The 112,592-nt window shown below is 71.2% G+C and carries 110 protein-coding genes, 2 tRNA genes, 1 other RNA gene, 2 pseudogenes and 1 riboswitch (2 of these 116 cut by a window edge); of the genes and pseudogenes, 72 read left to right on the forward strand and 43 right to left on the reverse strand.

The features are described from left to right. Both QOZ89_RS08595 and QOZ89_RS08600 read right to left on the reverse strand, forming a co-directional pair. Positions 1-1,959, reverse strand: partial view of a sensor histidine kinase gene (locus tag QOZ89_RS08595; RefSeq protein WP_312623480.1) — the 5' portion only. Its footprint begins 45 nt before the window's first position; the window shows 1,959 of its 2,004 coding nt (coding positions 1-1,959); the start codon lies at positions 1,957-1,959; the stop codon falls past the left edge of the window. 85 nt (positions 1,960-2,044) lie between these two features. Beyond that, positions 2,045-2,923, reverse strand: coding sequence for an ABC transporter ATP-binding protein (locus QOZ89_RS08600; protein WP_312623481.1), 879 nt, complete (start codon positions 2,921-2,923; stop codon positions 2,045-2,047). Between the two features lie 299 nt (positions 2,924-3,222). Here QOZ89_RS08600 and QOZ89_RS08605 point away from each other — a divergent pair, with 299 nt between their 5' ends. From QOZ89_RS08605 to QOZ89_RS08620, 4 genes are all read left to right on the forward strand, one after another. After that, complete coding sequence (locus QOZ89_RS08605; RefSeq protein WP_312623482.1) at positions 3,223-3,390, forward strand: hypothetical protein; 168 nt, start codon at positions 3,223-3,225, stop codon at positions 3,388-3,390. Between the two features lie 384 nt (positions 3,391-3,774). Next, a complete protein-coding gene (locus QOZ89_RS08610) occupies positions 3,775-4,476 on the forward strand; it encodes a hypothetical protein (protein ID WP_071054442.1) in 702 nt (233 codons plus the stop codon). A gap of 209 nt (positions 4,477-4,685) precedes the next feature. Next, positions 4,686-5,324, forward strand: a complete 639-nt coding sequence (locus tag QOZ89_RS08615) for a TetR family transcriptional regulator (protein ID WP_071054440.1) — start codon at positions 4,686-4,688, stop codon at positions 5,322-5,324. A gap of 154 nt (positions 5,325-5,478) precedes the next feature. After that, on the forward strand, positions 5,479-6,621 hold the full coding sequence (locus QOZ89_RS08620) for an acyl-CoA dehydrogenase family protein (protein WP_071054438.1): 1,143 nt from the start codon (positions 5,479-5,481) through the stop codon (positions 6,619-6,621). Positions 6,622-6,642: 21 nt separating this feature from the next. Here QOZ89_RS08620 and QOZ89_RS08625 read toward each other — a convergent pair whose 3' ends face one another. Then, positions 6,643-8,226 (reverse strand): amidohydrolase family protein, encoded by a 1,584-nt coding sequence (locus QOZ89_RS08625; protein WP_241842440.1) that lies wholly within the window; start codon positions 8,224-8,226, stop codon positions 6,643-6,645. 701 nt (positions 8,227-8,927) lie between these two features. On the opposite strand from QOZ89_RS08625, the gene QOZ89_RS08630 reads away from it, so the two are divergent. After that, entirely contained in the window at positions 8,928-9,860 is a 933-nt protein-coding gene (locus QOZ89_RS08630) for an acyl-ACP desaturase (RefSeq protein WP_312623484.1), read from the forward strand. A 216-nt stretch (positions 9,861-10,076) separates the two neighbouring features. Beyond that, on the forward strand, positions 10,077-10,466 hold the full coding sequence (locus tag QOZ89_RS08635) for a hypothetical protein (RefSeq protein WP_312623485.1): 390 nt from the start codon (positions 10,077-10,079) through the stop codon (positions 10,464-10,466). Positions 10,467-10,525: 59 nt separating this feature from the next. Here the strand turns inward: QOZ89_RS08635 and QOZ89_RS08640 are convergent, their stop codons facing one another. Together QOZ89_RS08640 and QOZ89_RS08645 are read right to left on the reverse strand one after the other, a co-directional pair. Then, positions 10,526-11,986 (reverse strand): glutamine synthetase family protein, encoded by a 1,461-nt coding sequence (locus tag QOZ89_RS08640; RefSeq protein ID WP_312623541.1) that lies wholly within the window; start codon positions 11,984-11,986, stop codon positions 10,526-10,528. A gap of 196 nt (positions 11,987-12,182) precedes the next feature. Then, on the reverse strand, positions 12,183-12,869 hold the full coding sequence (locus QOZ89_RS08645) for a dTMP kinase (RefSeq protein ID WP_071054432.1): 687 nt from the start codon (positions 12,867-12,869) through the stop codon (positions 12,183-12,185). Between the two features lie 360 nt (positions 12,870-13,229). Here QOZ89_RS08645 and QOZ89_RS08650 point away from each other — a divergent pair, with 360 nt between their 5' ends. The 6 genes from QOZ89_RS08650 to QOZ89_RS08675 all read left to right on the forward strand — a co-directional run bounded on the left by QOZ89_RS08650 (position 13,230) and on the right by QOZ89_RS08675 (position 19,837). After that, positions 13,230-14,534 carry a sensor histidine kinase gene (locus QOZ89_RS08650; protein ID WP_312623486.1) on the forward strand — a complete coding sequence of 435 codons (1,305 nt, stop codon included), beginning with the start codon at positions 13,230-13,232 and terminating at the stop codon, positions 14,532-14,534. After that, complete coding sequence (locus QOZ89_RS08655) at positions 14,531-15,175, forward strand: response regulator (protein WP_071054428.1); 645 nt, start codon at positions 14,531-14,533, stop codon at positions 15,173-15,175. The genes QOZ89_RS08650 and QOZ89_RS08655 overlap by 4 nt, the downstream gene beginning before the upstream one ends. A gap of 552 nt (positions 15,176-15,727) precedes the next feature. After that, entirely contained in the window at positions 15,728-16,999 is a 1,272-nt protein-coding gene (locus tag QOZ89_RS08660; RefSeq protein WP_241842438.1) for an ABC transporter ATP-binding protein, read from the forward strand. Continuing rightward, complete coding sequence (locus QOZ89_RS08665) at positions 16,996-17,988, forward strand: DUF2705 family protein (protein WP_312623487.1); 993 nt, start codon at positions 16,996-16,998, stop codon at positions 17,986-17,988. The genes QOZ89_RS08660 and QOZ89_RS08665 overlap by 4 nt, the downstream gene beginning before the upstream one ends. A 196-nt stretch (positions 17,989-18,184) precedes the next feature. Then, positions 18,185-18,856, forward strand: a complete 672-nt coding sequence (locus tag QOZ89_RS08670; RefSeq protein WP_198543640.1) for a molybdopterin-dependent oxidoreductase — start codon at positions 18,185-18,187, stop codon at positions 18,854-18,856. Positions 18,857-18,859: 3 nt separating this feature from the next. After that, complete coding sequence (locus QOZ89_RS08675; RefSeq protein ID WP_312623488.1) at positions 18,860-19,837, forward strand: formate dehydrogenase; 978 nt, start codon at positions 18,860-18,862, stop codon at positions 19,835-19,837. A 62-nt stretch (positions 19,838-19,899) separates the two neighbouring features. On the opposite strand, the gene QOZ89_RS08680 is transcribed toward QOZ89_RS08675, so the two are convergent. Next, positions 19,900-20,364, reverse strand: coding sequence for a GNAT family N-acetyltransferase (locus QOZ89_RS08680; protein WP_349308097.1), 465 nt, complete (start codon positions 20,362-20,364; stop codon positions 19,900-19,902). A 392-nt stretch (positions 20,365-20,756) separates the two neighbouring features. Between QOZ89_RS08680 and QOZ89_RS08685 the strand changes: the two genes are divergently transcribed. Genes QOZ89_RS08685 through QOZ89_RS08695 form a run of 3 tightly spaced genes read left to right on the forward strand, consistent with a single transcriptional unit; the run spans position 20,757 to position 24,730 of the window. After that, complete coding sequence (locus QOZ89_RS08685; RefSeq protein WP_241842436.1) at positions 20,757-21,386, forward strand: PadR family transcriptional regulator; 630 nt, start codon at positions 20,757-20,759, stop codon at positions 21,384-21,386. 3 nt (positions 21,387-21,389) lie between these two features. Next, positions 21,390-22,286 (forward strand): ABC transporter ATP-binding protein, encoded by an 897-nt coding sequence (locus QOZ89_RS08690; protein WP_312623489.1) that lies wholly within the window; start codon positions 21,390-21,392, stop codon positions 22,284-22,286. Then, on the forward strand, positions 22,286-24,730 hold the full coding sequence (locus QOZ89_RS08695; RefSeq protein ID WP_312623490.1) for an ABC transporter permease: 2,445 nt from the start codon (positions 22,286-22,288) through the stop codon (positions 24,728-24,730). Before QOZ89_RS08690 ends, QOZ89_RS08695 begins: the two co-directional genes overlap by 1 nt. 96 nt (positions 24,731-24,826) lie before the next feature. Here QOZ89_RS08695 and QOZ89_RS08700 read toward each other — a convergent pair whose 3' ends face one another. Next, positions 24,827-25,306 (reverse strand): CD225/dispanin family protein, encoded by a 480-nt coding sequence (locus tag QOZ89_RS08700; RefSeq protein ID WP_071054408.1) that lies wholly within the window; start codon positions 25,304-25,306, stop codon positions 24,827-24,829. Between the two features lie 209 nt (positions 25,307-25,515). Beyond that, the gene (locus QOZ89_RS08705; protein WP_083420097.1) at positions 25,516-26,025 is read right to left on the reverse strand and encodes a CD225/dispanin family protein; all 510 of its coding nucleotides are present in this window, start codon (positions 26,023-26,025) and stop codon (positions 25,516-25,518) included. 1,014 nt (positions 26,026-27,039) lie between these two features. Between QOZ89_RS08705 and QOZ89_RS08710 the strand changes: the two genes are divergently transcribed. The 3 genes from QOZ89_RS08710 (at position 27,040) to QOZ89_RS08720 (ending at position 29,768) form a co-directional block, all read left to right on the forward strand. Beyond that, on the forward strand, positions 27,040-28,407 hold the full coding sequence (locus QOZ89_RS08710) for a glycoside hydrolase family 26 protein (protein ID WP_241842434.1): 1,368 nt from the start codon (positions 27,040-27,042) through the stop codon (positions 28,405-28,407). Positions 28,408-28,550: 143 nt separating this feature from the next. Next, entirely contained in the window at positions 28,551-29,231 is a 681-nt protein-coding gene (locus QOZ89_RS08715; RefSeq protein WP_071052941.1) for a TIGR03085 family metal-binding protein, read from the forward strand. A 51-nt stretch (positions 29,232-29,282) separates the two neighbouring features. Beyond that, complete coding sequence (locus tag QOZ89_RS08720) at positions 29,283-29,768, forward strand: NUDIX hydrolase (RefSeq protein WP_083419741.1); 486 nt, start codon at positions 29,283-29,285, stop codon at positions 29,766-29,768. Here the strand turns inward: QOZ89_RS08720 and QOZ89_RS08725 are convergent. Next, on the reverse strand, positions 29,690-30,658 hold the full coding sequence (locus tag QOZ89_RS08725; RefSeq protein ID WP_083419742.1) for a hemerythrin domain-containing protein: 969 nt from the start codon (positions 30,656-30,658) through the stop codon (positions 29,690-29,692). The genes QOZ89_RS08720 and QOZ89_RS08725 overlap by 79 nt on opposite strands. Before the next feature lie 599 nt (positions 30,659-31,257). On the opposite strand from QOZ89_RS08725, the gene QOZ89_RS08730 reads away from it, so the two are divergent. From QOZ89_RS08730 to QOZ89_RS08740, 3 genes are all read left to right on the forward strand, one after another. Beyond that, positions 31,258-31,821: a hypothetical protein gene (locus tag QOZ89_RS08730; RefSeq protein WP_071052942.1), complete on the forward strand. Its 564-nt coding sequence runs from the start codon at positions 31,258-31,260 to the stop codon at positions 31,819-31,821. 111 nt (positions 31,822-31,932) lie between these two features. Further along, positions 31,933-33,135, forward strand: a complete 1,203-nt coding sequence (locus QOZ89_RS08735) for a hypothetical protein (RefSeq protein ID WP_312623493.1) — start codon at positions 31,933-31,935, stop codon at positions 33,133-33,135. A 496-nt stretch (positions 33,136-33,631) separates the two neighbouring features. Beyond that, positions 33,632-33,798: riboswitch (cyclic di-AMP (ydaO/yuaA leader) on the forward strand. A gap of 3 nt (positions 33,799-33,801) precedes the next feature. Next, positions 33,802-34,869 carry a C40 family peptidase gene (locus QOZ89_RS08740; protein WP_491723646.1) on the forward strand — a complete coding sequence of 356 codons (1,068 nt, stop codon included), beginning with the start codon at positions 33,802-33,804 and terminating at the stop codon, positions 34,867-34,869. 1,112 nt (positions 34,870-35,981) lie between these two features. Here QOZ89_RS08740 and QOZ89_RS08745 read toward each other — a convergent pair. The 3 genes from QOZ89_RS08745 to QOZ89_RS08755 all read right to left on the reverse strand — a co-directional run bounded on the left by QOZ89_RS08745 (position 35,982) and on the right by QOZ89_RS08755 (position 39,415). Continuing rightward, positions 35,982-36,620 (reverse strand): PHB depolymerase family esterase, encoded by a 639-nt coding sequence (locus QOZ89_RS08745; protein WP_071052944.1) that lies wholly within the window; start codon positions 36,618-36,620, stop codon positions 35,982-35,984. A 339-nt stretch (positions 36,621-36,959) separates the two neighbouring features. Further along, on the reverse strand, positions 36,960-37,745 hold the full coding sequence (locus QOZ89_RS08750) for a type 1 glutamine amidotransferase (protein ID WP_071052984.1): 786 nt from the start codon (positions 37,743-37,745) through the stop codon (positions 36,960-36,962). A gap of 365 nt (positions 37,746-38,110) precedes the next feature. Then, complete coding sequence (locus tag QOZ89_RS08755) at positions 38,111-39,415, reverse strand: Mur ligase family protein (RefSeq protein ID WP_071052945.1); 1,305 nt, start codon at positions 39,413-39,415, stop codon at positions 38,111-38,113. Positions 39,416-40,022: 607 nt separating this feature from the next. Between QOZ89_RS08755 and QOZ89_RS08760 the strand changes: the two genes are divergently transcribed. The 4 genes from QOZ89_RS08760 to QOZ89_RS08775 all read left to right on the forward strand — a co-directional run bounded on the left by QOZ89_RS08760 (position 40,023) and on the right by QOZ89_RS08775 (position 42,624). Beyond that, positions 40,023-40,511: a tRNA adenosine deaminase-associated protein gene (locus QOZ89_RS08760; protein WP_071052946.1), complete on the forward strand. Its 489-nt coding sequence runs from the start codon at positions 40,023-40,025 to the stop codon at positions 40,509-40,511. 41 nt (positions 40,512-40,552) lie between these two features. Continuing rightward, positions 40,553-41,005 carry a tRNA adenosine(34) deaminase TadA gene (gene tadA / locus QOZ89_RS08765; protein ID WP_312623495.1) on the forward strand — a complete coding sequence of 151 codons (453 nt, stop codon included), beginning with the start codon at positions 40,553-40,555 and terminating at the stop codon, positions 41,003-41,005. A gap of 63 nt (positions 41,006-41,068) precedes the next feature. Then, positions 41,069-41,155: transfer RNA gene (locus tag QOZ89_RS08770), tRNA-Ser, on the forward strand. Positions 41,156-41,982: 827 nt separating this feature from the next. Then, the gene (locus QOZ89_RS08775; protein ID WP_071052959.1) at positions 41,983-42,624 is read left to right on the forward strand and encodes an NAD(P)-dependent oxidoreductase; all 642 of its coding nucleotides are present in this window, start codon (positions 41,983-41,985) and stop codon (positions 42,622-42,624) included. 324 nt (positions 42,625-42,948) lie between these two features. Here the strand turns inward: QOZ89_RS08775 and QOZ89_RS08780 are convergent, their stop codons facing one another. The 3 genes from QOZ89_RS08780 to ffs form a co-directional block, all read right to left on the reverse strand. Beyond that, on the reverse strand, positions 42,949-44,391 hold the full coding sequence (locus QOZ89_RS08780; protein ID WP_241842274.1) for a pyridoxal phosphate-dependent decarboxylase family protein: 1,443 nt from the start codon (positions 44,389-44,391) through the stop codon (positions 42,949-42,951). Positions 44,392-45,495: 1,104 nt separating this feature from the next. Next, entirely contained in the window at positions 45,496-47,901 is a 2,406-nt protein-coding gene (locus QOZ89_RS08785) for a DNA polymerase III subunit gamma and tau (RefSeq protein WP_312623496.1), read from the reverse strand. Positions 47,902-48,343: 442 nt separating this feature from the next. Beyond that, positions 48,344-48,440, reverse strand: an RNA gene (gene ffs / locus QOZ89_RS08790) — signal recognition particle sRNA small type. Between the two features lie 128 nt (positions 48,441-48,568). On the opposite strand from ffs, the gene QOZ89_RS08795 reads away from it, so the two are divergent. From QOZ89_RS08795 to recR, 3 genes are all read left to right on the forward strand, one after another. Continuing rightward, positions 48,569-48,653, forward strand: a tRNA-Ser gene (locus QOZ89_RS08795). Positions 48,654-48,925: 272 nt separating this feature from the next. Next, positions 48,926-49,321: a YbaB/EbfC family nucleoid-associated protein gene (locus QOZ89_RS08800; protein ID WP_071052961.1), complete on the forward strand. Its 396-nt coding sequence runs from the start codon at positions 48,926-48,928 to the stop codon at positions 49,319-49,321. 66 nt (positions 49,322-49,387) lie between these two features. Next, entirely contained in the window at positions 49,388-49,987 is a 600-nt protein-coding gene (gene recR / locus QOZ89_RS08805) for a recombination mediator RecR (RefSeq protein ID WP_071052962.1), read from the forward strand. Positions 49,988-50,018: 31 nt separating this feature from the next. Here recR and QOZ89_RS08810 read toward each other — a convergent pair whose 3' ends face one another. Beyond that, entirely contained in the window at positions 50,019-50,684 is a 666-nt protein-coding gene (locus tag QOZ89_RS08810; RefSeq protein ID WP_312623497.1) for a hypothetical protein, read from the reverse strand. Positions 50,685-50,994: 310 nt separating this feature from the next. Between QOZ89_RS08810 and QOZ89_RS08815 the strand changes: the two genes are divergently transcribed. After that, positions 50,995-51,456: a hypothetical protein gene (locus QOZ89_RS08815; protein ID WP_071052964.1), complete on the forward strand. Its 462-nt coding sequence runs from the start codon at positions 50,995-50,997 to the stop codon at positions 51,454-51,456. A 125-nt stretch (positions 51,457-51,581) separates the two neighbouring features. On the opposite strand, the gene QOZ89_RS08820 is transcribed toward QOZ89_RS08815, so the two are convergent. Together QOZ89_RS08820 and QOZ89_RS08825 are read right to left on the reverse strand one after the other, a co-directional pair. Next, complete coding sequence (locus QOZ89_RS08820) at positions 51,582-52,604, reverse strand: zinc-binding alcohol dehydrogenase family protein (RefSeq protein WP_312623543.1); 1,023 nt, start codon at positions 52,602-52,604, stop codon at positions 51,582-51,584. 311 nt (positions 52,605-52,915) lie between these two features. After that, entirely contained in the window at positions 52,916-53,500 is a 585-nt protein-coding gene (locus QOZ89_RS08825; RefSeq protein ID WP_071052965.1) for a TerD family protein, read from the reverse strand. Between the two features lie 344 nt (positions 53,501-53,844). On the opposite strand from QOZ89_RS08825, the gene QOZ89_RS08830 reads away from it, so the two are divergent. The 6 genes from QOZ89_RS08830 to QOZ89_RS08855 all read left to right on the forward strand — a co-directional run bounded on the left by QOZ89_RS08830 (position 53,845) and on the right by QOZ89_RS08855 (position 60,621). Then, the gene (locus tag QOZ89_RS08830; RefSeq protein ID WP_312623498.1) at positions 53,845-55,032 is read left to right on the forward strand and encodes an ATP-binding cassette domain-containing protein; all 1,188 of its coding nucleotides are present in this window, start codon (positions 53,845-53,847) and stop codon (positions 55,030-55,032) included. Then, positions 55,029-55,775, forward strand: a complete 747-nt coding sequence (locus tag QOZ89_RS08835; RefSeq protein WP_071052966.1) for an ABC transporter permease — start codon at positions 55,029-55,031, stop codon at positions 55,773-55,775. The genes QOZ89_RS08830 and QOZ89_RS08835 overlap by 4 nt, the downstream gene beginning before the upstream one ends. 168 nt (positions 55,776-55,943) lie before the next feature. Further along, entirely contained in the window at positions 55,944-57,308 is a 1,365-nt protein-coding gene (locus QOZ89_RS08840) for a sensor histidine kinase (RefSeq protein ID WP_312623500.1), read from the forward strand. Next, the gene (locus QOZ89_RS08845) at positions 57,305-57,910 is read left to right on the forward strand and encodes a response regulator transcription factor (RefSeq protein ID WP_312623501.1); all 606 of its coding nucleotides are present in this window, start codon (positions 57,305-57,307) and stop codon (positions 57,908-57,910) included. The genes QOZ89_RS08840 and QOZ89_RS08845 overlap by 4 nt, the downstream gene beginning before the upstream one ends. Before the next feature lie 129 nt (positions 57,911-58,039). Then, on the forward strand, positions 58,040-59,308 hold the full coding sequence (locus QOZ89_RS08850) for an aspartate kinase (RefSeq protein ID WP_312623502.1): 1,269 nt from the start codon (positions 58,040-58,042) through the stop codon (positions 59,306-59,308). Between the two features lie 221 nt (positions 59,309-59,529). After that, positions 59,530-60,621 (forward strand): aspartate-semialdehyde dehydrogenase, encoded by a 1,092-nt coding sequence (locus tag QOZ89_RS08855; RefSeq protein ID WP_312623544.1) that lies wholly within the window; start codon positions 59,530-59,532, stop codon positions 60,619-60,621. 470 nt (positions 60,622-61,091) lie between these two features. Here the strand turns inward: QOZ89_RS08855 and QOZ89_RS08860 are convergent, their stop codons facing one another. From QOZ89_RS08860 to QOZ89_RS08875, 4 genes are all read right to left on the reverse strand, one after another. Continuing rightward, the gene (locus QOZ89_RS08860; protein WP_007513152.1) at positions 61,092-61,295 is read right to left on the reverse strand and encodes a cold-shock protein; all 204 of its coding nucleotides are present in this window, start codon (positions 61,293-61,295) and stop codon (positions 61,092-61,094) included. A 416-nt stretch (positions 61,296-61,711) separates the two neighbouring features. Further along, a complete protein-coding gene (locus QOZ89_RS08865; protein WP_312623503.1) occupies positions 61,712-62,935 on the reverse strand; it encodes a trans-sulfuration enzyme family protein in 1,224 nt (407 codons plus the stop codon). A gap of 151 nt (positions 62,936-63,086) precedes the next feature. Continuing rightward, positions 63,087-64,730, reverse strand: a complete 1,644-nt coding sequence (locus QOZ89_RS08870) for a CYTH and CHAD domain-containing protein (RefSeq protein ID WP_071052970.1) — start codon at positions 64,728-64,730, stop codon at positions 63,087-63,089. Positions 64,731-64,947: 217 nt separating this feature from the next. Next, on the reverse strand, positions 64,948-65,745 hold the full coding sequence (locus QOZ89_RS08875) for a CPBP family intramembrane glutamic endopeptidase (protein ID WP_312623505.1): 798 nt from the start codon (positions 65,743-65,745) through the stop codon (positions 64,948-64,950). 487 nt (positions 65,746-66,232) lie between these two features. Between QOZ89_RS08875 and QOZ89_RS08880 the strand changes: the two genes are divergently transcribed. From QOZ89_RS08880 to QOZ89_RS08890, 3 genes are all read left to right on the forward strand, one after another. Beyond that, positions 66,233-66,748 (forward strand): BlaI/MecI/CopY family transcriptional regulator, encoded by a 516-nt coding sequence (locus QOZ89_RS08880; protein WP_312623506.1) that lies wholly within the window; start codon positions 66,233-66,235, stop codon positions 66,746-66,748. Further along, entirely contained in the window at positions 66,745-67,995 is a 1,251-nt protein-coding gene (locus QOZ89_RS08885; RefSeq protein ID WP_312623507.1) for a M56 family metallopeptidase, read from the forward strand. Before QOZ89_RS08880 ends, QOZ89_RS08885 begins: the two co-directional genes overlap by 4 nt. 422 nt (positions 67,996-68,417) lie before the next feature. Next, positions 68,418-69,206 (forward strand): type 1 glutamine amidotransferase, encoded by a 789-nt coding sequence (locus QOZ89_RS08890; RefSeq protein ID WP_312623508.1) that lies wholly within the window; start codon positions 68,418-68,420, stop codon positions 69,204-69,206. 180 nt (positions 69,207-69,386) lie between these two features. Here QOZ89_RS08890 and QOZ89_RS08895 read toward each other — a convergent pair whose 3' ends face one another. Further along, positions 69,387-70,898 carry an MFS transporter gene (locus QOZ89_RS08895; RefSeq protein WP_083419754.1) on the reverse strand — a complete coding sequence of 504 codons (1,512 nt, stop codon included), beginning with the start codon at positions 70,896-70,898 and terminating at the stop codon, positions 69,387-69,389. Positions 70,899-71,220: 322 nt separating this feature from the next. Between QOZ89_RS08895 and QOZ89_RS08900 the strand changes: the two genes are divergently transcribed. After that, complete coding sequence (locus QOZ89_RS08900) at positions 71,221-72,279, forward strand: hypothetical protein (protein WP_131804172.1); 1,059 nt, start codon at positions 71,221-71,223, stop codon at positions 72,277-72,279. 224 nt (positions 72,280-72,503) lie between these two features. On the opposite strand, the gene QOZ89_RS08905 is transcribed toward QOZ89_RS08900, so the two are convergent. Next, complete coding sequence (locus tag QOZ89_RS08905) at positions 72,504-73,055, reverse strand: methylated-DNA--[protein]-cysteine S-methyltransferase (protein ID WP_071052974.1); 552 nt, start codon at positions 73,053-73,055, stop codon at positions 72,504-72,506. 88 nt (positions 73,056-73,143) lie between these two features. After that, complete coding sequence (locus tag QOZ89_RS08910) at positions 73,144-73,794, reverse strand: DUF2599 domain-containing protein (protein ID WP_083419748.1); 651 nt, start codon at positions 73,792-73,794, stop codon at positions 73,144-73,146. A gap of 309 nt (positions 73,795-74,103) precedes the next feature. Here QOZ89_RS08910 and QOZ89_RS08915 point away from each other — a divergent pair, with 309 nt between their 5' ends. Next, entirely contained in the window at positions 74,104-74,256 is a 153-nt protein-coding gene (locus tag QOZ89_RS08915; protein ID WP_312623510.1) for a hypothetical protein, read from the forward strand. Positions 74,257-74,589: 333 nt separating this feature from the next. Here QOZ89_RS08915 and QOZ89_RS08920 read toward each other — a convergent pair whose 3' ends face one another. Next, on the reverse strand, positions 74,590-75,003 hold the full coding sequence (locus QOZ89_RS08920) for a nuclear transport factor 2 family protein (protein ID WP_312623511.1): 414 nt from the start codon (positions 75,001-75,003) through the stop codon (positions 74,590-74,592). A 94-nt stretch (positions 75,004-75,097) separates the two neighbouring features. Between QOZ89_RS08920 and QOZ89_RS08925 the strand changes: the two genes are divergently transcribed. Continuing rightward, positions 75,098-75,709, forward strand: a complete 612-nt coding sequence (locus QOZ89_RS08925; RefSeq protein WP_312623512.1) for a TetR/AcrR family transcriptional regulator — start codon at positions 75,098-75,100, stop codon at positions 75,707-75,709. 259 nt (positions 75,710-75,968) lie between these two features. On the opposite strand, the gene QOZ89_RS08930 is transcribed toward QOZ89_RS08925, so the two are convergent. Beyond that, complete coding sequence (locus QOZ89_RS08930; RefSeq protein WP_312623513.1) at positions 75,969-76,784, reverse strand: helix-turn-helix transcriptional regulator; 816 nt, start codon at positions 76,782-76,784, stop codon at positions 75,969-75,971. A 129-nt stretch (positions 76,785-76,913) separates the two neighbouring features. Between QOZ89_RS08930 and QOZ89_RS08935 the strand changes: the two genes are divergently transcribed. Beyond that, a complete protein-coding gene (locus QOZ89_RS08935; RefSeq protein ID WP_312623514.1) occupies positions 76,914-77,597 on the forward strand; it encodes a dienelactone hydrolase family protein in 684 nt (227 codons plus the stop codon). Between the two features lie 248 nt (positions 77,598-77,845). Further along, a complete protein-coding gene (locus QOZ89_RS08940; RefSeq protein WP_312623515.1) occupies positions 77,846-79,201 on the forward strand; it encodes an acyltransferase family protein in 1,356 nt (451 codons plus the stop codon). Positions 79,202-79,292: 91 nt separating this feature from the next. Here QOZ89_RS08940 and QOZ89_RS08945 read toward each other — a convergent pair whose 3' ends face one another. The 6 genes from QOZ89_RS08945 to QOZ89_RS08970 all read right to left on the reverse strand — a co-directional run bounded on the left by QOZ89_RS08945 (position 79,293) and on the right by QOZ89_RS08970 (position 84,350). Further along, complete coding sequence (locus QOZ89_RS08945; RefSeq protein ID WP_312623545.1) at positions 79,293-79,841, reverse strand: HhH-GPD-type base excision DNA repair protein; 549 nt, start codon at positions 79,839-79,841, stop codon at positions 79,293-79,295. Further along, positions 79,789-81,126 (reverse strand): Fic family protein, encoded by a 1,338-nt coding sequence (locus QOZ89_RS08950; RefSeq protein WP_312623516.1) that lies wholly within the window; start codon positions 81,124-81,126, stop codon positions 79,789-79,791. Before QOZ89_RS08950 ends, QOZ89_RS08945 begins: the two co-directional genes overlap by 53 nt. 354 nt (positions 81,127-81,480) lie before the next feature. Continuing rightward, on the reverse strand, positions 81,481-81,789 hold the full coding sequence (locus tag QOZ89_RS08955; RefSeq protein ID WP_312623517.1) for a TraR/DksA family transcriptional regulator: 309 nt from the start codon (positions 81,787-81,789) through the stop codon (positions 81,481-81,483). A gap of 288 nt (positions 81,790-82,077) precedes the next feature. After that, on the reverse strand, positions 82,078-82,722 hold the full coding sequence (locus QOZ89_RS08960; protein WP_312623518.1) for a dihydrofolate reductase family protein: 645 nt from the start codon (positions 82,720-82,722) through the stop codon (positions 82,078-82,080). Between the two features lie 138 nt (positions 82,723-82,860). Then, positions 82,861-83,508 carry a dihydrofolate reductase family protein gene (locus QOZ89_RS08965; RefSeq protein ID WP_312623519.1) on the reverse strand — a complete coding sequence of 216 codons (648 nt, stop codon included), beginning with the start codon at positions 83,506-83,508 and terminating at the stop codon, positions 82,861-82,863. 95 nt (positions 83,509-83,603) lie between these two features. Further along, positions 83,604-84,350, reverse strand: a complete 747-nt coding sequence (locus QOZ89_RS08970) for an HhH-GPD-type base excision DNA repair protein (RefSeq protein ID WP_491723647.1) — start codon at positions 84,348-84,350, stop codon at positions 83,604-83,606. On the opposite strand from QOZ89_RS08970, the gene QOZ89_RS08975 reads away from it, so the two are divergent. From QOZ89_RS08975 to QOZ89_RS08985, 3 genes are all read left to right on the forward strand, one after another. Next, positions 84,246-84,758, forward strand: a complete 513-nt coding sequence (locus QOZ89_RS08975) for a TetR/AcrR family transcriptional regulator (protein ID WP_312623521.1) — start codon at positions 84,246-84,248, stop codon at positions 84,756-84,758. The genes QOZ89_RS08970 and QOZ89_RS08975 overlap by 105 nt on opposite strands. A gap of 382 nt (positions 84,759-85,140) precedes the next feature. After that, positions 85,141-85,749: a helix-turn-helix domain-containing protein gene (locus tag QOZ89_RS08980; protein ID WP_312623522.1), complete on the forward strand. Its 609-nt coding sequence runs from the start codon at positions 85,141-85,143 to the stop codon at positions 85,747-85,749. Beyond that, complete coding sequence (locus QOZ89_RS08985) at positions 85,746-86,990, forward strand: retropepsin-like aspartic protease family protein (protein WP_312623523.1); 1,245 nt, start codon at positions 85,746-85,748, stop codon at positions 86,988-86,990. The genes QOZ89_RS08980 and QOZ89_RS08985 overlap by 4 nt, the downstream gene beginning before the upstream one ends. A gap of 176 nt (positions 86,991-87,166) precedes the next feature. Here the strand turns inward: QOZ89_RS08985 and QOZ89_RS08990 are convergent, their stop codons facing one another. The 4 genes and pseudogenes from QOZ89_RS08990 to QOZ89_RS48220 form a co-directional block, all read right to left on the reverse strand. Then, positions 87,167-89,824, reverse strand: a complete 2,658-nt coding sequence (locus QOZ89_RS08990) for a hypothetical protein (RefSeq protein WP_312623524.1) — start codon at positions 89,822-89,824, stop codon at positions 87,167-87,169. A 283-nt stretch (positions 89,825-90,107) separates the two neighbouring features. Next, positions 90,108-90,206, reverse strand: a pseudogene (locus QOZ89_RS08995) (HhH-GPD-type base excision DNA repair protein); the annotation flags it as partial. 149 nt (positions 90,207-90,355) lie between these two features. Beyond that, positions 90,356-90,871, reverse strand: coding sequence for a hypothetical protein (locus tag QOZ89_RS48215; RefSeq protein ID WP_312623525.1), 516 nt, complete (start codon positions 90,869-90,871; stop codon positions 90,356-90,358). Next, entirely contained in the window at positions 90,859-91,305 is a 447-nt protein-coding gene (locus tag QOZ89_RS48220; RefSeq protein WP_312623526.1) for a hypothetical protein, read from the reverse strand. The genes QOZ89_RS48215 and QOZ89_RS48220 overlap by 13 nt, the downstream gene beginning before the upstream one ends. Positions 91,306-91,842: 537 nt before the next feature. Here QOZ89_RS48220 and QOZ89_RS09010 point away from each other — a divergent pair. The 8 genes from QOZ89_RS09010 (at position 91,843) to QOZ89_RS09045 (ending at position 98,660) form a co-directional block, all read left to right on the forward strand. Further along, positions 91,843-92,769, forward strand: a complete 927-nt coding sequence (locus QOZ89_RS09010) for an SDR family NAD(P)-dependent oxidoreductase (protein WP_312623527.1) — start codon at positions 91,843-91,845, stop codon at positions 92,767-92,769. A gap of 269 nt (positions 92,770-93,038) precedes the next feature. Beyond that, a complete protein-coding gene (locus QOZ89_RS09015; protein WP_312623528.1) occupies positions 93,039-94,205 on the forward strand; it encodes a sensor histidine kinase in 1,167 nt (388 codons plus the stop codon). Continuing rightward, on the forward strand, positions 94,198-94,911 hold the full coding sequence (locus QOZ89_RS09020; protein WP_071053001.1) for a response regulator: 714 nt from the start codon (positions 94,198-94,200) through the stop codon (positions 94,909-94,911). Before QOZ89_RS09015 ends, QOZ89_RS09020 begins: the two co-directional genes overlap by 8 nt. A 488-nt stretch (positions 94,912-95,399) precedes the next feature. Beyond that, the gene (locus tag QOZ89_RS09025; protein ID WP_071053002.1) at positions 95,400-95,978 is read left to right on the forward strand and encodes a TetR/AcrR family transcriptional regulator; all 579 of its coding nucleotides are present in this window, start codon (positions 95,400-95,402) and stop codon (positions 95,976-95,978) included. A gap of 75 nt (positions 95,979-96,053) precedes the next feature. Next, complete coding sequence (locus tag QOZ89_RS09030) at positions 96,054-96,833, forward strand: SDR family oxidoreductase (protein WP_071053003.1); 780 nt, start codon at positions 96,054-96,056, stop codon at positions 96,831-96,833. A 275-nt stretch (positions 96,834-97,108) separates the two neighbouring features. After that, entirely contained in the window at positions 97,109-97,885 is a 777-nt protein-coding gene (locus tag QOZ89_RS09035) for a TetR/AcrR family transcriptional regulator (RefSeq protein ID WP_312623529.1), read from the forward strand. After that, entirely contained in the window at positions 97,875-98,441 is a 567-nt protein-coding gene (locus tag QOZ89_RS09040; protein ID WP_241842279.1) for a DUF2867 domain-containing protein, read from the forward strand. The genes QOZ89_RS09035 and QOZ89_RS09040 overlap by 11 nt, the downstream gene beginning before the upstream one ends. A 48-nt stretch (positions 98,442-98,489) precedes the next feature. Further along, positions 98,490-98,660, forward strand: a complete 171-nt coding sequence (locus QOZ89_RS09045; RefSeq protein ID WP_157910606.1) for a hypothetical protein — start codon at positions 98,490-98,492, stop codon at positions 98,658-98,660. Positions 98,661-98,808: 148 nt separating this feature from the next. Here the strand turns inward: QOZ89_RS09045 and QOZ89_RS09050 are convergent, their stop codons facing one another. After that, complete coding sequence (locus QOZ89_RS09050; protein ID WP_312623530.1) at positions 98,809-99,540, reverse strand: NADPH-dependent F420 reductase; 732 nt, start codon at positions 99,538-99,540, stop codon at positions 98,809-98,811. Next, the gene (locus QOZ89_RS09055; protein ID WP_071053007.1) at positions 99,492-99,836 is read right to left on the reverse strand and encodes a winged helix-turn-helix transcriptional regulator; all 345 of its coding nucleotides are present in this window, start codon (positions 99,834-99,836) and stop codon (positions 99,492-99,494) included. The genes QOZ89_RS09050 and QOZ89_RS09055 overlap by 49 nt, the downstream gene beginning before the upstream one ends. A 794-nt stretch (positions 99,837-100,630) precedes the next feature. Between QOZ89_RS09055 and QOZ89_RS09060 the strand changes: the two genes are divergently transcribed. The 5 genes from QOZ89_RS09060 to QOZ89_RS09080 all read left to right on the forward strand — a co-directional run bounded on the left by QOZ89_RS09060 (position 100,631) and on the right by QOZ89_RS09080 (position 103,519). After that, a complete protein-coding gene (locus tag QOZ89_RS09060; RefSeq protein WP_071053008.1) occupies positions 100,631-101,368 on the forward strand; it encodes an SDR family oxidoreductase in 738 nt (245 codons plus the stop codon). A 58-nt stretch (positions 101,369-101,426) separates the two neighbouring features. After that, the gene (locus QOZ89_RS09065; RefSeq protein WP_071053009.1) at positions 101,427-101,678 is read left to right on the forward strand and encodes a hypothetical protein; all 252 of its coding nucleotides are present in this window, start codon (positions 101,427-101,429) and stop codon (positions 101,676-101,678) included. A 363-nt stretch (positions 101,679-102,041) separates the two neighbouring features. Beyond that, the gene (locus QOZ89_RS09070; RefSeq protein WP_083419770.1) at positions 102,042-102,596 is read left to right on the forward strand and encodes a Uma2 family endonuclease; all 555 of its coding nucleotides are present in this window, start codon (positions 102,042-102,044) and stop codon (positions 102,594-102,596) included. A 49-nt stretch (positions 102,597-102,645) separates the two neighbouring features. Beyond that, entirely contained in the window at positions 102,646-102,897 is a 252-nt protein-coding gene (locus QOZ89_RS09075) for a hypothetical protein (RefSeq protein ID WP_241842281.1), read from the forward strand. A gap of 271 nt (positions 102,898-103,168) precedes the next feature. Further along, positions 103,169-103,519: a nitroreductase family protein gene (locus QOZ89_RS09080; RefSeq protein WP_312623531.1), complete on the forward strand. Its 351-nt coding sequence runs from the start codon at positions 103,169-103,171 to the stop codon at positions 103,517-103,519. Here QOZ89_RS09080 and QOZ89_RS09085 read toward each other — a convergent pair. Further along, positions 103,492-103,650, reverse strand: a complete 159-nt coding sequence (locus QOZ89_RS09085) for a hypothetical protein (protein ID WP_198543548.1) — start codon at positions 103,648-103,650, stop codon at positions 103,492-103,494. The genes QOZ89_RS09080 and QOZ89_RS09085 overlap by 28 nt on opposite strands. 103 nt (positions 103,651-103,753) lie before the next feature. Between QOZ89_RS09085 and QOZ89_RS09090 the strand changes: the two genes are divergently transcribed. From QOZ89_RS09090 to QOZ89_RS09115, 6 genes and pseudogenes are all read left to right on the forward strand, one after another. Then, complete coding sequence (locus QOZ89_RS09090) at positions 103,754-104,095, forward strand: ArsR/SmtB family transcription factor (protein ID WP_071053047.1); 342 nt, start codon at positions 103,754-103,756, stop codon at positions 104,093-104,095. A gap of 3 nt (positions 104,096-104,098) precedes the next feature. Next, positions 104,099-104,605 carry an SRPBCC family protein gene (locus QOZ89_RS09095; protein ID WP_071053012.1) on the forward strand — a complete coding sequence of 169 codons (507 nt, stop codon included), beginning with the start codon at positions 104,099-104,101 and terminating at the stop codon, positions 104,603-104,605. Further along, positions 104,605-105,225 (forward strand): dihydrofolate reductase family protein, encoded by a 621-nt coding sequence (locus tag QOZ89_RS09100; protein ID WP_071053013.1) that lies wholly within the window; start codon positions 104,605-104,607, stop codon positions 105,223-105,225. The genes QOZ89_RS09095 and QOZ89_RS09100 overlap by 1 nt, the downstream gene beginning before the upstream one ends. Positions 105,226-105,375: 150 nt before the next feature. Continuing rightward, positions 105,376-105,621 (forward strand): annotated as a pseudogene (locus tag QOZ89_RS09105) (hypothetical protein); the annotation flags it as partial. A 32-nt stretch (positions 105,622-105,653) separates the two neighbouring features. Beyond that, a complete protein-coding gene (locus QOZ89_RS09110) occupies positions 105,654-105,866 on the forward strand; it encodes a zinc-binding dehydrogenase (protein WP_241842283.1) in 213 nt (70 codons plus the stop codon). Between the two features lie 59 nt (positions 105,867-105,925). Beyond that, entirely contained in the window at positions 105,926-106,342 is a 417-nt protein-coding gene (locus QOZ89_RS09115) for a PPOX class F420-dependent oxidoreductase (protein WP_491723648.1), read from the forward strand. Between the two features lie 182 nt (positions 106,343-106,524). On the opposite strand, the gene QOZ89_RS09120 is transcribed toward QOZ89_RS09115, so the two are convergent. Continuing rightward, complete coding sequence (locus tag QOZ89_RS09120) at positions 106,525-107,244, reverse strand: SDR family NAD(P)-dependent oxidoreductase (protein ID WP_071053017.1); 720 nt, start codon at positions 107,242-107,244, stop codon at positions 106,525-106,527. 138 nt (positions 107,245-107,382) lie between these two features. Here QOZ89_RS09120 and QOZ89_RS09125 point away from each other — a divergent pair, with 138 nt between their 5' ends. Further along, a complete protein-coding gene (locus tag QOZ89_RS09125) occupies positions 107,383-108,354 on the forward strand; it encodes an AraC family transcriptional regulator (RefSeq protein WP_312623533.1) in 972 nt (323 codons plus the stop codon). Between the two features lie 11 nt (positions 108,355-108,365). Here QOZ89_RS09125 and QOZ89_RS09130 read toward each other — a convergent pair whose 3' ends face one another. Then, positions 108,366-108,839 (reverse strand): GNAT family N-acetyltransferase, encoded by a 474-nt coding sequence (locus tag QOZ89_RS09130; protein ID WP_071053048.1) that lies wholly within the window; start codon positions 108,837-108,839, stop codon positions 108,366-108,368. Between the two features lie 179 nt (positions 108,840-109,018). Here QOZ89_RS09130 and QOZ89_RS09135 point away from each other — a divergent pair, with 179 nt between their 5' ends. The 4 genes from QOZ89_RS09135 to QOZ89_RS09150 all read left to right on the forward strand — a co-directional run bounded on the left by QOZ89_RS09135 (position 109,019) and on the right by QOZ89_RS09150 (position 111,356). After that, positions 109,019-109,756 (forward strand): GNAT family N-acetyltransferase, encoded by a 738-nt coding sequence (locus QOZ89_RS09135; protein ID WP_241842284.1) that lies wholly within the window; start codon positions 109,019-109,021, stop codon positions 109,754-109,756. Between the two features lie 17 nt (positions 109,757-109,773). Continuing rightward, positions 109,774-110,553: a phytanoyl-CoA dioxygenase family protein gene (locus tag QOZ89_RS09140; protein ID WP_241842285.1), complete on the forward strand. Its 780-nt coding sequence runs from the start codon at positions 109,774-109,776 to the stop codon at positions 110,551-110,553. After that, complete coding sequence (locus QOZ89_RS09145; RefSeq protein WP_071053020.1) at positions 110,550-111,068, forward strand: GNAT family N-acetyltransferase; 519 nt, start codon at positions 110,550-110,552, stop codon at positions 111,066-111,068. The genes QOZ89_RS09140 and QOZ89_RS09145 overlap by 4 nt, the downstream gene beginning before the upstream one ends. An 81-nt stretch (positions 111,069-111,149) precedes the next feature. Continuing rightward, positions 111,150-111,356: a sigma factor-like helix-turn-helix DNA-binding protein gene (locus QOZ89_RS09150; RefSeq protein WP_312623546.1), complete on the forward strand. Its 207-nt coding sequence runs from the start codon at positions 111,150-111,152 to the stop codon at positions 111,354-111,356. A gap of 113 nt (positions 111,357-111,469) precedes the next feature. Here the strand turns inward: QOZ89_RS09150 and QOZ89_RS47215 are convergent, their stop codons facing one another. Then, positions 111,470-111,991 carry an NYN domain-containing protein gene (locus QOZ89_RS47215; RefSeq protein WP_349308076.1) on the reverse strand — a complete coding sequence of 174 codons (522 nt, stop codon included), beginning with the start codon at positions 111,989-111,991 and terminating at the stop codon, positions 111,470-111,472. 167 nt (positions 111,992-112,158) lie between these two features. Here QOZ89_RS47215 and QOZ89_RS09160 point away from each other — a divergent pair, with 167 nt between their 5' ends. Together QOZ89_RS09160 and QOZ89_RS09165 are read left to right on the forward strand one after the other, a co-directional pair. After that, entirely contained in the window at positions 112,159-112,536 is a 378-nt protein-coding gene (locus tag QOZ89_RS09160) for a histidine kinase (RefSeq protein ID WP_241842287.1), read from the forward strand. Further along, on the forward strand, positions 112,536-112,592 hold the beginning of the coding sequence (locus QOZ89_RS09165; RefSeq protein WP_241842288.1) for a LuxR C-terminal-related transcriptional regulator. 552 nt of this gene lie beyond the right edge of the window; only the first 57 of its 609 coding nucleotides appear in the window; its start codon is at positions 112,536-112,538; its stop codon lies off the right edge, out of view. The genes QOZ89_RS09160 and QOZ89_RS09165 overlap by 1 nt, the downstream gene beginning before the upstream one ends.

Below are 112,592 nucleotides of genomic sequence, written 5' to 3' on the forward strand. Positions count from 1 at the left end.
CCCATCCGACGCGGCCGGCACGCGGCCGTCCGCCGTGGCCGCGCCCGCGCGGGCGCCACCCACCAGCGCCTCGGCGCCTCCCGGGGCTCCCGTCGCGTCCTCGCCCGCCGCCACGTCGCCCGCCGATGGGCCGACGGCCACCGAGCCACCCACGGCGGCGGCACCACCGGGGCCGGCGCCAGAGCCGGACGTGGAGCTGGACGTGGAGCTGGCACCAGTGCCGGAGCTGGAGCCGGGGGGCAGCGTCGAGCCGCCGGCGGAAGGGGCGGCGAGGCCGCTGGCGACGCTGCCCGTGTTGTCAGCCAGCGGGACGACGGCGCCCAGCCGCACCCCCTCGCCCGGTGCCGACTCGATCACGAGCGAGCCACCGATCGCGCCGATCCGGTCGCGCATGTTCGTGAGTCCCTGGCCGGCGGGCCGCCGCCGCGGGTCGAAGCCAGGGCCGTCGTCGGCGACGCTGAACGCCAGCGCGTCCTCGCGCTCGGTCAGGGCGATCTCCACCTGGCTGCCGGGCGCGTGCTTGGCGGCATTCTGCAGAGCCTCCAGGCAGCAGAAGTAGACGGCTGCCTCGACGTCCGGGCCGTGCCGGCCGACGCCGTCCGTGACGAGCCGTACGCCCAGCGGGGAGCGAGAAGCGGCGGCGCGCAGGGCCTCGGTCAGGCCGGAGGAGCGCAGCAGCGGCGGGTAGATGCCCTGCGCGAGGTTGCGCACCTCGGAGATCGCGGCGGTCACCTGCTCGGCCATCTCGCCGATCAGCTCCTCGGCCGCCTCGGTGTCCTCGGTGACCAGGTCACGCACCAGCCGCAGACCGATCGCGAGCGAGACCAGCTGCTGTTGGGCGCCGTCGTGCAGGTCCCGCTCGATCCTGCGCCGCTCGGCGTCGGCGGCGGCGACCAGCCGGGCCCGGGAGACCCGCAGCTCGTCGTTCGCCCGGCGCAGGTCCACGAGCGCCTCGCGCAGGTTCGCGTCGAGCTGCCGGTTGTGCAGCACGGCGCCAAGCCGGGTGCCGAGCTCGGCGAGCAGGCGGTCTTCCGCCTCGCTGAACCGCGGGTCGTCCACCCACCGTTCGACGACGAGCAGGCCGAGCAGCGCGCCGCTGGCCCGCGCCGGGACGACCCGCAGCTGGATGCCCGGCCGCGCCCAGACCAGCCGCGGCACCCACAACGACAGCCAGCCGGGACCCGCGACCCTGGCCCGGGACAGGGCGACCAGGTCACCGGCGGACAAGGAGAGCGTCTCGCCCGGCCGGGCCTGCCCCAGGCCCGCGTCCGCGAGCTCGGACCTACCGCCCTGGCCGGCCGGCGACGGGACAGAGGATCGGCGCGGTGGGGGCTCCGGCAGCACGACGGCGGCCGTGAGCCGCCCGCCGGCCCCCGTCCAGATCTCGACGCGGCGCAGCGCCAGGGTGCGGCGCAGCGCGTCGGCGAGCTGCACGAGCGCCTGCTCCAGCGGCCCATCCCGGCTCGTCTGTTCGCCGAACGTCGCCAGCACGTCGTCCGGCCGGAAGCGCCCGCCGCGCGCGGCCCGGCGGGCTGCGCGCCTAGCCGGTATCCGCAGCGCCACGCTGAGCGTGGCCGCGGTCGCCGCGCTCACCAGCACAGGCATGAGGAACCCGGCGCCGTTGTCGTCGGGGATCCGGCCGAGCGCGACCACCGACGCCGCGAGTGCCCCGGCCCCGACCAGCGCGAACGAGGCGACATCCGCGCCGAGGATCAGCACCTGCTCCGCGTGCCGCCGCGGCGTGCCGAACTGGCCGGCGAGCACGCCCGCGACGAGTAGCACCGCCGCCGACACGATCGGCACCCACCAGGGGGGATACCCGGCGCCCAGCAGCCGCGGCACGGCGCACAGCGCGGCGATGCCGGCGGCGGCGAGCACGGCGGCGATCAGCAACAGCCGTCGCGGCCGCGAGGTCGTCTCACGCGCACGCGGCGGCGCGGCGAGCGGCGGCAGGCTCACCGGCGCACCTCGCCGCGTCCGGGGCCGCCGGCGCTGTCGCCGTCGCAGTGGCGGCGGCGGTGTATGCCTAGGCCAGGTCCTCGGGTCATGGCAGGTCCTCGAGGCCGGACGGGCTCTCGATCTGGCCGTCGCGCATGGCCACGATCCGCTGCGCGCCGGCGGCGACCGCGGCGTCGTGGGTGACCATCACGATGGTCTGACCACGCGCGTGCAGCCTGGTGAACAGGTCGAGCACCTCGGCCGCGCCAGCGGAGTCCAGCGCGCCCGTCGGCTCGTCGGCGAGCAGCAGCGTGGGGCTCCCGGCGAGCGCCCTGGCGATCGCGAGCCGCTGACGCTGGCCACCGGACAGCGTCGCGGGCAGCGCCTCGGCCCGCTCCAACAGGCCGAGCACGTCGAGGAGGTCCTGCGCGCGGCGCACCGCGGCACGCCGGCCGAGCCCGGCAAGCCGCGCGGCCAGCACCACGTTGTCGGCCGCCGTCATGCTCTCCAGCAGGTGGAAGAACTGGAACACCATGCCCACGTGCCGGCGGCGCAGCCGGGCGAGCTGGGTCTCGGACAGCTCGCCGAGTGCCTGACCGGCGACCACCACGGATCCGTCGTCCGCGCGCTCCAGCCCGGCGATGATGTTGAGCAGCGTGGACTTGCCGCTGCCGGACGGGCCCGTGACGGCGACGAACTCGCCGGGCCAGACCGTGAGCGACGCCCCCCGCAGCGCCCGGACCGGGGCCACCTCCGCGTCGAAGGTCCGGTGCACGCCGACCACTGTCACGACCGTCTCCGGCGAGGTCTCCCACCGCTCCGGATCGCCCGCCGGGCGGTCAGTGGCGCCCGCGGCGCGCGCGCCCCCGTCACCCGAGCCCCGGCCCGTCGCGATCGCGCTGACGGCGCTCCGCATCCGCACCCCGTCCCCCCGGTCCGACTCCGTCACGTCACGACGGCCGACGTCGCGTTCCCATGTTCCCAAGGACGTCCGCCTCCGGGGGCGTGTTTCGAACCGCATGATCGCACCCATGACCGGCTGAGCTCGGCCCGGACGGGCGCGGATCACCCCGCTGCGCGGGGATGACTGGATTCCAGCGGGTTCTCGCGACGCGGGGAAGCGGGATAACCGCCCCACGGGGGTGGTGCTGGCCTCCCCGGCCGCTCGCCGGCTGGCACCGTCGCTGGGCAGTGCCGCGATGACGCACAGTCGTGCCGCTGCCTCTCCGGGCAGCGAACCGACCACCGTGGCGCGTCCCGCGTCGGCGTCTCAACGAGGAGACCATGATGACCAGCACCAGCCCGGCGACCTTCCCCTACGGCGACGTCACCGCGGTTCCCGCCGCGGGCAAAGCGGCCTCGGCCAGCCAGGACACCTCGGCCGCGGGCACGGAAACCGACGGCGACGCCGAGGACCGGGCCGCGGCCGGCGCCGTCAGCCGCGTGGCCTGAGCACGTCCGGGCACCTGCCGTCGGGCGCCCGGCCGACGCGTACGTCGGCCGGGGCCCACGTCAACAGCGGACCGCCCTCGGTACGCCAGAGGCCATCCCGACCGCGTGCCCGGCCGGTCGGCCCGGCACCCGAGGCCAGCCGAGCAGTGACACCGTCCTCCTACCACCGGGAATCTTGAAGGCAGCACTTTTAGGCGCTCCGGCGTCAGAACGCCTACACCGGGACACCAGCAGGGTATTGATCGGGTATTCGGCGTCCGCGACGCTTCGTACGCAGTCGTACGCCAAATACTAGAGTGGTCTGTCAGCAGTCCGACTCTTTCACATCGCGATCTCATCACGATTCACCTGAATGAGCCGAGCACACTTGGGGATGTGCAACCCATGGCCCGACACCGAGTCGACTCCCGGACCGCCCCGCGGGTAGCTTCCGCCGCGCCACACCGCCGTTCCGACGGCCGGCACGCGGCTCGCGCCGCGGCCAAGGCGACCTCCCGGGCCGTGGTTGCGCGGCGCATCGCCCTGCCCGCGGTCACGGTCGCGGTCGCGAGCGTCATCACCATCGGCGGCGCGGTCGCCTTCGCGACCAGCCCGCGGGACGCCGCCGAACCCGTCATCCGCGCGGCCACGACCGCGCCAGTCGGTACCGCGCCCACCGGCGCGGCAAGCCCGGACGGCGCGCTCGCCGGCACCACCCCGCCCGAGGGCGAGGCGGCGGCCGTGGGCGCCTCCGCGGGCGCGGCCCGGTCCGCCGTCGCCGGAGCGGTCACACCGTCGCCCGCGGACGCGGGGGCGATCACCGCCGCGATCCGGTCGAGTGACCTGACCGGCCTGGTCTCCCCGGCCTCCTATCAGGTCGTCGACATCGAGATCGCCGGCAGCGACCCGAGCTGGGCGCGGGCCGAGCTGATGCCGGTGACCGCTGACGTCGACCGGGCCCGCGGCGTGCTGCACAGGACCGAGTCCGGCTGGCGGCTGGTGCAGCTCGGCAGCTACGAGGTCGGCTGCACGCTCGTCCCGTCCCAGGCCCGTGCCGACCTGGCTCTCGACTGCCCGCCGCCCACCGCCACGACGTACAGCACCTGAGCCGGGCTCGACGGCGGCCGGGGTAGGAGGCAGGAGGCGGAGCGCCCAGCGGTCGAGGCCTCCAGCCGATAGCACAGCGCTATCGGCTGGAGGCCTCACGTAACGATGACGACGATTTCCGGCACGCGCAATGACTGACAGGCCCGCCCCTTCCGCGCCTAACAGTGTGCGTTCGAACGAACGCGCGTTTTGACAGGCAGACTGGGCTGATGGCATTGCGCAGTCCCGCGGCCGGGCGCCGTCGCCAGCCGGAGGTCACCCGGGACCGGCTGCTCGCCGCCGCCGTCGACCTGTTCGCCGAACGAGGTTATGACGGCGTACGCGTCCGCGACATCGCCGACCGGGCGGGGGTGACCACCGGCGCGATCTACTCGCACTACCCGGACATGGCCTCACTTCTCGCCGACGCCGCCGGGCGCGCCGTCGACCACGCCGTACAGGCGGTCGCGCACGTCGGCCACGGCGAGCTCGGCGACGCGCTGCTGACCGCCGCCACGTCGGCCGCGGCCGGACGGCGGCTGTCACGCGAGCAGGCGCTGCTGCTCGAGGCGATGGTCGCCGCCCGCCGGGAGCCGACGCTGCGCCACGCGCTCGGCGAGGTGCTGCGCGAGCGGTTCGAGCTGGTGCGCGGCGCCATCGAGCAGGCGCGCGACGACGGCGAGCTACGCGACGACCTGTCCCCCGACGCCATCGCCTGGTTCCTCTACCTGGCCCCGATCGGGTTGCTCACGGGCCGCGCCGCCGGGATGGCCGGGCCCGATCTGGACGAGCTGCGCGCGGTCTTCGAGGCCGTCGTCACCGGCCTACGCATCCCTCCCCCGCCTCCGCCTCCGCCTGTCGAGTACTGAAGGCCGTCCCGCATGATTCCGGCGATCACGGGATCACATAACAGTCGTTAGCTATCGTTTAGTCCGCCACTGTCCAACGAGGCCGGGCGCGACGCGGCGCGCGGTCCCGGACGGCCGTCGCGCCCTGGCGGCCAGCGGATACCCGGAGGAAATCATGCGGCGCACCCTGTTCGACGAGGAACACCTGCTCCTGCGGGACGCGTTCCGCGCCTTCCTGGCCGAGCACGTCACGCCCTATCACGCCGACTGGGAGAAGGCCGGGATCGTCGACCGGGCGGTCTGGACGGAGGCCGGCAAGCAGGGCTTCCTTGGATTCGATGTTCCCGAGGAGTATGGCGGCGGCGGGCAGGACGACTTCCGCTACAACGCCGTCATCACCGAGGAGTGCGGGCGCGCGGGCACCACTGGCCTCGGCTATGCGCTGCACAACGACGTCGTGGCGCCCTACCTGATCAAGCTCTGCACCGACGAGCAGAAGCGGCGCTGGCTGCCCGGCTTCTGCTCGGGGGAGATCGTCACCGCGATCGCGATGACCGAGCCGGGCGCGGGCAGCGACCTGCGCGGCATGCGGACCTCGGCCCGCAGGGACGGGAGCGACTGGCTTCTCTCCGGCTCCAAGACGTTCATCACCAACGGTATTCACGCTGACCTGGTGGTCGTCGCCGCCCGCACCTCCGAGCGCAACGGCGGCCGCGGGCTCTCGCTGTTCGGCGTGGAGCGCGGGATGCCCGGCTTCACCCGCGGCCGCAACCTCGACAAGGTCGGCATGAAGGCGCAGGACACCGCCGAGCTGTTCTTCGACGACGTCCGGGTACCGGCGGCGAACCTGATCGGCGAGGAGGGGGCCGGCTTCCTGCACCTGGTCGGCAACCTGCCCCAGGAAAGGCTCTCGGTCGCGGTGCTCGCCGCCGCGTCGATGGAGGCGGTGCTCGGGTACACCGTCGAGTACTGCAAGAGCCGCAAGGCTTTCGGCCAGTCGATCGGCAGTTTCCAGAACAGCCGGTTCCTGCTCGCCGAGCTCGCCACCGAGACCCAGGTGGTGCGCACGTTCATCGACCGATGCATCGAGGAGCTGGTCGCCGGCCGGCTCTCGTCCGAGGACGCGGCGATGGCGAAGTGGTGGTCGACGGAGCTGCAGGTCAAGCTGATCGACCGCTGCCTGCAGCTGCACGGCGGCTATGGCTACATGACGGAGTACCCGGTCGCCCGTGCGTACCTCGACGCCCGGGTGCAGACCATCTACGCCGGCACCACCGAGATCATGAAGGAGATCATCGGCCGCGGTCTCGGCGTGTGACCCCCGCCGAGTGACCGGGACTCAGCTCGCGTCGGGCGGCGGTTTCGGCGGCCGCCTGGCCGCGGCCGGTTTCGCGGCGGGTTCCTTCTTCGCGGGACCCGCCTTCTTGGCCGGCGCGCGCTTGGCCGTGTTCCGCCTGGCCGCCGTGCCGGCCGGCCGCTTCGTCGCGGCTGGCTTCGCCTTCGCCGGCTCCGCCGCCTCCGGCTCCTCGGCCGGCGCCTTCGCGGCCGGCGTCTCCGCCCGGGCCGGCTTCTCGGCGGATCGTCTCGTCCCGGCCGGTCGTTCGGCCGACGGCTTCGCCGTGGACGACCTCGCGGCGGCACGCCTCTTCGTGCCGGCGCCGGTGGCGCGGGCGCGCGGCTTCGCGGCCCGCGCCTCGGTGGGCTCGGGCTCGGCACCGCCGGCCGGCTCCGCCAGGCCATAGACCCGACGGGCGTTGCCGGCCCCCACCATGACCGCGACGCGGTCCGCGTCATCGGCCGTCCAGTCGCCGTCCGCGATGCCTGCGGCCAGGAGGGCCGTGAGCGCCCGGCGGAACAGGCGCGCACCCAGCGGGTACAACTCGGCGAGGGCGAACGCGTCCGTGGAGAACAGCAGCTTGCCAAACGGTGCGAGCTCCAGCGCCTCAGCGAGAACGGTCGCACTCGCCCGGCCGACGTTATGGGTCGCTAGGCCGACGTCCAGGTAGACGTGCGGGAAGACCTGCGCGAGGTAGCCCGCCTCGCGGTGGAACGGGTAGCAGTGCAGCAGCAGCACCGGTGCGCCGGTTGACGCGAGCGCCCGGAGCATGTCGGTGAGCAGCAGCGGGTTGGCCCGCCTCAGGTGCAGGTCGGTGTCCCCATAGCCGGTGTGGATCTGTACCGGCAGGCCCAGGTCGGCGCCCGCCCAGATGAGGAAGCTGTGCAGCACTGGATCCGCGAGCCGAATCGGCGCGCCCGCGCGCAGCCGGCCGATCCAGGACCGTACAGCCGCGATCACCACCCGGTCGGTGGGCCGCTCGGCGGGCAGCTCCAGGCCCACTCGGTACGCGGCCACCGACTTCACCCCGACGACGGGAGCACTGTCACCGGTAGCGGGGCGAGCGCCCGCGCTGCCGCCGTCAGCCGCCGCGCGCGCCGCGAGGCGAGCGCGCACGTGGTCGGGGAAGTGGGCGACGCCGATCTGGCCGGTCACGATGTCGAGCGCCACCTGCTCGGCGAGCGGCTCGAGCCGGACGACATCATGGCCGCGGCCACCCGCGGCCGTGGCGAGATCCGCGGCGCTGGTGAGCCGCTCCGGGGCGAACCCGGTGTCGACGCAGAAGTCGGCGATGCCGGCCGACCGAAGCATCCGTGACGCCACCTCGTCGGCGCCGAGCTCCGCCCGGCGGGCGAGGTAGTCGTCTGGCAGGGCGTGCGCGGGCAGGTCCAGCACCGGCGCGCAGTAGCGCCGCAGCGCGAAGCCGAGCTGGCTGTCGAAGAACGAGGCCCCCCGCGGCCCCGGATGGTCGGCCTCCGTCATGGCCCGTTCGAAGTCCATGCGGTTCAGCTCGCGCCGCACCAGCCCGTGGCAGTGGTGGTCGACCAGCGGGAGCGATTCGAGCGTCTCGATCCGTGGCACCGACACGCGGAGAACTTCCCCCGTATCCCGGCGCCGCAAGCATCTGGGGCGGGCTGATGCCGGGGCGCGGCGCTGGACGCGCTCGCCCCGTGTCGGGCGCTGAGCGCCCTCCCATGTGGTTCCGGACCCAGGCGTATGGCGGTGGTTGGGCTGGTTCCAGGTAGACGAGATGGCCGGGTTGGTACCGCGCCGATGCGCCGCCACCATCCGTGGCCGCCTAGTGGGCCAAAGGGTGTGCGAAAATGATCTTCCTTCGCACGCCCGGCGGCCGTTGTCCCCAGGATCACTTGCCGGGAAAGCGGTCCAGACTGGCGGCTCCCGCGTCCCGGCACCCAACCCAGAGCCTGTGGATAACCTGTGGAGAAGTGGGGGTGGCCTGTGTATAACCAGGTTGGTAGACCCGCCTCTATGGAACTCGCGGGCCTTGACCGTCCTCTGTGCAGGGGTTTCCGGCGACCCGTCGCCTGTGGACGACTGTGGACAGCCACGGGCCGAACGACATCGGTGAAACCGATAGCTGGACCAACGTCCGGACGCTGAGACTGGCCGCGCGGCCAACGGCGGTCTTCGAGGATGACGGCCGCGCGGTAGGCCGGGCCCGGCGGTCGCCGCGGACGGCTGAACTGTTCCCGCGGAACAGTTCACGGCCGGCAAGTCCACTCCGCTGGGACATGGCGAGCCCGGGGTTCGGCTGCGATGGTCAGTCCATGACCTCACCCACGGACCTGGATCTGCTGCGCGAGCTGGAGCCAGTCGCCGCGGCGAACATCGACCGGCACCTCGGTCTTGCCGCCGAGTGGATGCCGCACGAGTACGTGCCGTGGAGTCTGGGGCGCGACTTCGACACCCTGCCGTGGGAGCCGGAGCAGTCGGCGCTGTCCGATGTCGCCCAGATCGCCTTCGAGGTCAACCTGCTCACCGAGGACAACCTGCCGAGCTACCACCGGGAGATCGCCTCGGCGTATGGCCGCGACGGCGCCTGGGGCACCTGGGTCGGCCGGTGGACCGCGGAGGAGGGCCGGCACGCGATCGCGATGCGGGACTATCTGATGGTCACCCGCGGCGTCGACCCGGTGGCGCTGGAGCGCGGCCGGATGCACCAGATGGAGCTCGGCTACGACAGCGGCAACAAGTCCCCGCTGCGGGTCATGGCCTACGTGACCATCCAGGAGCTGGCCACTCGGATCAGCCACCGCAACACCGGCCGGTTCACCCAGGAGCCGGTGGCCGAGAAGCTGCTGGCCCGGATCGCCGCCGACGAGAACCTCCACATGATCTTCTACCGGAACCTCGTCACCGCCGCGCTGGAACTCGCCCCGGACCAGACCGTGCTGGCCATCCGTGACGAGGTTCTCAACTTCGACATGCCCGGCACCGGCATCCTCGACTTCAAGTCCAAGGCCCGCCAGATCGCCGACGCCGGCATCTACAACCTGCGTGTCCACCACGACGAGGTGGTGACGCCGGTTCTGCGGCAGTGGCAGTTCTTCGCGCTGGAGGGCCTGGGCGGCGAGGCCGAGCAGGCCAGGGCCGAGGTGGCGTCCTTCCTCGAGGGACTCGACGCCTTCGCCACCCTCCAGGAGGAGAAGCGCGCCGCCCGCGCCGCACGGGCCACCAACGAGCTCGCCGCCCAGGCCTGAGCCGGGCGGGGCCAGCGCCTTCCCCGCCGCGATGGGAGCAGGGTTCCTGCCGGATCGGTGGAGCCTGCGGAGCCGATCTGGGAGGTCAGGCTCGGCGCTCGGCCCACCGGTACGCGGTGCCAGCCCCAACGGCGGTACCAGCCCCAACGACGGCCGGGTACGCGACGTAGTCCATAGTGTGTCCTCGTGGGCAGCCATCGCCGCCGGAAATGGCACGTGACCACATTCCCGGTCGTCCTCGCGACCTTCGGTGTCGTCGCCCTCGCCATCGGGTTGATGTTCGGCGGACTGGGTGGCAACAGCGAGAACACCGACCTGCTGGCAAGCCCCTCACCCAGACTCTCGGCCTCGCCGACTGCCGAACCCTCGTTCTCGGTGCGCGACACGCCGACGGCGTCCGGCGACGTGACCCCCACCGGGACGGCGAGCCCGGCTGCGTCGCCCGCCACCCGCCCGACCGGCGGCGCCACCCCGCGGCGGACCGCCACGCCATCCCCGTCGCCGGACCCGGACGCAGGACCAGGCGCCGGCGGCGGCGGAATACAGCTCCCCCCGATCGACTTGCCCACCTGCGTTCAGACCGGCCACGGCCTCCGCTGTCACTGAGCCGGCGTCCGGGTCCGGCACCGCGCCCCCACCGGTTCGGCGGCGCCCTTGGCCGGCGGTCAGTGCCGCCAGAGCGTCTGAGCGACGATCTCGTCGGGGGTGGCGTCCGCGAACTGGTCGATCTCCGCCCGGCGGACGACGAGGATCGTGTCGTGCAGCTCGGCGCCGAACGCGTCGAGCAGGACGGAGTCACCCTCGAACGCGGTCACGGCATCGGCGAGCCGGGCCGGCAGCGCCGCTATGCCGCGCCGAGCTCGCTCTTCCTCGGTCAGCGAGGCCGGGTCGACGTCGACCGGCTCGGGCAGGCGGGCTTCGCGGGCCGCGACACCTGACCGCCCGGCGGCCAGCAGGCCCGCCAGCAGCAGGTACGGGTTGGCGGTCAGATCGAAGCACTTGATCTCGAGGTTCGGGGACGCGGCAGCCCACCGCTCGAGGCTGATCTTGACTCCCAGCTCGGCCTCCACGTCTGGTGAGTGCACCGACCGTCCGCCGACCGCGAGGCCGGTCACCAGCCGCAGCGCGGCCTCTCGGTTCTCCACGCCCCAGCAGGCGAACGCGCCCGACCAGCGCGACGGCGCGAGCCGCAGGTACGAGGCGACGCTGGGCGCGCCGACGGCCAGCAGCGCGGGCAGGTGGCCGAGTATCCCGGCGGCAAACCGCTCGCCCAGCTGGCTCAGCCCGGCCGGACCCGTCCCGTCCACGAGCGCGTTCCAACGCGGACTGTCCTTCATCCCGAGACTCAGGTGCACGTGCCCGCCATTGCCGACGCCATTCGGGACGACCGCCGGCGAGAACGAGGTGCGCAGCCTGTGCCGGGCGCCGACCGCGCGCACGGTCTGGCGGACCAGCACGCTGCTGTCGGCCGCCCCGAGCGGGTCCTCGGCCTCGACGGACACCTCGAACTGCCCCGGCGCGTATTCCGGGTGGATCTGCTCGACGACCAGCCCCTGCTCGGTCAGCGCCTGGACGACATCGCGCAGGTAGTCGGAAAGCTCGATCACCCGATCCATGCCGTAGGCAGGCCCCATGGCTATCGAGCCTGGCGCCGAGAAGTGCTGCCAGCCCTCGGCGTAGACATTCCATTCGATCTCGATGCCCGCCCGCGCCTGGAAGCCGATGCCGCCGTGGAAGCCGGCGAGCGCGTCGACCTGGCGGCGCAGGACCTCCCTGGCGTCCTGCGGATGCGGCCGGCCGAGCTGGTCGAACCGGTCCGCCGGTGCCCAGGCCCAGCCCGGCTGGGCGGCCAGCGGCACCAGCCGGTCCAGGTCCGGGCGCAGCCGCAGGTCGCCGACCGGGCCCCCGGCATAGCGGCCGGACGCGATCCCGTCGGTCAGCCCGAACGCGTCGAACACCGGCGAGACCCCGACACCCGCCTGGACGGCTCGCTCCAGCCTGCCGACCGGCACGCCCTTGACCCGGGTGATCCCGCTGTTGTCGACCCAGGTCAGCGCCACCACCCCGATGCCACGCGAGCGCAGATCCTCCGCGATACGCGCCGCCTTGTCCTCGTCCGCCGACATGCCGACGTCATCGCTCACGGGCACCCCTGGGAGAAAGATGGGTGACGCACTGGCCCGCGCACGCGAGCCAGCTACCGCCAGTGTGCCGCCGTGGCTACCAAACGCACCAGCACGTGGGTCGACAAGCGGGATGACCCACCTCGGCCGTACCCCCGGGCATGGGACAGCCGCCCATGGGTGGAGCGGTACGCGCGCGTCAACGCAGGTTGCGCAGCACCTTCTCGACGGCGGCGTCGACGGTGGCCGCCATGGCGTCCGCACCGGACGCCGACGCGCCCGCGGTCTCGGCGCGGTCGACGGTGAGCCACGGGGCGGCCCAGCCGGAGCGGGCCAGCTCGTCGTACTCGTGCGCGACCCGGGCCTGCAGCGCCTCGTCCGCCTCGAAACTGTCGACGCCACGCCCGGTGTCCGCGACCGCGCGGGAAAGCGCCTGGGCCCGGGCGACCTGGACCGGCACCCGCAGCAGTACCTGCAGGTCCGGACGAGGCAGTGCCAGGTCGCCGAGCTCGGTCGCGGCGACCCAGGCGCGGAAGCCGGCGCGTTCCTCGGCCGGCAGCCGGGCAGCGCCATAGGCCGCGTTCGAGGCGACATAGCGGTCCACCAGCACCACCGCGTCACCCGCCGCCGCCGCGTCGAGCTCGGGGCGCGCGTTCGCCCGGTCGAGCGCGAACAGCAGGGCGCTCGCGCGGGCCGAGGCCGCGACGGGTGCGAGCGCCGGGTCGCCGGTCAGCATCGCCCGCGCCGCCGGGCCGAGGGGCGCGACCGAGTAGCGCGGGAATGCGAGCGTGCCCACCTGGCGCCCCGCCGCCTCCAGCGCGGCGACCAACGCCGTGGTCAGCGTGTTCTTCCCCGCCCCGTCGATCCCCTCGATCGCGACGATCACGCGCCGTCCCCCTCGTCCTTCGCCCAGGCAGGAGATCCACGCTACCCGCGCGCCGACGGGGGCCGAGCTCCAGCGTTATCCGCGCGCCGCCCGGACCGTCCACCACCCGGGCGCAGGCTCGCGCGACGCCAGCCGATCATCCGGTGCACGGGACAACAACTCGGAAAGGCGGTCCGGCCCGGACCGTCCTCGCCACGGCAACTGATGATCAATGATGGGAGCGCCGACGGGTACGCCCGGACGCGTAGCGCGGGATACGCGCCGGACGGGATGTCAGGGGCGACGTGGGGGGTTACCGTCGCCGGGATGGACGGAACGTGGCTTCAGCGGAACCTTCGGTTCCTGGTGAAGGACGTCCTGGTGACGGCCGCGTTCACGGCGTTGTTCTTCCTGAGCGCGCCCAAGTGGGGCGAGGCCCAGGTCCCGTCGTACCGGGCCGTCGACGCGACAGGGTACGCGCTGCTCGCCGCGATCGCGGCCGGGATGCTGGTCCGCCGCTGGCTGCCGCTGTATGTGCTGGGCGCGCAGAGCCTGCTCGTGGGCGCCATCCTCGGAGCGGGCTACCCGCACGGTCCCTACTTACTCGCGGTGGCGGTCACCGGGCTGACCGTCGGCCGGACCAGTCAGCGTCGAGTGGCCGCCAGCGGCGCGGCCTGCGCCACCGTCCTGATCGCGGCCGGCGAGCTGGCGAGCTTCTTCCGCGGGTACGCGCGCGGCGGCTGGGATCTCTCTGTCGGCCTGGGGGCCGCGCTGCTGTTCGGCGTGGTCCCGGTCGTCGGCGGCGCGCTGATCGGGGAGCACCGGGCCTGGCGGGCCAAGGCCGAGGAGGAGACGACCCGGCGCCGCGTGGACGACGAACGGCTGCGCATGGCCCGCGAGGTCCACGACGTCGTCGGGCACAGCCTGTCGATCATCTCGTTGCAGGCGGGCGTCGCGCTGCACGTCCTGGACCGCCGGCCCGAGCAGGCGCAGATCTCGCTGGAGGCGATCCGCCGGACGGCGATCGATGCGCTCGACGAGCTGCGCGCCACCCTGGCGCTGACCCGCGCCGGCCAGTCCATGAGGCGCTCGGTGTCACCGGAACCGGTGCCACCGGACCCAGCGCGGCTGGAACCAGCGCCGGCGGCGCCGCTGTCACCGCCCACTCCACCTGTTCCACCTCCACCTACTGCGCCGGCCGAGCGGACCGCCGGTTGGACCGCTGACCGGACGGTCGACCGGACGCCGCTGACGGGGCTCGGCCGGCTGCCCAGCCTGCTCGCCGAGGTCCAGCTGTGTGGGATCCCGGTCGAGGCCGTGACCAGCGGGCCAGTCGACACGCTGCCCGCCAACGTCGACCTCGCCGCCTACCGGATCGTGCAGGAGTCGCTGACGAACGTGCTCCGGCACGCCGCCACGTCGCGGGTCACAATCGAGGTGACAGTCTCTGCCAGCGCCGTGTCCATCGCCGTCGCGGACGCTCCGGACCCGCCGGCCGCCCAACCGGTGGTATCGCCGGGCCACGGGCTCACCGGCCTGCGCGAGCGGGCCGAGGAGCTGGGCGGGCGCCTGACCGCCGGCCCGTGCGCGGGCGGTGGCTGGCGCGTGCACGCGGAGCTCCCGATCAACCGGGCGCAACCGGTCGGAGGTCCCAGCCGTGGTGGCGGAGGTGGGGGGAAACGTTGATCAGGGTCGTGGTGGCCGACGACCAGCCGCTGATCCGGCTGGGGCTGCGGGTGCTCGTCGAGACCGAGGACGACCTCGAGCTCGTCGGCGAGGCGGAGGACGGCCGGGCCGCCGTCGAGCTGGTGCGGCGCGCCAGGCCGGACGTCGCGCTTCTCGACATCCGGATGCCCGTGCTCGACGGGCTGGCGGCGCTGCGGGAGATCACCGACGACCCGGCGCTGAGCCACACCCGGGTGGTCATGGTGACGACCTTCGAGCTCGACGAGTACGTGTTCGAGGCTCTGCGCGGCGGCGCCTCCGGCTTCGTGCTGAAGGACAGCGAGCCGGCGGACCTGCTGCGGGCGATCCGGGTCGTCGCCGCCGGCGAGTCGCTGCTCTCGCCGGCCGTCACCAGGCGGGTGATCGAGGCGTTCGCGCGCCGGCCGGTCGCGCCCAATGCCCCCGACCTCGACGGGCTGACCGACCGGGAGAGGGAGGTGATGGGGCTCGTCGGCCATGGCCTGTCCAACGACGAGATCGCCGCCCGCCTGGTGATCAGCCCCGCCACCGCCCGCACCCACGTCAGCCGCGTCATGGTCAAGCTCGGCGCCCGGGACCGCGCCCAGCTCGCCGTCCTCGCCAACCAGGCTGGCCTGGTTTAGGCGTGCGGCGTGCGGGCGCTGGACGCGCCGCCCTGCCTGTCGGACGCTGAGCGGCGTGCGGGCGCTGGACGCGCCGCCCTGCCTGTCGGACGCTGAGCGGCGTGCGGGCGCTGGACGCGCCGCCCTGCCTGTCGGACGCTGAGCGTCCTCCCTGCGTGGTGCCTGGTACAGGCGTATGGGCGTGGCTGATGTGGTGCCGGGCTGAGGACGTGGCTGAGTTGGCGCTGCGCTCAAGGCGCCGTCGCTTGCTGTGGCCAGGTTGGTACTTCCGAGACCACAGCGCTTCCCGTGGATCTCAGTCGATGCGGCGGCGGGCGCTGGACGCGCCGCCCGCCTCTCGGACGCTGAGCGTCCTCGTTGGGTGGTGCCTGGTACAGGTTGTATGGCCGTGGCTGATGTCGTGCCGGGCTGAGGACGTGGCTCAGTTGGCGCTGCGCCTAAGGCGCCGTCGCTAGTGTGCGCGCCCGGTGGGGCGGCTACGGCGGAGAGCGTACGGCGGATGCCGTCGCTGGGCCGACGACGGGAGACGGCGCGCGCCGCAGTCTGATCGGCATGAACCAATCGACCCAACAGCGACGCGGGGAGAGCCGGCCCGCCTCGCCACCCGCCCGGCTTCCCGTTCAGGCCGCCGCGGGGCCCGCCTCGTCGCCCGGAGAGAGATCGCCGGCCGAGGACGCGGATCCCGCCGCGGTCGACGTGCGCGGCCTGTCGAAGCGGTACGGCCGGCGGACCGTCGTCAACGACCTTGATCTACGCATCCCGGTTGGCGCGGTGGCCGGCTTCATCGGCCCGAACGGGGCCGGCAAGACCACCACCCTGCGCATGCTGCTCGGTCTGGTCCGCCCGACCACAGGACAGGGCACCGTGCTCGGCCGCCCACTGACGGAGCCGGCCGGCTACCTGCCGCGGGTCGGCGCGCTGATCGAGAGCCCGGCTCTCTACCCGCGGCTCTCGGCGCGCCGCAACCTCGAGGCACTGGCGATCCTCGCCGGCCAGTACCACCCCACCTGGATCGAGGAGGTGCTCGACGAGGTGGGACTCGGCGAGCGGGCCGACGACGAGGTGCGGTCCTACTCCCTCGGCATGAAGCAGCGGCTCGCGATCGCTGCCGCGCTGCTCGGCGACCCGGACCTGCTGGTGCTCGACGAGCCGACGAACGGCCTCGACCCGATGGGCATCCGGCTGATGCGCGAGCTGATCCGTGACCTGGCGGTCCGCGACAGCCGGCCGAGAACCGTATCGGCTGACGAGTCCGCGGCCGGGCGAGGCTCCGCCATTGTCGCCCGGCCGAGAACTATATCGGCTGACGAGTTCTCGGCCGGGCGAGGCTCCGCCATTGTCGCCCGGCCGAGAACTGTGATCGTCTCGTCGCACCTGCTCGCCGAGGTGGAGCAGATCTGTGACTGGATCATCGTCGTGGACCGGGGCGAACTGGCCTACCAGGGCCCGCCGGACGGGCTGCTGTCCGCCGGCGCGGCGCGGGTGACGCTGCGCCCCGAGCACCTGGACGACCTCGGCATGCTGGCCGACCTCGCGGCGGGGCTTGGTCTCAAGGTCGAGCGCGCCGGCGACCTGGTGACGGCGGTGCTGCCATCCGGAGGGGCACCGGGCCGATCGGCGCAGCCGCCGGCGCCGGGCACGCCGGGGAGCGAGCACGACGATCCTCAGCACGCGATGCACGCCCTGCTCGGCGACCTGAACAGGGCCGCGCACGCGCACGGGATCACGCTGGTTGAGATCGCCCCGAGCCGGGTGACCCTGGAGGAGCGCTACACCGGCCTGGTCGCCCAAGGTGCCGGCCGTCTGATGGGAGACGCGGCATGACCGCACAGCATCTGACCGCACAGCATCTGACCGCACAGCCCGTCGACGGCCAGGTCGGCGCGGACCAGACCGCGGGCGGCCGGCCATCCGACGACCGGGTCGACGACGACCGAGGCGCCGCCGCTCGGACCGACAGCGGCTCGCCCGCCTCCGGATGGAGCCGATCGGCGGATCGCGGCCCGTTGCTCGCCGTAGCCCGCAGCTACCGGTCCGAGGCGCACAAGCTGCGCCGTCCGACGACCGTAGTCGCGGTGGGCGCGCTTGCCGCGTTGTCCGTCCTGTCGACCGTCCTGACCTTCGCGCTCGCCAAGGACGGCCCGCCCGCCGCGTTCGGCAACCCGGACGCGCTGCTGCCCACGCTGCCCGCGCTCGCCACGCCGGCCGGGCTCATCCTGGGTTTCCGGATCGGTTCGACCTTCACCGGCCTGCTGCTGCTCCTGCTGTGCGCGGCGATGCTCGCGACCGAGTACAGCCAGGGCACGATCAGAATGATCTTCATGCGGGAACCGCGGCGGGTCTCCTGGCTCGCAGGCAGGATGGGCGTGCTCCTTTCCATCCTCGCGGTCGCGCTCGTCGGGGCGTTCGTGATCAGCGCGGCGACGGCGGTGCTGATGGCGCGGATCCGGGGAGTGGACACCGGGCAGTGGTGGACGGACGACGCGCTGCGCCGAGCCGGCAAGGACTACTTCAACGTGCTGATCGGGACGACCTGCTTCGCGATCGCGGGCACGGCGCTGAGCCTGCTCATCCGCTCAACCACGGCGGCCGTGCTGGTCGCCTTCGCCTGGACGGGCCCGCTGGAGCACATCATCGAGAACGCCTGGCCGGACGCGACCAAGTACCTGCCTGGCCTGGTGTTCGCCAACATCAGCACGGGCGGCAGCTCGGTCGCCGGTTACCGCGGCCCGCTCCTGCTCGGCATCCTCTATGCGGTCGCGCTCGCCACGGCCGGCATCACCAGCCTGGCGCGCCGCGACGTCACCGCGTGATCGCAGCCGGCCGGCCGATCGGCCGGTGACTCGGGCTGGCCGCCCGGGCCACCGGCCCGCCGCCGTCGTCGCGCGGCTGATCGCCGGCCAGGCGCCGACTATTACGAAAGTCGAACGAATAACCGGGTGGGTGCGCCGCGGCACCGTGACGGTGTTCACTGGAACCGTGGTGCAGGGCGCGCCGGTGGGTCGCCGGATGGTGTTGGGGCTGATCGCCCTGGGCGCCGCCGGGGTTGCCGTCGGCGCGGAGGTCGAGGAGGGCGTCGACAAGCTCACCGCGCCGCTGCGTCGGCGCGACCCGACCGGCCTTACCGAGCTCATCCCGGGCACCGGTTTCGAGATCTACTCGGTGGCGTCGTCAGTCCCGAGGCTCACCGCCGCCGACTACCAGCTCAAGGTGCACGGCCTCGTAAACCGGCCGATGACGCTCACGCTCCCCGAGCTGGAGGCCATGCCGCAGACCGCGATGACCGAGGACTTCCAGTGCGTGACCGGCTGGCGGGTCAGCGACGTCCACTGGTCCGGCATCCTGCTCCCCGACCTGCTCGACCACGTTGGCACCCAGTCGTCGGCCAGGGCCGTCACCTTCCGCTCGTTCGACGGCCTCTACGAGGAGAGCCTCACGATCGAGCAGGCCCGCCGCCGGGACGTGCTCGTGGCGCTGCGCATGCTGGACGGACCGGTCAGCTACGAGCACGGCGGGCCCGTCCGCCTCTACGTCGCCCCGATGTACGGCTACAAGTCGATCAAGTGGCTAGGCGAGATCGAGCTGGTGGACAAGGTGACACCGGGCTGGTGGGAAGTGCGCGGCTACGACGTCGACGCCTGGATCGGTAAGTCCAACGGCCGCGACGACGAGCCGGTCTGAGCCGTGGACATCCGCCCAGGAGGCCTGGAGGACGGACGCCTCGAACGGAACCAGGGCCGTCCGGAGGCCACCGCGGAACCGCGCCACGGCGAGATCCGGCGGTTCGGCCTGAGCACCCGCTGGGTCCATCGCACAACCGCGTTTGTGTTCGGCATCTGCATCGCGACTGCGGCCGTGCTCTACCTGCCGCAGCTTTCGATCCTGGTCGGCCGGCGAGCGTTGGTGGTGACCATCCACTTCTACAGCGGACTGACGCTGCCCGTCCCTGCCCTGCTCGGCTGGCTCCTCAGCCCCCACCGGTGGTGGCGGGAGGATGTCGGGGAAACCCGCGCACGCCGGCTCCTCGGCCGATTCGGCCAAAGCACGCGCGGAAACGACGAAACCGCACGCGGGCGGCGGCCCACGAGCGGACACAGCGGTGGTTTCCGCCGCGACGCGGCCGAGCTGAACCGTTTCGGCCCGGCCGACAGCGCGTGGCTCCGCGAGCACCTTCTCGCCGGCCCCGCCCGCCGGCTTCGTCGCCGGTCCTGGGCCTCGTCCGCCGGCGGAATGACCACCGGCGTCGTCCCGGCGCCCGGCGCTCCAGACGCGGGCCAGACGCGTCTTGGTGGCAAGTTCAACGCCGGCCAGAAACTGTATGCCGCTGGCGTGGCCGGCTCGATCGTCGTCTTCCTCGGCACCGGGCTGCTGATGTGGTTCGGCGCCGACCTCGACGTTCCGGACCGGTACCGCACGGGCGCGACGTTCGTCCACGACGTGTTCGCCTACGGGATCTTCTTCGCGATCTGCGGCCACCTCTGGATGGCCTCGCGCGACCCGTTCTCCCGTGCCGGAATGCGCACCGGCTATGTCCCCACCTGGTGGGCGGCCGCCGAGCATCCCGACTGGGACACCGGCACCGACCGGGACACCAAGACAGACCGAGACACCGAGACGGACCCGGCTTCCCCGGACTGGCGGACCGGCCGGCCGTCCCAGTAGCCGGTCGTCCCGCCGGTCGAGCGCTCGGCAGGGCCGCCCGCCGGGCGGCCCATGAGCACCGCTTAGTCGAGGCGGCGGGGGCGGTAGGTCTTATAGGGCAGAAAGCGGTGCATGACGTAGAGGTCGATGTCGCCGCCCTGGGGGTGGCGGAAGGCCGACGGGAGCGTGCCGATGACGCGGAACGCGAGTACCCGCCAGATCGCGACCATCCTGGTGTTGCCCGCGACCACCGCGGTGGACTGCATCGCCCGGTAGCCGAGCTCGGTGGCGTGCTCGATCGCGGCCTGGGCCATCTCCCGCTCCAGCCCTTCGGCGATGCGCGCCGGCTCGGCGATGAAGATCAGCTGTGCCACGTGGTCGCCGAGACCCGCCTGCGCGGGAGTGATCTGCGCGGAGGCGACGATTCGCCCGTCCCCCGCGTCGTCCTCCATCACGAGCACGGCGGCCGGTGGCGGCAGCATCCACAGCTTCCGGGCATCCGCCTCCGAGGTGTCCGGGCGCCACATGAGCAGATCTCCGGCTGACACCTGTCCGTGCCAGATCGGCCAAATTCCGGCCCAGTCATCGTCAGATGCCGGCCGTGTTCGCACCCTCCTGATCCTGCCCCTCCGTAACCACCCCTGAAAGCGATAACCGCGGGTCACCCCACCTGACGGGCGAAAGCGGGCCTGCTCGTTATCGCAAGGTCGCTCCCCGTGGCCATCCGGTCGGGCAGTCCGCCGACACGGACCCCCCCACCACATCGTGTCCCTCGGCGATCAGGCGCGATCACCCGGTCGGGACGGCGGGGCGCCGTCCCCGCGGGACCGGGTGTTGACGAGACTACCTAACGGCTGTACATAACTGTTATGCAGAACCGTTATGTAGGCGCGGCCGCGGCGGCGAGGACGCCCGCGGCGACGCCGTCCGACGTGGTGCCGTGAGGTACCTGATGCTCGCCCTCCTGGACCGTGGCCCGGCCCATGGCTACGAGCTCAAGCGCGCGCACGACGAGCTGTTCGGCGACGTGGCGCCGCCGATCAACGTCGGGCAGATCTACGTCACCCTGACCCGGCTGGAGCGGGACGGCAGCGTCACGCACCACGTCGAGAAGGGCAGCGACGGCCCGGACCGCAAGGTCTACGAACTCACCGACATCGGCCGCAAGGCGCTACGCGGCTGGCTGGACGAGCCGAGCGACCTGCCGGTCGGCAAGAGCGACGTCGTCCAACGCCTTGTCGCCGGCCTGATCTACGACGCCAACGCCGCCGGAGCCCGCGCAGACGTGGCGAACACCGGCAGCGGCAGCGTCGCCCGCACCCTCGCGGCCCACCGAACCCGCTGCCTGCGGGCACTGCGGGCACTCGCCGAGGCCGCGCCGGAATCCGAGACCAACCACGACACGGCCGGCCACGACCCGAGTTCCACCTCGCCGGGCGCAAACCCGGCCGATCCCGCCGTCGCCGGCATCGGCGACCTGCTCCGCGAGGCGTCGGTGCTGCACCTGCAGGCCGAGCTGCGCTGGCTCGACGTGGTCGAAGCTCGCCTCGCCCCCCCTGGGAGGACCTGACCGATGGTCACGATGGACACGACCACCGCCCCCACCGGCACACCTATTCTCGCGATCACCGAGCTGGCCAGGTCGTACGGGCGCGGCGAGCGCGCCAGGGCGGCACTGCGCGGCATCTCGCTGACGGTCACCGCCGGCGAGTGGGTCGCCGTCGTCGGCCCAAGCGGCTGCGGCAAGTCGACGTTGCTACACCTGGTCGGCGGTCTGGACACGCCGGACTCCGGCTCGGTCCGCATCGGCGGCGAAGAGATCACCACGATGTCGCCGGCGAGGCGCGCGCTGCTGCGCCGCCGCCGGGTCGGCTTCGTCTTCCAGTCGTACAACCTGGTTCCGCACCTGAACGTGAGCGCGAACGTCGAGCTTGGTCTGCGGGTCGCGGGCATGGGCCGGCGGGCGGCCAGGGCGAGGGCCTCGGAGGTGCTCGGCGCGGTCGGCCTCGAGGACCTCGCGCAGGCGCTTCCCGCGACCCTGTCTGGCGGGCAGCAGCAGCGGGTCGCGATCGCCCGCGCGGTCGCCGGCCGGCCGGACCTGGTGCTCGCCGACGAGCCGACCGGAGCGCTCGACACCGCGGCCTCCCGCCGCATCGTCGAGCTCCTGCGCGACGAGCACCGGCGCGGCCAGACGCTGGTCATGGTCACGCACGACTACGCGGTCGCCGCCGCCGCCGACCGGGTGGTGTTCCTGCGCGACGGGCAGATCGTCGACGAGCGCCGGCCCGCCGGTCGCCGCGCCGGGGCCGAGGAGCCGGAGAGCTCGGATGCCACGGCGGGCACGGGTGGCGGCGACGCCGCCTCGGCGACGGCTGGGGCGTCGCTCGACGAGGGCGCCACGGCGTCGTCGCCGGGCGGCGGCAGCCAGGGCAACGACCTCGCGGACCTGCTTGGGCTGGGGAGCTGGTAATGCGCACCGTCTTCATGCTCGCGTTCGCCGGGCTGCGCGGCCGGGGCCGCGTCGGCCTCGCGGTCACCGTCGGGATGCTCGCGCTGTCCGCCATCGGGCTTTCCACCGGCCTCGCCGTCTCCAGTGAGGGTGGCGGCGCCGTCGACCGGCTCGCCGCACGCACCAACGTCGCCGACGTCGTGGTCCGGGCAAAAGCACCAGCCACCGGCACCGGCGATCATGACCTGGGCGACGCGCTGGCCGCCATGTCCGGGGTGCGGGCGGTCACCGGGCCGCTGCGCGACCTCGAAACCACCCTCGTCGTCCGGGGATCCGACGGTGCGGGCAAAGAGTACAGCGGCCAGGTCACCGCGCTGGACGACCCGGACGTCACGGTCAACCATCCGCTGCTGGTCGCCGGCCGCTGGCTGCGCGGGCCCGACGAGATAGTGCTCGAACGCAGCGCCGCCGAGGAGCTCGGCCTGCGCCCCGGCGACAAGGTCGCGCTGCGCGGACCGGGCGGTGACGTCACCTTCACCCTCGCCGGCACGGCCAACGAGCTCACCGACTGCGGCTTCCCGCAGTGTGACGAGGCCAGGATGTTCGTCGCGGACGCCGGGCTGTCCCGGATCGGCCAGCCTGCCGGAGGGCCGCGTCGGACCTCCCAGATCGCCGACCTCCCAGATCCGCTTCGCGGATCCGGCAGGGACCCTGCCGCCGATCCGGCAGGAACCCCCGATGGCGAAGCCTCACGCGGTCCGCGGGCGCCGGCCGAGACGGTCGGCGTCACCTACTGGCTCGCCGTGGCCGACGGCGTCTCGTCCGAGGCCGTCGCCAGCGCGGTCGTGCGGTCCTTCGGCGACCAGGTCCGCGGCACCAACACCTGGCCGGACACCCGCGGCGATCTGCTCAACGTCGGGCAGATCTTCGGCAAGCTCGTGAGCGCGTTCGGCGCCTTCCTGCTGGTCGCGGTCGCGGTGATCGTCGCCGGGTCGATGACCAGCCGGATGGTGGCCCGCCGCCGTGAGATGGCGCTGCTCGGCGCGGTCGGGGTGCGCCCGGCCCAGCTGACGGCGGCGCTGCTGGCCGAGCACCTGACGCTCGGCGTGGTCGCGGCCCTGCTCGGCTGGCTCGTCGCCGGGGCGCTCGCGCCGAGCCTGGATCTCGGCGCGACCGTGACCGGCCCGCAGGGCCCGCACTGGACGGCGGGCGGCCTGCTGCTCACCGGCGCGATCCTGCTGGGACTGCTCACGCTCGCGACCGTCGTGGGCGCGGTGCGGGCCGGGCGGGCGTCGATTGTCGACACGCTGCGCGACGCGCCGGCCGCGGCACGCCGTGACGGCCCGCTCGCGCGGCTCACGGCGCTGGTGCCCGGCCGGCTCGGCCTCCTCGGCGTCGGCAGGCTCGCCGCCCGGCCAGGCCGGGCCACGCTCACCGGGCTGACCATGCTGGTAGCGGTGATGGGCGCGGTGGTCGCGGGCGGGTTCATGGTCACGGTGACGGAGGCGCTGGAGCGGCCGTCGTTCACCGGCGATCCCTGGCAGGTGTTCGCCGGCCGCGGCGACGTCGCGCCGGCGACGGTCGAGGCGGCGCTCCACCAGACGCCGGGGATCGGTGGCTGGTGGTCCGAGACGGAGCGTCGGGGCAGCTACGACGGCCAGACGTTCCGCGTCCGCGCGCTCGGCGGCGACACGCTGCCCGCCTACTCGGTCGGTACCGGCCGGCTGCCGACCGCGCCGGGCGAGGTCGCCGTCGGCTACGGCCTGCTGGACCAGCTGGGCCTGCGGGTCGGCCAGACGGCCACCGTCGAGATCGCCGGCGTCGCCCGCGACGTCCGCGTCGTCGGCTGGTATCGGACCTCGGAGGACACCGGGCGGGTGTTCGCCATGCGGCTGGCGGACCTGCGCGCGATCGACCCGACGGCGGTGCCCGACCAGTACCGGATGACCGTCACACCAGGCACCTCACCGGACACGGTGCAATCAGCGCTCGCGACCCGGCTCGGCGAGGGCGTGGAGCTGAAGACGCACAGCCCGGACGTCGGCGGGCGCACGGTGATCGAGACGGTGACGACGCTGATCGCCGGGGTGCTCGTGCTCATCGCGCTCGCCAACATGCTGCACGCGCTGCTCGCATCGAACCGGGAGAGCGCCCGGGACATCGGCGTCGTCGGCGCGCTGGGCTGCACGCCGCGCCAGCTGATCGGGCAGAGCGCGCTGGCGGCGGCGGTGCTGGCGGGGCTCGCGGTGGTCATCGGGCTACCGCTCGGGCTGTTGGTCTTCCGCATCCAGAGCGACGCCGTCGCGCGGGACATCGGGCTCGGCCCCGGGTTTGGGCTCACGCCCTCGGCGACGTTCCTCGTCGCCCTCGTGGCGGGCACGCTAGCGCTGGGCGCGGCTACCGGCGCGGCCGCGGCGAGAGGCCTGGCCCGCCGGCCACTCGGCGACCTGCTCCGCTGGGAGTGACCTCGCGTCTCCAGCGCCGGCACGTCGTGCTGGCGCTGGAGCGCGGCCGGTCTCGGGTCGGATCGGCGAGGTACCGCTAGTCGCCGCTAGTCGCCGCTAGTCGCCGTTCAGGGCGGCGCCCGCGATCGCGATCCAGAAGATGAGGTAGAGAACCCAGACAGCCACGGCGGAGGCGGCCGAGACGATGCACCAGGTCTTGGCCTTCTTGGATGCGTCCAGAGCTCCCTGGATGTCACCCATGGCCTGGCGGCTCTGCACCCGGCTCGAGAAGACGATCGCGACGATGCCGGCGGGCAGGCAGCACAGCAGGGTCACGACGATCGACTGCCACAGATAGTTCGGGATCGGCGCGCCGCCCGGCGGAGGGCCGAACCCGCCGGGCGCGGGCGGGTAGCCGTAGCCCCCGGCCGGCTGGCCGTACCCGGGCGGCGGCGCGCCGTATCCGGGTGGTGGGGTGCCGTAGCTAGGTGGTGGCGTTCCGTATCCGTAGCCCGGCTGCTGGCCGTATGGATCCTGGCCCGGCTGCTGGCCGTATGGGTCCTGACCTGGGGTGCCGTACGGCGGTGGTGTCGTCACGGTCGCGGCCGCGCCTTTCGGTGATACCCGGTACCCCGGCCTGATAGCCGGGGCGGTGGCGATGGCGTTCAAGGAGAGTGAAGTCTGCTGGGTCGGGGCTGTGGCGGTCCGGCGGATCCATAGAGGGGTGGGTCACAGAAGTCGGCGATGGCGAGCGGCGGACGGGCCTCGGTCTGACGCCGAGGTCTCACGCCGACGGCATCAGGCCCTCAGGCGTTGAAGGAGGTCTCCGAGGAGAAGTCCATCGCGCCGCTCGCGATCAGGGTGATCCACAGCACCAGCACCAGCAGCCCGACGACCAGCGACACGATGCACCAGGTCCTCGCCTTCCTGGAGGCGTCCAGCGCTCCCTGGATGTCACCCACGGTCTGGCGGCTCTGCACCCGAGAAGCGTTCACGATCGCCGGGATGCCCGTCGGCCAGAAACAGAGAATCGTCACCAAGATCGACTGCCACAGGTAGTTCGGAATCGGCGTTCCGTAAGGTGGCCGACCGCCTCCGTAGCCGCTGTTGTTTCCCTGGTACTGCGGCAGGCCGCCGTACCCCGCCGGCGGCTGCTGGCCATACCCATAGCCTGGCTCCTGCGGTGCCCCATAACCACCGGGCGGTGCTCCATAGCCACCGGGCGGCGGCCCACTGAAACCGCCGGGCGGTGGGCCGCCATAGCTGCCGGGCTGGCCCCACCCGCCGGGGGTGTTTTCGGGCGGAGTCTGGGACACGCGGTTCTCCTGGCTGTGGTCTCGAGGTGCTGATCCGGGAGGCTGATAGAAGTTGTTCGGCACCGGGAGCGGATTAAGCGGAAGGTATGATCTCATCCCGGCGGCCCGGGCTGCCTGAGGCAGTCTCCCAGGCCATCGGCCAGCGCCAGGCCGGGTCAGGAACCTGCCTGGATAGCTCGATACCTGCTGGCCGTGGCGCCCGAGGCCCAGTGTCCGGAGCGCGACAGGGCTTTCCACGCATGGCGCCCGCGGCGCGATGCGTGGACCACTGCCGCCTGCGACATCGATAGCTCCTCGTGCTCGCGGCCACGGCCGCCCACCTCACCGATCAGCCGCCGAGGGCCCACCGTCGGTCTCACCGGACTGTCTGGAGGGGGATCTCTCGGCGAGGTCGGACGGAAGCAAGCTGGGCAATGGTGATGTACGGGTAGGCCGCGGCGCCCCAGCGCCGCGCGGGCCATTGTGACACAACCCCGCCCGGCCACGGCCCGAAGTGGACGAGCGATGCGCCCAAGGCCAGCACATATTCATCCCATGCCCAGCCACCGCGCGGCCGCGCCCCCGCGTGACGCGCCGACCGGTTTCCCGGGCACACGCACGGGCGGCGCGGCCCGGCTGCCTGGACGCAACGGCCCGCCACCGCCGGTCACGGCCCGGCCTCACCGGCCGGCCGACAGTCGTTCGCCTAACTCATTCACGTAAACGATCCGGGCGGCTACCGACGCGGCGCGAGATTTGAACAGAGAGACACAGCAATCACAACTTCACGCCTTCACCTGAGCGACGGACCGAAAGACCACGCACCCGCTCGACCGGGAGCAGGCACCACCGGGCTATGGTGCTGGAGCAGCTCCGCCAAACACTGACGTAACTGTCAGGTGCGGAACGCCGGGCGACAGGGAGGGGCCGGCATTCCGCGGACGGAGTGCGTGGCTCGGCTGTCAGAAGGCGAGGGCTGACCGTCCGCCACCCAGTTGCGCCGTCAAGTAAGCCGTCAGGCGGAAGGACGCTCCCGTGAGACACCGGGCCAACAGCTCGGCGACATCCATGGATACCGGCCCGCTGCCATCCGGGCGTGCCAGCGATCGCCGCGCCAGCAGCCGACCACCCTCCCCCACCACGATCGTCACGACCGGCCGGACATCCGGCGCGCACAGCACCGGGGCACACAGCATCCCGGTCCGCGCCGCCCGCAACCGGCGCTTCCTGATCTGGACCGCGGCAGTCGGCGCGCTGGCGGTCGCCGTGGCCGGCGTCGGGTTCGCCATCGCGCCGCACGGCGGCGACGACAAATTCGTCGTCGGGGCTTCCGCCCTCGACGGCGGTCTCGGCCGGGCGCTCGCAAGCGAAGCACCGTCCCCCTCCGCGTCCGCCTCCACATCGCCAAGCGCGAATCCCTCGGCCACCCCGACCGGCCCGGCCTCCGCGTCGCCGTCGCCCGCGGGCACCGGCGCGCCAGGCACCGCGGCACCCGGGAAACCCGCCGTGCCCGCTGGCGGCGGTGGAGGCGGCGGACGGGTCCCAGGCGGACTGTCCGGCATCGTCGTCGGCAGCCGAGACAAGGTCGCGGCCTGGGAGCAGTTCCGCGGCTCCAAGGTGACCGTGATCATGGGCTACACCGTGCGCGACAACTGGAACGACATAACCAACCCGTGGATCGGCGGCGAGTACGCCGGCTGGGACGGCCAAATGGTCATCTCCCAGCCGCTCTTCCCCGAAGGCGGCGGCGACTTCGGGTCGTGCGCCAACGGCGCCTACTCATCGCAGTGGGCGCAGTTCGGCAACTACCTGAACAACATCGGGCGGCCGAAGACGATCGTCCGGCTCGCCTGGGAGTTCAACGGCGACTGGTTCCCCTGGTCCGTCGGCAACACCGACGTGGGCACCTGGAAGCGCTGCTTCCAGCAGGTGGTCGGCGCGATCCGCTCGACGGACCCGCAGGCCCGGATCGACTGGACCATGAACGCGCACAGCGGCAGTCCGTACGACGCCTACCCGGGTGACGGCTACGTCGACATCATCGGCATCGACAACTACGACATGTGGCCGCCGAGCCTGAACGAGTCGTCCTGGAGTTCATCGTGCAACTCGAGCGCCGGGCTGTGTGACGTGATCCGGTTCGCCCGGCAGCACGGCAAGCAGTTCTCGGTCTCCGAATGGGGCCTCGTCTCCACCTCGGACACCGGGGCGGGCGCGTCCGGCCAGGCCGGCGGGGACAACCCGTTCTACATCAGGAAGATGTACGACACGTTCAAGGCCAACGCCGACGCGCTCGCCTACGAGACGTACTTCAACAACTCCGAGGCGGGCAACGTCCACTCGTCCCTGCTCAACCCGAACGAGAACCCGAACGGCGCCGCCACCTACGCCTCGCTCTGGTGAGGCTGGGGTGGAGCCGGGCGCGAAGCGTCCCGGCTCCACTAACCCGGCCGGCGGCGGTGCGCCGGCCGGGCGCGCGAGGCCCCCGGCATGGGACAGTTTGCCGGTGGCCTGGTTAGCGGGCGGCGGGGAAGGCGGGTAGGCGCATGGGACGGGCGCGGGACGAGCGGGCGTTGCTCGCGGACGTGATCGAGGCCGCTGGGCCAGAGCACCCGACCCTGTGCGAGGGCTGGGACAGCTATGACCTCCTCGCCCACGTGGTGACCAGGGAGCGGGTACCCAAGGCGGGCCCCGGCCTGATGGTCCCGCGGCTGCATGGGATGACCGAGCGCGCCGAGAAGGCGACGAGGGCGGCCCACTCGTTCCCCGAGCTCCTGACGATCTTCCGGTCCGGGCCGCCGCGCTGGCAGCCAACCCGGATTGGGCCGATCGACAACGCCACGAACCTCGTCGAGTTCTATATCCACGGCGAGGACGTGCGCCGCGCGCCGAAGGGCGTTCCCGAGAACGCCGCGGGCGCGCTCGCGGCGCGCGAGCTCACGCCGGAGCTACGCGAGACGCTGTGGGCCACGGCTCGCCGGTTCGCCCGGGTCGCGTACCGGCGGGTGCCGGGCGGCGTTGTTCTCGAACGCACTGACGGGCCCGCGACAGAAAGCCCGGGTGCGTCGCGGGTCGTCGCGCGCAAGGGCGAGCCGGCAGTGGTTCTGTCGGGCCCGGCCGCCGAGCTGTTGCTGTACGGCTATGGCCGGCGCGCGGGTGCCCAGGTCGAGATCAGTGGCGAGCAGGACCTCGTCGCGGCGCTCTCCGAAGCACGCCTGGGTCTGTGACCGCGGTCGCGGCGGGAAAGACCGGGCAGGCCAGCCAGGCAGACTAGGCATGTGCTGGAACCAATTCCGCGCGTCGCCGCCCGGGTCGTGCTGGTCGACCCGTCCGACGCGTTCCTTCTGATCCAGTCGCACGACCCGACCCTCGAGGACTCGCCGGTCTGGTGGCATGTGCCCGGTGGCGGCCTCGACCCAGGGGAGAGCGCGCGGCAGGGCGCGATCCGAGAGATCGCGGAGGAGGTCGGCATCCGCCTGGCGGAGGTCGGGCAGCCGGTCGGGACCAGGACCACTCGCTTCACGTTCGCCGGCAAGTCGTACATCCAGCAGGAGTCGTTCTTCGTCGTGCGGATCCCCGAGCGGGTCGATGTCGACCCGGCCGAGTGGACCGACCTGGAGAAGCGCTCCACGCTCGGCTGGGCCTGGTGGACTGTCGACGAGGTGGCCGCCAGTACGGAGACGATCTATCCGCGTGGCCTGACGGCGCTGGTCTCCGGCTGGCTCGCGTCCGGCCCGGGCGCCCAGCCCGTCGTCGTGGCCTGAGGCGCTGGGGGACGCGCCTGGGGCGGGCGTCCGAGCAGCCAGGTGCCCCACGGGCCGACCTTGCCCGGCTCGCGGACCTTCGCCCAGGGGATGACCCGCGCGTCCATCGTGTCGAGCAGGTAGTCGAACCTGGCCATCATCCGGTAGCCCAGCCGGCCGCCGAGCAGCCCGCGGGAGCGCAGCAGGTGCGGGTGTGGGCGGCTTGGCGCGCGCGGCAGTGCCCGCTCGTACTCGGCGGCAAGCAGCTGCCGCTGCTCCGGCGTGCTCGCCTGGTCGAACTCGCGCAGCAGATCCTCCTCCTCCCGGCTGTGGTCCGAGATCGCCGTCGCCAGCTCGCGGCGCAGTTCGGTGGCCTCGGCCCCCGGCGGGTGTGTGTCGCCCTGCGCGTACTGCTGAACCCCACGCATGATTATCAACATCTCGCGCGCGCCGGCACGCAGCCGCGTAATACGGCTCTCGGTATGCGGCAGCAGCCGGGCGACTTCCGGATAGATGACGTAGCCCATCGTGGCAAGATGCGCACACATTGCGGCGACGGCGGTGTCACCGGCGCGATGGATCTGGCGTGGGTCGGCCCCGGGCGCCGCTCCGCCCGCCCAGGCGGCGAGCCGGGCGGCGTCGCGGTGCACCGGGCCGACCAGCCGTACGAGACTGTCGTCCGCCGGCTCGGCGTCGACACCCTTATGCGAGTCCGCCTCCGCTGTACCAACATCCACGCCGCTGTCCACGCCGCTGGCGGAGGCCCACGGGCCGCCGGGCGTGGAGCCGCGTCCGGCGCGTGACCCGTCCGCGCGCCGCGACCGCATCTTCACCAGCGATCGCGGCGCGGACCTGGCCGCCGCGAGCAGTCGCGAGTTGGCCAGGGAACCGTGGCGTTTAAGAGCGGGCATCTGCCACCTCCTACAGCGCCCTCCCTCGTCGCGTCGCCGGGGAGCCGGTTCTCCGCTCACTCCCGCACGCATGACCGGCCGGGCGCATCGGTCCGACCCAGGAGACTCCTGCCCCAAAACGGCGACCCTATGGCAGCCAGCCGGCAGATCGACGCACGATCGCAAGGCGTGGCCGCTCGCATGAGGTTCACGCATGTAGTGGCACTCGTTGCCACTACATGTCGCGATGAGCGGCTCCAGCGCGCATCTGACGTCAAGATTACGCATCCGCCTTCTACCCTCGGAAACCTCTCCGCTACCCTGCCGATATGGCTGGCACCGCTGCCCCGGGGTTCCCAGGCTTCCTGCCCGACCGGCGAAGCCCGGGGTCCCTGCCGGATCCGGGGTCCCTGCCCGATTGGCGACAGGGTCCCTGCCGGATCGGCGACAGGGTCCCTGCCGGATCGACGGACGGGGTCCCTGCCGGATCGGCGAAGCCGATCTGGGAGGTCGTGATCTGGGAGGTCAGCGATCTGGGAGGTAAGCGATCTGGGAGGTCTGCTGGCAGGCCGGCGACCGGGCAGGCCGGGGAAGCCTCGGACCGGCGGTACCGGTCCGGGATGTTCGAGCCGCCGAACGGCACGGCGGCCCCCCTGGCTACCGGCACCGACGGCGCGAACGTGGCAGACACGGCCGCGGGAACGGCGTTCGCCGACACCGCCTCGGACGACGCCTCGGGCGCCGCCCGTGACCAGCTGGACCAGCTGCGGCGCCGATTCGTGCGCGGGCAGCTGCTGCCGCTCGGCCACCTCATCGTCCGGTATCGGCTGGTCGTCCCGGGCGGCTTCGAGGCGCCCTGGGTGCTGGTGACCTCCTGGCCCGCTCCAGCCTGGCTGCTGGGACGTTGCCTCAACGACACGGTCCACCCAGACCTCGCGCACATCCGGATGGGACGAACGGTCGCCGTCGGAGTAGACGACGTGATCGACTGGGCCGTGCTGGATGCCAGCAGCGAAATCGCCGAAGGCGGCTGGAGCCGCGGCCTACGTCATGCCGCGGATCTGCCTGACCTGCCCGGCCATCCGGACCCGCTGATCTCCGCCAGGCCCCCAGCCGCCCCGGCTAACCACCTGGTGACTAGCCACCGTCTCGACCGGGCACAGACAGCGAATAGCCCGGACTAGTCCAGTAACGGCACCCGAGCCGACACAAAGCCCACCGCTTCCGGCTTCATAACGATCGCTGCCGGCGTATATGGGCCCCTCACTGAGAGGGCTCGGCTACCGTTACCTACCGTGGCGGATGTAAGCGGCCGGCGCAGCCTCGCCAGCTCGCCCAGCCCGACCGGGCCGCGGAGCCTTGCCGACGCCGGGGGGCAGCGGGCCGAGTCACCCGGCGTGTACGTCCACGCCACCGTGCCTGAACTGGCGCTGCCCGGCATGCCCGCGCCCGGTGACGCTCCTCCGGCTGACCATCCGGGCCTCGACGAGGGCGGCATTCCGGTCGTGGACCTGGCCGGGCGGGAGGAGCCACCCGCGGTCGATCCCACCAGGTCCGAGAGCACACTCTGGCCTGACTGGCCCATCGGGTCCCAGGCCGCCGCCGAGCCCGACGGCCTGCCTGGGCCCGAGTGGGTGGCCGGATCTGAGTGGGTGGCCGAGCCCGAGGGGATGGCCGCCGCGGACGTCACTGGTGGCTCGGAGGGCGCCTGGGTTCCCCCTCAGATCGGCGACGGGCTTCCCGCCGGATCCGGGGTCCCTGCCCGATTGGCGACAGGGTCCCTGCCGGATCCGGGGTTCCTGCCCGATTGGCGAAGCCGATCGGGGAGGTCTGGGAGCCGATCTGGGAGGCCAGCGATCGGAGAGGTCTGGGAGCCCAGCTCGGAGGCCGCCGGCCAAGAGGGTCCGGACGACGTCCCGTGGACCGTGTCCGCCTACCAGGAGCAGACGTACGAGGGCTACGAGGAGCAGGCGTACGAGGGCTACACGTATGTCTACGACGGGCACCCGGGGCCGCACGACGCGGGCGGGCCGGATCCTGACCCCGAGTCTGACTTCTCACCCGTCCCGCTGCCGTCGGTCGGTGCTGACGGTTCGGTAGATCCCCTACCGCCAGATGACCGAGAGGAAGACCGAGGGATCGCCGCGATCGCTCGTGGCGACCTCATCGCGGAGCTTGCCGGCCGGCTCGAACTGCTCGACCAGTTGCTCGGCCGTCTGGAGGAGGCCAAGCGCCAGGCGGCCGACGCGAGCGAACACCTGCTGCTTACCCGTCGGTGGCAGGAAGAGACGGTGCGCACCATCCAGGAGGAGCGCGCTCGGATGCGCCAGCGCCAGCACGCGCTCGACGAGCTCGCCGAGCGGGCCAGGGCCGCGGTCGAGGCCATGCAGGCCACCTACCGGACCCTTCCCCGGGAGGTCATCGAGCTGGCGATCGAGCTTCAGGTGCTTGACCGCGCCGGCTTCATCACCAGACGCGCTCCCCGCCCGCCGCCCTAACGACCGTAAGTAACTATCTCGACGCAACGGGGAACGGTTAGGTTTTGCGCTAATCACAATGGGATTTTAGTCCCAACGACTAGGACCTAATGCCCAGACGGCCCCATCGACCCGGCGAAGCCTGCTCGAACCGTTGGATAGGCCCACTCGTCATAGGGGTGCGGGCGTCCATGGCGCCCCCGGACTAGACACACATCGTGTGCCGACTGTAGTCCTCCGCCCGCAAGGCCGGATCTGCGCGTAGTGTTCAAGCTACGTGGAGTACCCGATGGATCGGCACGACCTAGTCAGTTGCGATGGTTACGGGTGGATGGCTACCCTCGGCGACCCCTGCCATGACGGCAGCCTCGGTCCTCGGAACCGACGGTTCGCAGAAATCAGGCTTATGGGGGGTACCCACGCTTATCGTCATCATCCCAGTGGACTAGTCTTGTTCACGACGTCAGGCTCAGCACCGGACCGAACGCCGAATCCTGCCCGCGGTCCCGGTGTCCCCTCCGAGTCGTCACCTCGGGCAGGAGCGGGGGACCCACCTCGCAGTACCGGCCAGCGCCCCCTCCGGCGCGGGCCTTGGGGTGAAGCCCATCGCGTGCTTGCTGCGCGAGGGCCGGGCAGCCCAGCCCGAACCCGACAGCTCACCTCGCAGGCGTACGGGAAGGACCACACTTGTCCGCGCCCTCCGTACAGTGGGATACCGACACCCTGCCTGATACCAGCAGGGGTCGTCACCGCGGTCTGACCGTGGTGGCAAAGGTCCGAGGTCGTACCGCGGTCGCCGCGGCTACCACCGGTGCGATCGCGATGTCCGGCATCGCCCTCGCCGGCTGCGCCCCGGCGGCCGACACCTCGGCGGACGCGTTCGGAGACGACGGTTCCGTCACCACCGGCCTCAGCCTGGCCAGCGCCTTCGGCTCCGGATCGACGAGCGGCGGCGCCGCCATCCACCCGGTGAGCCTCGCGTCCACCATCGGCGCCGACGACACGGACACCGCGTCCGACCTGGCCGCGCCGACGCTGACCGCGAAGGCCGACGTCGACCTGTTCATCACGAACCCCGACGTCACCGTCTACTCGGACCAGCCGGTCGAAATCGGCTTCAAGCTGACCAACAAGGACACCAACCAGCCGCTGGCCAACCAGCTGGTCAAGGTCCAGGTCAAGCTGCCGACCGGTTTCGCGACCTTCCTGCACCTGCAGACGAACAACGACGGGTACACCTCGTACACCGCGCGGGTGCTGACCACGACACAGATCACCGCGGTCTTCGACGGCACCGACGCACTGCAGTCCGCCGTCTCGGACAACGTCGGCACGGTGAACGTCGCCGAACGGCCGGCCCCTTCGCCCAGCCGGGGCGTCACGATCAACGCCCCGTCGAACGGCGACCTGGGTGAGAAGGCCGTCTACCTCGCGTCGCTGCAGGCCGGCAAGCCCTACGTCTACGGCGCCAACGGGCCGGACTCGTTCGACTGCTCCAGCCTGGTGCAGTACGTCTTCCGGCAGCTCGGCCGCAGCCTGCCGAGGACGGCGGAGGCGCAGTACGAGGCCTCGCTCCACGTCGACCAGGCGCACAAGGAAGTCGGCGACCTGATCTTCTTCGGCACGCCAGGTGACATCTACCACGTCGGCATCTACGCCGGCGACGGGAAGATGTGGGCCGCGCCGCACTCCGGCTCGGTCGTGCAGCTGCAGACGATCTGGAGCACGAGCTACAACGTCGGCCGCGTCCTGTAGCGGGGCGCGGCGGGCGAGGAGGGCTCACTCCTTGAGCGGCGACGTTCGGCCAGGTTCGGCTGCCCCGTTCGCGGGGTCCTTCCTCGAACCCACTCCCCTCCGGGTTCGCGGACACGGCCTGACCGCCTGGCTGGCTCCAACCGTCGGCGAAGCCGGTGGAACCGTCGCTCTCAGAGTTTCCAAAGCCTTCGACGCTCGGTGATGCCCGACCAGGCAGCGACCCAGCGACGCGTCCGCCATCCGTACCGGCGGCGGTAAGTTGCGGCTGGATGCGACAGCGGCCATGGTGGCCCGTCTCCTTCGACGCATCGTGCCTTTCCTCAGGCATTCCCAGACCCCCAGGACTCTCCGCATAGCAGCCGGCGTGGCCCTCGCCCCTTGGCCGCGCCACCCAGGACGTCCGCTGGTGGCATCAAGGGCTTCCCCCTCCCGCCCTCGATTCCGCCAGCGGACCACCCGCCGTCCGAACCCCCTCGGCGGCGGCGGCCCGGCTGGCTGCCCCCACGGCTCCGGGCCGAACAACGCGACGCCGCCCCACCGGATCTCCCCCCATCCGGCGGGGCGGCGCCCGCGGCCAACGAGACACCAACATCAGACTTCCGCCGGCTGGGTTCGCCCGGCCCGCGGATGGCCCGGGACGTCACACGACCGCCCGGGCACCCAGCCCCGCCCGCCCCGTCGGAAACCCCCCCGCCGACGGGGCGGGCGGCTGGCCTCGGTCAGTCAGTCCGTCGTGGGAGGCCGCCGGTGGCCAGGCCCGCATGCTCGCCGGCCCACTCTGGGTCGCCTGGCCCGCTCTGATCGCGTCTCCTAGAGCCGCCGTCACCAGCGTTCGCTTCACCAGCACGCGACTGGTAGATCACCACGACCGTGTCGCCGTAGTCGTGAATCGGGCCAAATCGCGACCGCGACAACACGTCCGCGGCGATCATGAATCGTCGCGGACGGGGCGGCGCGGCAGTAGCTCGCTTTGGTCGGGTCTCCTGGACCGCTCCGGTCGCGGTCTTCCTGGACCGCTCCGGTCGCCGATCCGAACCTGGCCGCTAGAGGGCCAAAGGGTGTGCGAAAATGATCTTCCTTCGCACACCCGGCGGCCGTTGTCCCCAGGATCACTAGCGGGACTTGTTCTGCGAGAAGCTCCACAGGTTGCCGGAGAGGTCGTCGTCCCACGAGGCCTGTCGCTCGCGGTCGGTCGGCACCTGGTCAGGGCAGTTCGGACCCGGATCGGGGTCGAACTGGCCCACGACGCCCACCGCCGCGAACTTCGTGGGGTTCGCGCAGGCGAGGGCCAGCGCGAGCCGGGCGCCCTCACCGAGGCCCCAGATGTAGACCCGCTTCGGATCGATCGCCGTCCAGTCCTCGGACATGTACGTGACGATGTCCATCAGGTACTGCGCGTCGGGTCCGGCTGAGTCCACCTGCCACTCGCCGGCGACCGGCTCGGGGTAGACGAGCGCGAAGTTCTTCCGGTCGGCCAGTTTCGACGCGCCGCTGTCCGTTTCGAACACCTTCGTCTTGGTGTTGTTGTCCGGCAGAACAAGCACAAGCGGAACCGCCTTCTTGGAGTTCCGCTTGGCATGCACGAGCAGTACGCGGCCTTTGGACTCGTACCGGGACGGCATGTCCTTCTCCGAGGTCTTAGCCGAGCCGCTGCCGTGCGCGAAGAGATAGAGCACAAAGATCGCAACGACAGCGATGACGGCTGCCTTGCGGTGCTTGCCCCACCATGCGGTGAGCGGATTGGCGGCCACGCCCCCAACCGAACCACACCTGACACCACGATGGCGCCCGTTTCGGCCAGGCATCTCGCCTGACGATGCCTTGATGGCATCTCGATGGCATCTCGCCGAACGGACGGGGCCCGCGGCCCGACTCCTTTGCCTTCCTCACCCCACTCGTGTCTGCTGGCGCCTCCGGCCGCGCGCGGCTTCGCCACGATCGCGCGGCCTTTGGCTGTGTCTGCTGGGCGCCTCCGGCCGCGCGCGGCTTCGCCACGATCGCGCGGCCTTTGGCTGTGTCTGCTGGGCGCCTCCGGCCGCGCGCGGCTTCGCCACAGTCGCGCGGCCTTTGGCTGGCTTCGCGGCGGACGCTCAGCCGACCTGCAGGGCGCGGATGCGCGCGGCCCGCAATGCCTCGACCTCCGGCGGGCCGGGAAGACGCGGCAGCGAGCCGTGTACCCAGGTCAGCATCAGGTCGGCCAGCGCCGGATTCTGCGCCAGGACCGGGCCGTGCAGGTACGTGCCGATCACTCTGCCGTCGATCCTGCCGTCCGTGCCCTCGGGGACGCCGTTGCCCAGGCCAAGCAGCACCCGGCCGAAGGGAAACCCACCGGCGCCCGGCAGCGGCCTCGTCCGGCCGCCATGATTCTCGTAACCGAGCACGGTCGGCAGACCGAGTGACGGGTCGGGTTCGACGACGATGTCGCCCACGACGCGCGGTGGCAGCGGCGCGTCCGGAGGGTCGAACGAGCGCCTGGTCTCGACGCCTACCAGCCCCATCCCGTCGTGGATCTGACCGCCGGCCGGGAAGCTCTCGCCGACGACCTGGTAGCCGGCGCAGACGGCCAGCACCACCGCGCCGCCGGCGACGGCCCGCTCGATCGCCTTGTTACGCCGCAGGCCCTCGGCCGCGAGTGTCTGCGGCTCGTCCTCGCCGCCGCCCAGCAGGTAGATGTCACATCCGGCCGGTACCGGCTCGCCTGCCGGCACACTGACGACCTCGGCGGACAGGCCGCGCCAGCGCAGCCGCTGGGTGAGCACGATCGCGTTGCCACCGTCACCGTAGGTGCCGAGCAGCTCGGGATAGATCAGCGCGATCCGAGTGGTCGACTCCCGGGTCGCCGTCGCGCCGGCCGGATCGGGCTGCCGTTCCGCCAGCCGGCGTTCGAACGGGTCCGGCAGCCGCTCGGGCAGCCGGCTCCCCGGGGCCGACGGTTGCGATGGCGGCTGGAAGAGCCGCCGTTCCGGGATCTGCGGCGGCGTATACCGCTGCGGCGGGTACTGAAGGGGATGGGGCTCGAGGGGTTGGCGCTCGTCCGGGTAGGGCGGACGTCGCCCCGGCTGAACCGGCTGTGCCGGCCGTCCGGGGTACTGATCGTCCGGCGGGTAGGTCCCGGACGGGCCGGACGGGTAGGTCCCGGACGGGCCGGACGGGTAGGTCCCGGGCGGCGGGTAGAGCGGCTGGGTGACGTCCGGCGGCGACCCAGGGTCGCGCGGACGGCGTGGCTCCGGCTCGAACAGGCTCACCTGGCGCCTCCACGCGCGGGCGCGGGCAGCGCCGCCCGCGGGCGGCGCGGCGCGGGCGCGGTCCGGACCAGCAGGTCCCGGAACGCGGTGTAGTTCGCGACGACGTCCAGCACGGGCTCGGTGGCGGCATCGGCCGCGGCCTCGGCGTCCTGGTGCACCGAGTGTAGGACGCCGGCGTAGGCCAGCCGCACGCTCATGTCCTCCTTGCGCTCCCCGGTGACGAGCACGGGGCGGCCTGCGAGCCGCTCGAACGGCACATCCCAGATCCACGACGGGTCGCGGCCGTCAGCCGTCTGCGAGTTGAAGTCGACGATCAGGCTGCGCGGGGACGTCGAGTTGATCAGTTCCATCATCTCGACCCAGCCCGCGGGATTCTTGGCCAGCAGCATGCGGGCGCGCCGCGCCGCCGACCCGAGCAGTACCTCCTGGTAGCGGCCCTGCACGTCACCGAGATCGGTCATCGCGGCCAGCGCGTCCTCCACCTGGACGCCGAACTGCCGGGCCGCCGCCGCCGCCATCGTGGCGTTGCCCAGGTTGACCCGCCCCGGCAGGCCGATCGACGCCTTGATCGTGTGGCCGAACCACATGATCTCGTCAGGGCCCGTCACCGCGACGATCGGCTCGGGCCTGGCCAGCCCGCACTCCGACCACCAACCGGTCTCGTTGCGGTGCAGCAGCTTGGCGCACTGCGGGCAGACCATCGCGTCCGCGGTCCAGTTCTGCCCGACCGACACCCAGACCTGCTTCGACCAGGACATCGCGGCCCAGGTCACCAGCGGGTCGTCGACGTTGGCCACGACCGTGCAGTCCTCGAGCTCCTCCCCCAGGTCGCGCCAGATGGCGGCGATGCGCCGCGTCTCGTTGGAGCGGTCCAGCTGGTCACGGCTGATGTTGAGCAGCAGCACCACGCGCGGCTGGACCTCACGGGCGACCTTCGGCAGCCAGATCTCGTCGACCTCGAGCGCGGCGGCGGCGTCATAGGGCGGGCGAGAAAGCGCCGCCAGCACGCCGGGCGCCATGTTCGCGCCGCCGCTGTTCGACTTGACCGGGCCGAGCGTGCCGAGCGCCCTGGCCAACAGCCGGGTGGTGGTCGTCTTGCCGTTCGTCGCGGACACGCAGGCGATCGGCCTGCCCTTGCCGACCTCGGCAAGGGCGCGCGGTGAGATCTGTAGGGCGAGCTTGCCGCCGATCATCTCGCCGGAGCCCTTACCAAGCCGGCGAGACGTCTCAGAGGCCAGCCGCTCGACGGCAAGCGCCGCCTTGGTCCTCGCGGAGAGGCGGCGCGGCAACGGAGTCATCATCGCGATTCTTACCGCGCGCTGGGGCGTTGGGGCGCCCTACCCGGGATCCCTGCCGGATCGGCGACGAGGTTCCTGCCGGATCGACGACGACGCGCCGGCAGGTCGGCGATCCGGGAGGCCCGGGACGCTCCGCGCCCGTCACACCCTGTCGCGAGTCGATACATATGGCTGGGGCCTGTCCTGGTCTGGGTCAGTGAATGATCGGAACGGGCCGGCCGCCAACGGCACCACCATCGAGTAGTGACGCACCCGACGGGACATGTCTCTGGTCGATGCATATGGCTGAGGCCAGCCGTGGTCAGAGGCCGACGAGATCGTTGAGCTGGCGGCACCCGACAACCTGGCCGCGGCCTGTCTACATGATGAGGGCGGCCTTGGCCCAGGTCGACCCGGGGGGCCGGTGGGTGTCGTCCGCGCGCGGAATAGCCTCGCTACCAGCTCCCTTGACCGGCCACCGGCCCCCGGCTACGCCGATGGGGCGGGAAAGGTGATCCCGCGCACCGGACGACCCGCACGGCGCGAGAATCTCAGGTCAAGGCGCGTGGATCCGGCGCCACGGACTGACATGACGATGTACGAACTGGCTTGACGATGTGAGGACACCACGGTGAGCACCAAGGCCGTCGCGATCGCCCGCGACGACGACGGGTGGCGGGCTTACGACCTCGACCCCACCGAGCTCGAAGACCTCGACGCGCTGACAGACGCGATGCGTGATCTCGGCGACGGTCTCGTCGTCGCCTTCGTCGAGGAGGACGACGAGTACCTGGCGATCATCCGCATCGACGAGGACTCGTCCGACCCACGGGTCTTTCTCTCGGACCGGCGGGTACTGACGACCTCCGACCTGGCAGAGGCGCTGTTGGCCGACGCGCTGCCCATCCCCGCGCCGCGCGGGGATGGGGATGAGGACGACGAGGCCGTGTTGCGGCACGCCCATCCGATCGGCGACCTCGACCTGCTCGACGATCTCGGCACGTCGGCGGGCGCTCTGGCCGCCCTGATAGCAGAGGAGGGCATGCTGCCGGCGGACGTCGCCGCGGTTATCAGCGAGCGCGCCGGAGCAGGCGAGATCTTCGACGAGGTGCCCGACTGACCGCCGCCTCCGGCACCGCCGCTGAGCGCGACCTCGCGTCGATGCGGCTCGCGCTCGCTGAGGCGGCCCGCGCCCCCCAGGGCGGCGACGTACCGGTCGGCGCCGTCGTGATCGGCGCCGACGGCACCCTGCTCGGCCGCGGCCACAACGTCCGGGAAGCCACCGGCGACCCGACCGGGCATGCAGAGGTCATCGCGCTGCGTGCGGCCGCCGCGGCGGTGGGCGAATGGCGCCTCACCGGGGCCACGCTGGTCGTGACACTGGAGCCCTGCACCATGTGCGCGGGCGCGCTGGTTCTCGCCCGTGTCGCCCGACTCGTCTACGGCGCCACCGACGACAAGGCCGGTGCCGTCGGCTCCCTGTGGGACGTCGTCCGCGACCGGCGGCTCAACCACCGCCCCGAAGTGATCGGCGGCGTCGCCGCCGAGGAGTGCTCGGCCCTCCTCGCCGCCTTCTTCGCCACTCGCCGCACCGACCGCCAACCCCGCGGCTGACCAGCGCGCCCGCACCCAGGCCCTCTGCCCCACCTGTTCGCATCGTCGAGTAAGCTCACCTGCGGTGGAGTCGCCTAGTGGCCGAGGGCGCACGCCTCGAAAGCGTGTGAGGGGGCAACCCCTCCGTGGGTTCAAATCCCACCTCCACCGCCCTGTTCGGTGACCCTTTGGGTCACCTTCCCGGAGTCTCGATGTCTGCTCCGGGGGACGACCCCCGGACCCCCGATGTAGGGGCTTCGCCCCTACGACCCCCTCGGCTCGCCGCCCAGCGGCGGCATTTGACCCTTCGGGTCACCTTCCCCGAGTCTCGATGTCTGCCCTGGAGGACGACCCCGGACCCCCGATGTAGGGGCTTCGCCCCTACGACCCCCTCGGCTCGCCGCCCAGCGGCGGCATCGGGCTGGGCGGTCTGGCTGAGGTTCTTTGCACGGACGCCTTCGGTTGCTTTTCCTTTGACCGCCCTTCGGGCGTTGTCGGCTGTGCGGGCGGTTCTCGGTCAGGTCATCCACGGCTTGGTGAACCTTTCGGGCAGAGGCCGCTTCCGAGCCTGGCTATAGCCTTCATCGCGGTGGCCGGGAGGCCGGTGTGGGTGGCGCCGATATCAGGTGGCGGCTCGGGTGTCGGGACGACGGCGCGGCGGGGCTGGAATTGGGCCCAGGTACATCGGCGGGGCTGGGTGGGGTGACCGGTTTAAACGGCTTTGGGTGGTCGGCTTTGGGAGTTCGCGGGGCGGGGATGCGCCGACGCGAAAAATGGGGTGGCGGCCCGGTCTGGCGGGTATACCCATCGGTCGGGTTGCGGCCGCGGCAGGGCGTGCAATAGTCGTGACGAACAGAAAAACAATGCGTGACCATGACTCCGCGGAAGGCCACCACGCGACGAGAAAATGATTTCTGAACGGTCGCGGACCAGGCGTGGGAGAAGGACTTTCGGCGGGGTCGGCGCGCACAACCGATCCCAGCCAGGAGGTACCGAGAATGGCAAGGGTTGTGGTGTTCGGAGCGAGCGGCAAGATCGGGCAGTCCGTCGTGAGCGAGGCGATCCGGCGCGGCCACCAGGTCACCGCGGTGGCGCGCGACGAGGCGAAGCTCGCCAAGCTGCCCAGAAAGGCCCAGTCCGCCGCCGGTGACGCCACTTCGCGTGACTCGGTGTACAGCCTCGCGGACGGCGCCGACGCCGTGGTCGTCGCGATCGGTGGAAACGACAAGAAGGTCTGGGTGAACGCCGCCCGCACCATGATCGACGCGATGAGCAAGCTGGGCGACAACGCGCCTCGTCTCATCCACGTCGGCCACGGGGGCACCCTCGAGGACGGACAGGGTGCCCGCATCCTCGACGACCCCGAGTTCCCGAACGGCATGCGCAAGGACGCGCAGGGCCAGGCGGAGGCGCTCGACGCGCTGCGTGCCGCCAAGAGCGTGCGCTGGACGGTCGTCTGCCCGCCGCCCGTGAACCTCGCCCAGGGCAAGCGCCGGGACACCTACCGCACCGGCACCGACCAGCCGGTCCGTGATGGCCGCGGCAACATGGCGCTGTCGGCCGACGACCTCGCCGTCGCGATCTGCGACGAGATCGAGAAGGCCAAGCACATCAACCAGCGCTACACCGTCGGCTACTGACCGGCGGGCGGCGGCCGGCGGGCGCGGAGTTTCGCGGAGTTTCTCTGTCAACCGCCGGCCGCCGACCTCCCGGTGTTCCCACTGATTCCGGACCAGCTAGGCCGCGCCGTCCGTCATTGTGTCGGGCAGCGGTCCAGACCAGTCCCTGAGGAGTTCGAGACGGCGATCCGGAGCCGCCACGGAACAGATATACGCACCGCCACGGCCGGCGTCAGCGTCGACGCGGGTATCCGGGCGGCGCCAGTCTTCATCGCAATCGCCCCCGGGGCCGCCCAGCGTCGCGCGGTTCCCGGGGGCTACTTTTTCGCGCGAGCCTTGGCGCGGTTATGGATGCGACTGGTCCGCCCGGGCTCGGGCGCGGCGGGCCGCCAGATCCTCCGTGAGCGGCGGCGATGGGTCGGCGCGCATTGTGTCGAGAATCTCGGCGGTGTCCTTCGGAGTCGTCAACGGCGAGACGATCGCGAAACGGGCGAGTGTCTCGCCCTGGTGCACCGTCGGAGTGACGAACGCGAAACCATCACGCAGCAGGCGCTCGGACCAGGCGTGGTAGTCGCCCGCGGACCAGCCGAGCCGGCGGAACACCACCACGGACAGCTCGGGCTCACCGACGAGCTCCAGGTAGGGGGCCTCGCGGATCTGTTCCGCGCAGGCAGCCGCGGTGGCGAGCGCGCGCTCGATCGCCTCGGCGTAGGCGCGGGTGCCGTGCACCGCGAGCGAGAACCAGAACGGCAGGCCACGGGCTCGCCTGGTCAGCCCCACCGCGTAGTCGGTGGGGTTCCACACGTCCGGCGCGTCGAGCACCTGCAGGTAGCCGGCCTGCTGGGTATGGGCGGCCCGGGCAAGCGCCGGCTCACGGTAGATCAGCGCGCACGCGTCGAACGGCGCGAACAGCCACTTGTGCGGGTCGACGATGAAGGAGTCGCACAGTTCCAGGCCGTCGAACCGATGCCTCGCGGACGGCGCGGCCAGAGCGGCCAACCCGTATGCCCCATCGACATGCATCCACAGCCCGTGCGCTCTGGCCACCTCGGCCAGCCCGCGCAGGTCGTCGACGATGCCGAACTGGGTGGTGCCGGCGGTGGCGACGACGGCGAACACACCATCGCGCCGGTCGGCGGGCAAACCATCGAGAGCGTGGGCGAGCGCGGGGCCGGTCAGCCGTCCATGCCCGTCGGAAGGCGCGTCGACGATGTCGACATCCATCACCCGCGCGGCCTCGGCCAGCGACGAGTGTGCCTCCTGCCCACAGGCAAAGCTCCACCGACGCGGTGAGATGCCCGCCGCGGCGCACCTCGCGCGGGCCGCATGGCGAGCGGCGACCAGCGCGGACAGGTTGCCGACCGTCCCACCGGGCACGAACACGCCGCCGGCCGTGGCTGGGAGGCCCGCCAGGTCGGTAAGCCAGCGCAGCGCCTGGTTCTCCGCGAAGACAGCGCCCGCGCCTTCGAGCCAGCTACCCGCGTAGATCGACGAGGCACCGACAACCAGGTCGAACAGTATGGCGGCCCTGGTCGGAGCGGCGGGGATGAACGAGAGGTAGCGCGGATGGTCCGTCGAGATGCAGGCGCGGGCCAGCACCTCGTCATAGAGGCGCAGCGCCTCGACACCACCGAGGCCGTCAGGAGTGACCGTCTCACCCACGGCGGCGGCGAGCTGGGCCGGCGACCGCGGCGCGTCCAGCGGCGCCGGGTCAAACCGCATCCGTTCCTGCGCGTACGCGATGACAGCGCGGGCCAGCTCGGCCGTCTGGTCGTCGTAGCGGTGCACAGTCCTCCCGTGCTCCAGCGCTCGCCATCCGGCCGCTTACACCCGCCTGTTTGTGGCCGCGGCGCTTCTCCCACCGATTCGCGCGGCGGCGGCCACGGGTTCGGCGTTCTTCCGGTTCAGGGCGGCGAGACCCACGGTTGAGCCTGGCCTGGCCCGGTGCGGGACGGCTCGCGCGCCAGCCCTTTCCGGCCTGTCGCAGCAGGCATGCCGGACACCGCCCATGGCATGCCGCGCCATGGGCACGACGTGCCATGGGCGGCACGGTATGGGCGAGCCACGGGCGGCACGCGGAGACCGTCGCCGCCTGCCCGTTCCCTCAGGGCCCGGCCCGTCAGAACGTCAGGACGGTGCTGGGCCAACCCTCATGGCTGTTGGTCTCACGCTCCGCCCGGAACCGCCCGGGCGAAACCGGTCAGGCCTCCTGCTTGCCCTTGCGCTGACGCAGGAAGAAGCCACCGGTGGCCAGGGCGACCAGCAGGACGACGATGCCGACACGCTTCATGACAACCTCCGAAATACCTGTTGAAGACTTGTGGACGCCGACCCCTGGGGTCGGCGCCGCCGGATCAGGTTCCGACCGAATGTCACGGCGAAGTTTCCGCCCGGCATGGCCAGAGCATGCCACGCACCGCACGGCATCGAGGTACCGGCACCGGCACGTGCCCGGCTTACCCCAAAGATCCGGCGCGCCGACGGGTGCCGCGGACTGGTTCCCCGCCTCGACCGGCGTGGAATCGACCGGATGTCTCCACCGCCACATCAACTAGACACCCGGCGTGGCCACCCGTTGTCACCCGGTTCGTCACTACTTGTGCGCAGGATCGGCGAGGGGACCGCCCAGGCCGCGCGGACCGGCCCAACCCATCCGTCTGGCGCGGGTCCAGGTCAAACCTGCATAGCACCCACCGGGGCGCCGCCTCACGGCGCCGTCCGCCGGGCTCCGCGAGGCGGCCGGAGGTCCTGACGGCGCGACGCGGCGCGCAGGTCTACGACGACACGGTGGTGGTGATCCACCAGCCGCGTGCTGGCGGGCGAACATCGGCGCAGGCGGCGCTAGCCTGCCCCAGAATTCGGGGCGAGGGGGACGAACCCGCGTGGGATCGCTCAGCCGTCGCCGCGCTGCTCGATGACGGTCGCGCCGAGGCCGACCCGTAGCAGTTCCACGGCGGCGGCCTCACCCGTCAGGGTCGCGCCCGGATGCGTCGGCGCGTCCTCGTCGTCCGGCGACGGCTCGTCGGTCGCGTCGTCGCCCGCGCCGAAGGCCCTGGGCACCGCGGTCGTGGTGTGGGAGGGCGTGGCCACGGCCCCCCCGGCGGCCGCGGAGCCCCCAACCGTGGTCACGGCCACCGGGGCAGGTGCCGCCGTGAGGCCGAGTCCGGCGTCCTGGCGGGCAAACGTGGGGGCCGGTGCGGCGTCGAGCCCGGGACCGAGCGGTCCGCGTTCCGCCGTAGCGATGGCGGAGCCAGCGAACCCACCCGCCCTGCCGGCGACACCGGCCTGGCGGGGTGGCTGCACCCCGCCGCCCGCGAGGCCGGCGCCGTATCCGGCTGACGGCTGCGGCTGCGCGGCGTAGCCGGTCGGCGGGCGGACCCCTTGGCCCGGCTGCGGTCCCGACCAGGCGGCCGCCGCCGGCGAGGGCGGCGGCCCGGGCGGCGTGGGCCCGGGCGGCGTCGGACGGCCCGGGCCGTCGGCCGTCGGCGCGTGGCCAGTCGGCGCGCCAGCGGGTCGGCCCGGCCCGCCCCGGGCGCCGCCGGCGCCGGGACGCCCGCCGCTCGCGCCGGGCTCGCCGATCGTCACCCGCCACGCGCCGCCGAACGTCTCGGCGAGCGCCTCGGCCAGCACATCGGCATGGTTCCCCTGGCTGAACACCTTGGCCATCGGGGGTGTCGAGAGCGCGAGAAACACCTCGTTCGACCGGACCTCGAGCACACTGACGTGCTCTACCAGGAGGCTCGCTGTCACCACCCTGCGGCGCCGTGTCGCGGCGAGCACCTGGTCCCACCTGGCACGCACAGTTGCCGCCTCAGGCCCGCCACCACCGTCGGCCGCGGCCGGCCGCTGTGCTGGCTGCGCGGCCGGCGGAGGCGGCGACTGCCGCCCGGCGGGGGCCGTCGGCCCGCTCGCCGGGCCGCCCCAGCCGCCGCCCGGCCGAGGCGCAGGGGCTCCATCAGCCGGCCCGGTCGACGGAGCCGGCCTGGGCTCGGCCGCGTGCGCGGGCGCGGGCGCGCCCACGGACGCGGATGCCGGCGGGCGTGTGCTCGGGGTGTACGGAGCCGGCGGCGCGGGCGAACCGACCGGAGCCGTGGGCTCGGCCGCGGAAGCGGAGGCGGGGGTCACCAAGACCGGCGCGCCCGCGGCCTGGCCGCGCTCGAGCCGTTCCAGGCGGACGAGCAGCGCGGCCGGGTCGGTCGCGGCGCCCGGCAGCAGCACCCTGGCCAGGACGAGCTCGAGCAGCAGCCGAGGGCTCGCCGTCCCGCGCATCTCCGCGAGGCCGGCGTGCAGCACGTCGGCGGTCCGCGACAGCTCCGCCGGGCCGACCCGGCCCGCCTGGGCCTTCATTCGGTCGATCTGATCGGACGAGAAGGCATCGAGGAGGCCGCGCTCGACCGCGTCGGGCACAGCGTTGATCAGAATGAGGTCGCGCAGCCGCTCCAGCAGGTCCGCGGTGAAGCGGCGCGGGTCGTGCCCCGACCCCACGACCTTGTCGACGACGGTGAACAGCGTCGCCCCGTCGCGGACGGCGAGCGCGTCGACGGTCTCGTCGAGCAGCACGCCGTCGGTCATCCCGAGCAGCGCGACCGCCCGGTCGTAGCGCAGCCCCTCTGGGCCAGCGCCCGCCAGCAGCTGGTCGAGCACCGACAGCGAGTCACGCACCGAGCCGGCGCCGGCTCGGACCACCAGCGGGAGCACCGACGGGTCGACCTCGGCGCCTTCCTGGGCGCACACCGAAGCCAGGTGGTCGCGTAGTACCCCCGGCGGCACCAGCCGGAAGGCGTAGTGATGCGTCCTGGACCGGATGGTGGCGATCACCTTGTCCGGCTCGGTGGTCGCGAAGATGAACTTCAGGTAGGGCGGCGGCTCCTCGACGACCTTGAGCAGCGCGTTGAACGCCGCGGCGGTCACCATGTGCGCCTCGTCCACCACGAAGACCTTGAACCTGGCCGATGCCGGCGCGAAGAACGCGCGTTCCCGCAGGTCACGCGCGTCATCGACGAGGCCGTGCGAGGCGGCGTCGATCTCGGTGACATCCATCGACGAGCCGGTCCGGATGGACACGCACTGGTCGCACACACCGCATGGCTCAGGCGTCGGCCCCCGCTCGCAGTTGAGCGAGGCGGCAAGGATCCGCGCCGACGAGGTCTTGCCGCAGCCGCGCGGGCCGCTGAACAGGTAGGCATGGTGCAGCCGGCCGGTGCGCAGCGCCTGCATCAGCGCCGTCGTCACATGCTCCTGCCCGACGACCTGGCTGAACGTCGCGGGCCGGTACCGGTTGTACAGCGCTGTGCTCACAGCGTCTCGAGCTCACTCTGTCGCCGCACTCGCTCCGCCGCCTTCCTCGTCCCTCGGAAGGCAGCTCCGCGAGCTTGCTCCTGCGCTCGCCAACCCGCCCTCGCAGCCCGCGTCGCTACCTGCCCCGATCCGGTGCCTGGGCTGTCAGGGGAACGGGGCAAGGCCATTGTCCGCCTCCCACGACTACCGGTGCGGGGGCCACTCCGCCCCCAAGGCCGCGGCCCCCAAGGCCGCGCGAAGCGCGACATCGGAGGTCCGGGAGCCACCCTCCCAGGCAGACATCACGAGCCCGCAAGCCACCCCTAACGACGACGAAGAACACCCCGCCGCGCCCGCAGGGCCGCGGCCCCCAAGGTCGCGCGAAGCGCGACATCGGGGGTCCGGGGGTCGCCCCCCGGGGCAGACATCACGAGCCCCGGGAAGCCGCCCAAAGGGCGGCGAACAGGAGGACCCCTCGCGCACCCGCCAGAGCCCGCTTATCCTTGCTGCCTTCCGGCCCTGGGGAGGTTCACGAGGATGACGCCACACGAGGGGTCTGCTCCGCAGTCTAGCCGGCCGGCGCCGATCTTGACGCCCGGGCCACCCCCGGCCTGAGACGCCTTCGAGATCGCTACCTGAGCCCCGCCCGCCAGCCCTCACCCGCCCGCGATCCGGTACTCTCGTCGGCGGAGGACTCGCCTAGTGGCCTAGGGCGCACGCTTGGAAAGCGTGTTGGGCTTACACCCTCGCGGGTTCGAATCCCGCGTCCTCCGCTCGGTCAGCCTGCTCGGTGTGGCGCACCTTCGCTTTGCGGAGGACGCAATATCTGCCCAGGGGGGCGACCCCCTGGAACCCCCGATATCGGGCTTCGCCCGACCCACCGATCCACACAGCACCGCCACCACAACTCGGCACGGGACACCTTCGCTTTGCGGAGGACGCAGCATCCCCCAAAGGGCACCCTCGCACCCGGCCGTCGAGGCCTCATCAACCCTCCGGTCCGCGCGCACGCCGCACAGGGCGCCCACCGCATAGGATCATGGTCATGTCGAATCCTGGGGACCCGTTTGGTGGGCTCGGCGGTGACGCGGCCGGTGGTTTCGGGGCGCTCTTTGAGCAGGCGCAGAAGATGCAGGCCGCGATGGTCACCGCGCAGCGGGAGCTCGCCGAGGCACGGATCGAGGGCAGCGCGGGTGGCGGGCTGGTGACCGCGACCGTGAACGGCGGCGGCGAGCTGGTCGACCTGAAGATCAGCGCGCGGGCCGTCGACCCGGACGACACCGAGACGCTTGCCGATCTGGTGCTGGCCGCGGTGCGCGACGCCACGACGAACGCGCACAAACTGGCCGAGCAGAAGATGGCGGCGGCCACGGGCGGGCTGGGCGACATACTCGGGGGGCCAGGCGGCGGCCTGCCGGGCGGCTTCCCCCAGCTCGGCTGACCACATCGGGTTTGGGCAGATTTCAGGGACCGACGGCGCTGACGGCGCGGGAACGGTAAGGCAAACGTGTATGAAGGCGTCGTCCAGGACCTGATCGACGAGCTCGGGATGCTTCCCGGGATCGGGCCGAAGAGCGCGCAGCGCATCGCGTTCCACATTCTCGCCGCCGACCCGGCCGACGTCCGTCGGCTCGCCAAGACGCTCATCGAGGTCAAGGAGAAGGTCCAGTTCTGCCGGATCTGCTTCAACGTGGCCCAGGCCGAGCTGTGCCGGATCTGCTCCGACCCGCGCCGCGACACGACGGCGATCTGTGTCGTCGAGGAGTCGAAGGACGTCGTCGCGGTCGAGCGGACCCGCGAGTTCCGCGGTCGCTACCACGTTCTGGGCGGGGCGATCAACCCGATCGGCGGCGTCGGCCCCGACGACCTGCACATCCGTGAGCTGATCGCGCGGCTGGCCGACGGCTCGGTGACCGAGCTGATCCTGGCGACCGACCCGAACACCGAAGGCGAGGTCACCGCGAGCTACCTCGCCCGCCAGATCGCCCCGATGGGCCTGACCGTCACCCGGCTGGCGAGTGGGCTGCCGATGGGCGGTGACCTGGAATGGGCGGACGAGGTGACCCTCGGCCGTGCCTTCGAGGGCCGCCGGACGGTCTCACCCTGAGCGCCGTGCCGGCCGGCCCGCCCGACCTGGGCTAGAAACCGAGGATCGGCGCGTAGGTGGAGCTGGGAATCGCCGACAACGTCAGCAGAACGACGCTGATATCCAGCTCGTCCGCCTCGGCGGAGAAGTGCCCGAGCATGCCACGGGTCAGATAGACCGGCTGGCCGCCGCGGCTGACCCGCACCCCGAAGACACCCGTCGCGCGCAGCCACCAGACCCTGTCGGCCGCTCTGATGCGCACCTGCCGGCTGTCGCGGCGCAGGTCGGCTACGAGCCTGCGCAATCGCGGATGGTCGGCCCGCGGCCGGCTAGGCTGGTCGACCGTGCCGGCGATCTCCCGGCCCGCGGCGTGAACCACCAGGCGAGCCGGCTCCGCCGTCAGTTCGATCAGCGAGCTTTCCCGCGAGATCTCCTGCCCGGCGGGCCACATCGTCGCCGGCCAGATTCCCTCCCCGGCGAGCACGCGCGCACCCAGCGGGCCGCCGGTCGGGTGCCCCGGCGGCAGCAGTGCGCCGACAACCATGCCGGCTCCGTCGAGCCGCCAGGCGACCGACACGACGGCGCCGGGCGCGAGGCCGGGCAGTGCCGGAGCGCGGGGGGCCGCTTCGGTGGAACTCGCGCGCACGGGCAGCATGCGCAGCATCCGGGTGGGAGTGACGTTGTGGATGAGGGTCCACGACTGGGTCAGACCGATCATGCCCGGCGCCTCCTCCAGCCATCCGCCAGCACGGCTCTGGAACGGGCGATCGGGCGAGCTAGGCGGCCCGGAATGTCCCGTGTCCAGCGTGAACCACGCTCCGCTTCCACCGGTGGACAGTCTGCCATCTGCCCCTTACGCATCGCAATACAAGTACATCTTGGGAGCTATCACGACATTCGATAACTCATACGGGTTGTCCGGAATGCCGACCGGGTCGCCCACCCCGGTCGCGACCCACCGGAAGCCGGATGACAGCGTGGAACGCGGAGCCGGCCCCAGCCGGTCATGTCAGGAGCGGGTACATCAGATGATCATCAGTTCACACGTCGGAGCGGGTGCCCTGGTCGGCATGGCCGTCCGCAGACCGGGGGCGGCGCTCGCCGCGGGCTTCCTGTCCCACCTTGTGATGGACGCGCTGCCGCACTGGGGCACCGGCCCGAACACCGAGCCAGAGTGGCTGCCGATCGCGAAGAAGGACGGCGTCGCGGGGCTCGCCGCGATGGCGCTGCTGACCGCGTCCGCACCGGCGGCCGTCCGGCTCGCCGTACTCGCCGGGATGACAGGCGCCTGCCTACCGGACACCGACAAGGTCGGTCGCTTCTTCGTCGGCCACAGCCCTTGGCCAGCCCGGTTCGACCATTTCCACGCGGCGATCCAGAACGAGGCCCGCCACCGTCTCCCCCGCGAGGTCGCCACCGCCGCCGCGCTCACGGCGATCAGCACGCTCACTCTGCGAGCCTGGTCCGCCCGCACCCCGCGGGCCGACTGAAGCCGCCGCCATCGGCGCCCGCCCCTGGGCGCGGGTCCGGCGGCTCGGAGTTCCGAACCCGGAGTTCCGGAACCCGGAGTTCCGGAGGCCGGAGTTCCGGAGGCCGGGCCTCAGCGCGCCGGGAATCAGAGGTCAGGGAAGAGGACAGCGGCGCCGGTGACGCGGTCGGCGGCAAGATCCGCGAGGGCTCGGTCGGCGGCGGCGAGCGGGTAGGGCGTCACCGTCACCTCCAGCAGGTGACGGGCCGCGATCTCGAGGAACTCGGCGCCGTCGGCCCTGGTGTTCGCCGTGGTACTGCGCACCGAGCGTTCCTGGAACAGGTGGCGCTGGTAGTTCAGCGGGGGGACATCCGAGAGGTGGATCCCGGCGATGGACAGGGTGCCGCCACGGTCGAGCGCCTGGAGCGCGACCGGCACCAGCTCGCCGACCGGCGCGAACAGCACCGCCGCGTCGAGCGGCTCGGGCGGGGCGTCGTAGGCGCCGGTCGCCGAAGAGGCGCCGAGACTCAGCGCCAGCCGCTGGGCGTCCGCCGAACGCGTCATCACGTGCACGGTGGCTCCCTCGGCCCGTGCCACCTGGGCGGCAAGGTGCGCGGAGGCGCCGAAGCCGTAGATGCCGAGCCGTCCGCCCGGCGGCAGCTCCGCGCGCCGCAGCGCCCGGTAGCCGACGATCCCGGCGCACAGCAGTGGTGCGAGCTCGCCGTCGTCGTAGCCGGCCGGGAGCCGGTAGGCGTAGTCGGCGCTCACGACGGCGTACTGGGCATAGCCGCCGTCGGCGTCCCAACCGGTGTAGGTGGACGCGGGGCACAGGTTCTCCGCGCCGCGGCGGCAGTAGGCGCACGTGCCGTCCGTGCCTGCGAGCCAGGCGATGCCCAGCCGGCCATCCGGCCCGAGCCCCGGCCAGCGGGCCTCGATGTCGACACCGGGCCCGGCCTCGTCGAGCGTGCCGACGACCTCGTGGCCCGGAATGGTGAACGGACGCCGAGGCGCCAGATCACCCTCGGCGAGATGCAGGTCTGTCCGGCACACCCCACAGGCCTTCACACGCAACCGGACCTGCCCGTACCCAGGTTCGGGCACCGGCAGTTCGACCTGGCGCAGCGGCCCCGTGGCCGCCGGCCCCGGCCTCGCCACCTGCCAGCCCACCATCGTGTCCGCACCCGAGGTCACGACCAAAGCCTCTCACCGCGCACGCTGTCCGTCCGTCCGAGCATCCACGCACGCAAGGGCACGAGGACGACAGACGGCACGCAACCAGACGACCGTCGCCGAACAGCACAACCCAGCCAAGAGCCCGACGCCGGTCCGGGCCAGCCCGGCACTTTCTGGTCCGGCCCGGAACCAACGCAAGGAGCAGGGTCCCTGCCGGATCGGCGGAGCTTGCGGAGCCGATCTGGGAGGTTAGGCTCAGCGCCCGATGTCTAAGCGCCGAGCGGTCGCGCAAGCGACCTCCGAGGCGCTTAGACGCTCACCCCGTAGTCGCGTGCGAGGCCGGCGAGGTCGGTGTGGCCCTGGCCGACAGCGCGGAACTTCCAGTCGGCGCCGTTGCGGTACACCTCGCCGAAGATGACGACCGTTTCGGTCGAGTAGTCCTCGGACAGGTCGTACCGGACGAGCTCGGTGCCGTTCTGGTCGACGACGCGGATGTAGGCGTTGCGGACCTGGCCGAAGTTCTGGGCCCGGTTGACGGCGTCGTAGATGGACACCGGAACGACGATCTTGGCGGCGTCGGCCGGGACGAGGCCGAGATTGATGACGACCGACTCGTCGTCGCCCTCGCCTTCGCCGGTCCGGTTGTCGCCGGACAGCTCGATCGCGCCATCGGGCGACTTCAGGTTGTTGAAGAAGACGAAGTGCCCGTCCGTGACGACCTTGTTGCTCTCGCTGACGGCGATCGCCGACGCGTCAAGGTCGAACTCGGTGCCGGTGGTGGTGCGGGCATCCCAGCCGAGGCCGACGGTCAGCGCCGTGAGCTGCGGGTTGCCGGCGTCCGCCGCCGTCTTCGTCAGGCTGACGTTACCGCCTTTGGCGAGGCTGATGGCCATGTATGAGTCCTTCCTGGCCGATCTGTTCCACAAGCATCGACGGCCATGACGGTGAGCAGCGCTGGTCGCGAACACCTTCGCACAATTCGTCCGGCCGATCAGCGGGCCCGTCGCGCGCCGGACAGCATGACCGGGCACCGGGACCACATCCGGGCACCTTCCACACCACATGACCACCGAAACCACACGGAGGCAACAACGTGGGCACCATCGTGGAACCGCCGGGGCCCGGCTGGCGAGGACCCGCCGGGCGCGCTGGAGAGACCGGGAGATGACGGATGTCATCGCGGGTTCGTGACGGTCATGACTGACGCGAGGATCGCCGTACCCAGCACCCTGCTGACATGCCCAGATTCAGTGCGTCGCGGCCGCCGCGAGACGAGCGCGCCGCCCATCAGGCCCGCGGCAGCGGCACCGGCACCGGCACCGCGGCGTCTTCTCCCGCCCCGGCACCATCCGCACCATCCGCGCGGTCATCCTCCGCGCCCTCCAGAGCGGGGTCGCCCGGCGCCGCGCCGATCGTGCTCGACGGCGTCCACCGGGGCTACGGGGCGACGAAGGCCGTGGACGGTGTGAGCCTGGCCGTCCCCGCCGGCCAGGTCGTCGCGCTGCTCGGCCCGAACGGCGCCGGCAAGTCCACCACGATCGACATCCTGCTGGGCCTGACCAGGCCCGAGCGCGGCACGGTGAGCCTGTTCGGCCAGGAGCCTCGGCAGGCCTGCGCGAGCGGGCGGGTCGGGGCGATGCTGCAGAACGGGGGCCTGCTCCCCTATGCGACGGTCGGCGCGGTGCTCGACGCGCTGCGGGGGCTCTACCCTCGCCCGCTGCCCACCGCCGAGGCGCTGCGCCGCGCGGGCGCGACGGAACTCGCCGGTTCCCGCACCGAGCGGCTTTCCGGTGGCCAGCGCCAGCGGGTCCGGTTCGCGGCCGCGCTGCTGCCCGACCCCGACCTGCTGGTGCTCGACGAGCCGACGGCGGCGATGGACGTGGCCGCGCGGCTCGCGTTCTGGGCGGCGACGCGGGAGTGGGCGGCCGAGGGGCGCACCGTGCTGTTCGCGACCCATTACCTGGCCGAGGCCGACGACTTCGCCGACCGGATCGTGCTGCTGCGCGCCGGCAAGGTCGTCGCGGACGGCCCGACGACCGAGGTGAAGGGGCAGGTCGGCGGCCGGACGATCCGCGCGACGCTGCCCGGCGCCGAGACGGGCCGGCTCGCCGCGCTCGGCCCGCTGCCGGGTGTCACCAGGGCGGAGACCCGCGGCGAGACGATCGAGCTGACCTGCGCGGACAGCGACCGGGCGCTGCGGGCGCTGCTCGCCGCCGCCGCGGACGTCCGGGACATCGAGATCACGGGCGCCGGCCTGGAGGACGCCTTTGTCGCTCTGACCAGCGCGCCCGCGGGCCACGCCGCGCCAGCCCAGGCCGCGTCACTTCAAGGCACCGCATCACCTCAAGGCACGTCGTCACCTCAAGGCACGTCGTCACCTCAAGGCACGTCACCCCAGGATTGGGCGAAGGAGACCTCGCAATGAACCCGGCTCTGCTGACCGCCCGCTACACCCGGTTCGAGATAGGCCGGATCTGGCGCAACCCGCGCTTCCTGATCTTCAGCGTGACGTTTCCGTTCATCATGTTCGCCGCCTTCACCTCGAGCGACGCCACCGACCGACTTGGCGACATCACCGTCGGCCCATACGTCATGGTCAGCATGGCGACCTTCGGCGCGATGGTGTCCATCGTCGGCACCGCCGGGCGGATCGCGCTGGAGCGCGCAGGCGGCTGGAGCCGCCAGCTGCGGCTGACCGCGCTCACCGGCGGCCACTACCTGCTCACCAAGGTGATCACTTCCTTCGCGCTGGCGCTGCCCGCGCTGGTCGTGGTGTTCGTCGAGGCAGACGCGCTCGGCCGCGCCAAGCTGCCGGTGCACACCTACTTCGTCGTCGGCCTGTGGGTGCTGATCGGCATGGTGCCGCTGGCGGCGTTCGGGATCTGGCTGGGCTACCTGCTACGCGCCGACAACGCGGCGCAGCTGTCCGGCGCGGTCTCCTCGCTGCTCGCGCTCGCCGGGGGCGTTTGGGTACCGGTCGAGCAGTTTCCCGACTGGATGGCCAAGATCGCGAAGGCGCTGCCGATGTACTGGACGGGCGACGCCGGCCGCGAGGTGATCGCCGGTAGCTGGCTCGGCTGGCACGGACTGGCCATCCTGGCGGTATGGACCGTGATACTCGGACGGCTCGCGGCGCGGGCCTACTCCCGTGACCAGCTGCGAGCCTGACACCCGGACGGGCCCTCGGGGGCGTGAGGCTCCGCCATCGTCGAGCCCCGTTCGGCCTGACCCGCCGACGCGGTCCTCCAGGCCGCGGGACCACGAGCCCACCGACTGGCCGGCCCCGGTTCGCGGCCAGCGCGGCCAGGTGGCCGCCGACGGCGGAGGGCGACGAGCGTGACGGCGAGTACCGGCATGGCGATGAGCGAGACGGTGAGTGAGCCGTCGCAGGACACGCTCACCGCGATCCGGCGGTTCTTCTTCGAACCGATCCGGGGGCAGAATGCGTTCGGGCGTGAGGCCGGCGTCGGCCGGTGGCGGCGCACCGCGGCGATCTGGCTGGTCTACCTCGGCTACTCGGTCGGCGACCTGTTCTCGAATGACCACCCGCCGCGGATAGCGCTCGGGCTGATCCTGCTGGCCGCGTTCGCGTACCTCTACGTCGGCCCGCTGCCCCGGGCGATGTTCGGCGGGCCGCGGCGCTACCAGGCGACGGTGCTGGTCGGGATGCCCGGCATCACCGTTGTCTACCTGGTCGTGCTGGGCCGCAGCGGGCTGGTGATGCCGGTCTTCGACTCCGTCGCCTTCGCCATGCTGCTGCTCCCGGTGATCGGGCTGCCGGTCATCCTGGTGATGGCGGCCGCGGTCACCTGGCTGCCTCAGTACGTCCCGAGCTGGGACCTGCACGGCGAGCAGTGGTCGCTCTCCGGGCCGATCCTGCTCGTGGTCTTCGCTCTCTACGTGATGCGTACCGGGACTCGGCACCAGATCGAGCTGTTCCAGGCCCGCCGGGAGATAGAGCGGCTGGCCAAGGAGCAGGAGCGGCTGCGGATCAGTCGGGACATGCACGACCTGCTGGGGCACGCGCTGACGACGATCACGGTGAAGGCCGAGCTCGCGGCGAGGCTCGTCGGCCGCGACCCCGACAGGGCGGCGGCCGAGATGGCGCAGGTGGCGGCACTCGGCAGGGAGGGGCTCGCCGACGTGCGGGCGGCACTGGCCGGCTACCGGCCGGTGAGCCTGGCCGGCGAGCTGGCCGCCGCGCGGGAGGTGCTCAGCGCCGCGGGCATCCGCGCCCAGCTGCCGGCGGCCGTCGAGGAGGTTCCGGTCGAGCTGAGCGAGCTGTTCGGCTGGGTGCTGCGGGAGGGAGTGACCAACGTCGTGCGGCACAGTGGCGCGCGATCCGTACAGGTAGCGCTGACGGGCAGGTCCATCGAGGTCGTCGACGACGGGCGCGGCCCCCTGCCGCGCGTCCCCGCGGGCCCGGCCGCGCCTGCCGGGGCTGCCGGGCCTGCCGGGCCTGCCGCCCTCGTGCCGTCTGAGCGGACCGGAACCCACACGGCGCGGGCCGCCCCTGGCCATGGACTGGCGGGCCTCGCCGAGCGGGTCGCCGCCGCGGGCGGACGACTGGAGACCGGCTCCGCGCGGCCCGCGCCAGGCGACGCCGAGACGGACGCCGGCACCGACGCTGACGCTGACGCCGCCCCCGGCGCGGTGGGCGGGGGCAGCGGGTTCCGGCTGCGCGCGGTGGTGCCCGCATGATCCGGGTGCTGCTCGCCGACGACCAGCACCTCGTCCGCGGGGCGCTCGCGGCGCTGCTGTCGCTGGAGGACGACATGGAGGTCGTCGGGCAGGTCGGCCGCGGCGACGAGGTCGCGGCGGCCGTCGCGGAGCTGCTGCCCGACGTCGTGCTGATGGACGTCGAGATGCCCGGCATCGACGGGCTGGCCGCCGCGGGCACAGTGCGTGCCACCCGGCCGGCCAGCCGGGTGCTCATCGTCACCACCTTCGGGAGGGCCGGCTACCTGCGCCGGGCGATGGAGGCCGGCGCGCTGGGTTTTGTCGTCAAGGACGCACCGCCGGACGCGCTCGCGGACGCCGTGCGCAGGGTCGCCCGGGGCGAGCGGGTCGTCGACCCGACGCTCGCCGCCGCGACGCTCGCCACCGGGCCGAGCCCGCTCACCGCGCGCGAGCGGGATGTCCTCGTCGCGGCGCGCGACGGGGCGACCGTGGCCGACATCGCCGGCCGGCTGTTCCTGTCTGAGGGGACGGTCCGCAACTACCTGTCCGCCGCGATCGCCAAGACCGGCGCCCGCAACCGCATGGAGGCTCTCCGCGCCGCCGAGGAGTCCGGCTGGCTCTGACCAGCACCGATGCGTCCTTCCGGCCGCCGGCGCCATGGGGCCGCCGAGACCACGCCGGGGCTGGCGGGCCGGTGACGGTGGGCGAAAATCGGGTCGGGAACGGCGGCGGCACTCTGTAGCCTGAGGGGCATGGCGTTGGTCGTGGCGAAGTTCGGCGGCTCCTCCGTAGCGGATGCGGACAAGATCAAAAGGGTGGCCGAGCGGATCGTCGAGCAGCGCCGCGCGGGTAACGACGTGTGCGTCGTCGTGAGCGCGATGGGTGACACGACCGACGAGCTGCTGGAGCTCGCCGAGCAGGTGTCCCCGCTGCCGCCGCCCCGCGAGCTGGACATGCTGCTGACGTCGGGTGAGCGCATCTCGATGGCGCTACTGGCGATGGCGATCTCGAACCTCGGCGCCGAGGCGCGCTCGTTCACCGGCTCGCAGGCCGGAGTGATCACGACGGGCACGCACGGCAAGGCGCGGATCATCGACGTCACGCCCGGCCGGATCCGCACCGCCCTCGACGAGGGCGCGATCGCGATCGTCGCCGGTTTCCAGGGCGTCAGCCAGGACACCAAGGACATCACGACGCTCGGCCGCGGCGGCTCGGACACCACCGCGGTCGCGCTGGCCGCCGCGCTGCACGCCGACGTCTGCGAGATCTATACCGACGTGGACGGCGTCTTCACCGCCGACCCACGGATCGTGCCGAACGCGCGGAAGATCGACACGGTCTCCTACGAGGAGATGCTCGAGCTCGCCGCCAGCGGCGCCAAGGTCCTCATGCTGCGCTGTGTCGAGTACGCCCGCCGCTACAGCGTTCCCGTGCATGTCCGCTCGTCGTTCTCGACGAAGCCGGGTACCTGGGTCATCGACATTCCGGAGGCTGAACTCGTGGAACAGGCCATCATCCGCGGCGTCGCGCACGACAACAGCGAGGCGAAGGTGACGGTCGTCGGCTGCCCGGACAAGCCCGGGGTCGCGGCGGCCGTGTTCCGCGCGGTCGCGGACTCGGACGTCAACCTCGACATGATCGTCCAGGTCGGGTCGGTCGCCGGCTCCGGCCGGACGGACATCTCGTTCACGCTGCCGAAGACCGACGGCCGCACCGCCCTTGGCGCGCTGGACAAGGTTCGCGACGAGATCGGCTTCGAGAAGACCCTGTACGACGACCACATCGGCAAGCTGTCGCTGATCGGCGCGGGGATGAAGTCGCACCCAGGGGTGTCGGCCCGGTTCTTCGGCGCGCTCGCGGACTCGGGCGTGAACGTCGAGATCATCTCGACCTCCGAGATCCGTATCTCGGTCGTCGTCCGCGACACCGACCTGCCGGGCGCCGTCAAGGCCGTCCACGACGCCTTCGAGCTCGGTGACCCCGACAACCAGGCCATCGTCTACGCCGGCACCGGCCGGTAGGCCAACGCAGCCACCTCCCCGACCCAGACCCAGCCGGGCCACCGCCACATGCGTCAGCCCGGAACCAGCCGGGGAGGGCGCTCCGCGCCCGACAGGCGGAGCGTCCGGCGGGCGCGCCAGCGCCCTTCCGGACGACCGCCACACCGTCGCCCGGACGGTGGTTATCGAGAGGAACTTCGGCCGTGGCCGACGAGACCGCATCATCTGATGGCCCGCCGCGGCTGGCCGAGGGCCAGGCTGCCAGCCGCTTTGGGCGCCATCGCCCTACCCTTGCCATCGTCGGCGCGACCGGAGCCGTGGGCACCGTCATGCTGTCGCTGCTGGACGAGCGCCCGGACATCTGGGGTGAGATCCGCCTGATCGCCTCGGCCCGCTCGGCGGGGCGGACGCTGCGGGTACGCGGCGAGGACGTGGTCGTCCAGGCGCTCGCGCCCGAGGTCTTCGACGGTGTCGACATCGCGATGTTCGATGTGCCCGACGAGATCTCCGCCCAGTGGGCGCCGGTCGCCGCCGAGCGCGGGGCGATCGCCGTCGACAACTCCGGCGCGTTCCGGATGGACGCGGACGTGCCGCTGGTCGTCCCCGAGGTCAACGCCGACGCGCTCGCCGACACGCCACGCGGGATCATCGCCAACCCGAACTGCACGACGCTGTCGATGATCGTCGCGATCGGGGCGCTGCACCGCGAGTTCGGCCTCGAGTCGCTGTTCGCCACGTCCTACCAGGCGGCCAGCGGCGCTGGCCAGGCCGGCATCGACGCGCTCTACGACCAGTTGGCCGTCGTCGGTGGCCGCCGAGACCTCGGCCAGGCCGCCGGCGACGTACGCAAGGCCCTCGGTGAGGACGCCCTCGGGCCGTTCCCGGCTCCGCTCGCGCTCAACGTGGTCCCGTGGGCCGGCTCGCTCAAGGACGGCGGCTGGTCCTCGGAGGAGATGAAGATCCGCAACGAGTCACGCAAGATTCTCGGACTGCCGGGTCTACGCGTCTCGGCCACCTGCGTGCGGGTTCCGGTCATCACCACCCACGCGGTGGCGGTGCATGCCCGGTTCGCCCGCCCGGTCGGCGCCGCCGAGGCTCGCGCCGTGCTCGTCGGTGCGCCCGGGATCGCCGTCGTGGACGACCCGGCGGCCGGCGAGTTCCCGATGCCGGCGGACGTCGTCGGGACCGACCCCACCTGGGTGGGCCGAATCCGCCAGTCGCCGGACGACCCGAACGAGGTGGCGCTTTTCGTGTGCGGCGACAACCTCCGCAAGGGAGCCGCTCTGAACACCCTGCAGATCGCGGAGACCCTCGTCGGCCGCGGCCTGCGCTAACCCCGTTCGCCCGGCACGACGGTTTACCGAACAACGGTTGCGAATACAAATACCGGATCGCGTCGGGCGCAACGGAAAACATCCAGCGAAGCATCCGGTCTCGTTCGGGCTCGCGGTATCCAGTGGCCGGCACAATCACGCCGGCCACTGGGACGAGCATGCCCCAGAACGCTCTTCGGTAGCGATCGCCGCCATGCGCCGTTGACGGTCTGGCGCCCTGCCCCGCAGGCAGTTCCGACCGGCCCTTCCGCCCACCGGCCAGGCGGGCGGAAGGGCCGAAGCCCACCGCACAAAGCGATCAGCCCGCCTCCCCGGGGAGACGGGCTGATCGTGGTCGAGGACTGAGCCCTAGATCGAGCCAAGCCCGACATCGGGGTCCGGGGTCACCCCTGGAGCAGTATGCAGAGCGGGCCACCGGGGAAGCTGCCCGGAGGGCAACGACCAGGGTGGCCCGTCGAGGTCTGCGTGGCTCAGATGGCGTGGACCGCGTCGGCCTGCGGCCCCTTCTGACCCTGGGTCACCTGGAACTCGACCCGCTGGCCCTCCTCAAGGGACTTGTAGCCGTCCATGTCGATGGCGCTGTAGTGGACGAAGACGTCGGAGCCGCCGCCGTCCACAGAGATGAAGCCGAAGCCCTTTTCCGAGTTGAACCACTTGACCGTGCCCTGAGCCACGTGCCGTTCTCCTTGCTGGTGCAGTCAGGGCCCGCACCGCGCGGACCCCGGGCCATTCGCCGGCGAGACATTTCATCACCGGTTCAGTTCCGCAGCGTCTCGGTTGAGACACGCACCGAACTGCTGCCAAGCACGACGGTACACGCCGAGGGGCGCGTGCGGGAGCCCTCCGGGCCAGGAAGTCCACTTCATCCGCCGGTAACAAGCCGACGCCCGCGCACGCTCCGATGCCCATATCGCATCCGTCCCAATCGGTCGAGACCACGCGCCGGCATGACGAAACGACACGCCCGGACACAAACCAGCCACTGGCCGTAGGTGATATAAGTCACCTACTATAGTCCCGGGCGAGCGCCCGGGCCATTGATCTCCACAACCGTGTGGCACTTCGTCAGGCCGCCAGGCGGGGGCCAATGCTAGCCGGGCAGTGCCTGAGCGAGATCGGCAATCAGATCCGCGGGCTCCTCCAGGCCGATGGACAGCCGCAGAAGGCCGAGGTCGACACCGGCCGCCGCGATCTCCTCAGCGGTCTGGTGGGAGAACACCAGCGTCGCCGGGTGCGTGATCAGGCTCTCGACGCCCCCGAGGCTGACCGCGTTGACGAACAGCCCGACCCCGCGCAGCACGTTCTGGGCCGCGTCGAACCCACCCCGTACGACGAAGCTGAGCATTCCGCCGAACCCGGTCATCTGCCGGCGAGCGAGCTCGTGCTGCGGGTGATCAGCCAACCCCGGGTAGTACACCGCCTCGACGGCGGGATGGCCGGCGAGGAACTCGGCGACGGCCTGCGCGGACGAGTTCTGCCGCGCCAGCCGCAGCGGGAAGGTGCGCAGGCCGCGGGCCAGCAGCCAGGCCTCGAAGGGATGGCAGACCGGGCCGAAGACCCGGGCGGTCTGCCAGGCCGCCTCCATCAGGTCGGCGCGCCCGGTGACCACGCCCGCGGTGACGTCGCTGTGCCCTCCGAGGTACTTCGTCGCCGACTGGACGACGAGGTCGGCCCCGAGCTCGATCGGGCGGGTGTTGAAGGGCGACGCGAACGTGTTGTCCGTGATCATCAATGCGCCGTGAGCGTGGGCCGCATGGGCCGCGGCGGCGAGATCGGTGAGGACGAGGCTCGGATTGCTCGGCGTCTCGGTGTAGACGATCTTGGTCCGGTCGGTGACCGCGGCCGTGAGCGCCGCCGTGTCCGACTGCTCGACCAGGGTCACCTCGATGCCGAAGCGCGGCAGCACATCCGTCAACAGGGTGAGCGACCCGGTGTAGTGCTGGGTCTGGGCTACGACGTGGTCGCCCTGGGAGACGTTCGACAGCAGCGCGGCGCTGACCGCCGCCATCCCGCTGCCGACGAGGAGCGCGGCCTCGGCGCCGTCGAGCGCCCGCAGCATCTCCTCGCAGACCCGGGCGTTGGGCGAGCCGTAACGGGTGTAGAACCGCGCGGGGCTGACGGCGCTCGCGGCCTCGGCGGCCCGCTCGTCCGCCGGCAGACGGTAGGTGCTGGTCTGGAAGATCGGCAGGCTGAGCGGCTCGCCGACCGGGTCGTCGTGCCAGTCCGGGTGGATCAGCCGGGTGATGTCCGCCCAGTTCCTGGCCGCGGCCGGTTCGGGGCTCCGCTGTTGGGGGTTCCGCTGTTCGCCGGTCATGGCCACAGCCTGCCCGGCCCCTCGACCAGGCCGCGACCCGATTTCGGCGTCATCCCGCCCAGGGCGCCAGAACTCGCCGCTTTCCGCCCCCACCCGAAGCCGGCGTCGGGCCAGAGCCCAACAAGACCGCGACGGGGAGGCGGCGGAGAAGCTACCCCTTCAGCCAGTGGCGGTGGCGGCTGTCCGAGAGGGATGGCCAGGCGTCGAAGAAGTCGCGCTCGGCGACGCGCGCCCGCAGCTCCTCCAGGCCGAGCAGCAGACCGTAGGTGAACGCCGTCGGGTCGCCGGCTTCCTGTGCCTCGATCCCCCAGGACCGCAGCAGCCCGGCGGCCACCGTGGCGTCCTGGTGGGTGCCGAGCAGTTCCTGCGCCTCCTCGGAGATCCTGGCCAGCGTCCTGGCATCCGGGCCGAAGACGGGCGTGAGCGCCTCACCGGCGTAGCGCAGCCGCTTGGCCTGCTTGCGCGCGGAGTGCAGCAGCACATCGCGGTCATGGCCGGCCGGGGTCGCCGCGGCCTTCGCGATCTTGCGGACAAGCTTGCGGTCGGCGGAGCGGACCAGCTCGCGCAGCTCGGTCGCCGCCGGGCGCCGTGCTCGCCCGGTCAGCGGCGCGCGCACCAGCTCGCCGAGGTCGACCAGCAGGACGAGGTAGCGCTCGTCGCGCAGCGCGGCGAGCGCCTCGGCCCTGCCCTGTGACATGCCGGCCTTGAGATGCCGGGCGAGGCTCTCCTCGACCGGTCCGCGGACGAGGTCGGGCGGCAGCGCCGCGAGCCGGCCGTCGAAGTACTCCAGCTGCACCTCGCTGTCGCGTGCGCCTGACAGCGCCCGCGCGAGGTCGCCGAGCTCGCGGTCGAGATGGGCGACCAGGTCGGCAGGGAACAGCGGCGCGAACGTGCGCAGCGTGCTGCGCATCCGGCGAGTGGCCACCCGCATCTTGTGCACCGCGTCCGGCTCGTCCATCCGCACCCGCGGGTCGGCCGCGAGCAGCGCCTCCACCTGCGCGGACAGGTAGACGCGCAGCACCTCGCCGGCGGCGAGGCCGGCTCGCCGGCGGCGGCCGGCCGGTATCGCCGGCGACGGGCTCGGGGCCGGCTCGGGCGGCGCGGTGTTGGCCAGACTGAGCAGGTGGGCGAGCTTGGAGCCGTGCGGCGCGTCGGTCGCGCCAGCCGCGCGCAGGACCGCCTCCACGTCGTCGAGCAGCCGCGCCCCGGCGGCGCCCCCGAGGGGCGCATCGGCGTCGGCGGCCGTGCCCGTCCCGGTGGCGGCCCCGTTGAGCAGCTCGACCTCGATCTCGCGCCACTGTGTCAGGACCGCCCGCTCGCCCAGAGTCTGGGCACGGACGCGGTCGTCGACGACCTCCGCCAACGGCTCGCCGGCCGCGTCCAGCAGCCGGGTGGCACCGCGGGTGGTGACCAGCCGGGCGACCGGGCTGACCCGCGCGCCGCGCAGCTGCAGGAACACGATGTCGAGCAGGTCGGCCGGCGGCACGCAGTGCGCCACGCCCCGCTCGTCCGGCTCACTGGCCGACAGCGGACGGTGGATCTCCTCGCGCGCGCCGCCGCCGGCCGGCAGCTTCAGGTGCCAGCCGTCGTCGGAGCCCCCGACCCGGCGGCGCAACGTCACCTTGGCCCGGGCGAGCCGCAGGTCCTCCGAGTCGTAGTAGACGGCCTCCTGCGTGAACGTCTCCGGCTTCGTCACCGCCGCCACGCCGACGCCGCGGCCCGCCGTATCCAGTGAGGGCAGCACGAAGTCCACCCCTACGGCGAACTTGCGCTCGATCTCCAGCTGACCGCCCACACCGTCCCCTTTCGGAGCGCCCGCTCGGGTCGCTCGTATGCCCTGCGCCCTCGGCCACATGGGCGGATGAGCGGGGGTCCAGGGGTCGTCGTCACACGGGCGGCGCCATGACTCCGCCGAGCGGACTCCGCCGAGCACGCGTCCGCGGCCGGCGGCCGCTTGGCCACCCGGCCACACGTGTAGCAACAACCCCGGTTTGCCGTTTGTTCTCCTATTGTTATCCAGGAGTTGGCAGCCAGGAGACGGATCCAGCCAACAACACATATCCGACGAACGCCACCGAATCGATCAGCGTGTGTGCCACGACCAGCGGCACCACCCGGCCGCGTCGTTGGAAGATCCGGCCGAACAGCACACCCATCGCGACGTTGCCGAGGAAGCCACCGAGGCCCTGGTAAAGGTGGTAGGAGCCGCGCAGCAGGGCACTCGCGGCGAGCGCCCGCCGGTCACCCCAGCCGAGCTCACGGAGCCGGACCAGCAGGTATCCGGCGACGACGACCTCCTCGGTCACCGCGTTCTGCAACGCGGAGCCGAGCAGCACCGGGATCCGCCACCACACGTCCGGCAGCCCGGAGGGTGCGACGGTCAGGTTCGCCCCGCTGTGCCAGGCCAGGAGGTAGAAGCCCAGCCCGGTGCCGCCGACGGCGGCGGCGAGGGCCGCGCCGAACGCGAGGTCGCGCCCCGGGCGGCGGCGGTCCAGTCCGATCGCCCGGGCGCCGCCGCCATGGCGGCCCAGCAGATGTACGGCCAGGAACGCCGGGACGATGGCATTGAGCAGCCCGGCGAGCTGGAGCGCCAGGTCCAGCCACGGCCGGCCCGGCGCCGCGGACCCGTTGAGCAGCGCCACCTGGCCGCGGACCGGACCGCTCGTCACCGCCCCGATGTAGCGGATGAAGGCGAACAGCCCCGACATCCCGAGCGACACCCCGAGCAGCAGCCAGATCTCGACCACCAGCCCGCGCCGGCTGAGGGCCTCCTCGCCATCGGTTCCGGCGGCCGGGGCCGCCGGGGTCACCGGCACCGTGGGGGCCGCCGGGGCCGGCCGCGTGTCCGACGTGGCGGTGGTGCTGATGGGGGGAACGGCGGGAACGGGCATCCCTGAGACGGGGCCGACGCTCCTGGTGTTCTCGGCGTCGGCGCCGGGCTGTGAGCCGGGGACTGGCTCCGGTCCGGTGCCGACGCTCGCCCGAGGACGTATCCCTGGCCGCATTCCGGGACCGTAGCCCACCCGCCTGAGGCCGTCCCGCGGCGGACGCTCCGCGCCCGCCGCCGGGCGCGGCCTGTCGGGCGCTGAGCGCCCTCCCCACGCGGTTCCGGGCCCTGGCATATGGCAGTGGTAAGGCTTGGTCCGGGCTGGCGAGGTGGCTGGGTTGGTACTGCGCTGATGCGCCGTCACTTGCCGTGGCTGGGTTGCGTGCATTGCTCGCCGGAACGAGGTCACGCCCGCGCCGGCTTCCCGGTTAGTCGGCGCACGACCTTCTACACGGCGTAAAATTCGGATCATGGCGCGCCTGGGAGACCTAGAACGCTCGGTCATGGATGTGTTGTGGGACTCCGAAGGCTGGCTGACAGCGCGGGAGGTCGCGGCGCGGCTGCAGCACGAGCGGGACCTCGCGTACACGACCGTCCTCACGGTCCTCGAGCGGCTCGAGAAGAAGGGCTTCGTGCGGCGCCAGCGGGCCGCCCGCGCGCACCGCTACCGGGCGTCCGACGCCCGCGAGGCGGTCGTCGCCGAGGCGATGCTCGAGGCGCTCGGCAACGCCGACGACCGTGGCTCCGCGCTGGTCCGCTTCGTCGGCGCGGTGTCGGCCGAGGAGGCGGAGATCCTGCGCCGCGCGCTCGCGCTGCCGGCCGACACCGACGTGCTCACGCCGACCGGCCCCGGCGACGAGTCATACCCCGACGTCGCCACGCTCGGTGATAGCGCCACCGGCATCATCACCGACACCCGCACAGACGAACTCGATTCGTCATCGTCGCCCGATAAGGCGGGCGGCGGTAACCTTGCGTCGACATGACGACGGCGGCCGCTCTCGCGCTGTTCGCCGTGGCGCTGGCCTGGCCGGTGCCGCGGCTGCTCGCGGGTGCCCGCTGGACGCACGGCTGCCCCAGAGCGGCGATCGTGCTGTGGCAGGCCGTGGGGCTCGCCGGCGGGGTGTCTGCGCTGCTGGCCGCCGCCGCCTTCACCGTGGCGCCGCTGTCCGGCTCGACGCCCCGGGCGATCGCCAACCACGCACGTAACATCGCGGCCGGCCGGCCGCTGTCCGGGCTCGACTGGCTCAGCATCGTCGGCCTGATGACCGTCGCGGCGCTGGCTGGCCGCCTGTTCGGCGTGCTCGCCTCGTCCACCCACGCCACCCTGCGCCATCGCCATCGTCACCGCCACCTCGTCGACCTCACCGGCCGGGAGCACCCCCAGACGTCCTGCCGAGCGCGATCGCACGGCCACGTCGGCGCCCCGGCCCAGGCCCGCGCCGGCCGTTCCCGCAGGATCCACGACTGGACTCCGCTCGCCGTGGTCCGCCCGCAGCCATCCCGCCCTGAGCCGGGCCGCGCGGGCGTTGACAAGCAGGCTCAGTGCGAGCTCTGCGGTCGCGTGGGGCTGCGCATCCTCGACCACCCGGTGGCGGTCGCCTACTGCGTCCCCGGCGTCCGGCACGCCCGGGTGGTGGTGTCCCGCGGCCTGCTCACCACCCTGGCGCCGCGCGAGCTGCAGGCCGTGCTCGCGCACGAGGACGCGCACGTCGCCGGGCGCCACGACCTGGTCATCCAGCCGTTCATCGCCTGGCAGCAGACCTTCCCCTTCCTGCGTCCGGCCTGGGAGGCGACGGCGGCGGTCTCGCTGCTCGTCGAGATGCTCGCCGACGATGCCGCCGCCCGCCGCACGAGCGGGAAGGTGCTCGCCAGAGCGCTCGCCCAGCTCGGCGTGACCCGTTCCCTCGTTCCCGCCGGCACCCTCGGGATCACCGGGGACCTCACCCCCGGCGGTTTCGCCGGGGTCCCCAGCCGGCGCGGCGCCGCGCGTCAGGCCGGCTCCGGCACGGCCGTTGCCGCCGCGGCGACCGCCACACCCGCGGCCCAGCGCTCCCCCGACGCCGCGACGCTCGCGGGCGCCGGGAGCATCCACCCGCCGTCGCGGTCACCGGTGATCGCGCGCATCGTCCGGCTGCTGGAACCGCCGGCCGTCCCGTGGTGGCAGCCGGCCGCCGCCTACGCCGCGGCGACCGCCATCGTCGCGACGCCCATCCTGCTGCTCACGCTGTAACGCCCCGTGCGGGCGCACGGCGCTCGAACACCGGCCAACTGCCACGGTGTCGGGCCGACGAAAGCGTTGTCTGCCACACGGACGCAGCTGGGACGTCATCGGCTGGTACCTGGGTCTTAAGGAGTCGGAGGCGTCACGTTTCCTAGCCGCGGAGCCCCGGCGGGGGGACGATCCGACACGGTGACGGCTTGGTCGCAGCACCGCGAGCACGTCGCCGGTACTGGCCCTCGACGACCGCCGCGCGGACACCCCCCGGAACACCCGTCCCCTGCGCACGCCAGCCAATGGCCCGCCGGCGGATATGGCCAAGGCCCACGCGAGCACGGCGAAGCCCTGCTCGGCCGGAGGTCTGCCGGTCGAAACGGCCGAAGGCCACGCGAGCAAGGCGAAGCCTTGCCACGATGGGAGGCGGACGAAGAAGCATGACGACGACGGCGATCGGCCCGGGCTCGGTCGGACACGGCGCCGGCGACCACGGAGACGGCGGTGGTGGCAGCAGCGGCGACCCGAAGGCGATCATCGTCGTCCACGACGTCAGCGGCGTGGCGGCCGCCGGTGAGCTCGGCACGATCGCGGACAGGATGACGCAGCACGGCATCCGGTTCGGCGTGATCACCTCCGGCGAGCAGCCGTTTCCCGACCCCGCGGCGCTCGACCTCATCGTCGTCATGGGCTCCGACAAGTCCGCCTACGACGACACGATCCCGTGGCTGCCCGCCGAGCTGACCTACCTGCGCGCGGCGATTCGGGCCGGCACCCCGATCCTCGGCATCTGCTTCGGTGGGCAGATCCTCGCCCGTGCGCTCGGCGGTGTCGTACGCCCGGCCGAGCGGCACGAACTGGGCTGGCTACCGGTCACCACCGCTGACCAGACCGCGATCCCGACCGGCCCCTGGATGGAGTCGCACTGGGACGCGTTCACTGTGCCACCGGGCGCGCGGCGACTCGCCTGGACGCCGGCCGCCGAGCAGGCGTTCCGGTTCGGCCCGCACCTCGGGGTGCAGTTCCACCCCGAGATCACCCCGACGGTGTTCGAGACCTGGGCGGCCATCTGGCAGGCCAACGGACGTGATCGGGAGCTCGCCGCGATGGGCGTCGACATCGCCGCACTGCGCGAGGAGATCGCGCGCCGATCCGATGCCTCCCGCACCTCCTCCTACACCCTCTTCGACGACTTCTGGGCCCGCGCCCGCGCCTTCAGCCGCGCCTGACGCGCGGCGACGCCGCCGCCCGGCTGAAGGCCGCGCGACCATGGCGAAGCCACGCGCGGCCGGAGGCACCCAACAGACACAGCCAAAGGCCGCGCGACCATGGCGAAGCCACGCGCGGCCGGAGGCACCCACAGACACAGCCAAAGGCCGCGCCGCCATGGTGGAACCTCGCGCTGGCGATTAGCGGCGGGTGGCGAGGGCGACGTCCGGTTCCTCGCGCCGCGGCTGGGTGGCGAACAGCGCGGCGGTACGGGCGGCGGTGCCGCGGGCCCAACGGCCAGTGGTCAGCAGGCCGAGGACGCCGATGGCGACGCCGCAGCCAACCATGATCCACCAGGCTGCCGCGCTGGTCGGGTCGATCGCGGCATGGCCGTCCTGACCGGCGACGTGGCTGGCCGCGACGGAGCCGAAGATCGCGACACCCAGCGCCATGCCGACCTGCCGGCTGGTCGAGGCGACCGCCGCGGCGACGCCGGCCTGGGCGACGGGCATTCCGGACACCGCCGTGTTGGTGATCGGCGCGTTCACCATGCCGAAGCCCAGCCCGAACAGCGCATAGGCACAGACAAGCACCGCGAGGCTGGTGTGCGGGCCCATGAACGACAGCACCACGCCGCTGGCGGGCAGCGCCGTCCCCGCGATGATCAACGGCGGCCGCGGTCCGTAGCTGGCGACGAGACGGCCCGAGATCGGCGCGCACACCGCGGTCACCCCCGCCATCGGCAGGGTCAGCAGGCCAGCATGCAGCGCCGAATAGCCACGCACGTTCTGCAGGTAGAGCGTGTTGAGGAACAGGAAGCCACCCATCGCCGCGAACGCGCAGACGGCGATGGCGGTGGCACCGGAGAACGGCGCGCTGCGGAAGAACCGCATGTCGAGCAGCGCCTCGTCGCGGCGCGTCTCGCAGACGATCAGCCCAACGAGCGCGCTGGCGGCGATGACGAACAGGACAATCGTCTGCACCGACGTCCAGCCGGCGGCCGGCGCCTCGATGATCGCGTAAGTGAGCGTGCCGAGAGTGACGGCGACGAGCAGTTGGCCCAGCGGGTCGAACCGGCGGGCTCGGGGCGCCTTCGACTCGGGCACGTACCGGGTGGTGAGCACCATCGCGGCGAGGCCGATCGGCACGTTGATCCAGAAGATCGCCCGCCAGCCGACCCCGTCGACGAGCAGTCCGCCGAGCACCGGGCCCAACGCCATGGACAGGCCGATCACGCCGCCCCACACGCCGATGGCGCGAGCCCGCTCCCGCCGGTCGGTGAAGGTGTTCGTGATGATCGCCATCGCCACCGGGTTGAGCATCGAGCCGCCGACCGCCTGGATCATCCGGAAGGCGATCAGCCAGCCGAGGCCGGGCGCGAGGCTGCACAGCAGCGACCCGGCAGAGAACAGCGCCAGCCCGGTCCGGAACACCCGCTTGCGACCGAGACGGTCGCCCATCGAGCCGGAGAACAGCAGCAGGCTCGCGATCACGAGCCCGTAGGCGTCGATCGTCCACTGCAGGCCGGAGTCGGGGGCATGCAGGTCGTGCTTCAGCGACGGCAGGCCGACGTTGAGGATCGTGGTGTCCATCCCGACGATGAACAGGCTCGAACAGCAGATCGCCAGTACCAGGTAGCGCCCGCTCCGGCTCAGCGGCTCACCCGCCGTCACTCCACCAGCCCCCGCCGCCGACGTGGGTGCCGTCGTCATCGGCTCTCCGATCTTTGAGCTGGTCACCACCCGAGATCACCGAAATCGTTGTGGATGTCTAATAGTTAGCAGGATACAACTAATTCTCTCGCCAGCCGCCCTGCTCGTCTGTGACGTTTCCGCCGTCGGCGCCACCCGCGATCGCCAGGCCGGTCGTGCGGCAACCGGGCAACCGGGCAACCGGGCAACCGGGCCGAGGATCAGCGCCGTTCGGCGATGCCGGGCCCGAGCGGCGGTCTAACGGCCGACACGAACGGACAAATGGTGCGCTGCCGATGCTTACCTGTGGGTAGCTGTCGAGGGAGAAGGGGTCACGGGACTGATGACCGGGCCAGGGCTCGAAAACCCGTCCCCACCGCGTGAGCTCCCACCGGACGAGCCGACGCCAGCGCAGGCATCGGTGGCCTGGCCGATCCAGCTACTCGTCGTCTGGCCCGCGCGCGCGGTCGCGTTCGCGGTCTTCCTTCCGTTACGGATGCTCTACGAGCTGGTCGCGCTGGTGCTGCGCGGGCTGGTTCGGGTGACGTGGGGATGGCTCCTGTACCCGGGGCTGCGGTTCCTGTTCAAGGCGCTGTGGGTCGTGCTGTCCGGGCTGTGGGACTGGGCGCTGTGTCCCGTCGGACGAGGGCTGGCCTGGCTCTGGACGCATGCCTGCCTGCCAGTTCTCCGGCTGATCTGGTTCGGGCTGCGCAGACTGGTCATCGAGATCGTGAACGCGCTCCAGGCGTTGTGGCGGACGATCTGCGTAGTCGTCCGCCATCTGGTCCGTCCCGTCCGCTGGTTCACTCGGGCCGCTCTTGCCCCCGCGTTGCGCGCGACGGCGTGGGTCCTGGTTCGCGCCTGGCGCGCGATCCGCTGGTTCAGCCGGGTGGCGGTCGCCCCGGCGTTGCGCGCGATGGCGTGGGTGCTGGCCCGCGCCTGGCGCGCGATCCGCGCCGGCCTGCGCGCGCTCGGCCGTCTGCTGGTGCTGTTGGCCTGGCACCTGGTCGTCCGGCCCGGCCGCTGGCTGGTCCTGGCGGTGCTCGCGCCCGGCTGGCGGGCGACGGTGGCAACGCTGGCCTGGGCGGTCCGCGCAGTCAAGGTGGTCCTGCGCCTGTTCGTGGCCGTACCGCTGGTCTGGAGCTGGCGGACGGTGGCGGTCCCGGCCGGGCGGGCGACCGGGAGGGCACTGCGTGTCCTGGTCGTCGTCCCCATCGCCTGGTGCTGGCGGACGCTGGTCATACCCACGGCGCGGGCGGTACGCACCGTGTCACGGGTGCTGGTCGTCCGGCCGTCACGGTGGGTCCGCCGCACCGTCTGGCAGCCGATCCGCGAGACCATCTCCAACGTCGCCCGAGCCCTCACCGGCCGGCCCGTCCGACATCAGAGGGCCAAGCCCTGAACGCGGCCCGAACCAATGGGTGAGCCGCGGCAACGCAGCAGCGCGGACCCATGTCGGACCCCCGACGACGAGTCGGGCGACGACCTCCGCGACGCCGTTCAGGAAGGTCGCGAGGCGCCACCCGACAGCCGGGCGCGGGCCTGGCCTGGCCTGGCCTGGCCTGGCGAGTGTCCGGCCGCAGGTTCGTGTCGACCCCGCGGAACTGGCTCGGCTGTCGAACAGGGTCAGTCGAACAGGGTCGGGGGCGGGGCGGGCAGGGCGCCTTCGATCTGGAGCATGTGGCGCTTGGTAGCCGGGCCGCCCGGGGCGGAGAAGCCGCCGAGCGCGCCGGCCGCGGCCACGACCCGGTGACAGGGTACGACGATCGGGACCGGGTTGCGGCCCAGCGCCTGGCCGACCGCCCGGACGGCGCCCGGCATCCCCAGCCGCGCGGCGACCTCACCGTAGGTGAGCGTCGAGCCGGGCGGGATCGCGCGCGTCACCTCATAGACGCGGCGGTAGAAGTCCGGCACTCCGCCCAGGTCGACCCGGACCTCGCCGAGATCCACCGGCTCGCCCGCGAGCAATGCGACCATCCCGTCGATCGCTGCCCGAACCCCGTCAGGCGCCGGTCCTTCCACAGCGTCCGGATAGGCGGCCGCGAGGTCAGCCCGAGTGGCGGACACGTCACCCTGGTCGGACGGCAACGCGATGCCGACGATCCCGTCGTCGCCCCAGACGATGCCGCAAGAACCCACCGCAGTGTCGAAGAGCGTCATCCCATGGCTGACAGACATGCCTCTATCGTGCTCCCGGCCACCGACACTCCATCCCTGTCAGGACCCCATCAGGCGGACCGGACGGGAGCAGGGCCGAACCTTCGCGCTACTCGTGCTCGCCGGTGACGGTCTGCTGGGGTTGGACGCCGTCAGGGCGGAAGGTCCGGGAGGTGCCGGACGGGTCCGTTCCGAGAGTGTTGCCGCACTTGGTGGAGAACCAGCGTGACTGGCCCGCCTTCGGCCGCCAGCTCTCGACGTCGAACGTCTCGCCGGTCGCATACCCCTGGCCGCCCGACGCGGGGACCAAGGCCAGGTACTCATGGCAGCGCAGCTGGTCCTGGAGGCTGTCGCTGACCGGCCCGTCGAGCCCCGTGAACCCGGCGGACGGCGTCAGGCAACGGCGGATCGCCTGCCACATCACCGTTGTCGCCTCGTTACGGTCGCTGGCGTGCCGTGCGTCGCCGGTCGGGCGTAGCGAGACCCGGAAGTCGCCGTTCGACCACCGCTGCACGGTGATCTCCTCGACGTACTGACTGGCGCCGCAGTACGGCGGACCGGCGGCGGCCGCACCGGCGGGGCTGGCCGTCGCGCTCGGGACGGCGGCGGCGCTCGGAGAGGAGGAGGCGCCCGCCCCATCGGCGGCGGAACGCGGGGCCGCGGTGGAGCGGGCAGCGCCCTGGGACTGACAGGCCACCGTCACCGCGCTCGCCAGCACCAGACCTGCCGCCACCACACCAGCCGAAACCGCTTTGCCCACCGCCCGCCTCATCACCTGACGAGCCTAGGCCGAGTCACCTGACGAGCCTAGGCCGAGCACGCCTGCCTGGCCTGGCAACGTCGCGCGCTGGACGCGCATGTCCGTCGGCGGCGCGGGCCGCGACCACGCCAGTGACGGGTGAAAGCCTCAGACGCCGCCGCCTGGCCGGCCCGCGGCCGCAGGCCCGACGTCGTACCGGCCGCCCAGCCAAGACCCGCACCTCGCGGTTCGCCATGATTCGTCGGCCCTGGACGCGACTTGTCGACCTTGAAGGCGATTTACCCGACGATCGACGGGTAACGATCGATCATGCTTGCTCTCGTTGCCGCCCTCTGCTTCCTGCTCGCCGCCTTCGGAGTCGACTCGGACGACATCAACCTCGTCTGGCTCGGCCTGGCCTTCCTCGCCGGTCACTTCGCCTTCCCCATCACTTCTTCCCGGTTCAACCGCGCCCGACGGTAAGGGCAGGAAGAGCCGCCCGGCGCTGACGGGCTCCCATAGATCGTCGCGGTCGGGCGCGAAGACCCAGCCTCCATACCCAGCCAGTGATCTTCAGCGCACTCGGCAGCCGAAAACCGGGATGATCGCGAACTGGGGGAGGCCTTGGCTGCGGCTTTCATGGCCTTTTTGAAATCGCGCATCTGGATACGGGTTTCAGGGCTGGTGATATCGGCGACCGAACGCAGGCCGCGAACGCCCGAGCCGCCTCGTCAGCTCATACGGCGCCGCGAATGCCCGCTCCAACGGGATCAGGTCAGCGGGGTAACGACTGATCCGGCGGACCTGCGCGCGGCGTCAGCGCGCCAACATGCCACCGAGGGGCACACGTCGCGCGACGATCTTCCGATGGCGAATACGCCAGCCGTTGCCGTCGAAGACGATCACATCGTCGTAGACGGCACTTCCGCATGTACCGTCGGCCATGATCCCGATGCCCTTCGACCTGGCGTGCACCTGGCCGTCGGCCTGCTCGGTAAGCACCAGGTTCGTGATGTGGTGGCCGACCGGGTTGGCGTCGCCGACGGCGAGTGCCACAGACCGGATGGCCTCCACCCCGGTCACCGTGCCATGGCCGTAGTCGGCGAGATCGTGGGTGACGTCCGGAGTGAGCAGGTCTCCCAGGCGGTCCAGCTCTCCGGCGTCAACGAGATGCCCGTACTGGTGTATCAGGTCCGTGATGGCGACCCGGTCCTCGACGGTCAACGTCATCGGTTGGCTCTCCTTCTCAGCCTGACTAAATGGGGAGTTCCCCACTTCATGGTTTCACCATAATGGGGTCCTCCCCGGTCAGCAAGGAGCCGCCGTGACGCGAGACGTGCCCCCGCGCGCATCGGGGACGCGCGAAACCGGGCGGCGGCCGCGGTCGGACGCGGCGCGCAACATGGACCTGCTGGTGGCGGCCGCAAGAACGCTGTTCGACGAGCGCGGCGCCGACGTGCCCCTGGACGAGATCGCCCGCCGGGCCCGCGTCGGCAACGCCACGTTGTATCGAAACTTTCCGAGCAGGGGCGACCTGCTCGTCGCCGTCTACTCCGAAGAGGTCGACGCCGTGCTCGGGCAGGGTGCGGCCCTGCTCGAGACATCTCCTCCCGAGGAGGCGCTGTTCACCTGGCTGGACCTGTTCGTCGTGCACGTCGCGACCAGACGTCCCCTCGCCCTGGCCGCGATCTCGCATGAGCCCGACGAGCGGCGCGGGGAGCTGGCGGAACGCTGGCACGCGATGATGCGTTCGACGATGGCGGCTCTGCTGGCGCCAGCGCAGGAAGCCGGTGCCGTGCGCCGCGACCTCACGGCCGTCGATCTGCTGGCGCTCACCAACGCCACCGCTCTGGCCAGCACCGACCCGTCAGATGCCGTCCGGCTGATGCACGTCCTGCGCAGCGGCGTCGAGACCCGGTCGGATGCTCATCCGTGATCCTTCGCGCATAGCCTCTGGCCGGCCCCCCTTCGAGCAGACGATCTTCATGGTTGGACGGTAGAACCACGGGTCAGGCGGCGCCGGTCCTGGCAGCGGCCTTCATCTGCTTTTTGTACTCGCGAACCTGGTCCCGGGTGGAGACGTCCACGATGTCAGCGACCGAGCGGAAGCTGCCCTTATCCCCGAACGGTGCACACGCCTCACGCCATCCAGGCGGGGTGACACGGCCGGACCCTCGTGCCTCGAACCTGACCGGCTAGCTCTCGACGCGGTAGGTGACCAGTGTCTGGTCGGGATTGTCGGCGATCTGCAGCACCACGTGCGAGTAGGTCCGCGGGCCGAGGAGCGGGTGCCGAAGTTTCTTCACCCCGCTACCGATCGAAGCGACGTCATGACGCGGCCACCATCGGCGCACGAACTCGCTGTCGCGCCGGAGTTCGGCTACGAGTGCGACGAAGCTCGGCTCGTCCTTGTGTCGTGCCGCTGCCAGGCGGAACCGTCCAAGCATCGCGCGGGCCTCGAACTCCCAGTCGAGGTACACCTGCCTTGCCCGGTCGCTGGTGAACATCCATCGGACCAGGTTCCGGTCGCCGACCGGCCGAGCTTCCCAGTCGGTGAACAGCTCCCGTGCCGACGGATTGGAAGCGAGGACGTCCCAGCGCCGTCCCTTCACGTAGGTCGGGTACGGCTCGAGCCGGTGCACAAGATCGACAATGCCCGGAGCGAGGTACTCGGTTGGTGTCACGGAAGCCCGTCCGCCTTCCGCGGCAGGCCCGACTCCGTCGTGTCGACCATAGGCCAGTACGTCCAGGTACCGGCGCTCCGCCGTGGTCATCCGAAGCGCGGCGGCGAGCGCATCGAGCACGTGCTCGGACGGGCGCACCGGACGGCCCTGTTCCAGATAGGTGTAGTAGGTCGCGGACAGGTTCGCCAGCAGCGCGACCTCTTCACGGCGCAACCCCGGCGTGCGACGCCGCGTCCCTGGCGGCAGCCCGACCGCGCTCGGGCTAAGCCCGGCCCGCCGCGACCGGAGGAGCTGGCCCAGGGCGACCGGGTCTCCGTCGGACTCCATGCCTACCAGCCTAGTCATGCCGGTACTACGAACCGCCGACTCTGGTTACTATCGTCAGCGGCGACGACAGTGGTGACTATGGCACTCGTCCACCAGACAATTGAGATACCAGTCGCGGATCGCACCACCATGCCGGCCTACCTGGCGCGTCCGGACGGTGATGTGGCCAGAGTCGGTGTCGTCGTTGTCCACGAACTGTTCGGCGTGAATCCCGACATCATTTCGGTGGTCGACGACATTGCACACGCCGGCTATCTCACGATCGCCCCCGAGTTCTACCACCGCGACGCCGCACCGGGCCGGTGGCTACCACGCGACGACAGTGGGCGCGACGAGGGTTTCTCCCTGTTGCACAAGATGACACGCACCCAGGCAATCGACGACGTACGCGCCTGTGCGGACCTGCTGAAGACGCGTTGCGGCGTGGACGAGATCGCCATGGTGGGCTTCAGCGCCGGCGGCCACCTCGCCTTTCTCGCGGCCACCCAGGTACCCGTCAGTCGGGTGGTCGTGCTGTACGGCGGCTGGCTCACCAGCACCGACATACCGCTCAGTAGGCCCGAGCCTACGCTCACCCTCGCCTCCGGTATTACCGGCAAGCTGCTGTACCTGGTCGGCGAGAGCGACAAACTGATCGACGAAGAAGAGCGCGGCGAGATCGCCAGTGCGCTACAGGCGGCGAACATCACGCACGAGATGGTCACCTACCCCGGCGCGCAACATGCGTTCTTCTGGCCGGGGACACCCACCTTCGACGAGAGCGCCCGCAACGACGCTCGGCGAAGGATCCTGGCATTGCTCGCGGAAAACTAAGCGAAAGTCAATCCCGGCAGGTTCCGCGGTAGGGCGCTACCCTGGCGACCTCCTCGACATCGAGTGGCCGTACGAGCCGCCGGGTCAGCTCGTACGGCGCGACGAACGCCCGCTCCAGCGGGATCTGCTGATCCCACCCAGTATCGGAACGATGGAGTGAAATCGGCAAGATCATTGATCAGGTCGGCGGTGAACAGGTCATCCAACCGTCATGCTCTCCGCCGGGTCGCCGTGGAAAACTGCCCCACGTGCGGGTTCTGCGCGAGCTGGCCGAACAGACGCCGCCGTCACGGGAGCGGTACGTCGACCTGCTCCGCGCCGTGACGATCGTCCTGGTCGTCCTCGGCCATTGGCTGGTCAGCGTGATCACCCACAACGAGCAGGGGCAGCTGGCCGGACACGCGGCGCTCGAGTCGATGACGTGGATGTACCCGTTTACCTGGCTGGTCCAGGTCATGCCGCTGTTCTTCATCGCCGGCGGGTACGCCAACGCCGCGTCGCTGGCCGCGCACCGCGACCGTGGCGGCCACGCGATCACCTGGCTACAGAACCGTGGGGCGCGCCTTCTACGGCCCACCACTACGTTCCTGGTCGTGCTCGCCGCCGTCGCGTTGGTCGCCCAGCCGCTGGGCGCCGACCGCGAAATGGCCCGGCTGGCCATCTGGTTCGCCACGATCCAGCTGTGGTTCCTGTCCGCATACCTCGCCGTGGTGCTGCTGACCCCGTTGATGTACTGGCTGCACGGGCGGTTCGGCTGGGGCGTGGTGGTCGTGCTGGTCGTCCTGGTCACGCTCGGGGACGTGGCCCGGTTCCACGGCCACGGTGACATGGCTGACGGCGGCTACATTTACGGCTGGCTGGTGATTCACCAGATCGGGTTCTTCTGGAGGGACGGCCGGCTGCCCTTCCGCCCGCGGGTATGGGCGCCGTTGCTGTTCGGCGGCCTGGCCGCGGTGATGGCGTTGACGCTGGCCGGGCCCTATCCCGTCAGCATGGTCGACGTCCCCGGGAGGGAACCGCACAACGCCTCGCCGCCGACGGTGGCCCTGCTCGCCAGCACCGCCTTCCAACTGGGCCTAGTGATGATGCTGCACGGCCCGGCGCAGCGCTGGCTGCGCCAGCGGCCCTGGCAGGCCGTGGTCGGGACAAACATGGTGATCCTCACCATCTTTCTGTGGCACATGTGCGCGGTGCTGTTGCTCGTCGGCCTGCTGAACGCTGTGGGCGCGCTGCCGACACCCGCGGCGGGCACCGTTTCCTGGTGGATCTGGCGGCTTCCCTGGTTCCTCATGCTCGCGGTGATCCTTGCTGGCCTGGTGGCGGTGTTCGGCCGCATCGAGATGCGCGGCACGCGCCAGGCGGCGGCCAGCAGGCTGCCGCCGTGGCTGACCCGCGCCCTCACGAGCCCGGTGCCCTGTCTTGTGCTCACCTTGGCCGCCTTCGCCGGTGCAGCCGCCGGGCTGATCAGCAACAACGTCGCCCCCGCAAGGGCCCATTACCGGGTCGGCATGCCGCTCGGCGGCCTGCTCGCCTACCTCGCAGGCGCCGCGCTGCTCCGGCTGCTGCGGTCAGCACGGACGGTCTCCGGCGCCGAGCCGCCCTGACGCCGCCGAGCGGTGGCGGACGAGCGGTGGCGGAACCACCGCGACCTTCGCACCCCAGACGCCGGCAGCGCGGCCCCACGGGCGGTCCTGGTCAGGGCGTGGTCGCCTTCGCGGCCGCCTTCATCTGCTTCTTGAAGTCCCGGACCTGGATGCGGCTCTCGGGGCTGACGATGTCGGCGACCGAGCGGAAAGCGCCCTCCTCGCCGAACGGGGCGCAGGCCTCCCGCCATCCGGGCGGGGTGACGCCGAACTGCTTGCCCAGCAGCGCCACGAAGATCTTCGCCTTCTGCGGACCGAAGCCGGGCAGCGCCGAGATCCGCTTGAGCAGCTCGCGCCCGTCGGCGGCGGTGCTCCAGACCCGCGCGGCATCACCGTCGTAGCCGTCCACGACCAGCCGGCACAGCGCCTGCACCCGCTTGGCCATCGAGCCCGGAAAGCGGTGCAGCGCCGGCTGCTTCGCGAACACGGCGCCAAGCTCGTCGGGGTCGAAATCCGCAAGCTCCACGACGTCCAGCGGACGACCGAGGCGCTGCGTCAGTTCGTACGGCGCCGCGAACGCCCGCTCCAGCGGGATCTGCTGGTCCCAGTCAGTCTCGGAAGGATGGAGCGGCCCAAGCCGCAGCTTCCGGGCGTGCGGCAGGAAACGGCGGAACTGGACGTCTTGGAGACGCCTCACGGGTGTCCCAGCGAGTACTGGCGAGCCTGCGCTCTGTGATGGCAAGCAGGTCGAAGATCTCGCGGGCAAGGTAGCCGGTCGTGTTGCGCTCGACCTGACGAGCCGTGAGGATGCCGGCCGCCAGCAATTCTTCCAGCGCAGACTTGGCCGCAGGGAATGAAACACCCAGCATGCGCTCGACCGTGCGCGCGGTCATTACCGGAACTTCGGGCAGCATCTCGAGTATCCGGCGTAGGGACGAACCTGCCCGCGCCTGCGATGTCCTACCCGCTGCCTGCCGGTGCTCCGCGAGCCGCTCGGCCCAGACCCGTTCGAGCGTGGCCACATCCGCGCTGAAGGCCCGCGCCTGACCCACCGCGAGATCGACAGCGTTCAGAAAGCCGGTGAGCCAGGCGTTGACACCGGTCTGCGCTGCCTCATCGCGGGGGGAGCCGTTATAGCGGTATGCGGTCAAGCCCTCGATGTACGCGTCGGACTGAGTCAACAGCACCAAGCTGACCGGCAGCACCGCAGTCCGCGACAACCCTCGTCGAGTGAGCACAGTGTGGATCAATGCACGGCCGACCCGACCGTTACCATCAGTAAACGGATGGATCGTCTCGAACTGTGCATGCACCAGCCCTGCCTGGATGAGCGCCGAGTGCCCGGCTCCCGATGCATATTGAGCCAGATCGTCCAACAAACCCGCGACCTGTTCATGCGGCGGTGGCACGAACTCGGCATCCAACGGATGCCAGCTTCCCCCTCCCACCCAGTTCTGGACAGTCCGCAGACCGGGCGGGTCGTGGTCAGGAAGCAGCGCGCGGTGTAGTCCGACGATCCCTTCCGAGGTCACCGTTGCCGCGGCCGCGAGCGCGCCACCCGCCTGCCGCAGGGCGCTGACGTTGTTGGCCACCAGCCGGGCATTGTGCGAGAAGCCCTTGAGCGGCAGACCCTCGACCTCGGCCAGTTCGACGAGCGCAAGTTGCTGCGGCGAGACCTGGAGACCCTCGATCCTGGAGGAGGCGAGCGCTTCCGATCTCAACAGGAAGCGGGCAAGACCTTCCAGCCCACGTACCCCCGGAGTGCCAGCGAGCGCACGAACCGACGCCTCAACCTCGGCGCAGCGCGCGTCAAGGATCGCGTCCATGGTCAGCGGCCGGCCAACCAGCGGATCAGGAATATAGGGCCGGTAGGTACCACCTCGGCGGTCCCGGCTGCCCGGAGCGCCGTAGACCGGCTCCCACCGTCGGACCTCATAGCGGGCCACCGGCTCACCCCCAGGCTTTAATGTTCATGACGACCGTTAAAGTTTAACCCTCTAAACTTTACCCTGCGGTCCGCGGATGGAGGTCACGCGGACCTACTGATCATGGTTTCGAGGTCGAGGCGGGCGACGGTCGCGCGTCCAGGTTCCGCCGGCCCCGACGATGGTTGTCCAAGAGCCGCTCGGCCGCGTCGACCGCGGTGATCGGCGGCATGAGACAGAACGTCCTGGCGGGCGGCCTTCTACGTCGGAGTGAGGGCGGTCCTCCGCGCGACCCCGCGACGGACCCGGTGAGGCGACCTGGGCGATCCGGCCAGTCCGACGGCGGATCCAGGAGAACGGGCGACGGGGCGGGCGCTATGCGCACCGGACGCAGGTCCGCGCCGCCGGCCGGGCCTCCAGGCGTCCCGCCCCGATCGGCTGCCCGCATACGGTGCACGTCCCGTAGGTACCGGCGGCCAAGCGGGCGAACGCCGCGTCGATCTCCTCCGCGTCCCCCGCCGCCTGGCGCAGTGTCGCCCTCAGCTGCTCACGCTCGAACGGCATCGACGCCCCCTCGATGTCGTGCTCGTCATCCGCTCCAACATCGGCGGAGTCCTCGAGCAACCGGGCGAACTCGAGCCGGAGCGCCTTCAGACGTTGCGCCGCGCGAGCCCGCTCAACCACGAGCCGCTCGAACGCGGCAGATCCGGACGTGGACGGCCCAGGCATGGAGCCGGACGACATGGGCCTATCGAAACACGTGTGCGCGAGCCGCGGGCCACCAGGCGCGCAGCGATCAGGTCGCGGTGTTGGTGACCGTCCGTGGGACGCCGTGCTCCGCAGAGTGTGCCCGACGGGGTGAAGCGCTCAGCCGACGGGGCCGCGGTACCGTCTCGTTGGTACCGGCCGTTGCCCGCCGCGTGACCGGCCGACGCCGGCCCGGAGGCCGCGCCTGCCGGTGCCGGCCCGTACCTAGCGCCGCCAGAAGAAGTGGTGCACGAAGCCGCTCGGCCTCGGCACGCGCTCCAGGTGGAACCGGTCGGTCAGCTCGTCCGGGCTGTCCCACAGACGGACACCGCGGCCCAGCTCGAACGGAGCGACCGCGATGTGCATCTCGTCGATCAGGTCCGCGTCGAGGAACTCGCGAACGGTCGTGACGCCGCCGCCGATACGCACGTCCCGGCCGTCCGCGGCGGCCTTCGCCTGCTCCAGCGCCTCCTGCGGTGTCGCGTCCAGGAAATGGAACGTCGTGTCGCTCAGGGTGAACGACGGCCGAACATGATGCGTGAGCACGAACACCGGCGTGTGGAAGGGCGGCTCGTCGCCCCACCAGCCCTGCCACTCCTGGTCCAGCCAGGGGCCGCGGATCGGACCGAACTTGTTCCGTCCCATGATCTCCGCGCCGATGTTGTGGGTGAAGTCCCGGACGATGTAGTCGTCGAGCCCGCGGGTGCCGCCCGGTTCGGTGCGGTTGACCCAGTTGGCCGTCGCGCCGACCCAGCTCATCAGCTCAGCGGGATCCGCATGGCCGAACGGGCGCTCGAGGCTCTGCCCCTCGCCTGCGCCGAACCCGTCCTTCGCGACGGTGAAGCAGTGGACTCGAACCCGCTGCGTCATGGCCTACCTCCTTCAGCTTGGCGAGGTGCCTGTCATGGCCCCTGCGCCAAGTGGTCGTAGCCGACTCGCCCCACACGACATCGCCGGCGAAGAAGTTTCGGCGCGTCGGCCGGCGGCACGGATTACCGCACGCGGGCCTCAGCCGACGCGCCCGACGCCGCGGTCGGGTTCGCTCATGTCTCCGGTGCCGGGTGTTCCGTCGGCGAGTCCGTAGCGCAGGTAGACGATGCCGTTCGGGCTGGCTACCGGTGGTTCGAGGAGGGTGAGGTTCGAGGGCACCGCGCCGTCGTCGAACAGCTTCTTCCCGACGCCGAGGACGATCGGGTGCACCCACAGGTCGAGGCGGTCGAAGAGCTGCTCGCGCAGGAGGGTCTGCACTAGGTCCAGGCTCCCGACGACCTTCACGTGCTGGTGGCGGTCTCGGATCTCGCGCACCGCGCCGGCCAGGTCGGGGCCGAGCTGTGTGGACCCGGCCCAGGTGAGGTCGGGCGTGCCGCGGGAGGCGACGTACTTCGGGATGCTGTTGAACAGCGCCGCGATGTCGCCGTCCTCGCCGCCGTTCTGGTGTGGCCAGTAGGCGGCGAAGATGTCGTAGGTTCGCCGGCCGAGCAGGAGGGCGTCCGTGCCCTCGTACGCGGCGCCGATCTGGGCGCCGGAGACCTCGTCGATCAGGGGCGCCTGCCAGCCGCCGAACGGGAATCCGCCCGCCGGGTCCTCCTCGGGGCCGCCGGGCGCCTGCCCGACGAGGTCGAGGGTCGCGAACATCTCGATCTCGATGAGTCCCATGCCGTACTCCCGATGAGCTGGCTGTCTCGGTCGGGAGGTAGACCCGCGGGCAGCGGCAGACTCATCGCCGGCCTAGGCACGCACCGGCGGGCGACTCAGCCGGCTTCGGCTTTGGCCGCGGCCTTCATGGTCTTTTTGAAGTCGCGGACCTCGAACAGCGTCTCCGGGCCGGTGATGTCCGCGACTGACCGGCGGCTGCCCTCCTCGCCGTACGGCGACGTGACTTCGCGCCACCCTGGCGGCGTCACGCCCAGCTGCTTGCCGAGCAGCGCAACGAAGATCTTCGCCTTCTGTGCCCCGAAGCCGGGCAAAGCGCCGACCCGCCTCAGCAGCTCCTTGCCGTCGGCGGCCGTATCCCAGATCGAGGCCGGATCGCCGTCATACCTTTCCGTGATCACCCGGCAGACCGCCTGGACACGCTTGGCCATCGACCCCGGGAACCGGTGCAGCGCCGGTGGCGTCGCGAAGATCGAGGCGAGCGCGTCCGGATCGAAGCCGGCCAACTCGCCGACGTCGAGCGGCCGGCCGAGTCGCTGAGTCAGGATGTACGGCGCGGCGAACGCCCGCTCCAACGGGAACTGCTGGTCCAGCACCATGCCGATCAGCAGTGCCAGCGGGTCGTTCGTCAGCAGCTCGTCCGCCTCGTCGATCTGGCTCAGGTGCAGTCCCACAGCACAACCGTAGCCGACTGTCGCGCGGCGCCTATCGCGCCGCCGGCGCGGACGAGAAGTTGACGTATGGATATCTGTGCTGACAGTCCCGGTCCCGGCGCGGGCGCGGCTGGCTCCACCGAGGACGTCGCGCACCGCGCCGAGGTCGGCATCGCGACCGTGTTCCGCCACTTCCCCACGAAGGCCGCTCTGGTGGAGACAGCCCTTGTCCGCCACTTCGACCTGCTCAGCGAGCGGGCATCCGCCCTGGCGTTCCCACTGGCTCGCCTGCCTGTCGCTGGCCCTGGCAGCCGCTGGCTGATGGTCCGGGCTCGGACGGCCACGATAGACACGGACGGAAGTCAACTCGCCGCCGAAGCGCCGATCGGCGACGATCCTCTCAGCCAACTGGCCGTGATCAACATGACCGTGGTGACGTGGCGCGTCGACCGGCTGGAACCTGCTTCGCGCCGAAAAGTGAACGTTCTGGTAGTCGACGAAGACCGCGACTCGTGGGGTCATGACGTCGCCGATCTAGAAAAAGCCCCGCCAGTCCCGGAGGACGGCGGGGAGAAAGTGCCAGCCACGCTACTGGCGTAGGCGCTGACCCGTCGAACGCTGGCACGGTCGCCCACTGTGGTCCCTCGCTCCTGCCGCCGCAGGCCGGAGCCTGCGCTACGCAGTCAGGCTGGCGTGGACCGTCCAGAATCCGGGTCCCACGGCGCGGCGCCGAGTGCCGGCTTGGCTGACGTCGCTCTGGTCCAGGCCGAGCCGGGGCGGTTCGGCCCGGGCGCCTCCGACCGACGGTGTCCCGAGCGGGCGACCGCCGCACCGCAGACACCGAAGGTCCGACCGCGCTCCTCGAAACCGACGCGCAGGCAGCCGGACGCAGATGCGCCGCATCCAGCTCGTCGCCGCGTGGCACGCTGTACTCTATTTCCGTAATACCGGAATTACGGACATACGTTGCGGGGTATGCCGGATGACATCGGACGGACTGGAACAACGGGTCGCCGCGCTGGAGCGGCGGGTCGAACGGTTGGAGGCGGCACCGGTCACAAGCGCAGAGCGACAAGGCCCCGACCGGTCGACCGAGGCGTCGTCCCTGCAGTTGCTGAACCGGCTCCGCGAACGCGCCGGCGTCGAGGATCATGGCGGGCCACGGACCGGCGTTGGTGACCCGAGCGGCGCCGTGGCCTACGCGGGGGCCGTCACCGTAGACGACCGCGAGTACCTGTGGGCCAAGGAACACCAGGTTCGCGACATCGTCGGGCTGGACTGGGCCGCCGCGGCAACAACGCTCGAGTGCCTCGGTAGCCCGGCACGGCTAACGTTGCTCGCCGCGCTGATCCGGGCACCGCGCAGTCGCGCGCAGCTGCAGGAGGCACTCGGCGAAACCTCGTCCGGGCACCTGTACCACCACCTGCGCGAGCTGCAGGCCGCCCGGCTGCTCGTCCAGCGCCGGCGCGGCGAGTACGAACTGGCCACGCATGTGCTGGTCCCGCTGCTCGCCATCGTCGCAGCCGCCATGGATCTGGGAGCCGACGAGGGTCCTGCCCCGGCAACGGCCGGGGCGGAGACAGCGCGATGACACGGACCTGCCGTCAGCGGCTGGCGCCGGACGCGCCCGCTCGCGCCGCGTGGCGGGCATGGACGCGTGGCGACATCAGTGCGGCCGAGCGCCTGGCTCAGCGGACCTCCCCGCTGCGACGCGCGCACCTGTTGTTCCTGACGAGCTACGTCCAAGGGCGCTACGAGGAAGCGCTCGGGCACCACGCGATCATCCAGGCCCGGCGCCCCGGGCGCACCGCCCTGGACGAGCCGGCGGCACTCGCCTGGCTGCACCTCAGCCAGCCGGACGAAGCCTATGCACACGTACTGCGGCGGCGGGGGAAGCGACCGGTGCCACCGGACCTCCAGCTACGGGTGGACAACCCGCTGCGGGCCACGCTGGACCGGACGACCCAGCTGCCGTTTGCCGACCACGCGTTGGCGCCGTTCCTGCCAGGGGTCGACGTGACGCTCGACGGCCACCGCCTGTGTGCCCACCTCGACACCGGCGGCACGTTCGTCGTCATGGGAACCCAGCGCGCCGAGGCGCTTGGCATCCGGCTCGCCGCGAACGGACGCGACCACCATGGCACCACCAGAACCGACGTCTACGTCGGTGTGGCCCGGGAGTTGACGCTCGGCGGAGCCACCCTGACCAACGTGCCGGTCGAGGCGATGCCCACGCTGCGCGACGGCCAGGACGTCGTGCTTCTAGGCACCAACATCCTGCAACAATTCCTCGCCACCATCGACTACCCGGGCCAGCGCCTACTTCTGTCGCCACGCCGCGACCCGCAGCAGGCGGCCGACCACCTCGCCCAACTCCGCGACCTGAAGGAGGTCGCGCGGTTCCCCTTCTACCTGTGGGGAGATCATTACATGTTTGCGCGCGGCGGCTTCGGTATCTGGCAGGACCTCAACTTCTTCGTCGACTCGGGACTGGCTTACGTCATCCAGGAGGAGGACTCGCCGCCCCGCCAGGCGTGCCTGTACACGACGGCCCGGCACTACCGCTCCTGGGGAATACCCCGGGCCCGCGCCGCTGGCCCGCACTTCGAAGCCGACCAACCGATCTGGCTGGGGCCGCTCCGCCAGGACAAGCAGTTCGTGGCCACGTCGCCCGCGCGTCGCCCGCCCTGGCATTCGTTCGGCGGCGTACGCATCGACGGGCTGCTGTCCCACGCCTTCCTGAGCGCCTACGCCTGGACCCTCGACTTCGACCGGCACGAGTACACGTTCCGGGAGCCGGCGCGCCTTCAGCTCCCAGCCGCCCAGTTGTGATCGAACTCGCTGGAGGCAGCCTGCTGCACGTCACTGTGCGCACCGGCACTGCCTGCCGCTACGACCCCGACCCGAGCCGCCCGGTCCGCTGGGTCACCGGCCGATCCTCGACCTGACACCGACGCGGGAGGAGGTTCGTGCGGGGCCGGGCCGCGCTATCCTCCCACGCTCGATGTTCAGCTGCGGCCTTTCCTTTTCGCGGACCTGTTGGCCCGCTCGCGACGGCGGGCGACGTCCCGCCGGGACGGAACGCGCCCGCCGGCCGGCGGTCTCGGGCGCACCGGAGCGTTCCCTGCCCGGGACGCCGGCTCAGCCGCCCGCCCCGCAGCCTGAGCGGCCGCGTCTGGCCGACGTCTGGCGATAGTCGCCAGGCCGTCCAGAACAGAGAGCGACGTGGCGGAAAGGTCGCGCAGCATTCTCAACAGTTCTCCGCCGCCGCCCGGCCAGCATTCGACCTCCTCGTCGAAGGCCGCGACCACCGCTCGGTCCAGCGGATCGTCGGCCGCGTCCACCGGCTCATCCGGCTCATCCGGCCCGGGCGGCACGTCGTCGGTCAGCAGCGACGTCCAGAACGCGACGAGCTGGAGGCTGATGAGCCGATCACGCAGCAGGACCGCTCGGGCGCGCGGCGGTGGGTCCCCCGCCTCCTGGCCTCCCCTCGACCGCCACGCCGCCAGCGCATAGGCGCCGATCGTGGGATCAGCGACGGCGTCGCGCAGCGCGTCTCGCAGCGACTGCTCGGCCTCGGCGTCGGGCAGTGGGGACGGGAGCAGGCCGTCCGGCGGCGCCTCGTAACCGCCGGCCGCGATCCGCTCCCGCGCCCACCCGCTGTTGTCGACCCCCAGCAGCTCGAAAACGGTCTGGTACTGACCAGGGCTCGCCGCGCACGCCGTGAGCAGGTCCGGCCAGCCGCGTTCACGTTCCCGTGCGCCTGTCCACAGCAGCAGGCCCGGCACCCGCGCCCAGGTAGGCCACGACGCGAGCCGCCGCGCCATCAGCGCCGGCTCGGCGGTGGCCACCTCGCTCAGCGTCGGAACGTCCCAGCCAGCCTGGCTCGCAAGACGACCCATGACCCGCTCGCCGAGCCTGGACAGCATGACCGTGTCGCCGACCCGGCGAACCAGGCCCAGCCCCGCCATCCGGTCGACGACAAGCGCTATCACGTGCGCTTGCCGCGTGAGTTCAGCGCGTTCGTCGGCGTCGAGAGGCTGGTCCAAGCCGATCAGGCGTTCGATTTCGTCATCGGATGGCAGGGCGTATGCCTTCGAGTCCAGCGGGTCTGGTGCCCGCATGACGATGGCGAGTGTCGTGTCCGGACCCTCCGGGGCCGCGAGCGGGATCGGTGGGATCGGCTCCCGCGCACGCCGGATTCGCCAGTCGAGGCTCGCGGCCGCATGACGCGCGACGGAGACTGTCCCCTGTTGGCCGAACAGCTCGAAAAGCAGCGAAACGTCTTCCTCGCCCAGTTCGAGCTCGCCCGGCTCAAGATCGCCCCGCCCAAGGTCGTCGGCTGGCTGGTGGGTGTCTTGGTCGCTGTCCAGCCCATGACCGTCCTCTGCCAGGCTGACCGTCGTCGTCCGGACGGCCGCGTAGCTCGTCACCGCGAGGTGAAGCAGGTCGTCGGCGTCGCCCTCCCGCCATATCCGCCACGCCACGCCCGTGGCGACGCGGCCATCACGGACGCGAAGCATCGACACGGCTGAGGCGAACTCCGCGACTCGTTGCATCACCGGTTCCGACACGCCGAGGTGGGCGGCCGCGTCCCGGCGGTGACGGGCGAACTCCGCCGCGCTGGCACCGCCCCGCTCGTCCACCCAGCGGGCGAGGTCCGCGGCGACCGAGATCAGCGGAGCTGAGCGGACAAGGGCCGCGGTCGTCGCCTCTGAGTCCGCGGTGTCACCGCCACCGTCGACGCCCCGAACGGGCAGGCGTAGCGCCAGCGGCGCCAAGTCGAGAACCGGCGGCAAGCACCCTCCGTAGTCTTCCCGCCAGTCGCGCAGCTCCCTGACGATCGGGCCGAGCAGGAAGTCGTCCGAGGGCGCGAGATCGCGGAACTCGTCACGCAGGGCCTTGCTGAGCCCCGCCGCCGTGACGCCGTCGATCAACCGATCCACCCAGACCTGGATTCGCGCGGTCACGGACTCGTCTTCGCCATCGTCCGTATAGAGGTAGGGCAGGTAGAAGGTCCTGACGGCATGCACCATGCCAGAACGCACGGTTTCGGAGAGCTGACCGACGATTACCACACGCGCATGACGCGCGGTCGCCGTTCCCGTCGACTCGATCTCGGCGGTGTCAGTCGTCGCGGCGAGGAAGGCGGTCTTCCGGTCCGCCAGTGGACGCTCACGGTAACGCGCGAGCCAGGCGCGTACGGCGGCCTCGTCGGTGACCTCGACACCCTCGTCACGCATGAGCCTGGCGTAGAAACGCTCCCAGGTTGGCCGATCCGGCGCGAAGAGCGCCTCCTCATACGGCGCGGTGGCCTCGTCGATCGCCGTGTGGAGCTTCGCCAGCTTCTTGGCGCTGAGCAGGCGAGCATCATGCTGCTCGTCCGCTAGAGCCTTCAGCACGCGAGGGCAGACTTCCAGGTCATCTCGGGCCGGGGCCGCGAACGTCGGCAAGGTCCCGGTAAGGATCTCCCGGGCCAGCGCCGGGGTGATCTCCGGCAGCCCGGCCCGCACGTGCGCGTCGCGGTGCAGCGCGACGAGGGCGACTGTCGTGAGGGTCGGTCCGACTGGCAGGACCTGGCCCCGCGCCTCGGCAGAGCGGCGAAGACGGCCGACCCCGGCGCCGAGTACCTCGTCGAGTTCCGTCACGTCGCCATGTCCGGTCATGGCCGAGAGGTCTACCAGAGTGGCGGAAGCGGCCGCCGGGCGATCAGGGAGGTTATGCCACGACGAGGCACCGGCCTGGGAGAAATCCGCGCTGCCGAACATCGTCGGCCCCGCCAGGTGTCGACCGCCGCCTCTGGAGCCTGTCGTCCCACCCGGTACCCCGACCGTGACATCGGACCAGTGGACGATCAAGACATGGTGGATCGTCTGCCGTCCACCGAGCGGCCGCCCTGGCGATACGTCGTCAGGCGGACACGAACTGCCCCATTCCGCTCCATGGTTCCGGTACTGGCTGGTCCAGGACCATGCCGATAAGCAGCGCCAACGGGTCGTTCGTCAGCAGCTCGTCCGCCTCGGCGATCTGGCTCAGGTGCAGTCCCACGAGAACACCGTAGCCGGCCGTGCCGCGGGGACTCGTGACACCGTCCGCCAGACGGCCGTGTGCTCAGCCGTACCGGCACCCCTGAACGCGGCTGCCCGCGGGAGGAAGCGGTCCGGACGGACACGCGGTTCCTTTCCCATGGTTCACGGTCAGGACTCAGCCTGCGAAGAACAGCAACCGGACGCCGGACGCCGCCGGTGTGACGGCGCCCGTCCATGGTGGGCGAACTTCGCAGACCCGGCGACGCCTCGGGCGGCGCATGACGGGGATGGCTGATTTGCCTGGAACCATTCGCTGACCACTCGGTCCACAGCCCTGGCGAGCGGGGTCGGCGGCGCCGGCTCCAGGCCCGGGGGTTCGGCGAGCGGGTGCTCCAGGCCGGCGATCGTGCTGAGCCTGACCCGGCCGGTATCCGGGTACCCGGCCTGGAGCGCCGGCACCAGGTCGTGGGCGTCGGCGCGGCTGGTCGGGTAGTCGAGCTCGCCACTGACCACGAGCACCGCTGGCGGCGGATTCCGACCGCTGATCAGGCCCGCGTGAGCGACGAAGTCCAGGCGCCTGGCCGCGGCCCGCGCCTGCTCGCTCCACGGGTAGGACGTACCGGCCGTCGCGGTGAATATCTCGACCACCGTCCGAGCCCGGATGGCCGGGTTCACCAGCGCCACTGCGAGACCTGGACCGGCACGCGCGCCAACACGTTCAGCGCGACGGTGCCGCCGAGCGAAGCGCCCACGATGCCAATCGGCTCGTCGCGCAGCGAGAACTGTTCCCGCAACGCGTCGAGCGCCGCCGGAAACTCCTCGGTGGCCTGCCGAACCACCGGGTCGATATATCCCAGCACCGGGTCGGCCAACGCGGCCTCGTACGCCCCCTCCACCGGACGCCGGCCGACCAGCGGCATCCCGAGATGCACCCGCCAGGCAGGTACCGCGGCCAACGGAAGTGCCGCGGCGAACGCCGCGTCCGAACGAGGCGCGTCCATCATGTGCCAGGTCACCACCAGCGGAGCCGGTTTGTCGAGGTCACCCGCCGGACGCAGCGCCGTAAACGGGACGCCGGCCGCCCAACCCGTGATCGTGGCGTTGTCATTCGCTGGCATGGGGACGAGCCTATGGCGCCGCCAATGCAACGGGACTCCACTCTGCTGGCGGCAGATCCGAGCTGCCGAACGCACACACCGGCCCGGCGGCCCGCATGGCCGCGACGCTGCTCGCGATCACCGTGGTGCTGCTGTCCGCCGCGCTCGCCGCGTGGCACACAACCTGGCTACGGCCAGCCCACGCCCTCGCTGAGGCCGAATGAACTCCAGCGACGACCATGTTGATATTGGAGTTCTCATCCGTAGGGCCCCGTGGGGTCGGTGTGAACGGTTCTCGGTATGTCACCGCGTGCCCAGGCGCCGGGTTGGCCGCCACGTCCGATGATCCACCGGCAGCGCCTCAGGGCGGTCGTCGTGGGCCCCGGCCCCCAGTACACGCGTCATGGGTCGCTCGGCCAGGTTCGGAGTGGCCCGTGGGACGGCGGCGAGGCGGACCAGATGACATGACCGAATGAACTCCGGCCGGATGCGACGCTCCGGATATTCGTGAGCTACTGGCGTCGTCCGTTCACCTGCCGAACAACCCGAAAGGGCGACATGAGCGACGATGACGGCACGGCACCGAGGATTGGTCGCCGCCTCCTGCTCGCCGGCGCGACGGCTGGCTTGACTGCTGAACTCGCCAGGACGTCCCTTTCTCCCGCGTCCGCGTCCGCGGGGTCAGCACCACCGCCGGCACAGCTCCGGCGCTACGAGAACAAGGTCGTCGTCATCACCGGCGCGACGTCCGGCATCGGGAGGGCGGCGGCGATCGCCTTCGCCCGGGAAGGGGCGAAGGTCGGTTTCTGCGGCCGCCGCGAGAGCCTCGGGCTACAGGTCGAGCGCGAGATCCGCGCCGCGGGCGGAACCGCGACGTACATCCGGTCGGACGTGCGGGTGCCCGCGCAGGTCCAGTCGTTCGTGGACCGGGTCGCCCAGCTGTACGGCGGCCTGCACGTCGCGCTGAACAACGCCGGAGTCCAGCTGGTCAAGCCGCTGCACGAGATGACCGTCGCCGAATGGGACGACACGGCGCACACGAACACCCGGGGTGTCTTCCTCGCCATCAAGTACGAGGTTCCGCACATGAAACGGTCCGGCGGCGGCGTCATCCTCGTGACGGGGTCAGCGAACGAGTTTGCCAGCCGTCCCGGCCTGGGGGCCTACTCGGCGAGCAAGGGCGGTGTCACCGGACTCGTGCGGACAGCCGCGCTCGACTACGGCCCGGACGGAATCCGGGTGGCCGCTGTCTCGCCGGGCACCACCGACACCGGGCTGGTCGACGCGCGGCGCCCACCGAACGTCAACGACGAGCAGTGGGCTGCCCTGAAGGCACAGTATGGCGCGGCCAACGTGGACGCGCTGCGCCGGATGGCCCGGCCCGAGGAGATGGCCACCGCCGCACTGGCCCTGGCCTCCCCGGACATGAGCTTCCTGACCGGGACGTCGGTGCTGGTGGACGGAGGCATGCTCGCCGGCCTATGACACCGGGCCCAGACCGGTCGGCGAGCGGCCAACCGGTCTGGCGGCCGATTCTCGTCCAGGTGGCCGGTGTTCCCGGGGTGGGGCAAGGACCGGACCGCGGGCCGAGGCGTCGCTAAGCCTCGGCCACGTATCGTGAGGGTTGACGGACGCGACAGGGGCGGACGATGGGCTGGGTAGCGAAAAAGCCGGCGAGCCACGCGCCCTCGAATCCCCAGGTCGGCCCAGCACTGGCCCCGGAGTCGGTTTCCGGCGCCGCGGCGGTTGTCCGCATGGTCCGGGTCGCTGACCTGATCGTCTACGGGATCATCGGGGTCGGGACGGCGTTCAGCGCGCTCTCCGTCGTACCCGACGTCGTCCTGCTCGGTCTCGTCGCCCTCGCGGGCGCGCCGTTCGCGTTCGACGCCGCGGGGATACGCGTGCCGCCGGTGCTGGCGGTCACGGTGGCCCTTGCCTGCGTCGGCGGGGTGATTGGCCTGGGCGGAGGGAAGCTGGCAATGATGATCCCGATCGCCGTCGCCAGCTGGACCGCGCTGCGCAGCCCTTCGCTGTCACTGAACGCCCTGGTCATGGCGGGTGTACTGGGTCTGTCGGTCCTCGTGCAGCAGCGTCACCCGGAGGGGGCCGACGGCGGATTCGTCTATGCCAGCACGATGGTCTGGGCTGCGGCGGCTCTCTACGCGGCCGCGGCCGGCTACGCGCTGAGACGGACGAATGCGCTCGCGCTCCAGCTCACCGCCGCGCAGAACAAGCTCGCCACGGTGGCCGCCGCGGACGAGCGCCGCCGCATCGCCCAGGACGTCCATGACCTGGTCGCGCACTCCCTCGCCGTCGTGTTGCTGAACATCACCGGAGCGCGCCGGGCGATGAGCCGCGACCAACAGCTCGCCGACGAGGCGCTCGCGCGGGCCGAAGCGGTCGGCCGGGAGAGCATCGAGGGCGTCCGGCAGGTCGTCGGGCTGCTCCGCGACGCGGACGTACCGTCCGTCGGCGGATCGGGGCCGCTGCCCTACGCCCACGATCTCGACGCCCTCGTCGAGGGCTACCGGCGTGGCGGGCTGGTCGTGGAACTCCGGGTGGACGGTGAACTCGACGACGTCGACCAGGTCGCCGGGTCGGTGCTGTTCCGGACCGTGCGGGAGGCGCTGGCGAACGTCTCCCGGCACAGTCACGGAGTCCCAGCCCAGGTGGAGGTCGGCATCGACGCCGACGCTGTCGTCGTGGTGGTCCGCAATGGCCTGCCGGCCGGATGGCGGCACGGCGCCGCCGGATTCGGCCTGAGCGGTATCGCGGAGCGGGTCCAGGCGCTCGGCGGCGAGTTCTCGGCGGGCGCGGTCGATGGCCGTTGGCGGCTGGCGGCGACCATCCCGCTCGGTCGCGCTCGACGTGCCGTCCGAGCTGGGGCACCGGGTTTGGCAGCGGAGCCGAGACATGGCTGACGGCTCATCCGGATACGCCGCCGGCGGGGCGCCAGCACCGTCGAGACCGATCAGGGTGCTGCTCGTCGACGACCAGGAGCTGATCCGCGCCGGGATCGCGCTGGTGCTCAGCGGGGAGGAGGGCATCGAGATCGTAGGCGAGCGCTCTGACGGCGACCAGGTGGTCGAGGCCGTCCAGGACCTGAGCCCTGACCTCATTCTGCTCGACATCCGGATGAACCGGATGGACGGGACCGACGCGATACGTGCCCTCGCCGGTCTCGGCGACCATCCTCCTGTGCTGGTGCTGACCACGTTCACCGACGACGAGGTCATGTGGGGCGCGATGGCTGCCGGGGCCAAGGGCTTCATCCTCAAGGACCGCCCGGCCGACGACATCGTGCGGGCGATCCAGCTCGTATCCGCGGGCGGCTCGTGGATCGACCCGTCGGCGAGCGAGCGCCTGCTCGGCGCCGTGCGGCGGGCGCCGTCGGCCGACCCGAGCGTGCGTCGGCGCCTCGCCCGCCTGTCCGACCGCGAACGCCAGGTGCTGCGCGCGATGGCCCGCGGCGCGAGCAACCGAGAGATCGCCACCGACCTGCACGTGAGCGAACGCACCGTGAAAGCCCACGTCGGCAGCATCTTCGGCAAGCTCGAGGTCCGTGACCGCGCGGCCGCCATCGTCCTCGCCTTCGACGCCGCCGCCTTCGACCTACCGGACTCCTGAGGCAGGAAGATCAGCTCAGCTCCGACCACCAAGGCCCTCCCACCCGTCAGTCACTACTCGCCCGTCGAACTCGCCGTCAGGCGGGGTCTTACCGGCTGAGACGTCGGCGGCCGGAGTCCGGCCACGGGCAGTCCGTCCGACGCCGTTCGTTCACCGACCTCGGTGTCATGGCCGGTCCGCGATGAGCGTTTTCTGGCCACCGGCGAGCCACCAGCCGCCATCGCGCAGGACGAGGACGTACATGGCCATTTCGGAGAAGCCTGGCGCGTCGGTGCTCCCGACCTCCGACAGCGACTGCCTCCGCGAACGGCTCGCCCCGCGGGAGCGGGAGGTGCTCGCGGAGATCGGTCACGGCCGGAACAACGCTCTCAGGGACATCCGAGGTGGCCGAGCGCCCCGGTGGCCGCGGCGCTGTCCTGGCGCGCAGTGTCTTCGCCACGGACCTCTTTTCTTGACCTGCAGTTCCATTTCTCCCTATCGTGACGGACGTGGCCCGCGGCAAGGCGTTCGATCCAGACACGGCAGTCGACAAGGCGATGGAGGTCTTCTGGGCCAACGGGTACGCCCACACCACGCCGCAGCAACTGGTCGACGCGCTCGGGATCGGCCGAGGCAGTCTCTACAACGCTTTCACCAGCAAGCGCGCGCTCTTCGAGCGGGCGCTGCGTCGCTACCACGAACGCGAGGCCGTGCAGATCATCCGGGTCCTGGACGGGTCGGGTCCGCCTCGGGAACGCCTGCGGGCCGCGCTCGACCTGGTGGTGACCGCCGCCCTGTCGGACGATAAACGGCGCGGCTGCATGATGGCGAACACGGCGGTCGAGTTCGGCGACGGGGACGAGCCGATAAACCACCTGGTACGCCGGACCTTCGACCGGCAGGAGGCAGCGTTCCGCAGCGCTATCGAGGAAGGCCAGCGGTCCGGCGACATTGATCGAGCAGCCGACGCCGGGGCGCTGGCCGCCCTCTTTCTCGCCACGATCAACGGCATCCGGGTTCTGGGCAAGGCTGATCCGAATCCGCAGCGGCTCGCTGGGCTCGCCGACACCCTCCTTCGCTCCCTGTAGCCGGTAGTCGGCAAGGAAGCTCGCCCAGCCCTCAGCCGCTCTATTTTTGTACCTACAGGTCAAGAAAGGACTATCATGGATCTTGGTCTTGCTGGCAGGACCGCGGTTGTCACCGGCGCGAGCAAGGGCATCGGGTTGGCCGTCGTACGCGCGCTGGCGGCCGAGGGGGTACGGGTGACCGCGGCCGCGCGCAAGGTCACCCCGCGGCTCGCCGCGCTCGGTGACGCCGTGACCCAGGTAGCCGTGGATCTCACCACGCCAGCCGGGGCCGGCCTCCTCGCCACCCAAGCCGGCGCGACAGACATTCTCGTCAACAATCTCGGGGGCGTGACCGACGACAGCATGCGCGCCCAGGGTTTCCTCGCGATACCGGACGAGTCCTGGCAGCAGACCTTCGAGCTCAACCTTTTCAGCGCCGTCCGGGTCACCCGGGCGCTCCTGCCGGGTCTCCTGGAACGACGGGGAGTCGTCATCACCATCTCATCGATCGGCGCCCGAGCCGCGTTCCAGCCAGTCGACTACGGCACGGCCAAGGCGGCGTTGACGAACCTGAGCAAGGCGCTCGCCGAAGAGTTCGGTGCGCGGGGGCTCCGAGCGCTGACGGTCAGCCCAGGCCCGACCCGAACCCGCAACTGGGCGGATGAAGATGGGTATGCGGGCCAACTGGCCAGGGCCAACGGAGTGACGCTGGACGAGTTTCTCGCCGAGGTGCCGGGACGGATGGGCATCACGACGGGGCGGCTCACGGAGCCGGAGGAGACAGCCGCGCTGGTCGCCTTTCTGGCCTCGCCGCAGGCCGGAAATCTCACCGGTGCCGACTACATCGCCGACGGCGGTGTCTTGAAGACCGTCTGATGTCGAGCCGCACCGACGAGGCCCGAACCTGACACTAAGCAGCCAGACGGACACGCCGTCCCATCCGACTCGTTCTTCCGAAACCCGCTGGTCCAGCACCATCCCGATCAGCAGCGCCAGCGGATCATTCGTCAGAAGCTCGTCCGCTTCGTCGATCTGGCTCAGGCGCAGGCCCACGACATCACCGTAGCCGACCACATCGCGGCGGCCACGTGATGTGGTCAGATCGCCGTGTACCTGGTGTGCGCCCAGCCTGCCTCGCGAGAGGTCATCGCGTGGCTCGGCAGAGCGTGGTAGGGAACCCGGCCTTGGGTCGGTCGTCCTGGCACGTAGTCGGTCAGCAGTTGCGTACAGACATGTATGTATGTTGTAGTGAGATCATGACGCAAGCCGAGCGCAGTGCGCGGTCTCGCGCCGCGCTGCTCGAGTCCGCCGCGCGCAACCTGTCCCGACACGGCTACGGCAACCTCGCCCTCGAGCGGGTGGCGGCGGACGCCGGCTACACAAGAGGTGCGCTCTACCACCACTTCAAGGACAAACAGGACCTGGCGATGGCCGTGATCGAGTGGGCCCACGCCACCTGGGTACGTGAGGTCGGCCCCTCCGTCGCCGGCGAGGCCGGGCCCGTCGCGGCGCTTCTCGCTCTCGCGCGCGGCCACGCCGTCTTCTGCCGGCGAGACGTCGCCCGCATGGCCATTGCGCTCCGGATGGAGTTCTCCGGCAAGGACCATCCCGTCGGGCGCGAGGTGGAGGAAAAGTACCAGCTGCTCGTAGGCCGCTGCGCCGACCTGATCGAGGCCGCGCGCAGCACCGGATCGATTCCTGCCGGTCCGCGGCCAGAAGTTCTGGCTCAGGCCGTCATCGGCGCGCTCGAGGGAACCGTGATCGCGGTCGCCGGCCAGGCGCAGTACGACGAGCTTCTCGCAGCCCGTGCCGTCGCGGGCGTGCTCGGAATTCCCGCTTCGAAAGCCCTGCAGGGTGAGGATGAAAATGAAGCTCCCGAACACCGAACACACGTCACGGCCCTGGCGAATTCACGAAGTGGCGCCTGACTTCCACGTCGAGGATGTCTGGGCGCTGCCCACACCGGGCGCCGCGGAGGACTTCCCGAAACTGGTGCGGCGATTCGCCGGCGGCGACACCGCGAACAACCCGTCACGCCTCGCCCGGCTCCTCTTCACCATCCGCTGGCGCCTTGGGGCCCGGCTCGGCTGGGACGATCCCGCTTCGGGCGTCGGCACCCGGGTGCCGACACTGCGTGACCGCCTGCCAGCCGACCTGCGTGACGCCCCGGCCGGGCCGGCGTTCGACACTCTTCCGTTCCGGTCGGTCTACCTGACGGACAACGAGTGGGCCGCGGAGATGGCCAACCGCACTGTCCACACGGTGATGCACATCAGCTGGGTCCCGAACGACCCCGCCGACCGACAGCCAGGTGGCTACCGAGGCCAAATGACTGTGCTGGTGAAGCCGAACGGCCTGTTCGGGCGGGTCTACATGGCGGCGATCGCACCGTTTCGCCTGCTGATCGTCTACCCACCGCTGCTGCGAGGTATCGGAAAGAGCTGGCGCGAGAGCACCTCCCGCACCCCGCCGGTCGACGCCTAGGGCTTCGCCGGACCCGACCGCGAGAACGAGCCGATCTACGACTCCCAGATGACCATCGCGCTGCGCGAGGCCCCATCCGGCGGGACCACGCTCACCTTGGTCCGGGAGCGCCTCGACGTTCTGGCCGCCGCGCTGCCCCATGTCGCCGCGAAGGTCGAGTCCGGCTGGGCCGACGCCGTCACCAAACTCGCCGGCATCCTCGCCGGCGATGCGCCGTGACCGCGCCCGACACCCCGCTGACGTGATGATCCGCTACCGACTGGACGCGGATCGCCCCTCCCCGGCCGGTCTTGCCGGAACGGCTTCTCCGGATGTGAGACCGACGGTGTGCCCATGTTCCGGGACCATGCCACTCCAGCCACCGTGCCTATGTGGGCGGGTGGGCGTCGACCAGGTTGAACACTGTGCTCGGGTCACGTCCGCCGAACAACAGCGAAATCACGATCGCGGCCATCGCCTCGAGATTGTGAGCATGGCGAAGATCGCCAACCGGCACGGGCTCACCTCCGACGTCACCGATGAGCTGGCGCGCGACGGCAGCCGCGTCTGGATGGTCGGTGCAATACGGCACGGCCAGGCGACGGCCGTCGAACAGCGGCGGGGCCATCTCCCACACCCGCGCGTGGCAGAGGTTGAACGCCTTCACCACCTGCCCGCCGGTCGCATCCTGTATGTCCCGCGCCATGGCCCGCCCAGGGGCGGTGACCAGGGTAAAGCGATCCACTTCAACTGGATTGTTGCAGTCGATGACCGGTTTGCCGCGCAAGGCGTCGCCGATCTCCGCCAACGTGGCCGACATGCCCTGGTACAGAACCGCGATCAGCACGACGTCGCCGAACGCGGCCGCTTCCCGGAAGTCGCCGGCATGGCCACCCCATTTCTGTGCCAGCGCATGCGCCTTCTCCGCCGTCCGTCCCGCGACCATGAGCTCGTGGCCGGCTGCCGCCCACCGAGTGCCGAGCGCGTCGGCCATCACACCGGCGCCGAGTATTCCGATTCGCATGCGGGCGACGCTAGGCAGCCGTGGGGAACCATCCGGTGCCCCAGCCGTCAGTCGGGTGGATCGCCCGCGAGCTCCTCGGCATGCTCCTCGGCCCACCGCGCGAGCACAGAGACCGGCTCCAGGAGGCTCCGGCCGAGGTTAGTCAGCCGATACTCGACGCCCTTGGGCGCCGTGGCCAGGCTCCGTCGCTCGACCACACCTCGCCGCTCCAGCTTGCGGAGAGTCTGAGTCAGCATCTTCTTGCTGATCCCACCGATCCGCTCACGAAGATCGCTGTAGCGCCGCGGGCCCTCGCCGAGGGCATACACGACCACGACCGACCAGGTGTCGGCTATGACGTCCAGCGCTGAGCGGGCGGGGCAGTCCGCCACGAATACGTCATAGTCGGCCATCAAACGCTCGCGACCGTGCCCAGGCGCTCCCCGACGGGAACACCGAACGACCGTTGACGCAAGGAGCGCCGGCGTGAGTCGTTCCTTGTTTCCGACATCTAATGGTCCAGCACCATCCCGATCAACAGCGCCAGCGGATCGTTCGTCAGCAGCTCGTCCGCCTCGGCGATCTGGCTCAGGTGCAGTCCCACTCCACCACCGTAGACCTCACACCGGTGGCGAAGAGGATCGGCCGCGCCTGGAACCTGTCGGCTGCTCAGAGCCTCGCGTCCCTTGGCAAGGCTTGTCATGTGATCGCGTCAAGTTGACAAGCCGCGGAGGCCGAACTGGACGCCAGCGGCATGGGCGACAGGCGACAGGCCCGATGATCGGCCTGTCGACAGGGGTTGCGGGGATCGACGCACGCTGGCCCTGGCCACACAGTCCCGGCCGCGCGCTCGACTTCGTAGACGAGGCTCAGGACGAAATGCTCACCCGCACAGATCATTGCGTGGACGGGATGACCGTCTTGATCCCCCGCGACTCCCTGCCGCACAACCACCAAGGTAGCGGCGCTTGGTCCGTCCGACGAGACAGCACCACCGGCGGGGGCTGGCGAGTGTCTCAGCCTCCACACGTCCGGGCGCCGTGCAGCCTCGAACGACGTTTCTTGATCATACCGGCGCGGGCGATCGGTAACCCCAGCGCCTCGGCGACCAGATGCGCCGCGAACGTGACGTCGGAATCTCGCCAGAATTCCACTGTCACAGCGGCCATACTTCAGGGGAACCATATAGACAGGAGCTCGGAAAAGAATGTCGAAAATTGCTCTCATCACCGGCGGAAACCGCGGCCTGGGATTTTCGGCGGCCAAGGCCCTGGCTCGCTCCGGTGCCATCATTATTATCGGCGCACGCGGTGAAGCCGCCGCACGCAAGGCCGTCGATATGCTGGAAGAGGAGGGGCTCACCGCGGACTGGGTCGAACTCGATGTCACCAGCCCAGCGAGTGTGCGAGCCGCCGCCGAGATCATCCGCGAACGTTACTGTCGACTCGACGTGCTGGTAAACAACGCGGGCATCCTGCCCGAGGCGACGGACATCGTGGAGCACGAGTTCGCCGACACGAACATCTTTCGCCAAACGTTCGAGACAAATACGTTTGGGCCGGTCACCGTGACGGAGACTTTTCTGCCGCTGCTACACAAGAGCGCCGCCGGTCGGATCGTCAACGTCTCGTCGACCATGGGCTCGCTCACCGATCAGAACAACCCTCTTTCGCCGTACTACTCGATGCTCCTGCCGGCATACCGAAGCTCGAAGGCCGCGCTGAACAGCATCGCCGTCGAGTTGGCGAAGAGCCTGAAGGACACCCCGATCAAGGTCACGTCAGTGTGTCCCGGCTTCGTTCAGACGGATCTGACACCGATCAGCAGACAGCAGGCGCCGTTGACCGCCGACGAAGCGGCGCAGATCGTGGTCACGGCCGCGACGCTGCCCGCCGACGCGGAGTCAGGCACATTCATTGACGCCAACGGCCCGGTGGCCTGGTAACCACGTCGGAGACTGCGCCAGCCGCGGAAAGGCGGCGCCACCGCTCTGCCTTTCCGCGATGTGCTGGTCCAGCACCATCCTGATCAACAGCGCCAGCGGAACGTTCGTCAGCAGCTCGTCCGCCTCGGCGATCTGGCTCAAGTGCCACGTCACCGACCAGGGCGCCCTCGACTGGCTGGCCGGTTCGCGGGAGTCCACCGAATGGCTCCTGCCCGGCGACGTCGCGCGGACCGTCCTCTTCCTCGCGGCGCTCCCGCCTCGGGTCAACCTGCAGCAGGTCACCATCATGCCGACCGGGCAGGCCAGCTGAGGTCCTCGGTGAAGCGAAAGCGGAGCAGGGAGTTAAGGCGTCCCCCGGGGACGTCGCCCGCCGGGCGGGGGTCGGTCTCGGCACGCTCTACCGGCGCCTCCGCACCCGCGACCCTGCCGGAAACGCTGCTGCGCCATGGATTTCGACCGGCTGGTCAAGCTTGCGACACCCTCGGCGCAACCCCGGCCCCACCCAGCCAGGGACCGCGCCATTGCGCGACACGCGCCACCGCGCCGCTCGTGGGCTCGCCCCACCCGCGTGCCCGATCATCGGACAGTGCCGGCAGACACGACCAGCACGCTACGCTTGCCGTGAGGCATCAGGTCTGCCGCCGACTCAGGGAGGTGCGCCGTGACCGCGGAGATGGTCGCTCCCGCCTGGATGCACCAGCAGATCACGGCGGACCTGTACAACTCGCTGTCCGAAGAACAGTGCAGGGACATCGAGATCGTGGACGGGATGGTCGTCATGGTCCCCAGCGCCTCCCTGCTACATAACCGGCTGGCGAGGAAGGTCGCCAACGCGATGGAGCTGGCGGGGGCCCCGGGGTGGTTCGCCGATCTTGACTTCGACGTCCGGCTCCAGGATGTGCCGCTGACGGTCCGTCGGCCCGACATCGTCGTATACGGGGCAAGCGCGGTAGGCGTCACACCGATGCGTCCGGAGAACATCCTCCTCGTCGCCGAGGTGGTCTCACCGGGCTCTGAAACCACGGACCGTGTCTTCAAGCCGGAGCAGTACGCCCGGGCAGGCATCCAGTTCTACTGGCGGATCGAGCAGTCCGCGGCCGGTGTCCCTCTCGTCTACACGTACGTGCTCGACCCGGCCGCAGGAACCTACCGAGTTGGCGATGTCTACACGGGTGTCGTCGAAGCTGTGGCTCCGTTCCCTGTGAAGATTGACCTCACCCAGCCATAGTGCAAGCGGATCGTCCACCAGCCCAGATGCGCGCGGAATCGTCACCTGCGTGGCACTTGCGCTGCTCCTCGCCGGCTGCGGCGACGACGACTCGAAGGGAATGGGCGACGCGCCCGTGTTGAACCGGCACGGCGAAGACACACCGGCCGAGGTCTACAACTTCCCTGACAATTTCGGCAACCTGGCGACCAAGTGCGTCGGCCACGGTCTGCGCGGCTACACCACGACGCACTTCGCGGACGAGGACGGGTACCTGCCCTCCGCGAATACCAGGATCGTCCCAGATCCTGAATGCGCCTAGGCAGGTCGCGGCGGCGCCGCCCCGGGGCGGATCGCCCTGTAGTCGAACCCGCCGAGGTGTCCGCGAGGGCGCTCACGCCTCAGACGGCCGTCCCTGCCACGGCTTCGAGATGGCTGCTGAGCGCCGCCGCGGTGCTGACGACTTGCGGAGCCGCGCGGCGTGCCTCGGCTGTCGATCGCGCCGTCACTGTGAGCGCCGCCGTCGGGCTGTCGGCGCGGAACGGACCCACGGGTGCCGCTGTTTCGACCTCGCCGAGATGCCATTCCTCCCGGTGAGCGGCTTCCAACACCTGTACGACAATATTCACCGCGTGCCCGCCATCGTGGTGCCGTGCGTCGAGGGCCGCACGGACGGTGCCTCCGTCCTGGCTCAGTCGATGACGTGGGGATCCATCCTTCCGGCGGTGTGGAGCTTCATGCTCGCCGCGCGGGCCCGAGGGCTGGGGACGGTCTGGACCACCGCGCAGGGGCCGTTGGAACGGGAGATGGCGCAGGTCCTGGGAGTCCCGTACGAAGAGGTGATGTTGGCTGCGTTCATCCCGCTCGCTTTCACCCTGGGCACGGATTTCCAGCCCGCGCCGCGGGTTCCTCGCAGTCAGGTGCTCCATCGTGATCGCTGGTAGGGAAGCAGCTCGGCGCCACCATTCGATCTTTCCGGCACAGGCTGGTCCAGCACCATGCCGATAAGCAGGGCCAACGGGTCGTTCGTCAGCAGCTCGTCCGCCGCGGCGACCTGACTCAGGTGAAGCCCCACGAGAACACCGTAGCCGGCCGACCACGTCCGCCGGACGGTCGTCACATCGCACGTAGGAGGAGGGGCGGCTTGACGTATGCCGATATCGGAATATGATGGCGCCATGGCACGTGCAGCGACGACGTCGGACGTCTTCAACGCGATCGCCGAGCCGCAGCGCCGGGAGATCCTGGTGCTGCTGCGGGCGGGTGAGCGGCCGGTGACGGAGTTGGCCCAGGAGCTGGGGATGACCCAGCCGGGGGCGTCCAAACACCTGCGGGTGCTCCGGGAGGTCGGGCTGGTGCGGGACCGCAAGGCAGGCAAGCAACGCCTGTACGGCCTTGACGCCCGCGGGCTGCGACCGATTCACGAGTGGACCGGCGGGTTCGAGCGGTTCTGGAACGAGAGCTTCGACCGACTGGACGAGTACGTGCAGGACCTCAAGCAGGCAAGGCAGGAGGAGTAGCTGATGAGCGCGACGGGACGAGGAGCGCCGGCGCAGTCCGCGACGGCCGACCGCGAGATCGTGATCTCCCGGGTCATCGACGCCCCACGGGAGCTGGTGTTCGAGGCGTTCACCGAGGTGCGGCACCTGTCGCGGTGGTGGGGACCGGAGGGGTTCACCACCACCACGCGGGCGTTCGAGTTCCGCGTCGGCGGGGAGTGGGACTTCGTGATGCACGGACCGGACGGGACGGACTACCAGGAGTGGATCTCCTGGACCGAGATCGCCCCGCCGGAGCGGATCGCGCTGCTGCACGGTGAGTCCCGCGGCGACCCGAACGCCTTCGAGTCGGTCCTCATGTTCGCGCCCGACGGCGCGGCGACCCGGATCGAGATGCGCACGGTGTTCCCCACCAAGGAGCTGCGCGACGAGGCGGTCGAAAAGTACCACGCGATCGAGGGTGGCCAGCAGACCCTGAGCAACCTGGCTGCCTACGTCACCGAGATCGTTCGGAAGGGAGTGGAGGGCTGATGGCCGGGAAGGTGTTCTTCAGCGTGTCGATGTCGCTGGACGGGTTCATCGCGCCCGAGTCCCTCGAGGACTTGATGGGGCAGCAGTGGATGGAACTGCAGCAGTGGGTATTCCCGCAGCGGTTCTTCCGGGAGAACCTGAATCTCGGCGAGGGCGGCGAGGAAGGGCGCGACAACGATATCGTGCGGGAGACGTTCGAGCGCACCGGCGCGAGCGTGATGGGCAAGCGCATGTTCGACGCCGGCGAGCAGGCGTGGCCGGAGGAGGCGCCGTTCCACACGCCGGTCCTCGTCGTGACGCACGAGAAGCGTGACCCCTGGGAGCGGCCGGGCGGGACCACCTTCCACTTCGTCAACGACGGCATCGAGACCGCGCTCGACCAGGCCCGCGAGGCCGCCGGCGACCGGGACGTCCGCATCGCGGGAGGCGGCGCAACGATCCTGGAGTACGTGAACGCCGGCCTGATCGACGAGTTCTCGATCGCGCTCTCACCCGTGCTGTTCGGCTCCGGAATCCGCCTGTTCGAGGGCGTGGACGCGGGCCGCGTGGCCCTGGAGCCGGTCCGCGCGGAGCCGACGCAGCGGGTGACCCACCTGACCTACGCAGTCCGGGAGCGGTAACTGTCTCGACCTCAGCGCTCCCCCGCCGAGGTCAGCAGCGCGGTGAGATCCTCGACGCTCTGAGCGTCAGGAAAGGCGAGCGTTCGCGCCGCGAGCTCGGCCGCGCGCTCCTCCGGGAGGGACCTCACGGCGTTGTCGTGGAACTTCCTCGCCACCGTCAGGCTTCGTCAGCGAGTCACCAAGGGCCCCGGCTCCCGCGCCGCCGGTGTCGCGATGGCGTTCAAGCTCATCGAATCAGCACAGACCCGGTGGCGGGCCGTCAACGCACCCCACCCCGTCGCGCTGGTCCGCGCCGGCGCGGTACTCGAGAACGGCAAGCTCATCGAATGGTGGACATCGAGCGCCCTGCCCCCGGACCGTCCGAGGTTCTGGTACTGGTCCATGCCACGGGCCTGAATCCGACCAACTGGAAGCCGAGCACACTACCCATGCCGGAGGAGGCCGCAAGACTCGGCGTCCAGCACCGGCTGATGTTGGTCGAGGCCGGCCAAGGCGGGATGCTCGCGGTGGCCGACCTGGCGCGGGCCGGTCAGCTTCGGCCGATCATCGAGGCCAACTTCCCGTGGGAGCAGGCCGCGAAGGCCCACGAACTGGGCGACACCGGCCGAACGACCGGCAAGCTGGTTCTCGTCGTCAGCTGACCGGCCGTCAGTGGTTCAACCGACAGCGGCACGGCAGAGAGGATCCAGCAGTGGTTAGCGTGCCACCTGAATTGAGAAACCTGATCAAATCCGGCCCCATGGCTCACCTCAGCACCATCAACGCGGACGGAAGCCCGCAGGTGACCGTCATCTGGATCGGGCTGGACGGTGACGATCTGGTTAGCGGTCATCTGTCGTGGTACACGAAGCTGCGCAACATCGAGCGGGATCCGCGGGCCGTGCTGTCCTTCGACGCGCCACGGGCACCCGGCGTCCTCATGAACCAGTATGCCGTGTTGCATGTGCGGGCCACCGTTCAGCCGAGCGACGACGCCTGGAATCTGCTCAACCGCCTGGCGAAGGTCTATGTATCCCCCGACGCCGAGTTCCCGGCGCCGAAGGGACCTGGCTACATCGTGCGCTACTCCGTCCAGCGCATCGGCGGCGTCGGCCCCTGGGCGCCGGCCTCGCGGTAAGCCACGGCAGCACCGGGCAACGGGCTCGACGGCGACTGGCGGTCGGCGGGCGACCGACGCGCTCGGCGGGATCTTCCGGAAGATCCCGCCGAGCGCGTCGGTCCTGCTGTCAGCGAATTGCCGGCGCGAGGCCGAGCATCGATGCCGACGCGCACCCCGCCGGCGTCATCGGCCGGCGTCGGTCAGCCCGCGAGCATCCGCTCCAGGCCCACCGGGTCACTGAGGTAGACCGAGCCCGCGCCGGCGGAGGCGTCGTCAGGCCAGATGACCGTCTGTCCGGCGGCGACACCGGCGACGATCCGTCCGGCGACGACCTCCGGGGCGGCCTTGTCGGCGTCGACCCCGGCAAGCATGTCGGTGTCGATGCCACCGGGGTAGGCCCCAACGACCTCGATGCCCTTGTCGCGCAGTTCCACCCGCAAGGACTGAGTGATCGAATGCGCCGCGGCCTTCGACGCGCAGTACCCCGCCATTCCCGCCACCGGCGCCAGCGCTATCAAGGTCAGCACGTTGACGATCGCGCCCGGCGCGTTCGCCGTCAGGATTGGGACGAAGGCCCGGCTCACCCGCAGCAGGCCGATCTGGTTGGTCAGCATGTCACGCTGGAACAGGTCCAGATCACCCTCAAGGGCGCTGCCGAACCCGAGCACCCCGGCATTGTTGACCAGCAAGGTGACATCGGTCGCGATCTTGGCCGCGGCGTCCACGCTCGCCTGGTCGGTGACGTCCAGGCCTAGGACGCTCACCCGCGGGTGCGCGCTCACGGTCGGGGCGACGCCCTGGGGATCCCGCGCCGTGACATAGACCTTGCTGGCGCCGGCGTCGAGGAGCCGGCCGACCAGGCGGGCGCCAAGGCCCCGGTTCGCGCCGGTCACCAGAGCGATGCTGCCTTTGACGTTCATGGGTCACCTTCCGGTTGACGTGTTGAACGGATCAACCGTATGACGCACAAGGTAGACAATCGATGCCGTCAAGTCTCAAATTCTTGTCCGTTCGTCTCATGTATCGGTATGCCGGACGCCTATCGGTAGGCTGCGGCAATGGACCTGCTCGCCGACGTACTGAGCGTCGCGGGAGTACGGGGAACCGTCGCGGCGACGGTCCACGCCGGCGATCCGTGGGGGCTACGGCTGTTCCGGATCTCAGCGGCGGCCTTCCACGCCGTCACCGCCGGCACCGCCTGGCTACGCCTGCCCGGCCAGCCCCCGGTGCGGCTCATGCCCGGTGACGTCGTCCTCCTGCCCACCGGGTCCGAACACGGACTGGCCGGAGATCCGGACGGCCCGCTGGAACCGTTCGACCACGCCGTCTCGAAGGCGGCGCTCGCCACCGGCGGCCGGCTCGATGTCGGGCCCCGACCGGCGCGGACCAGGATCCTGTGCGCCTCCTACCGGCACGATCCCGCCGTCACCACGCCGCTGTTCACCGTGCTGCCCGAGGTGGTCCACGTGCCCGCCGGGACGCCCGGGGCCGGCCCGCTCGCCGACACCATCCGGCTGTTGTCCAGGGAACTCGCCGAGCCCGGGCCAGCCAGCACCACGCTGCTCGACCGGCTCGTCGATGTCCTGCTCATCCAGGTACTGCGGGCCTGGCTGCGGGCCGAGCCTGTCGCGCCGTCGGCCTCCTGGCTGCGCGCGCTGAACGATCCCACGGTCAGCGCGGCGCTGGGCGCCCTGCACGCCGATCCCGGCCGGCCCTGGACGCTGGACTCGCTCGCCGACCACGTCGCCGTCTCCCGAGCCACCCTCGCGCGGCGCTTTCCGGCCCAGGTAGGCGAAACCCCAGCCGCCTACCTCACCCGTTGGCGCATGGACCTGGCCGCTCGCCGACTGCGCGACACCGACGACCCGATCGACGTCATCGCCCACGCCGTCGGGTACACCTCCGAGTACGCGTTCTCCCGTGCCTTCTCGCGCGACCGTGCCGTCCCTCCCGGGCGCTACCGCGTGCAGAGCCGGTCGGCGCGCTCAGGTGTGGCCGTGCCGCTGCCCGCGATACCCGGGACGAGCTGAGTCCGCGCCGGTCACAGATCGCGGTCGAGCCAGACGCGGTCGAGCAGTGGAATACCGTCGATGACGATGCCGTCCGGATAGCCGGTGCTCGGCCCGAAGGCGTTCCGCTCGATGCGCAGCATGCGAAAGCCGAGACGCTGGTAGAAACGCAGGTTGCCGATGTCGGCCGTGGCCGTCGCGACCAGCATCCGGGACCGCTCCCGTTTCCGGCCGTGTCGCACCGCCTCCGTGACGAGTGCCCGCCCCACCCCGGTGCCGCGCCATTCCTCGACGACGGCCATGCTCTTGAGCTCTAGATCGTTGCCAGGAAGGTCGATCAGTTGCAGGTGGCCGACCAGCCGGTCGTCGTCCGTCGCGACGAGCACCTCTCCAAGAGGCAGGTACACGTCGATCTCCTGCTCGGAGTCGTCGGCCTCGCCGAACAGCGGGCGCAGCGCATCCCGATCGCCTTCGTATCGCCGGATCTCGGGTTCGTTCCCGCTCATGACACCATCCTGCGACGGCCAGGCCATATCCGGTCGCCGGCAATCGTTACGGTCCGCGGAACGGTCCCGGCGAATCGGCCGGACGGTCCCGGCCCGGGCATAGTCGATACCAGCGGCCGATGACGCCTCGACGTCTCGGGACGGACCCGCCACACGTGGGGCCAAGGGAGGTCAGGCAGGTGTCGAGCGTAAGCACGGGGCTACCGGGGCAGGAGACCCTGCTCGCGAGCTGGGCGGCCCTGGCGCTGGCGTCCTCCGGGGCCCGGCTGATCCGGTCGCCCGAAGCGGCCGCCGCGGTGTTCCCCGCATGGGCGCCACTGAACAACGCGATCGTCTCGACCGCCAGCCCCCACGCCCCGGAGCCTGCTGTCATTTCCACGCTCCGTGACGTCTACGTGGAGGCGGGCGTCGGCACCTGGGCGTTGTGGATACCCAGCCGGGCGACGGACCTGAACGCGTCCGACGACCTGCGCGCGCTCGATGGATTCACCCGCGACACGACGACGCTCGTCATGCGGACGGATCTGCGGCCGGGGCCGGCCCGGCACGACGGAGTCATGCGGGCCTCGATCGCCGCCGCCACGCGGGCCGGTGACGAGCCGGTCCCGGTGGCCGATCTAGGCGAGCCGGAGGCCATCCCGGGCCTGGCGGCCTGGGTACTGGTGCGAGAGGGCTTCGCCATCGCCAGCGCCTGGACCTTCCGGCACGGCGACGACTGCGGTATCTACGCCGTCGGCACGGTGCCGGCCTGGCGACGGCGCGGCCTGGCGACGGCATTGCTGCGGCACGTGCTCGCCACCGCCGAACGGAACGGTGCACGGACCGCGACCTTGCAGTCCACGCAGATGGCCCAGAGCCTCTACGAGTCTCTGGGTTTCGTCACCGTCGGCCGCTATGAGGAGTGGGTCTCGCGGTAGAGCGCCGAAGGGCGGCGGTGACGCCGGGAAAGGCGCCGGACCTCGTTCGTTTCCGCGGCATGGCCGGGGCGTTCCCGCGGCCGGTGGCGGATGAGGGCCGTGAGATCCTCTGGCGGATGACCGGTCTCGATCCCACCGACCCGGCGACCTGGACCCGGCCTGTCGTGCGTATCCCGGGTTCCGCGGCGGAACCGTTCCGGCAGGCCGTCACCACAGCCCGGCTGCGCGGCGCATGGGACCAGCTCGTCGGCCCCGGACGGTGGCTGCCCCGCGACGGGCTAGGCACCTTCCCGATCCGATTCCCCCACCCGGACGACCCCGGCGATGCGGGCTGGCACATCGATGGCAGCTACCTGCCCGACGGCGAGTCCTCGTTCTGGCTGAATCTGCGGTCACGCGATCGGGCGTTGTTGATGCTGTTCCTGTTTTCCGATGTCGGTCCTGACGACGCACCCACCCGGATCAAGGCCGGTTCGCACCTCGACGTGCCGCCGTTCCTGGAGCCAGCCGGGGACGCCGGCCGCGGCATCTTTGAGCTGTGCGAAGAGATGGGCGCCGCCGGGAAGCTCGACCCATCGGACCGGCCGCTGGCCCTGGCCACCGGCGAGGCCGGCGACGTCTACCTGTGCCACCCGTTCCTCATCCACGCGGCCCAGCCCCACTGTGGCACGATCCCGCGTTTCCTCGCCCAACCGCCGCTGCCTCCGACAGGGCTCCTCAATCTTGACCGCCCCGACGGGGCCTATTCCGCGGTTGAGATCGCGGTCCGCCGAGCACTGGGGCGATCCGACGCATGACGACGACTACGGACCTCATCACCGAACGCCTGGTTCTGCGTCTCTGGAGCGCCGAGGAAAGGACGGCCGTGCTCGCCGTCACCGCTGCGAGCAACGGTGACGGCCTCCCGGTGCGCCGGCCAGCGCACTGGGCCGACGACTTCCCGGATGAGGGCGACCAGGTCATTGCCGACGGGCTCGGGCGGTACCCCGCCTGGATGGGTCCCTTCGGTCACCGTCAGGTCGTCGAACGGGACAGTGGTTTGATCATCGGCGGAATCGGGCTCTTCTGGCCGCCGACCGACGGTCGGGTCGAGATCGGCTACGGCATCGTGCCGTCCCGCCAAGGCCGTGGTTACGCCACCGAGGCGGTCATCGCCCTGACAGAATTCGCCTTCGCACTTCCCGCCGTGCGGACCGTGCTTGCCAACGTCGAACGACCAAACCCCGCCTCGATCCGCGTCCTGGCCAAGTCCGGCTTCCGTCACCACCACACCGAGGGCGACACGGTCCGCTTCCACCGCGACCGCCCTTGATCCGGCCGGGCTCGACGCGCCCGTCCGTCGGCCGTCCCCACCGGACCGCCGACGGGCGGGAGAACGCCGATCAGCATCGAGATTCGCGCGGCGGTGGGCCAGCTCAGCGAGACCGACCGGGCGGTTCTCACCCTCTCTGCCTGGGACGGCCTGACGACCGACGAGATCGCCGGGGCCCTGCAGCTCACTCCATCCGCCGTCCGACAACGCCTACATCGCGCCCGCCGGCGCCTACGCGAGGCCCTGGCGGATCATCAGCAAACCTCCGATCACATGGGCTCGCGGTAGCCACATCAATGGCCATCGACGGCCCGAGACCCACACCCGTAAAATCGTCCGCGTCACTCACCTCGCTGTCTCACGAGGACTCGTGGGCCTTCACGCGGACCAGCCGGCAAAAATCATGGGGCCGTGTAGTCGGTGTCGTCGCGACAGGCCTCGTAGTCCTCCGCACTCAGATAGTGACACCACGGCAACTGCGAGTCCGGAAAGCGCAGTCGGCTGGAGCCCTTCCAGGTTGCCACTTCAACATGCGTCTTGCCGCCTTCAAGGTCGCGAACGGCCTCCAAAGCGGGGATCAAGTCGCTGTCTCGGCTGAAGAGGATCCCTACGTCGTAGGCGTCGGTGCATGCCAACCGCACGAAATCCACGGCCAGCGCGACGTCGATGCCTTTCTCCTGAGGCGTTGGTGGTGAAGTTCGGGTCGAGGTCCCCGAGGACCTGGATACCGGCGCGGAACAGGCTGTAGGCCAGCGGTGTCGCCAGGACAGCCGCCGCGACCAGCCGCGCGAGGCCACCGGGCGAGCGCCGCGCGGCCCGCAGCGTCCGCCAGATCCGCCGGCCGGCCGGCCTGCCAAGTGGAGCCAACAGGAGCAGCTCGACGGGCTGGTCCTGACCATCCGACGGCGCCCCGCCGGCCACATGGAACTGACGACGGTACCGATGGTGCTGACGATGTCGTAACCGGATCCGGGCCATCGCCAGCAGTCCGATGGCCACGAGGAACAGCGCGAGATGCGGCCACCACGCGGCGGTGCCGGGCTGTTCGAGGTCCCGGACCGGCGATCGCCGCAGGTAGATCACGCCCCCCATGGCGACCCCGGCCGCCGTCGCGACCAGCGCCGCCGGGCTCCTGGCACTACCACTGCATCCGGAGCAGGACCAGGACGCGGTGCAGCTCGCGCTCGTCGCGGTCGGCTGGCTGGTCGGAGACGCGCTACGCACCCGCCGCGAGTACCGCCAGGGCCTCGAACTCGCGCTCCTACGGCAGCGAGTGGAACAGGAACAGCGCATCAGGGCCGAGGAACGGCTCAGGCTGTCCCGCGACGTGCACGACATCGTCTCGCACACGCTGAGCATGATCACGATTCGAGCCGGCGTGGCCCGGCTCCTGCTGGCCGACGGGCCGTCCGAGAGGGCATCGCGGCGGTCCGCGAGTGCCGCCGGCTGCGGCTGGACGTGGTGCTGATGGACATCCGGATGCCGGTCATGGACGGGCTCGAGGCGACCCGAGTGATCGCCGCC

Source organism: Pseudofrankia coriaricola, from assembly GCF_032027725.1.
GTDB lineage: Bacteria > Actinomycetota > Actinomycetes > Frankiales > Frankiaceae > Pseudofrankia.

What these genes read in the sequence shown, in the direction of transcription:
- QOZ89_RS08605 (WP_312623482.1), top strand. Translation starts at nt 3,223, where the DNA reads ATGATGACCAGCACCAGCCCGGCGACCTTCCCCTACGGCGACGTCACC.
- QOZ89_RS08610 (WP_071054442.1), top strand. Translation starts at nt 3,775, where the DNA reads ATGGCCCGACACCGAGTCGACTCCCGGACCGCCCCGCGGGTAGCTTCC.
- QOZ89_RS08615 (WP_071054440.1), top strand. Translation starts at nt 4,686, where the DNA reads ATGGCATTGCGCAGTCCCGCGGCCGGGCGCCGTCGCCAGCCGGAGGTC.
- QOZ89_RS08620 (WP_071054438.1), top strand. Translation starts at nt 5,479, where the DNA reads ATGCGGCGCACCCTGTTCGACGAGGAACACCTGCTCCTGCGGGACGCG.
- QOZ89_RS08630 (WP_312623484.1), top strand. Translation starts at nt 8,928, where the DNA reads ATGACCTCACCCACGGACCTGGATCTGCTGCGCGAGCTGGAGCCAGTC.
- QOZ89_RS08640 (WP_312623541.1), bottom strand. Translation starts at nt 11,986, where the DNA reads ATGTCGGCGGACGAGGACAAGGCGGCGCGTATCGCGGAGGATCTGCGC.
- QOZ89_RS08660 (WP_241842438.1), top strand. Translation starts at nt 15,728, where the DNA reads ATGAACCAATCGACCCAACAGCGACGCGGGGAGAGCCGGCCCGCCTCG.
- QOZ89_RS08665 (WP_312623487.1), top strand. Translation starts at nt 16,996, where the DNA reads ATGACCGCACAGCATCTGACCGCACAGCATCTGACCGCACAGCCCGTC.
- QOZ89_RS08670 (WP_198543640.1), top strand. Translation starts at nt 18,185, where the DNA reads ATGGTGTTGGGGCTGATCGCCCTGGGCGCCGCCGGGGTTGCCGTCGGC.
- QOZ89_RS08690 (WP_312623489.1), top strand. Translation starts at nt 21,390, where the DNA reads ATGGTCACGATGGACACGACCACCGCCCCCACCGGCACACCTATTCTC.
- QOZ89_RS08695 (WP_312623490.1), top strand. Translation starts at nt 22,286, where the DNA reads ATGCGCACCGTCTTCATGCTCGCGTTCGCCGGGCTGCGCGGCCGGGGC.
- QOZ89_RS08715 (WP_071052941.1), top strand. Translation starts at nt 28,551, where the DNA reads ATGGGACGGGCGCGGGACGAGCGGGCGTTGCTCGCGGACGTGATCGAG.
- QOZ89_RS08725 (WP_083419742.1), bottom strand. Translation starts at nt 30,658, where the DNA reads ATGCCCGCTCTTAAACGCCACGGTTCCCTGGCCAACTCGCGACTGCTC.
- QOZ89_RS08730 (WP_071052942.1), top strand. Translation starts at nt 31,258, where the DNA reads ATGTTCGAGCCGCCGAACGGCACGGCGGCCCCCCTGGCTACCGGCACC.
- QOZ89_RS08755 (WP_071052945.1), bottom strand. Translation starts at nt 39,415, where the DNA reads ATGATGACTCCGTTGCCGCGCCGCCTCTCCGCGAGGACCAAGGCGGCG.
- tadA (WP_312623495.1), top strand. Translation starts at nt 40,553, where the DNA reads ATGCGGCTCGCGCTCGCTGAGGCGGCCCGCGCCCCCCAGGGCGGCGAC.
- QOZ89_RS08775 (WP_071052959.1), top strand. Translation starts at nt 41,983, where the DNA reads ATGGCAAGGGTTGTGGTGTTCGGAGCGAGCGGCAAGATCGGGCAGTCC.
- QOZ89_RS08800 (WP_071052961.1), top strand. Translation starts at nt 48,926, where the DNA reads ATGTCGAATCCTGGGGACCCGTTTGGTGGGCTCGGCGGTGACGCGGCC.
- QOZ89_RS08810 (WP_312623497.1), bottom strand. Translation starts at nt 50,684, where the DNA reads ATGATCGGTCTGACCCAGTCGTGGACCCTCATCCACAACGTCACTCCC.
- QOZ89_RS08815 (WP_071052964.1), top strand. Translation starts at nt 50,995, where the DNA reads ATGATCATCAGTTCACACGTCGGAGCGGGTGCCCTGGTCGGCATGGCC.
- QOZ89_RS08820 (WP_312623543.1), bottom strand. Translation starts at nt 52,604, where the DNA reads ATGGTGGGCTGGCAGGTGGCGAGGCCGGGGCCGGCGGCCACGGGGCCG.
- QOZ89_RS08825 (WP_071052965.1), bottom strand. Translation starts at nt 53,500, where the DNA reads ATGGCCATCAGCCTCGCCAAAGGCGGTAACGTCAGCCTGACGAAGACG.
- QOZ89_RS08830 (WP_312623498.1), top strand. Translation starts at nt 53,845, where the DNA reads ATGCCCAGATTCAGTGCGTCGCGGCCGCCGCGAGACGAGCGCGCCGCC.
- QOZ89_RS08835 (WP_071052966.1), top strand. Translation starts at nt 55,029, where the DNA reads ATGAACCCGGCTCTGCTGACCGCCCGCTACACCCGGTTCGAGATAGGC.
- QOZ89_RS08845 (WP_312623501.1), top strand. Translation starts at nt 57,305, where the DNA reads ATGATCCGGGTGCTGCTCGCCGACGACCAGCACCTCGTCCGCGGGGCG.
- QOZ89_RS08850 (WP_312623502.1), top strand. Translation starts at nt 58,040, where the DNA reads ATGGCGTTGGTCGTGGCGAAGTTCGGCGGCTCCTCCGTAGCGGATGCG.
- QOZ89_RS08865 (WP_312623503.1), bottom strand. Translation starts at nt 62,935, where the DNA reads ATGACCGGCGAACAGCGGAACCCCCAACAGCGGAGCCCCGAACCGGCC.
- QOZ89_RS08880 (WP_312623506.1), top strand. Translation starts at nt 66,233, where the DNA reads ATGGCGCGCCTGGGAGACCTAGAACGCTCGGTCATGGATGTGTTGTGG.
- QOZ89_RS08885 (WP_312623507.1), top strand. Translation starts at nt 66,745, where the DNA reads ATGACGACGGCGGCCGCTCTCGCGCTGTTCGCCGTGGCGCTGGCCTGG.
- QOZ89_RS08890 (WP_312623508.1), top strand. Translation starts at nt 68,418, where the DNA reads ATGACGACGACGGCGATCGGCCCGGGCTCGGTCGGACACGGCGCCGGC.
- QOZ89_RS08895 (WP_083419754.1), bottom strand. Translation starts at nt 70,898, where the DNA reads ATGACGACGGCACCCACGTCGGCGGCGGGGGCTGGTGGAGTGACGGCG.
- QOZ89_RS08900 (WP_131804172.1), top strand. Translation starts at nt 71,221, where the DNA reads ATGACCGGGCCAGGGCTCGAAAACCCGTCCCCACCGCGTGAGCTCCCA.
- QOZ89_RS08905 (WP_071052974.1), bottom strand. Translation starts at nt 73,055, where the DNA reads ATGTCTGTCAGCCATGGGATGACGCTCTTCGACACTGCGGTGGGTTCT.
- QOZ89_RS08915 (WP_312623510.1), top strand. Translation starts at nt 74,104, where the DNA reads ATGCTTGCTCTCGTTGCCGCCCTCTGCTTCCTGCTCGCCGCCTTCGGA.
- QOZ89_RS08920 (WP_312623511.1), bottom strand. Translation starts at nt 75,003, where the DNA reads ATGACGTTGACCGTCGAGGACCGGGTCGCCATCACGGACCTGATACAC.
- QOZ89_RS08930 (WP_312623513.1), bottom strand. Translation starts at nt 76,784, where the DNA reads ATGGAGTCCGACGGAGACCCGGTCGCCCTGGGCCAGCTCCTCCGGTCG.
- QOZ89_RS08935 (WP_312623514.1), top strand. Translation starts at nt 76,914, where the DNA reads ATGCCGGCCTACCTGGCGCGTCCGGACGGTGATGTGGCCAGAGTCGGT.
- QOZ89_RS08960 (WP_312623518.1), bottom strand. Translation starts at nt 82,722, where the DNA reads ATGACGCAGCGGGTTCGAGTCCACTGCTTCACCGTCGCGAAGGACGGG.
- QOZ89_RS08965 (WP_312623519.1), bottom strand. Translation starts at nt 83,508, where the DNA reads ATGGGACTCATCGAGATCGAGATGTTCGCGACCCTCGACCTCGTCGGG.
- QOZ89_RS08975 (WP_312623521.1), top strand. Translation starts at nt 84,246, where the DNA reads ATGGATATCTGTGCTGACAGTCCCGGTCCCGGCGCGGGCGCGGCTGGC.
- QOZ89_RS08980 (WP_312623522.1), top strand. Translation starts at nt 85,141, where the DNA reads ATGACATCGGACGGACTGGAACAACGGGTCGCCGCGCTGGAGCGGCGG.
- QOZ89_RS08985 (WP_312623523.1), top strand. Translation starts at nt 85,746, where the DNA reads ATGACACGGACCTGCCGTCAGCGGCTGGCGCCGGACGCGCCCGCTCGC.
- QOZ89_RS08990 (WP_312623524.1), bottom strand. Translation starts at nt 89,824, where the DNA reads ATGACCGGACATGGCGACGTGACGGAACTCGACGAGGTACTCGGCGCC.
- QOZ89_RS48220 (WP_312623526.1), bottom strand. Translation starts at nt 91,305, where the DNA reads ATGCCAGCGAATGACAACGCCACGATCACGGGTTGGGCGGCCGGCGTC.
- QOZ89_RS09010 (WP_312623527.1), top strand. Translation starts at nt 91,843, where the DNA reads ATGAGCGACGATGACGGCACGGCACCGAGGATTGGTCGCCGCCTCCTG.
- QOZ89_RS09015 (WP_312623528.1), top strand. Translation starts at nt 93,039, where the DNA reads ATGGTCCGGGTCGCTGACCTGATCGTCTACGGGATCATCGGGGTCGGG.
- QOZ89_RS09020 (WP_071053001.1), top strand. Translation starts at nt 94,198, where the DNA reads ATGGCTGACGGCTCATCCGGATACGCCGCCGGCGGGGCGCCAGCACCG.
- QOZ89_RS09030 (WP_071053003.1), top strand. Translation starts at nt 96,054, where the DNA reads ATGGATCTTGGTCTTGCTGGCAGGACCGCGGTTGTCACCGGCGCGAGC.
- QOZ89_RS09045 (WP_157910606.1), top strand. Translation starts at nt 98,490, where the DNA reads ATGACCATCGCGCTGCGCGAGGCCCCATCCGGCGGGACCACGCTCACC.
- QOZ89_RS09055 (WP_071053007.1), bottom strand. Translation starts at nt 99,836, where the DNA reads ATGGCCGACTATGACGTATTCGTGGCGGACTGCCCCGCCCGCTCAGCG.
- QOZ89_RS09060 (WP_071053008.1), top strand. Translation starts at nt 100,631, where the DNA reads ATGTCGAAAATTGCTCTCATCACCGGCGGAAACCGCGGCCTGGGATTT.
- QOZ89_RS09065 (WP_071053009.1), top strand. Translation starts at nt 101,427, where the DNA reads ATGTGCTGGTCCAGCACCATCCTGATCAACAGCGCCAGCGGAACGTTC.
- QOZ89_RS09070 (WP_083419770.1), top strand. Translation starts at nt 102,042, where the DNA reads ATGGTCGCTCCCGCCTGGATGCACCAGCAGATCACGGCGGACCTGTAC.
- QOZ89_RS09090 (WP_071053047.1), top strand. Translation starts at nt 103,754, where the DNA reads ATGGCACGTGCAGCGACGACGTCGGACGTCTTCAACGCGATCGCCGAG.
- QOZ89_RS09095 (WP_071053012.1), top strand. Translation starts at nt 104,099, where the DNA reads ATGAGCGCGACGGGACGAGGAGCGCCGGCGCAGTCCGCGACGGCCGAC.
- QOZ89_RS09100 (WP_071053013.1), top strand. Translation starts at nt 104,605, where the DNA reads ATGGCCGGGAAGGTGTTCTTCAGCGTGTCGATGTCGCTGGACGGGTTC.
- QOZ89_RS09110 (WP_241842283.1), top strand. Translation starts at nt 105,654, where the DNA reads ATGCCGGAGGAGGCCGCAAGACTCGGCGTCCAGCACCGGCTGATGTTG.
- QOZ89_RS09120 (WP_071053017.1), bottom strand. Translation starts at nt 107,244, where the DNA reads ATGAACGTCAAAGGCAGCATCGCTCTGGTGACCGGCGCGAACCGGGGC.
- QOZ89_RS09125 (WP_312623533.1), top strand. Translation starts at nt 107,383, where the DNA reads ATGGACCTGCTCGCCGACGTACTGAGCGTCGCGGGAGTACGGGGAACC.
- QOZ89_RS09130 (WP_071053048.1), bottom strand. Translation starts at nt 108,839, where the DNA reads ATGAGCGGGAACGAACCCGAGATCCGGCGATACGAAGGCGATCGGGAT.
- QOZ89_RS09145 (WP_071053020.1), top strand. Translation starts at nt 110,550, where the DNA reads ATGACGACGACTACGGACCTCATCACCGAACGCCTGGTTCTGCGTCTC.
- QOZ89_RS47215 (WP_349308076.1), bottom strand. Translation starts at nt 111,991, where the DNA reads ATGTGGCCGGCGGGGCGCCGTCGGATGGTCAGGACCAGCCCGTCGAGC.
- QOZ89_RS09160 (WP_241842287.1), top strand. Translation starts at nt 112,159, where the DNA reads ATGGCGACCCCGGCCGCCGTCGCGACCAGCGCCGCCGGGCTCCTGGCA.